This window comes from Allobosea lathyri, from assembly GCF_900108245.1.
GTDB classification, from domain to species: domain Bacteria; phylum Pseudomonadota; class Alphaproteobacteria; order Rhizobiales; family Beijerinckiaceae; genus Allobosea; species Allobosea lathyri.
Window position 1 is genome coordinate 1 of record NZ_FNUY01000001.1, and the last position, 115,343, is coordinate 115,343.

Consider the following 115,343-nt stretch of genomic DNA (forward strand, 5'->3'; position numbering starts at 1 on the left):
GCCATCGCGATCATCACGCGCTGGCGCATGCCGCCGGAGAAGCGGTGCGGATATTCGTGGAAGCGCGACTTGGCCGCGGGGATGCGGACCTTCTCGAGCAGCCGGATCGTCTCGGCCTCGGCCGCCGAGCGGGACAGGCCGCGATGCAGGATCAGCGCCTCGGCGATCTGGAAGCCGATGGTCAGCACCGGGTTCAAGCTCGTCATCGGCTCCTGGAAGATCATCGCGATCTCGTTGCCGCGGATCTGGCGCATCTGCGCGTCGGGCAGGGTCAGCAGCTCCTTGCCCGAGAGCTTGATCGAGCCCTCGATCTTGCTGTTGCCCGAGGGCGTCAGCCGCATGATCGACAAAGCCGTCACGCTCTTGCCCGAACCGGACTCGCCGACGACCGCCAGCGTCTCCTTCGGCGCGATCTCGAACGAAACGTCCCGAACGACTGGCTTCCACTGACCCTCGACCCGGAAGGACGTCGAGAGGTTAGAGACGGACAGGATAGGGGTGCTCATGTCGGTATCCCTGATGTTGCTTCAGATGACGCGGCGCGGATCGAGCGCGTCGCGAAGGCCGTCGCCGATGAAATTGATCGACAGCACGGTGAGGAAGATGGCGGCGCCGGGGAACAGCGCCCAATGCGGCGCGGAATCGAGATGATCCTTGGCGTCGAACAGCAGCCGGCCCCAGGTCGGGATGTCCGGCGGGAAGCCCAGCCCGAGGAAGGACAGGGTCGATTCGGCGATGATCGCCGAGGAGACCTCGATGGTCGAGGCGACGATGACCGGGCCGATCGCATTGGGCAGGATGTGGCGAACCATCTGCCGCATCTTGGTGGCGCCCGACGCACGCGCGGCCTCGACGAATTCCTTCTCGCGCAGCGAGAGGAACTGGGCCCGCACCAGCCGCGCCACCGGCATCCAGCGCAAGCCGCCGATGACCACGACGATCAGCACGAAGACGCCGCCCTCCACCCCGAAGGCAGCCTTCAGCTGCTCGCGGAAGAGATAGATGATCAGCAGCAACAGCGGCAGCTGCGGCAGCGAAAGGAACAGATCGGTCACCCACATCAGGATCGGGTCGACGATCCTGCGCGACATGCCGGCCAGCGCGCCGATGCAGACGCCGACTGTCGTGGCCACCACCATGGCGGCCAGCCCGACCGCGAGCGAAATGCGGCCGCCATACATCATGCGCGCCAGGATATCCTGGCCGAGATCATCCGTGCCGAAGGGATGGTTGAGCGAGGGACGCTGAAGCTGCGCCGTGAAGTCGATCTCGTTGATCGGCACAGGCCAGAGCCATGGCCCGATCACGACCCCCAGGATGAGCAGGCTGAGGATGACCGTGCTCGCCATGGCCAGGCGATGCTGGCGAAAGCGTCGCCAGGTCTCGCGGCCTGGCGAGATCACTTTGGCCGTAGTCACTGCGCCCAACACAGGATCAGCTGAAGGAGATGCGAGGGTCGAGCCAGCCATAAAGGACATCCGCGATAAGATTGAAAATGACGACCAGGCAGGCGAAGACGAAAGTCACGGCCATGATCACCGGGGTATCGTTGGCGAGGATCGCGTCGATCAGCAGCGAGCCGATGCCGGGAACGCGAAAGATCTGCTCGGTGACGATGGCGCCACCGAAGACAGCCGGCATCTGCAGCGCGACCAGCGTGACCACAGGGATCAGCGCGTTGCGCGTGATATGGCGCAGCGTCACGGTCTTTTCGCCCAGGCCCTTGGCGCGGGCGGTCGTGACATAGTCGAGCCGGATCACGTCCAGCACCGCCGAGCGCACATAACGGGTGTAGGACGCCGCCTGGAACAGCCCGAGCACGCAGATCGGCATGATCGCCTGACGGAACATCTCCCAATACCAGCGCCAGCCGGTCGCCGCGATGTCGGAGCGGTAGACGAAGGGGAACCAGTCGAGCGACACCGAGAAGATCAGGATGAAAAGCAGGCCGGTGAAGAAGGTCGGCAGCGAGAATCCCACGAAAGCCAGCGTGTTGGCGATCTGGTCGAAGACCGAATAGGGCCGGGTCGCCGCGTAGATGCCGACCGGAAGCGCGATGCAGAGCGCCAGGATTTGCGAGGAACCGACGACGAAGAGCGTGGTCGGGACGCGCTGCAGGATGAGCGTGTCGACATTGATGCGGCTGGCGAAGGAGAAACCCCAATCGCCCTGAGCCATCGCGCCCAGCCAGCGCAGATAACGCACCATGATCGGGTCGTTCAGGCCGAAGCTGGCGCGGATCGCCTCGCGGACTTCAGGCGGCACATTGGGATTGGTCGCCATTTCCGAGAACGGATCGCCCGGCGCGAGCGCCAGCACCGTGAACAGGATCAGGCTGATGCCGAGAAGGCTCGGAATCGCGATCAGCAAGCGCCTTAGCAGGTAAGTAGCCATATTTTACGTCTCTTTGAGCCTGCGTTCAGGCGCCGCTGGCTTGAGGGGACCGTCGACCGGCGCCCATTTTACACGAAATGGTCCGGCTCCGTTTTGATGCGGAGCCGGATGGCCCCTTACACGGCCTTTGATGGCGGCGTAAGGGGCGTGCCTGCAGGATCAGCTACGATACCAGGCAGCCAGGTTCCAGGTATCGACATCCCAGCCGCTGTGGTCGTGCGTCAGGTTGTTGACCGACGCGGCGACGCGGGTGCGCGACAGCAGCGGCAGGATGATGTTCGCCTCGCAGAAGATCTCGTTGACCTTGATCAGAAGCGCGGCGCGCTTGACCGGGTCGAGCTCCTTCTGGGCGGCCTTGTAGGCCTCGTCTGCAGCCGGGTCGGAGTAGCGCGAGACGTTGCGGCCCAGCCACTTGTTCTCCTTGGTCGCGACCTCCCAGGAGGTGAACTGGTTGAGGAAGCGCTCCGGATCGGGCTGCGGCTGGGTCGTCGTATACATCTCCATGTCGACATAGAGCTTGGTGTAGGTGTCGGGGTTCGCCACATCCGAGGAGAAGAACACCGAGGCCGTCACCGACTTGAGTTCCAGATCGATGCCGGCGCGCTGGCAGGCCTGCTTGATGATGGCCTGGGTCTTCTGGCGCGGCGCGTTGATCGAGGTCTGGAAGACGTATTTGAGCTTCTTGCCGTCCTTCTCGCGGATGCCGTCGGCGCCCTTCTTGTAGCCGGCGTCGTCGAGGATCTTGTTGGCCTTGTCGATGCTGAATTCGTATTTCAGCTTCTGCGACTTGAACTGCTTGGGCTCGTTGACGAAGCTCGCCGTCGCAATGCCGCCGCGGCCATAGATGAACTTCTGGACGGAGTCGCGGTCGATCAGCAGGTTGATCGCTTCGCGCACCTTCGGATCCGAAAGCGTCGGATGCTTGGTCTTGACGCTGGAGCGCTCGCCATCGACCTCGGTCCAGGGATCGGTCGGGTTCAGGATGATGAACTCGATATCACCAGAGACAACCGCGCTGATCTTGCCGCGCCCGCCCGTCTCCATGCGCTTGAGGACTTCATCCTCGACCTGGAGATTCCAGGCATAGTCGAATTCCCCGGTCTGCAGCACGGCGCGCGCCGCAGACACCGCATCGCCGCCGCCCTTGACTTCGAGCGTGTCGAAATGCGGCTGGTTCTTGACGTGATAGTCGGTGAAGCGCTCGGCCGTGATGATGTCGCCGGGCTTGAAGTCGACGAACTTGTAAGGGCCGGTGCCGACGGGCTTCAGGTTGGCCGGGGCCTCGCGCGATTTGGCGCCCTTATACTCGCCGAAATGATGCTTGGGCAGGATCTGGCCGGTGACGCCGACAAAGGCGTCGGCCCAGAACGGCGTCGCTTCCTTGAAGACGATCTTGACGGTGTGCTCGTCGACCTTGGTAACCGTGATGTCCTTGTAGGCGCCGGTGGTATAGGCGGCGGTCGCAGGATCGGCGGCATATTCCCAGGTGAAGACGACGTCGTCGGCGGTCAGGGGCTTGCCGTCATGCCATTTCACGCCCTGCTTGATCTTCCAGATGACTTCCTTGCCATCCGCGGAGAGGCCGCCATTCGTCTTGCTGGGAATCTCGGCGGCGAGCTGCGGGATCAGGTTGCCTTCCTTGTCCCAGCCGGCGAGCGGCTCGAAGAAGATGCGCGAGGCGATCTGGTCCTTGGTGCCCGAGGCGAAATGCGGGTTCAGCAGGGTGGGGGCCTGCCAGAGCAGGATCTTGAGCGGCCCGCCGCCGCCGGCCTTGGTCGGCTTGTACTCGACGGTGGCGTTCTGCGCCATTGCGACGCCGTTGAAAGCCAGCATCTGGTTGGCGAGCGGGGCGGCCAGGCCGACCGCCGCTACCTTTTGTATGAAGGAGCGTCGCGACAGCGCGCCATCCTTCACATTCGCGATCAGTCGTCGCAAATCCTGTTCGTTCATGAATATGCCTCCGCATGTAAGCCAGGTACCGAAATCGCGGCGGTTATTGCGCCATTTTTTCATTCGGGCCTTCAGCAAGGCATGTGCCAACCGATGCGTCAACTGTGCAGCGCAGGGCAGACGCGCGTTCACGGCAAGGCGATATCCCCGCTTATGCCTCATTATACAGCACAGGGCGCACGCCAGGAGGCGATTGAGGGTGCAGCGACGCGGTGCGGCGATTTGCCCGGCTTCTACCAATTGCTGTGAACAGAAGGTTTCACGCACCGCATGCCGAGGTGCCACGGTCGCGCTGCGCCTTTATATCGGCCGCCTTGACTTCGTCCTGCTTAAAACGGAATGTTTATTCCAATAATCAGGAAATCAAAAAATTCCTGCCGTTTTGCACTTCGGGGAGATGTGCGCCTGGTGTCCGACTCCATGCCATTCAGCCGTAATCTCGACGGCAAAGCCGCAATCGTGACCGGCGGCAGCCAGGGGCTTGGCGAGGCGATCGCGCGCGAATTCGCGGCTCGCGGCGTGTTGTCCTTGCTTCTGACCGGGCGCAATCGCGAACGGGGCGAGGCCGTTGCCGCGAGCCTGAAGGCCGATGGCTGCGACGCTCGCTTCCATGCCGTCGATCTTGCCGATCTCGCTGGAGTCAGGACCATCGTTCCCGCTGCCGAGCAGGCCTTCGGGCGGCTCGATATCCTGGTGAATGCGGCTGGCGACACCGATCGCGGCACGATCTTCGACACCTCGCCCGAGCTCTACGAGCGGATCATGGCGGTCAATCTGCGCGCGCCGTTCTTCCTGATCCAGGATGCGGCCGAAATGATGCGTCGCCAGAAGATCGAGGGCGCCATCGTCAATATCCAGTCGATGTCAGCCCATGGCGGGCAGCCCTTCCTGTCCGCCTACAGCATCTCGAAGGGGGCGCTGGCGGCGTTGACCAAGAATGCCGCTTTCGGCCTGATCTCGCAGCGCATCCGCGTCAACGGCCTGAATATCGGCTGGATGGCGACGCCCGGCGAAGATGCGATCATGCGCCGGCGCCATGGCGCACAGGATGGCTGGCTCGACGATGCAGCCGCCGGCCAGCCTTTCGGGCGCCTGCTCGATCCGCGCGAGGTCGCCAAGGCCGTGGCCTATCTGGCATCGCCGGAATCGGGGCTGATGACCGGTGCCAATATCGATTTCGACCAGACGATCCTGGGCGCACATGATTGACGGGGGCGAGACGATTCGCCCGGTGACAACAGGACAGATGACGACGATGCGAATGGGATTGCTGGGCGCGGGACGGATTGGCCGCATTCACGGGCTGAACGTGGCCGCCAGGGCCGATGCGAGCCTTGTCTCGGTGGGCGATGCGTCGCCGGAGGCAGCCGCTGCTTTGGCGGCATCTACGGGGGCGAAAACCGCAACCGCCGAGGCGATCATCAGCGATGCCTCTATCGACGCCATCCTGATCTGCACGCCCACCGATACCCATGCCGACCTGATCGAAGCTGCCGTCTCCGCGGGCAAGGCCGTGTTCTGCGAGAAGCCTGTCGATCTCGACGCCGACCGCATCCGGCGCTGCCTGAAAGTTGTGGAGCGTTCCGGCAAGCCGCTGATGATCGGCTTCAACCGCCGTTTCGATCCGAATTTCGCCGCTCTCGAAAGCCGGCTGCGTGCCGGCGACGCTGGCGCGATCGAGATCGTCAGCGTGATCTCGCGCGATCCTTCGCCGCCGCCGGTCGATTATGTGAAGCGCTCGGGCGGGCTGTTCCGCGACATGATGATCCATGATTTCGACATGGCGCGCTTCCTGCTGGCCGAAGAGCCGGTCGAGGTCTTCGCGCTCGGCTCGGCTTTGGTCGATCCCGCGATCGGCGAGGCGGGCGATGTCGATACCGCGGCCGTGCTGATGAAGACGGCCTCGGGCCGGATCGCGCAGATCTCCAATTCGCGCCGGGCGACCTATGGCTACGATCAGCGCATCGAGGTCCACGGCTCCAAGGGCATGCTGCGCGCCGGCAACATCCACGAGACCACCGTCGAGATCGCGACAGGTGCCGGCTTCCGGGCCGATCCGGTGCAGAACTTCTTCCTCGAACGCTACGCGGCAGCCTACCGGGCCGAGCTCGACGCGTTCATCGCGGCCTGCAAAGGCGGCAAGGCGGCGACGCCGTCGGGCCTCGACGGGCTCAAGGCCCAGATCCTGGCCGACGCCGCGACGGAATCGGCACGTACCGGCAAGCCGGTTTCCGTGACGCTGGGAGCATTGTGATCATGACGCCGGCCGAACTCGATCTGCGCCAATACGCCGTGCTCGGCCTCGTCACCGAGGCAAGCCGGATGGCGCTCGATTATTTCAACAAGCGCGACAGCCTCGGCATCACCATGAAGGGCGCGCAGGATTGGCTCACCGTCGCCGACGGGGCGGTCGAGGATTTCCTGCGCCAGCGCCTTGGCGTGCTGTTCCCCGGGGATGCCGTCATCGGCGAGGAGGGCGGCGGGCAGGCCAGCGATAAGGTCTGGATCATCGATCCCATCGACGGCACCTCGAATTTCGCCCGGGGCGACCGCAACTGGTGCGTTTCGATCGGCTTTCTGCTGAACGGCGTGCCCGAAATCGGCATCATCGCGGCCCCTGCGATGGAGGAGGTCTATGTCGGCCGGCGCGGTCGTGGCGCCACCATGAACGGCCAGCCGATCAAGGTCTCCGGCGCCAGCGACATCACCCGCGCCTATGTCGAGTTGGGCTGGTCGACGCGTGTGCCCGCGGCGAACTACCTGCCGGTTATCGAGCGCGGCTATGCGGCCGGCGCCTCGATGAAGCGCTCGGGTTCGGGCGCGCTCGGCATCTGCCATGTCGCCAATGGCCGGTCGGAGGCTTACGCGGAGCTCCATATCAATGCCTGGGATGTCGCGGCCGGTGTGGTGATCGCCAGCGAAGCTGGCGCTACGATCAATGATTTCTTCGCCGGCGATGCGATCGCCAAGGGCAATCCAATCCTGTGCTGTACGCCGGCCCTGGTCGGTCAGCTCCAGGCGATCACGGGGATCATTTAGCCAGCACGATAGCCGTTGATATTTCGACGAAAGTCGTCTCAGTTTCACACCAAAGACAGAAGAACGAAACGTTCTCATCAGGGAGGTTACCATGCAGACCAAATCCTGGCTCAAGGCGGGCCTGTTCGCCGCGGTCGCCACCGCATCCTTCGCCGCCGTGCCGGCCCGGGCTCAAGGGGCGCTCGTGATGTATTGCGGCGTGCAGGAAGAATGGTGCCGCGCCATGTCCACGGCATTCGAGAAGGACACCGGCATCAAGGTCGCGATGACCCGCAAGTCCGCGGGCGAGATCTATGCCCAGCTCAAGGCTGAATCCGCCAATCCGCGCGGCGACATCTGGTGGGGTGGCACCGGCGATCCGCATCTCCAGGCGGCGGAAGAGGGGCTGACCCAGGAATATGAGTCCCCGGTCAACAAGGATCTGAACGACTGGGCAATCTCGCAATGGACCGCTGCCAAGAAGCGCTCGATCGGCATCTATGCCGGCGCGCTCGGCTTCGGCTTCAACACGCAGCAGATCAAGCAGAAGGGCATTCCCGAGCCCAAATGCTGGGCCGATCTGCTCAACGCCAAGCTGAAGGACGACGTACAGGTCGCCGACCCCAATTCCTCGGGCACGGCCTACAACCTGCTCGCGACCGTCGTTCAACTGATGGGCGAGGATAAGGGCTTCGAATATCTCAAGGCCCTGCACAAGAACATCAGCCAGTACACCAAGTCGGGCGCAGCGCCCGCCAAGGCCGCGAGCCTGGGCGAGACCGCGGTCGGCATCGTCTTCATCCATGACGCGGTGGTCTTTGCCGTGCAGGGCGACCCGATCAAGCCCGTGGCGCCTTGCGAGGGCACTGGATACGAGATCGGCTCCATGTCGATCGTCAAGGGCGCGCGCAATCTCGACAACGCCAAGAAGTTCTATGACTGGGCCCTGACGCCTGCCGCCCAGGCCCTGGCCGCTCCGGCGAAATCCTATCAGGTGCCCTCGAACAAGAACGCGCCGGTGCCGGCCCAATCGCCGAAAATGTCGGAGATGAAGCTGATCAACTACGACTTCGTGAAATACGGCTCCTCGGCCGAGCGCAATCGCCTGCTCGCGAAATGGGACAAGGAAGTGAAGGCGCTGCCGAAATAAGGCAAGGAACGGTCACGGCGTTTCCATCGGAACCACCGCCGTCATCCCGAACGCAGCGAAGCGGAGATTCGGGATCCATCGTGGAGCGCCACCGCCCTTCGATGGATCCCGGGTCAAGCCCGGGATGACGGCGACGGTTCTGTCGTAAAATCAGATCTGTGGTCGCAAAAGCCGTCATAATCGGCGGGCCACAAGTGAAATGAGGGGACAGGGCAAGGATGCGCGCCGCCACGAAGCTTGCGCTGCTGCTCGGCTGGCTCGGCTATGCCCTGCTGCCCTGGTATTTCGTCGAGGGGATGAGCCTGACCGAGTTCGGTTGGCTCGCCGGCTATCCCCTCGGCAAGGCCGGCAGCGCGCTCGTGCTGGCCCTGTCGGGGCAGGCGCCCTGGCTCCTGCCCATCGGCGTGGCGCTGGTCGCGGCGACCGCCGTCATGTCCAGCCGCGACACGCCACGGGTCGCGACCGTGCTGGTCTGGGCCGGTCTTGCCGGCATGGTGCTGTTCTTCGCGCAGGGCTTTGCAATTGCCCTAGAAAATCAGGGCATTCCCTGGCTTGCGGTTCTGCTTGGCGGTTCTGGCGCGACGCAGCGCGGCATGGGCGCCGGCGGTTTCCTGGCGATCCTGTCGCTGCTGCTCCTGCTCTGCCATGGGCTGGCCTATCGCGGCGTCTGCCGGGGCGACCTGTTCACGACCTCCTCGATCGGCATCGTCATCCTGCTGATCGGGCTGTTCATCTTCTTCCCCGTAGCGACCATTCTGAGGAGCGCGCTGGTCGATCAGGCCGGGGCTTTCGCGCCCTCGGCCTTCGTCGCGCGCTTTTTCGATTCCTCGATCTGGGGGCTGGGCTGCCTCAGCGCCAACGTCAATTGCGGCGTGGCCTGGAACACCCTGGTCCTCGCTGTCCTGACCGGCGTCATCACCACGCTGCTCGGCCTCGCCTGCGCCCTCCTGATCCTGCGCACCGGCATGCCCGGCAAGCGCGTCATGCGGGCGCTGACGGTCCTGCCGATCATCACGCCGCCCTTCGTCATCGGCCTGGCGCTCATCCTGCTCTTCGGCCGCGCGGGGCTGGTCTCCAGCCTGCTCTATGAATGGTTCGACGTGCCGCGTTCGCGCTGGCTCTACGGCCTGCCCGGCATCCTGCTGGCGCAGGTGCTGGCCTTTGCGCCGATCGCCTTCCTGGTGCTGATCGGCGTCGTCCAGGGCATCAGCCCGAGCCTCGAAGAGGCCTCGCAGACGCTGGGCGCCAAGCGCTGGCAGACGTTCTCCACCGTGACCTGGCCGCTGCTGCGGCCGGGCATCGCCAACGCCTTCCTGCTCGGTTTCGTCGAGAGCATGGCCGATTTCGGCAATCCGCTCGTGCTCGGCGGCAATTTCGAGGTGCTGTCGACCAAGATCTTCTTCGCCGTCGTCGGCGCGGCCTACAATCAGGGGCAGGCGGCGGTGCTGGCCATCGTGCTGCTCGCCTTCACTCTGGGCGCGTTCTGGATCCAGCAGCGCTGGCTCGGCAACAAATCCTACACGACGCTGACCGGCAAGGGCGATGCCGGGCTGCCGACGCCGCTGCCGCGCCGCGTGCAATGGCTCGCCGGCCTGGTCATCGTGCCCTGGGTGGCGCTGACCTTCATCATCTATCTGGTCATCCTGATGGGCGGTTTCGTCAAGACGATGGGCCGCGACCATACCCCGACGCTGGAGCATTACCGCACCGGCTTCGCCATCGATTTCAGCCGCGGCATCTTCTTCGAAGGCGCGGCCTGGAATTCCTTCTTCACCACGCTCAAGGTTGCCGCGATCTCGGCGCCGCTGACCGCCATCATCGGCCTGCTCACCGCCTATCTGCTGACGCGGCAGAACTTCCGCGGCCGCAGCAGCCTCGAATTCGCGACCATGCTGAGCTTCGCCATCCCCGGCACCGTGCTGGGCGTCGCCTATATCCTCGCCTTCAACGTCCCGCCCATCGAGATCACCGGCACGGGCCTGATCCTCATCATCGCCTTCGTCTTCCGCAACATGCCAGTCGGCGTGCGCTCCGGCATCGCCGGCCTGTCGCAGATCGACAAGAGCCTCGACGAAGCGTCGACGACGCTGCGGGCGCGCAGCTTCACCACGCTCTGGCGCGTCGTGCTGCCGCTGCTGCGGCCGGCGCTGGTCGCGGCGCTGGTCTACAGCTTCGTGCGCAGCATGACGGCCGTCAGCGCTGTGATCTTCCTGGTCTCGGCCGAGTACAACCTCGCCACCGCCTATATCGTCGGGCGCGTCGAAGCCGGCGAATTCGGCCTCGCCATCGCCTATTCCTCGGTGCTCATCGTCGTCATGGCGATCGGCATCGGCCTGATCCAGCTCGGTGTCGGCGAGCGGAAACTCGGCCGGCGCAAGGTCGTTGCGCTGTCCAGTTCGGTCTCCGACCCCATCAATCAGGGAGCAGTGAGTTGACGAAGGCCGGACCCGCTTCAGTCGAATTCCGCAATGTCAGCATGCGCTATGGCGCGGTGACGGCGGTCGACAATGTCAGTTTCAGCATCGAGGCTGGCAAGCTGGTGACTCTGCTCGGCCCCTCCGGCTGCGGCAAGACCACGACTTTGCGCATGATCGCGGGGCTCGAGATCGCCAGCGAAGGCCAGATCATGATCGGCGGCAAGGATGTCACAAGGCTCTCGGCGGCCGACCGCGATGTGAGCATGGTCTTCCAGTCCTATGCGCTGTTTCCGCATATGAGCGTCATCGAGAACGCCGCCTATGGCCCGACCGTCAAGGGACTCGGCAAGGAGGTGGCGCGCGACATGGCTATGTCCAAGCTGGAGCTGGTCGGCCTCAAGGGCTTCGAGAACCGCTTTCCCTCCGAATTGTCGGGCGGGCAGCAGCAGCGGGTCGCGGTCGCACGCGCGCTCGTGCTGGAGCCGCAGGTGCTGCTGTTCGACGAGCCGCTCTCCAACCTCGATGCCAAGCTGCGCCGGCGGGTTCGCGAGGAAATCCGCGAATTGCAGCAGGATCTGAACCTGACCGTCGCCTATGTCACGCATGATCAGGAAGAGGCGCTGGCCGTCTCCGACCGGATCATCGTGATGTCGAACGCCAGGATCGCGCAGGAGGGCGCCCCGCGCGACCTCTACGAGCAGCCCGCCAACGCCTTCGTGGCGGATTTCATCGGCGATGCCAATCTGATCGACGTCACCGTCAAATCCGTGGCGGACGGGCGCGCCGAAGTCGCGATCGGGCCGGTGAGCGTGCCCATGCCCGCGCGCGGGCTGGGTATAGGGCCCGCCAAGGTCGCGGTACGGCCCGAGAGCCTGCTGATCGGGCATGAGGCCGACGCGATGGCCTTGCCTGGCACGATCAAGAAATGCGCCTATCTCGGCAATCACCTGGATATCATGGTCTCGACTGCGGTCGGCGAGCTTTTCGTCATCCAGTACGGCGCGCGCGACATGCTGGAGCCGGGAATGCCGGTGTGGCTCTCCTTCGCGAAATCCGGCGTGACCCTGATTCCCCCGGTCTGAGCGCCCCGGCGGCCGCTCCGCCGGAAAAATGGTGATTTTTATATCGAAAAAAATCGGTGTTCTGCCGCAATATCAGCACGTTCCGCTGATATTGCTGTTGAGTTGGCTAATGAAAAATCAGTAAATTCAGGCTAATAGGGCGATGTTGAATCGGGGAAAGACCCAGCGAAAATGAGCACGAGCGAGAGCGCAACCACCATCCTGATCCACCTGGCCGGCGGCGTCGCGCTGCTGATATGGGCGGTGCGGCTGGTGCGAACCGGGGCGATGCGCGCCTTCGGGGCCTCGCTTCGCCATGCGCTCCAGGCCTTCACCCGCAATCGCTTCGCCGCCTTCGGCAGCGGCATTGCGGTCACGATGGTGCTGCAGAGCTCGACTGCGACGACCTTGCTGGTCTCGTCCTTTGCCGGGCGCAGCCTGATCGGCGCGGCCATGGCGTTGGCCGTGCTGCTCGGCGCCAATCTCGGCACCTCGCTTGCCGCCTTCGTGATCTCGATGGATCTCGGCTGGCTCTGGGGCCTCTGCCTCGCGATCGGCGTCGTGCTTTATCTCTCCAACGAGGCGATGGAGCGGGCCCGCAATATCGGCCGGGTTCTCGTCGGCATCGGCCTGATCCTGCTGGCCCTGATCGAGTTGAACCAGGCGGCAGCGCCGCTGGCGCAGTCGCCGACCTTCCGTATCCTCCTGAGCGCGCTGGGCTCCGAGCCGCTGCTGGCCGTGCTGGTCGCGGTGGCCGCGACCTGGCTGACGCATTCCAGCATTGCTGTCATCCTGTTGATCGCGACCTTTGCGGCGTCTGGCCTGTTTCCCCCGGCCACCGCTCTGACGCTGGTCGTCGGCGCCAATCTCGGTAATGCCCTGATCCCGGTGCTCGATCAGCTTGGCTCGCCGGCTGCCCAGCGCCGCGCCGCTGTCGGCAATCTCCTCACCCGGCTTGTCCTTGCGCTGATCGTGCTGCCCTTCGTCGGGCCGCTATCCAACGGGATGCTGGCTCTGCCGACGCTCGATACGCGTCTGGCGATCGAGTTCCACGTCGCGCTCAACCTTGTCGGCGCGCTGCTGTTCCTGCCCTTCGTCGGGCCGATTTCGGCGCTGGTCGGGCGGCTGATGCCCGATAAGGAAACCGCTGATTCCGTCGTGGCGCCGCGTTATCTCGACCCCAACGCCCTGGACAGCCCGACCGAGGCGCTCGCCTGCGCGATGCGCGAGGCGCTGAACCTCGGAGATCGCGTCGAGCTGATGCTGCGCGATACGATGACGCTGCTGGAAAAGGACGAGCTCAAGCTCTCCCGCGCCATCGCCCAGGCCGATGACGGCGTCGACACGATCCATGAATCGATCAAGCTCTATCTCGTGCAGGTCTCGCGCAACGAGTTGAGCGAGGAGGAGAGCCGCCGCCTGCTCGAGATCATCACCCTGATCACCAATCTCGAGCATATCGGCGACATTATCGACAAGAACCTCCGCGAGCTCGCGGAGAAGAAGATCCGCAAGCGCTATACCTTCTCGCCGGAGGGGCTGGCCGAGATCCGCGAGTTCCACCAGCGCGTCGCCTCGGGGCTGGTTCTGGCGCTCAACGTCTTCGCGACGCGCGACCTGACGCTCGCACGCCAGCTCTTTGCCGAGAAGGCCGTGATGCGCGATGCCGAAAGGCGGGCCACCGAAAGCCATTTCCAGAGGCTGCGCAGCGGGCGCCCGGAATCGATCGAAACCAGCGCCATCCATCTCGACATCATCCGCGATCTCAAGCGCATCCACGGCCACATCGCCTCGATCGGCTACCCGATCCTGGAGAGCGCCAATGTCCTGCGCGAAAGCCGGCTGATGGAGACCAAGGAAGCCCGCGCGCGCCAGGAGCAGGGCGCTCTCGTTCCTGCGCCGCATTCCGGTGCGTGAGCCGGTGCCATTGGAGAGCGTTTGAGACACCTCTCAGCCCTCATCCTGAGGAGCCATTCCGTCAGGAATGGCGTCTCGAAGGATGGTCCAGCGAGGCTCCTGAGATAACTGAAGCATCCTTCGAGACGCCGCTTCGCGGCTCCTCAAGATGAGGGCTGAGGCAAGCCGAAAGGATCCTTACGCCGCCAACGCGGTCTCCAGCTTGCGGATGGCGGTGCCGAGTTCGGGCTCGTCGACGAGATCGGCGGCGTCGGCCAGCTTGAACCATTGACTACGCCGCTGGTGCTGCTCGGCCCAGCTTTCGAGCTGGCGTTCGACGTCGAGCAGATAGAGCTTCACCTCGCAGAGGACGAAGTGGTCGGACATGCGCTTCCAGTAGAGATAGCTGCCCGCTGGCGTCTCGCTGACCGTGCCGATGACGCCGGCTTCTTCCATGGCCTCGCGTGCGGCGGCTTCATGGTCCTTAAGCCCCTTGATCGGCCAGCCCTTGGGCACGATCCAGCGCTGCGTCGTACGCGAGGTCACGAGCAGGATTTCCGCCGAGTCGTCGTCGGCGCGCCGGATCGGCATGGCCGCTATCTGCGCCCTTATTTCACCGGGCACGCGCTTCGATTTCTTCATTAAATGGTGGCGCCTCCACGGCCGCCCGCAACCTAGCGCAGGTGTCGTGATTCGTGCGCCTGCGAACGACGCAAGCATCGCGCTTTGGTTCCGATTTAGCTAATGTATTTTTTGTTATGTGACTGTTTTGTGACGTCTTGCGAGGCGCCGCTAAGGGCGTTTTTTCGCCGATGTCAGCCGCAGCAGCGCCCAGCCGGCAACACCCGCGATCAGCGAGCCCGCGAGCACACCGATCTTGGTCTGGTCCTGCAAGGCCGGCGATTCCGGGAAAGCCAGCAGGCCGATGAACAGGCTCATCGTGAAGCCGATGCCGCACAGCAGCGCGATGCCGTAGAATTGCAGCCAGGATGCACCCGCCGGCAGGTCCGCGAGGCCCGCCCGGATCGCGGCCCAGCCGAAGCCGAAGACGCCGATCTGCTTGCCCAGGAACAGGCCGAGCGTGATGCCCAGCGGCACCGGAGCGAGCAAAGCGGACGGCCCGAGCCCCGCGAAGGAGACCCCCGCATTGGCGAAGCCGAAGATCGGGATGATCAGGAACGCGACCCAGGGGTGCAGCGCATGTTCGAGCTTGTGCAGCGGCGAGTCCGCGCTGTCAGGCGTGCCCCGCGACGTCTTGAGCGGGATGGTCAGCGCCAGCGCGACGCCGGCAAGCGTGGCGTGGATGCCGGATTTGAGCGCGAGGAACCAGAGCAGGGCGCCCAGCACGAGATAGGGCGTGAGGCGGGTCACGCCGAGCCGGTTGAGCGCGAACAGGGCAATCAGCGTCAGCGCGTCGAGGCCCAGGAATAGCGTGGAGAGGTCCGCCGTGTAGAAGATCGCGATGATGATGACGGCACCGAGATCGTCGAGGATCGCGAGCGCGGTCAGGAAGACCTTGAGCGAGGCCGGCACGCGCGAGCCCAGCAGCGACAGAACGCCGAGCGCAAAGGCGATGTCGGTCGCGGCGGGAATGGCCCAGCCGCGCAAGCCTTCCGGCGAGCCGAGATTGAACGCGACATAGATCAGGGCCGGCGCCACCATGCCGCCCAGCGCGGCGAATCCCGGTAGCGCCCGGCGCGACCAACTCGACAGCTGGCCATCGAGGAACTCGCGCTTGATCTCCAGCCCGACGAGCAGGAAGAACACGGCCATCAGCGCGTCGTTGATCCAGTGGAGGATCGAGAGGCCGGCCACATAGGTGCCGAGCACCTTGAAATAGAGCGTCGCGGCCGGCGAATTCGCGACGAGGATCGCGATGAGCGCGACCGCCATCAGGATGATGCCGCCGGCTGCTTCGCTCTTGAGAAAGTCGCGCAATGCCGAAGGGTGTTTCCGAACGACCGACTTCGCCATTATCCGCTCTTCCAATCCATACGCGTCAGTGGGTTGCCCACGCGGCAACGGCCCAGCAGGCGCGCTTATCCCTCGATGCTTTCGACCCCGCACCACTCCGCCACGAACAGCGCCATCGTCCCGGTGATCCGTTTCAGGGAAGCGAGGCTGACGCGCTCGTCGAAGGCGTGAATATTCTCAGTGATCGGTCCATAGCATAGCGCTGGAATCTTGTCGTAGAGCGCATAGACGCGGGTATCGAGATATCCCGCGGTCATAAAGCTCTTCAGCGGTTTTCCGGTCGAGCCCTCATGGGCCCGGCCGAGCACGGCCTCGGCCTCGCTGCCGGGCTCCAGGACATAACCCTCCGAATAGAAGCCGTTGAAGTCGATCTGCGGCGGGTTGTTGGCGAGGAATTTGTCCTGTCGGGCGAAGCCGCGCACGCAATCCTCGATGCGCCTGGCGAGCGATTCTGCGCTCACCCCGGGATAGAGCCCGATCCGGCAATCGATCTTGCACCAGCATGGCACCGAAGAGGCCCAGTCGCCGCCTTCGATCTTGCCGATATTCAGGTTGATCGGGTGCGCCTCATTCTCGAAATGCTCGCGGCCGACCTTTTCGGCGTTGATCTCTTCCTCGAGCCCGCGCAGGGCGGTGATGACGCGGTAGGCCGCGTCGATCGCGTTGGCACCGGCGCCCATCTCACGCACATGCATCGGCACGCCACGCACCTCGATTTGGAACCAGAGCACGCCGGTATTGGCGCGCACCAGCATCTCCTCCTCAGGCTCGGGGATCAGCACGGCATCGGCCTTGTAGCCGCGCAGATGCGTCATCAGCGCGCCGTTTCCGGTCGATTCCTCCTCGACGACCGACTGGACATAGACGGTCGCCGCCGGCTGCAGGCCGATGCGCCTGAGCGCATCCAGGCAGAACAGATTGGCGGCATGCCCGGCCTTCATGTCGGCGCCGCCACGGCCATAGAGCCAGTCACCCTCGATCACCGGGTCGAAAGGCCGATGGGTCCAGAATTTTTCCGGCCCGGTCGGCACGACATCGACATGCGCCTGCAGGATCAGCGAGCGGCCCACCTCCTCGCGCGGATGATGGATGCCGACGACGATCGGGGCGTCGGAATGCTCGTCCGAAAAGGGCGCGCCGCCGGGATGGGCCGCGATCGCGGCACGATCCATGCCGAAGCGGTCCATGGTCAGGCCGCGATCCCTCAGCGCCCGGAACACGAAATCCTGACAGGCATGCTCCTGCCCGCGCAGCGAGCCGAAGCGGATCATCTCCTGCGTGAAGGCGATCTGTTCGGCAAAGCCCGCTTCGACGGAGGCGAGGATTTTTGCGCGCAGGGCGGGGTCGAGAGGCATGGCTGGGCTCCTTTGGGCGTCCTGGTCGGGCTTGACCCGACCATCTCTTTGACCAGTAGGCATTCGTCCTGAGATTCTCGGGTCTGCGCTGCGCTCCGCCCGAGAATGACGCGGGTCGTCTCAATGCCCGAACCGCGCGCCACCGGGCACGGCGGCGAGCAGAGCCTGCGTATAGGCATGCTGAGGGGCAGCGAAGAGCGCGGCTGTCGGGCCGGTTTCGACGATTCTGCCGCGTTGCATCACCGCGATGCGATCGCAGATCTGGGCTGCGACGCGCAGATCATGCGTGACGAACAGGATCGCCAGGCCAAGCCGCTGCTGGATCTCCTTGATCAGCGTCAGGATCTGGGCCTGCACGGAGACGTCGAGCGCCGACACGGCCTCGTCGGCCACGAGCACGTCGGGTTCGAGCGCCAGCGCCCGGGCGATGCCGACGCGCTGGCGCTGCCCACCCGAGAATTCATGCGGATAGCGGTCCACCGCATTGGCGGAGAGGCCGACGAGTTCGAGCAGCTCCTTTGCCCGCGCCAGCGCGTCCTTGCGCGACGTGCCATGCGCCACCGGCCCATCCGAGATGATGCGCCCCACCGTCTGGCGCGGGTTGAGCGAGGCGAACGGGTCCTGGAAGATCATCTGGATGCGCTTGCGGTGCTGCCGCAGCGCCGACTTTCCGAGATCGCTCAGCACCAGGTCGCCCAGCATGATGCGCCCGCCATCGGGCTCGATCAGGCGCAGGCAACAGCGGCCGACGGTCGATTTGCCGGAGCCGGATTCCCCGACGAGGCCGAGCGTCTCGCCCTTCGCCAGCGTGAAGCTGACATTGTCGGCCGCCTTCACCTCGCGCGCGGCGCCGAAAAAGGAGCGCTTGCGGTAGACCTTGCCCAGATCGGTCACGCTGAGCACCGGCTTGCTCTCGACGATGGCCGGCCGCTGCGGCGGTATCAGCGATGGCACGGCCGCGAGCAGCCGCTTGGTGTAGTCGTGCTGCGGGTTCGAGAGCACCTGATCGGCCGTGCCCTGTTCGACCAGCTTACCCTGCTGCAGCACGGCGATGCGATCGGCGATCTCGGCGACGACGCCGAAATCATGGGTGATGAACAAGACCGCCGTGCCGTGCTTCTGGCGGAGATTGTCGAGCAGCTTCAGGATCTGGGCCTGCGTGGTCACGTCGAGCGCGGTTGTCGGCTCGTCGGCGATCAGCAGCTTGGGTTCGAGCGCCAGCGCCATGGCGATCATGACGCGCTGGCGCTGCCCGCCGGAGAGCTCGTGCGGATAGGCCTTGGCCAGCCGCGCCGGATCGGGCAGGCCGACCTCGGTCAGCAGCGCCAGCGTACGGGCCCGGCGCTCGGATTTGGCCAGCAGCCCATGCGCCTCGAAGGTCTCGAAAATCTGGTCCTCGATCCGCATCACCGGATTGAGCGAGGTCATCGGCTCCTGGAATATCATGCCGATCTCGCGGCCGCGCACATCCTGCATCGCAGCCTCGTCAAGGCTGAGAAGGTCGCGTCCGGCAAGCTTGATCGCGCCGCCTTTGGGCTTCACCGCCTTGGGCAGCAGGCCCATCACGGCATGTGCGATCATCGACTTGCCCGAGCCGGATTCGCCGACGATGCAAAGCGTCTCGCCGGGAGCGATGCTCAGGCTGACATTCTCGACCGCATGGGCGCGGTCGGCCAGCGGCGGCAGCGCGAGCGTGAGGTTCTCGATGGAGAGGACAGGCTCGGCCTTCGATACGTCCGCCATCACTCGCGTCCCCGTGCCAGGCGCGGATTGAGCGCGTCGTTCAGGCCCTCGCCGGCGAGGTTCAGCGCCAGCACCGTCAGGAAGATCGCAAGGCCGGGGAAGAAGCTGATCCACCAGGCGTCGATCAGCCGGGTGCGCCCGGCGCCGACCATGTAACCCCAGCTCATCAGGTTGGGATCGCCGAGCCCGAGAAAGGACAGCGAGGATTCGAGCAGGATCGCCGAGCCGATCATCAGCGAGCCCAGCACGATGATCGGGGCGATGGTGTTGGGCAGGATCTGGCTGAAGATGATGCGCGGTGTCGACTGGCCGATGGTGACGGCGGCCTGGACATATTCGCGGGTCCGCAGCGAAAGCACCTCGCCGCGCACCAGCCGCGCCACTGGCGGCCATGACACGATGCCGATTGCGAGCACGATCGACCCGAGCTGGGGTTGCAGGATCGCCACCATGACGATGGCGAGCGCGAAGGAGGGGATCGTCTGGAAGAACTCGGTGAAGCGCATCAGGGCGTCGTCGACGAAGCCGCCGGCATAGCCCGCAACTGCGCCCAGCGGCACGCCGATCAGCAGGGACACAATCGTCGAGACGACCCCGATCATCAGCGATACCCGCGCGCCATGCACCATGCCGGACGCGATATCGCGTCCCAGCGTGTCGGTGCCGAGCGGGAAGCGATCCAGCGCAAGCGGCGCCATGAAGGGCCGCCCGACCATGCGCCAGGGCGATTGCGGATAGAGCGTCGGCGCCAGCAGCGCGAAGGCGACGACGGCGAGCAGGATGGCAAGCCCGATCAGGGCTCCGCGATTGCGGGCGAAGCGCTTGAAGAAATTCATGAGGCAGCCTCGATGCGCGGATCGGCCAGGCGGTAGACGAGGTCGGTCAGGATGTTGAAGCCGACGACCATGGCCGAGGAGATGAAGAAGACGCCCAGCAGCACCGAATAGTCGCGCTGCACCAGCGCGTCGAACATCAGCCGCCCGATGCCGGGCCAGGCGAAGACGGTCTCGGTCAGCACGGCGCCGCCGACGAGCTGGCCGGCCTGCAGGCCAGCCAGCGTCACCACCGGCAGGATGGCGTTGCGCGCCACGTGCCGGCGCGAGACGATCGCGGGCGAAAGCCCCTTGGCGCGCGCGGTCTTGACGAAATCGGCTCCTGCGACCTCCAGCATCGAGGCCCGCATCATCCGGGCGTAAAGCGCGGTGAAGAACAGGCCCAGCGTGATCGACGGCAGGATGAGATGGTGGCCGATATCCAGCGCGCGGGCGAGGCCGGTATAGTTCGCGCCGATGGTCTCGAAGCCGACATTGGGCACGAGCCCGAGCTTCAGCGAAAACAGGATCTGGCTCATCAGCGCGATCCAGAACAGCGGTGTCGCGTAGAATACCAGCGACAGCGTGGTGATCAGGCTGTCCGACCAGCGCCCGGCCCGCCTTGCCGCCAGCGCTCCCATGACCACGCCGAGCCCCAGCGAGACGATGAAGGCCGCCCCCGTCAGCAGCAGCGTCGCGGGCAGCCGGTCGAGCACGAGGTCGAGAACCGGCCGCTGCTGGCGATAGCTGAAGCCGAGATCGAGCGTGGCGTAGCCCTTCAGATAAATCCAGAGCTGCGTCAGCAGCGGCTGGTCGAGCCCGAAGCGCGCCCGCAGCTGTTCAAGCAATTGCGCATCGGCCGCTCCAGCCTCGCCGGCAAGGACCTGGGCGGGGTCGCCGGGCGCGGCCCGGATCAGGAAGAAGTTCAACAGGGCGATGGCGAAGAGCACGAGAACGCCCTTCACCAGCCGGCCGGAGAGGAATTGCAGGAGGTTCATGCGGCAAAGTCTCGGCGGTTGCTCAAATGCACACCGTCATCCCGGACGCAGCGAAGCGGAGATCCGGGATCCATGATCGAGCCAAATCCGTCAAAGAATCGGGCCTCCGATGGATCCCGGATCGGCGCCGCTGCGCGGCTTGTCCGGGATGACGGTCGAGGTTGGTCACACGCTTCTGTTCAATCGCGGAAGAGGCGTGCCCGGAAATGCCTGCCTCCGTCACTCTTTCCAGGCGTCGCGGAAGCCGTCATCCACGCCGATCCCGGTGGTGACGAGGTTCTTGACATTGCAGCGATAGATCGTCGGGAAATCCATCTCGAGCAGCCAGAGCACCGGCAGTTCGTCGGCGAGGATCTTCTGAACCTTGGTGTAGGCTTCCTGGCGCAATGCGTCGGTCGGCGCGCTCGCGCCCTCGGCGAAGAGCTTGTCGACTTCGGGATTGGAATAGCCGCCGACATTGGCGAAAGGATTGCCCTTGGCGATGTTGCTCGAAACATAGGAGCGCGCCACGCCCGTCGCGGGATCGCCGAGCTGGTAGAGGAAGTTGAAGTTCAGGTCGAAATCCCAGTTGCTGGCCTTCTGGGTCCAGCCGGGAACGTCGGTGTTCTCGATCTGCACCTTGACGCCGGCATCCTCGAGATTCTGCTTGATCGCTTCCGACCAGCGGCTCCAGGTCTCGCCATAGGGCAGGTTCAGCAGCTTGATCGTCTCGCCCTTGTAGCCGGAGGCCTTGATCAGCTCCTTCGCCTTGGCGGGATCATAGGTGTATTTCGGCACGTCGGACGAATAGAAGCGCGTCTTGGATGAGATCGGCCCGGTCGGCAGCTTGCCGAGGCCGCCCCAGACGACGTCGCGGCCGAATTCGCGGTCGATCGCGTACATCAGGCCCTGGCGGAACTGCTTGTTGCCGAGAATGCCGTTGCGGACATTCGGCGTCAGCCACGCATGGGGGGCAAACATCTCCCAGCCCTTGGTGGTCATGCAGGTGTTCGGCAGCTTGGAAAGGCGGGCGACGTCATAGACATCGACCGAGCCGCCGGTCAGCACATCGACCTTGCCGGTCTCGTAGGCGACGGCGCGGGCGGCCGCGTCGGGGATGATCTGCCAGTAGATCTCGTCGAGGTTCGGCTTGCCCTTCATCCAGTAGTTCTCGTTCTTGACGAGGTGGATGTAGGAGCCCTTCTTCCACTCCTTGAGCTTGAACGGGCCGGTGCCGATCGGCGTGTTGTTGGCCGGATTGGCGCGGTAGTCGGTGCCGTCATAGATGTGCTTCGGGATCATCGGCGCCGAGGCGACTTCCTGCGACATGATCATCGGCCCGAAGGGCTGCTTCAGCGTGATCCTGACGGTGAGGTCGTCGACCTTCTCGATCGCTTCGACCTGCGTGTTGACGATCGGCCGCCAGCGCGGATGGACCTCGCGCAGGAACTTGTCGAGCGTGAAGACGACATCGTCGGCGGTGAAGGGCTTGCCGTCATGCCAGGTCACGCCCTCCTGCAGCTTGAAGGTGTAGACCTTGGCATCGGGAGAAATCTCCCAGCTTTTCGCCAGCGAGGGCTGCGGATTGAGCTTCTCGTCATAGCGCAGCAGGGATTCGTAGATGTTGCCGGCGACCATGTTGGTCGGCCCGTTCTGGTTGAGGCCCTGCATCAGCATCGGCGGCTCGGGCTGAACCACGACATGAACCGTTCCGCCCTTTTTCGGCTCCTGCGCCTGCGCGGCCATCGGCGCGAAGGCGAGGGCGACGAGCGCCGTGGTCACGGCAAGGCGCCGGCGGATCTGTGAATTCAGCATCATCTTCTCCCAATGCTTCGATTGTCGCACACCAGCGGCGTCTCGATCCGCCCCGCTCCGAACTAGATCATAGCTTGATCGGGTCGGACAGGGCCGGAGATGCCGTCGGCTGCAGATGGATCATTCCCCTTATTGGCCGAGTCGGCGGGACCGCCCGGCCTCGATCGCGACGTGGCCTGATCCGGCGGCTTGGCGCCGCGCTTTCGATCTGTGGGCCGCGAGCACGTCTTGTAGGGGAAACGATAACGAGAAAGCGCTCGACCGGTCTAATAGGCTGTCTCTATGTGAAGAATAGGCGGCGAGTTGAAATGTCCCGCCGCAGCGCGATGTCAGCTCCGGCCGATTTCAGCCTGCAATTCTGGAGTCTGTTGCCGCGGCAATGCCAAAAACTAAGAGAACGGGGCGGTGTCCGAACGCACCGCGCGCGGATTCCTGTTCACAGCTTTTTGCCGTCCTTGTCGAACTGCTTGAGGAAAGCGGTCAGGTCCCGGATTTCCTTCTCGTTCTTGATGCCGGCGAAGATCATCTTCGTGCCCGGAATCTTCGCCTTGGGATCCCTTATGTATTCGGCGAAGACGGCCTCATCCCAGGTGATGCCCGATGCCTTGTTGGCTGCCGAGAAGCTGTAGCCCTCAACCGTGCCCGAGTGCCTGCCGAACAGCCCGTTCATCTGGGGGCCGACGAGATTCTTGGCGCCTTCGCCGATCTGGTGGCAGGCGCGGCACTTGTTCCAGGAGCGTTCGCCTGCGCTGGCATCGCCTGTCCCCGCATCCTGGGCCAGCGCCGGGAGCGTAAACAGCAGCGATGCGAAAAGCGCGGTGCGGGCGAGCGTTTGCATGACGAGGGCTTGCATGAGGCGTCCTTCGAGTGCGGGGCCGGTTGGGGCCTTGCTACTTTAGAACGCTGACATAGCGCGCGGCGCAGGTCGCGCGGATGAGCCAATTCGACGCGGCGACAAACCGGCCGCCCCCGCCGCTCAGGGCTGACGCGACCGCGCTTGTCCGAGGGACCTTCGCGTCAGCGCAATTCCCCGACCCACTCGGCGACCGTCGCGGTGAAGGCGTCCGGCCGCGAGACGGGAAACAGGTGCCCGCCCGAATCGAGCATGGTCTTCCGGCATCCCGGCAAAGCGGCGGCAAGCGCCTCCTGCAGGAAGGCCGGCACGACCATGTCGTCGCGCGCGCCCAGAATCAGGATCGGCATCATCAGCGAGGCGATCGCCGCCGAGCCGTCGAAGGCGAGCAGGGCGTCGATGCGCTCGCGCACCACCGTCTTGGCATGTGGCGTCATCGGCGCCGCTTCCAGCCCGGCCTCGTAGATGTGCCAGTTCGCCTCGATCCAGGCCGGCGGATAGGCCGACAGCACGGATGTCGCGGCATAGGCGTGCGGGTCGGCGTCGACGATGGCCCGGCGCGCCCCGAAAAGCCCGCCCATATACAGGCTTGGCCGCAGCCAGGAGGCGCTGAGGATCAGGCCGTCGAGACGGTCGGGCACCTGCCGCGCCAGCGCCTGGCCGATGCAGCCGCCGGTCGAATGGCCGAGCACGACGGCCCGTTGAATGCCGGCCGCATCGAGCACGGCAAGGCAATCCTCGGCCAGCCGGTCGATGGTGCACTCCGCGTCGCCGCGCGTGCTCCCGCCGATCCCGCGCTGGTCGAAACGGATGACGCGGAACGAGCGCGCAAAGGTCGATGCGATATCGTTCCAGAACCCGGCCGTGCCGCTCAGGCCGCTGATCAGCAGCAGGGTCTGTCCATGGCCCTCCTGAAAGGCATGCAGGACGGCACCGTCACTGGTGGTGGCCTCGAAGCGGGCCGGGCTCGCTGTCGTATTCATGGTCGACCTGACAGGGCGCATTGCCCGACCGTGCGCTGTTGGCGCTCTTGTTCGATCATTGGCGTATCCTCCCCGTGCGACTCATCGCCCTCGCTATCTTGCCCGCCGCGCAACTGCAAAGCCGGGCAAGCGATGTGAGGATGGCGCAGCCGGCGCGTCGCCGCCATGGCGGCAATGGCGGGGGCGGGACGCGGTCGACGCAGGGCGCGCGGTTGTTTTAGTTCACGCGCCGAGGGCTTCAGAGCCAGATCATCGATGTCTTCGGCAGGGTCAGCGAGACCGCCGCGCCGATGTCGTGCAGTCCCTCGCCGGAATGGAACGGCTGGTCGACGGCGACTTCTGTGGCTCCGACACGCACGCCGTAACGCACGCTGGCGCCGAGGAATTCGCGATGCGAGACGATTCCGGGCAGCGCGATCGAAGCGGTATCGCTCGGCTCGCGCAGTCCGAGTTCGGCATGCTGTGGCCGGAAGACGAGCTTTGCTCCCTCGGGAATAACGGCACCGGGCGGAACGGGAACGCTGATGCCGCCCTCGATCTCGAAGATGCGGTCGGCCCCTGTTCCCTTCACTCGCCCTTCGAGGATGTTGGCGGTGCCCAGGAAGTTCGCGACGAACAGGTTCGCGGGGCGCTCATAGAGCTCCATGGGCGTGCCGACCTGCTGGACTGTGCCGTCATTCATCACGGCGATACGGTCGCAGATCGTGTTCGCCTCTTCCTGGTCATGGGTGACGAAGATCGTCGTCAGCCCGAGCCGCTGCTGCAGGTCGCGCAATTCGCGGCGCACCTGCACGCGCATCTTGGCGTCGAGATTGGAGAGCGGCTCGTCGAGCAGCAGCACCTTGGGCTCGACCGCGACCGTGCGGGCGACCGCGACCCGCTGCTGTTGGCCGCCGGACAATTGCGAGGGCCGTCGGTCGCCGAGATGGCCCAGGCCCACGAGATCAAGCGCGACGCCGACGCGCCGCTCCACCTCGGCGCGCGACACGCCCCGTTCCTCCAGTCCGAAGGCGACGTTGCGGCGCACGGTCATGTGCGGCCAGAGCGCATAGGACTGGAAGACCATGCCGACATCGCGCTTCCATGGCGGCAGCGGCGAGATATCGCTGCCGCCGATCAGGACGCGGCCCGTATCGGCCTGGTTGAAGCCGGCGATCAGGCGCAGCAGCGTGGTCTTGCCGCAGCCCGAGGGGCCGAGAAAGGCGAAGAATTCGCCGGGCTGGATCGCGAGATTGACGTCCTTGAGGACATGGTTGTCGCCATAGGACAGGTTGACGCCCTCGATATCGACGGAGACGGCGGGCGTGGCGAGAGATGCGATGGCGTTCATATCAATGTCCCATGCCAATCAATGTCCCATGCCCTTGGCCTTCTGGCTGCGTTCGATGATGAGATGCGAGAGGAAGGTGCAGGCCGCGACGAGGATGACGGCGACGACGCCCAGCGCCGCGCCGGGCCCGCGTCCGGCCGCTGACTGCATGAACACGTAAAGCCCGTAGGCCAGCGGCGCGTCCGAGTTCGACTGGACCAGCATGAGCGTTGCCGAGAGTTCGACGGCCGCCGTCGAAAACGAGGTGACGAAACCGGCGAGGATGCCGCCGGCCATCAGCGGCACCACGACCCGGCGCACGGTCCGGGCCTTGGTCGCGCCGAGGTTTTCGGCCGCCTCCTCCAGCGAGACCGAGATCTGCTGAAGCGCCGCATAGCAGGCGCGCAGGGCATAAGGCAGGCGCCGGATCGCCAGCGCCAGCACGATGGTGATCCAGAGCGAGGCAAGCGGCGTCCCGTCCGGCAGAGTGACGCCGTAGAAGGTCCTGAGATACCCGATGCCGAGCACGACGCCGGGGATGGCGAGCGCCGCCGACGCCATCCAGTCGAGCCATTCGCGCCCGACCAGTTTCGTGCGCAGCACGAGATAGGCTATGGCGACGCCGAGCACGACATCGATACCGCCGGCGATCGACGCATAGATCAGCGTATTCTTGATGTAGAGCGAGCTCTCGCCGAAGACGCGAGCGTAATGCGCGGTGGTGAAGGCGTCGGGCAGCGGCGAGAACGACCAGATCGTCGCGAAGGACAAGAGCAGCAGGCCCAGATGTGGCGCCAGCACCAGCGCCAGGATCAGGATGACGACGCCATAGCCGAGGATCGCCTCCATCGGCGTCATGACGCGCTTGGCGAGGCCGCCGCCGCCGCGCTGCGTCGTGGCGTAGTCGCGCCCCCTGAGCGCCCGGGCCGAAAGCCACATCGCGACGACCGAGGCCACGATCAGCACGACCGAGATGACATAGCCCATCGGGTCGGCGATGCCGATCGAGGTCACCCGCAGATAGGCTTGCGGCGCCAGCATGTCCTTGACGTTGAGCAAAAGCGGCGTCGCGAGGTCGTCGAAGACCTTGACGAAGACGAGCGAGGCGCCGGCGAGATAGCCCGGCATCGCCAGCGGGAAGACGATGCGCCGGAACAGCCTGAATCCCGATGAGCCCAGATTCTGGGCGGCCTCCTCCATCGCACGGTCGATATTGCGCAGCGCGGCCGAGAGATTGATCAGGATGAACGGGAAATAATGCACCGACTGGACGAAGATGACGCCGTTCAGCCCCTCCATGAAGTCGATCTTGAAGCCGAACCAGTCATCCAGCAGCAGGTTGACCGAGCCGTTTCGCCCGAAGAACAGCTGCATCGCCACCGCGCCGACGAAGGGCGGCATGATCAGCGGCAGGAAGCCGAGCGTCTGCACCAGCGCCGCCCCGCGAAAGGCGAAGCGCGTCGTCAGATAGGCCAGCGGCAAAGCGAAGACCGAGGACCAGACCACCGACATCGCCGAGACGTAGAACGAGTTCCACAGCGAGCGCATAAACAGCTCGGTGCGGACGAAATCGTAGAAATTGACGAGCGTGAACGTGCCCGTGCCCTTCTCGGTGAAGGCGACATAGATCACCGTCGCCACCGGCAACACCAGGAACAGCATCAGGAACGCCGCGATGGCGAGCGCGAGCGCGATCTGCCCGGGCGTGGCCGACAGGCGCCGGGCGCGGGGGGCGGGAGCTGGGATGGGAACGGCGGTCATCGTCGATATCCGATTGAGGCTGTAGCCGTGATTCCACGCGCGCCGTCATCCCGGACGCAGCGAAGCGGAGATCCGGGATCCATCGGAGGGAACTGCGCTCTACGATGGATCCCGGATCGGCGCCGCTTATGCGGCTTGTCCGGGATGACGGCGGAGGTTGAACAGCCTTACTTCGCCGCCTTCAGCGCTTCCTCCGCCTTGGCCTTCGCCTTGGCGTAGTTGTCGCGCGCGAAGCTCGCCCATTGCGCCTCGACCTCGGCCTGCCGGGCACCCTTCTCCTTGGCGCCGGTGAAGGCGCCGCGCAGCTCGGGACTGGCGGCCTGCGCCTCGGTGACGGGCAGCGCCGCGATCAGGCTGCGGGCCTCGTCGGCCAGCGCCTTGGCTTGCGGGTTGGGCTTCTTCACGAGCGCTGCATCGACCTCGTGCAGCGTCTTGGTCACGCCCTTGAGCGCGTCGAGCTGAAACGAGATCAACTGGTCGAACAGCGTGTCGACGACCGCAGTCCGGGCCTCCGACTTGTCGACATCGAAGCCGATCATCTTCTGGAAGCGCGGATCGGTGAAGGGGTTGGGATAATCCGCTCCGGCCTTGGCGTAGACGGCTGGATTGACCGGCAGGCGCCGGATGCCGGGCTCGAGCAGCACCTCCTGGCCGGCGGGCGAGAGCAGGAACTCGACGAAGGCCTCGGCCGCCGCCTTGTTGGGCGGGTTGGCGATGATGCCGACATTGGCGGGCACGACGGTGGTGACGGTCGGGTAGACGAACTTGACCGGGAAGCCCGAGGCTTGCGCCGAGAAGGCGAAGAAATCGATGACGATGCCGACGCCGACCTGCCCGGAATTGACCGCCTCGGGCACGCCGAAGGAGCGATCCGTGATCGTGCGGAAATTGCCCGACATCTCCTTGATCGTGCGCCAGCCCTTCTCCCAGCCCTCGCCCTGGAGAATGGTCTCGATCGTCAGATGCGTCGTGCCCGAGCGGGCGGGCGAGGCGATCGAGACATGATCGTAGAAGATCGGCTTGGCCAGATCCTGCCAGTCCTTGGGATCGGGCAGTTTGTTCGCCTTGGCATAGCGCTCGTTCCACATGATGCCGTAGCCGGACGCGGCGAAGCCTGCATAGAAGCCCTGCGGATCATTGATCGGGTAGGAGCCGATCTTCTCGGGAATGCCGGTCGCCTTCGGCTTGTAGGCTGTCAGCAGCTTCTTGCCCTTGAGCACCTCGAAGGCGTCGGGCGCCGAGGCCCAGAACAGATCGACCTGATTGTTCGCCTTGGTTTCCTCGACATATTTCACGCCCGCATTGGTGTTGCGGTTCTGGACCTCCAGGGAAACGCCGGGCACCGCCTTCTCGAAGGCTTTCTTGATGGGGTCGGTCACATCCTTCGAAAAGGAGGTCACCACGGTGACCTTGCCGACAGGCGCTTGGCCCGAGGGAGCCTGCGCCAGTGCTGCCGGCGCAACAAGGCTCAGCCCGATGCTGGCCGCAATCGCGGCCCTGCGTGAAATCATCATATCCTCCCGGCTTATAAACGTGGTCGGCGTCGAGGCCGATCGCGCCCATTAGACAATAGGGAGGCAGCGTCGCAAAGTTATAAAACAGTCATAATCGAATAGGGCGGTGCAGCGAGCTGCCGACATGCGCCTCAGCGGCGCCTGTTCGCCGCCCCGGGGTCCGATTGCCAGGTCGCAACCGGCATGGTCGGCAGGTCGAAATAATCCCGCGTCGTCGCATAGCCCTGTCCGCCCATGCGGCCGATGGCATCGAGCGCGACGGGGTCGACATAATGCCTGTCGGCATCGATCGTGTCGGCGCGGAAATGCGCATAAACGACCTCGCCCAGGATGATCTCGCGCGAATTGCCGATGCCGAGGCTGGTGTGGTGGCGGCATTCGAAGGCGGCCGGCGCCTGGCCGATCCAGGGGCAGGGCACCTTGACGCCGGGCATCGCGGTTAAGCCCGCCTGCTCCAACTCGTCGATGCCCGGCTCGAACGGCGTGGCGCAGATGTTCATGCCCTCGACCAGCGCGTCCGAGACGATATTGACGGTGAAGGCCAGCGTGTCCCGGACATTGCGCCCGGTATCCTTCTGTCCGCCGGTCGGGCGGTATTCTACACCAAGCGCCAGGATCGCGGGATCGGCCGAGAGGCAGTTGAAGAAGCTGAACGGCGCGGCATTGACGACACCGTTCGCATCGACCGTCGTCACCAGCGCGATCGGGCGCGGCACCACCGCGCCGATCAGCAGCTTGTAGCGCTCGCGCGGCGTAAGCGTCGCGAAGTCGAAGGTCACGATCGATGCGGCCTCGCGCGCCGCTCCCGGTGTGGTCAGCATGTCGGTCACGGTGAAGTCAGTCCTTCGCTGAGGGCGTAAGGGGCAAGCAGGTCCCGGATGTCGCGTTCGGCGCGCGGCGTCAGCAGCGCCCGTGTCACGACGGACTGCAGATGGTGGTCCATCAGATGGGCGGCGCGTGCGGCGTCGCCGTCGCGCAGGGCCTCGATCAATTGCCGATGCTCCGACACGGCGCATTCCGACGAATGCGGTCGCCCGTAGATCGCAAGGATCAGCGAGCAGCGCGAGGACGCCTCCTGAACATAGCGCAGCAGCAGCGCATTGCCGGTCATCTCGGCGAGCTTGATGTGGAATTCGCCGGAGAGGCGGATCGATTCCGGCCCGTCGCGGCCATGCGCCATTTCCTCCTGGCGGACATGGGCTTCCAGCTCCGCAGCCTGCGCCGCGGTGAGGCGGCCTGCGAGATTCTCGGCGACGAGGCGCTCCAGGCCGCGGCGCACGTCGAAGACGTCGCGCGCCTCCTCCAGCGTCGGATAGGCCACGGAGGCGCCGCGATTGGGCTTGAGTTCGACGAGCCCCTCGACGGCCAGGCGCCCCAGCGCCTCGCGCACCAGCGTGCGGCTGACGCCGAGCTGCTCGCCGATCGAATCCTCCGGCAGCTTCATGGCAGGCTTCAGCGCCTGTTCGATGATGGCGCGCCGGAGCGCGTTGTAGACGGATTGCGCACGCAATCCCGGAGCGCGGGGGGGCGTCATGGTGTCCCGTTTCTGGTTCGGTTCGGCCTTCTGAGGCTCAATCCATGTCACGGGATTCCGCACTGCTCCAGCTTTCCACTTGTGTTCGATAATCGCATACAATACGATATCACTATCGTATGCAATATTGATTATTAATCGCACACGAAATGCCGCACAAACAGCCGACCGGCCTAAAAAAGCGGCAGTGACGAGGGGTAGCGAGCTCAGCGAGCGTCAACAGGCGCCGGAGCTCTTCAAGAGGAGAGGTCGATGAAGAGGCATTGGTTGCTGGCGGCCGTGGCTGCCTTCTCGCTGAGCGGCATGGCCGAAGCGAAGACGCTGAAATGGGGCGCCGCACGCGAGATCGCCTCGCTCGACCCTTACTCCTATGGTGACACCTTCACGCTCTCGGTCTTGAACCACGTGTATGAGGGGCTGGTGCGCTATACCGGCGACCTCAAGATCGAGCCGGCGCTGGCGCAGAGCTGGGAGACGGTGTCGCCGACTGTCTGGCGCTTCAAGCTGCGCCCCAACGTCAAATTCCATAACGGCAACCCGTTCACCGCCGACGACGTCATAGCCTCGCTGGAGCGCGTGACACATCCGGACTCGCCGCTGAAGGGCAATCTGCCAGCCTATAAATCGTCGAAGAAGATCGACGACCTGACCGTTGAGATCGAAGTCAACGGCCCCTATCCGCTGCTGCTCAACGACCTCACCAATATCTTCGTCTTCGACAAGGAATGGCTGGTCGCGAACAACTCGCTGCTGCCGACCGATTCCGGGAAGGGCGTGAAGGGCTACGCCACCGACAACGCCAACGGCACCGGACCTTTCGTCGTCGAGAGCCGCCGCGCCGACGCTAAAACGGTCTATGTCAAGAACCCGAACTGGTGGGACAAGCCGCAGCATAATATCGACATCATCGAGTTCCTGCCGATCGCCTCGGCATCGACCCGCGTCGCCGCGCTGCTCTCCGGCGAGATCGACTTCACCAATGTCGCGCCGCTGCAGGATCTGCCGCGGCTTTCCGCTTCCCCTGACGTCAAGGTGCTGCAGACCAACGAGCTGCGTTCGGTCTTCTTCGCCTTCAACCTCAAGGACGCGTTGGTCGAGAGCGACATCAAGGACAAGAACCCACTGAAGGACGTCCGGGTGCGCGAGGCGCTCTACCGCGCCATCGACATCGACGCCGTGCAGAAGCGCGCCATGCGCGGTCTCTCGCGCAACACCGGAGCGCTCGTTGCCCCGGCCATTCCGGGCTACGAGCCGTCTCAGGACGCGCGCCTGCCCTTCGATCTGAACGGCGCCAAGAAGCTGCTCACGGAGGCAGGCTATCCCAACGGCTTCTCCTTCCAGATGAACTGCCAGAGCGACTCGCTCGTCAACGAGGAGGAGTTCTGCCAGGCGGTCGCCTCGATGTGGTCGCGCGCCGGCCTGAAGCCAAATTTGAGCCTCGCACCGCGCAGCCAGCAGACGCCGAAACGGGTCAAGGGCGATTTCGACGTGATTTCCTTCGGCTGGGCCAACGAGCCGATGATCGACGCCTATTCGCTGCTGGTGCAGGTGTTGCGTTCAAAAAATGGCACCGGGGGCGTCTTCAACTGGGGCAACTGGGGTGATCCCCGCATCGACGCGCTGATCGACAAGGCCGGCGTCGAGCTCGACGATGCCAAGCGCATCCCCATGATGATGGAGGCGCTCAAGATCGCCAAGGCCGAGCATCTGTTCATTCCGCTGCACCAGCAGCCGATGGCCTGGGCGATGCGCAACAGCGTGGCCTCGACGGTGCAGGCCTCCGACAACAAGCCGCGTCTCTGGCTGACCATGATGAAGTGAGGGGCTGACCGCATCTATCCCTCAGCCCTCATCCTGAGGAGCCGCGAAGCGGCGTCTCGAAGGGTGGTCCAGATGGTTCCCGAGCCTCCGGGGACATCCTTCGAGACGCCATTTCTCGCGAAATGGCTCCTCAGGATGAGGGCTGAGGGGAAACGTCGGATAAAAGGAGCAGCCGATGCCGAGCTTCCTGCTGAAACGATTGCTGAACGCGGCCGGCGTCATGCTTGCGGTCGCCTTCCTCGCCTTTCTGATCTTCCGCTTCGTCGGCGATCCCGTCGAGCTGATGCTGAACGAGCAGGCGAGCCAGGCCCAGCGCGACGAGTTGCGGGTGCGGCTCGGCCTCGACAAGGGCTTCGTCCTGCAATTCGCGACCTTCGTCGGCAATGCGCTGCGCGGCGATTTCGGCATCTCCTATCGCAACCAGCAGGATGTCTTTACGTTGATCGCGGAGCGCTTCCCGGCGACCTTCGAACTCGTGCTGGTCGCGACTTTCCTCTCGCTCGCTATCGGCATCCCGCTCGGCGTCTACACGGCGATCAAACGCGACAGCCCGTTCGCCAAGGCGCTGCAGTTCATCTCGGTGCTCGGCGTCTCGCTGCCGAGCTTCGCGCTCGGCATCCTCTTCATCCTGTTGTTCTCGGTGACGCTGCAATGGCTGCCGGCGTTCGGGCGCGGCGAGGTCGTGCAGATCGGCTGGTGGAGCACCGGCCTCCTGACCCCGTCGGGGCGGCTCGCCCTGATCCTGCCCGGCATCACCCTCTCGCTCTTCCAGATCACGCTGGTGATGCGGCTCGTTCGGGCCGAGATGCTGGAGACGATGCGCACGGATTTCATCCGCTTTGCCCGCGCGCGCGGCCTGCCCTCGCGTTCGGTCCATTTCAGCCACGCGCTGCGCAACTGCCTGATGCCGGTCATCACCGTGACCGGCCTCCAGATCGGCAATCTCATCGCCTTCGCGCTGGTGACAGAGACGGTGTTCCAGTGGCCGGGCATGGGGCTGCTCTTCGTGCAGGCCGTGACCTTCGTCGATATTCCGGTGATGGCGGCATATCTGATCGTGGTCTCGTTCATCTTCGTCTCGCTGAACACAGCCGTCGACCTCCTCTATGCCTATGTCGATCCGCGCCTGCGCGAGGATGCGGTGACGGGAGCAGCCAATGCCCGCTGAAACTGCAAAACCTGTCGAGACCGGCAAGCTCTTGGAGGTCAGGAAGCCTGGCCGCCTGTGCCGCTTCCTCGACAGCGATATCGGCTGGAGCTTCCGGCGCACGCCTGCAGCCTGGCTCTCGGCGCTGGTGCTGGCCCTGCTGATCGCGACGGCGTTTCTCGCGCCGCTGATTGCGCCGCAAAACCCGCATGACCTCGCCCAGGTCTTCATCGACAAGGCCGAGATCCCGCCGATCTGGAGCAAGGACGGCGAATGGCCCTTTCTGCTCGGTACCGACCCGCAGGGCCGCGACGTGCTCTCGGCCATCCTCTACGGCACGCGCGTCTCGCTGATCATCGGGCTCGCGGCCGTCATCGTCTCGATGGGGCTGGGCGTCACCATCGGCCTCGTCGCCGGCTTTCATGGCGGCCGCATCGACAATCTGCTGATGCGGCTCGGCGACACCGTCCTCTCGATCCCGACGCTGCTGATGGCGATCCTGGTCAGCGCGATCTTCCGGGAGCTGTTGCCCCCTAACCTGCGCGAGCCCTTCGCGGCGGTCGTGCTCGTCGTTTCGATCTCGCTGACCAACTGGGTGCAATATGCCCGCACGGTGCGTGCCTCGACCATGGTCGAGCGCCGCAAGGAATATGTGCTGGCGGCGCGCATCATCAAGGTCGCGTCGACCCGGATCATGCGTCGGCACATCCTTCCGAACACGCTGACGCCTGTGATGGTCGCAGCCACCCTCAATCTCGGCCTGGCCATCCTGTCGGAGGCGACGCTCTCCTTCCTGGGCGTCGGCATGCCGATCACTCAGCCCTCGCTGGGCACGCTGATCCGCATCGGCAACCAGTATCTCTTCTCCGGCTCCTGGTGGCTCGTCGTCTTCCCCTCGCTCCAGCTCGGGCTGATCGTGCTCTCGGTCAACCTGCTCGGCGACTGGCTGCGTGACGCGCTGAACCCGAAGCTGAGGTGAGGTCGCGTGAACCCTTCCGTCATTGCGAGCGCAGCGAAGCAATCCAGGAACGGCAGCACTCGACGTCCGCTGGATTGCTTCGCTGCGCTCGCAATGACGAGAGCCGCAAGCCCGACCGTGACGCACTAAAAAACTAAAGAGGAAACGCCTGAAATGACTGCCTCAATCCTGCTGCGAAACGTCCGTCCCTATGGCGAAGCCGCCACCGACATTCTGGTCGAAAATGGAAAGATCACGCGTGTCGCCCTCGGCATCGACCCACCGGCAGGCGTTCCAGTCGAGGATGGCCGCGGCGAGATCGTCATCCCCGGCCTGGTCGAGGCCCATACCCATCTCGACAAGAGCCTGTGGGGCCTGCCCTGGTACACCAACGAAGTCGGCCCCAAGCTGCTCGACAAGATCGACAATGAGCGCCTGAACAAGCGCCGGCTCAATATCGATCCCTACATCCAGTCGGCCCGGCAGAGCATCCAGTCCTCGCTGATGGGCTCGACGCATATCCGCAGCCATGTCGATGTTGACACCGACCATGGTCTTTGGGGCGTCGAGGGCGTGATGCGCACGCGCGACGAATACCGCGACATCGTCGACATCGAGCTCGTCGCCTTCCCGCAATCGGGCCTGCTGCGCCGGCCCGGCACGCTGGAACTGATGGACCAGGCGATGAAGGCCGGCTGCGAGATCGTCGGCGGGCTCGACCCCTGTGCCATCGACCGCGATCCCAAGGGCCATCTCGATGCGGTGTTCGAGCTCTGCCAGCGCTATGGCAAGCCGCTCGACATCCACCTGCACGAGCCCGGCGAGATGGGTGCTTTCTCGACCGACCTGATCTGCGAGCGCACGAGGGCGCTCGGCATGCACGGCAAGGTCACGATCAGCCACGCCTTCTGCCTGGGCACGCCCGATCCGGCCCTGATCGACCCGCTGCTCGCCCAGCTTGCCGAACTCGACATCGCGATCATGACGACGGCGCCATCGGGCCGTCTGGCGCCGGTGGTCAAGACGCTGCTGGCCAAGGGCATCCGCGTCTGCTCCGGAAATGACGGCATCCGCGACACCTGGGGCCCATATGGCAATGCCGACATGCTGGAGCGCGCCATGTTCATCGGCCAGCGCAACAATTTCCGCCGCGACGACGAATTGCGGCTGGCCTTCGACGTCTGCACGGCGGAGGGCGCCAGGGTGATGGAGATCGCAGGCTACGGGCTCAAGGAAGGTTGCGCCGCCGATCTCGTGATGCTGCCGGGCGAGACGCTGTCGGAGGCGATCGTGACGCGATCGCCCAAGCGCCGCGTCGTCAAGGCGGGCAAGATCGTCGCGCGCGACGGCGTCTCGATCAGGACCGCACCGTGACGGCTGGAGCAGAAAAGCGGACGGGAAGCACGACGCGTTCCCTTCCCCCCGCTTGCGGTGGGGAAGGGCTAGGGATGGGGGGGCGCAAAGCAGGGTTCGATCTTTCGTCGTCGTGGCGCCGAGCGGCACTGCCCCCCACCCAACCCTCCCCACCGCAAGCGGGGGGAGGGCTTGAGTCCTGCCGCTTGGTCGAGCGAATTCTTCGAGGAGGCGCGCGATGAATCTGCGTCCAGCCAAACGCCCCGAGGGCCGCATCCTGCTGACCGCGCGCTGGCTCGTCGGCCATCGCGGGGGGCGGCATGTGCTGATCGAGAACGGCGAGATCGTCTTCGAGGACGGCGCGGTCGTCTTCGTCGGGCACCGCTTTTCCGGCGAGATTGCCCGCCGGATCGACTATGGCAACGCGCTGATCGGCCCGGGCTTCGTCGATCTCGACGCGCTCTCGGATTTGGACACCACGATCCTCGCCTATGACAACCAGCCGGCCTGGAAGAAGGGCCGCGTCTGGCCGCGCAGCTATCTCGATGCCGGTCCATACGAGATGTATTCGCGCGAGGAGCTGGCCTTCCAGAAGAAGCACGCCTTCGCGACGCTGATCCGCAACGGCATCACCACGGCGCTGCCGATCGCCTCGCTGTTCTATCGCGCCTGGGGCGAGACGCCCCAGGAGTTCGATGACGCGGCCGAGGCCTCCGCCGCTCTGGGCCTGCGCACCTATCTCGGCCCGGCCTACCGCACCGGCAATCAGGTCGTCGAAGTCGATGGCCGCATCACGACGCATTACGACGAGCCACGGGGGCTCGCCGAACTCGACGCGGCGATTGCCTTCTGCGAGCGCCATGAAGGCGCGGCCGGCGGCCTGATCCGCACGATGCTGGCGCCAGACCGGATCGAGACCTCGACGGCGCAGCTGCTGCGCCGCACGGCCGAGGCCGGACGTGCGCTCGATGTGCCGGTGCGGCTGCATTGCTGCCAGTCGAAGATCGAATACGATCTGGTGCTGGCCCAGCACGGCATGAGCCCGCCCGAATGGCTCGAGAGCCTCGGCTTCCTCAACGAGCGCGCATTGCTGCCCCACGGCACCGTGGTCTCGGGCAGCCGCCTCGTCACGCGTCCCGGGCGCGATCTCGAGATCATCCGCGATTCCGGCGCCGCGATCGTGCATTGCCCGCTGGTCTCCGGCCGGCACGGCAATGCCATCGACCATTTCGGGCGCTATCGCGACATGGGCCTGAAGATCGGCATGGGCACCGACACCAGCCCTCCCGACATGATCATGAACATGCAGGTCGGCATGATCTTAGCCCGCACGCTTGCCGGGAATGTCGCCGCCTGCCGCAGCGAGGACTACTATGACCCCGCCACGGTCGGTGGGGCCGATGCGCTCGGGCGTTCCGATCTCGGGCGGCTGCAACCAGGCGCGCGCGCCGACATCACGGTCTTCGATCTCGATCGACCGCATCTGGGACAGGTGATCGATCCGATCCAGACCATGTTGCTCGCCGGTCATGGCCGCGATTTTGCTGATGTCATCATCGACGGGCGCTTCGTGATGGAGGACCGCATGATCCCCGGCGTCGACGAGGCAGCCGACAAGGCGAGGGCGCAATCCCAGTTCGAGGGTGTGATGGCGCGCTATCCCGAACGCACCCATGGGCACCCGGCCGCGAGCGAGATCTTCTCGTCGAGCTATCCGGTCGAGCGTGCGGAGGCACGAGCATGAACGCCGTTGCCACAGAGCCGCTGCTCTCGGTGCGCGACCTGCGCATCGTCTTCGATGGCCGCCACGGCCCGCTTACCGCGCTCGATGGCGTCTCCTTCGACATCGCGCCGGGCGAGATTCTCGGCGTGGTCGGCGAATCCGGCGCGGGCAAGTCGCTCACCGGCACGGCCGTCATCGGCCTGCTCGATCCGCCCGGCCGCATCGCGGGGGGCAGCATCCATCTCGCCGGGCAGCGCATCGACAATCTCCCCGCGGAGCCGATGCGCAAGCTGCGTGGCCGCCGCATCGGCGCGATCTTCCAGGATCCACTGACCTCGCTGCACCCACTGCTGACGGTCGGCGACCAACTGGTCGAGACCATTCTTACGCATCTGCCGGTCAGCCGCTCCGAGGCGCGCGAGCGCGCGCTCAACCTGCTCAAGGAGGTCGGCATTCCCGCGGCCGAGACCCGGATCGACCACTACCCGCACCAGTTCTCCGGCGGCATGCGCCAGCGTGTCGTGATCGCGCTCGCGCTTTGCGCCGAGCCCGCGCTGATCATCGCGGACGAACCGACGACCGCGTTGGACGTCTCGATCCAGGCGCAGATCACGACGCTGCTGAAGCGGCTCTGCCGCGAGCACGGCACGGCGATCATGCTCGTCACCCACGATATGGGCGTCATCGCCGAGACCGCCGACCGCGTCGCGGTGATGTATGCCGGGCGCATCGTCGAGATCGGCCCGGTCGAGGAGGTCACGCGTCGGGCGCGCCATCCCTATACGGCCGGCCTGATGGCCTCGATCCCGAGCGTGCACACCCGCAATGCGATCCTGAACCAGATCGACGGCTCGATGCCGCGCCTGAACGCGATTCCGCCCGGCTGCGCCTTCAATCCGCGCTGCGGCATCGGCACCGATTTTTGCCGCGAGCACAGGCCAGGCCTGCCGCCTTCGCGCCATGCCGCCGCCTGCCATTTCCCGCTGCGGGAGGCACCCCATGCGTGATCCCATCCAAACGAGCCCTCATCCTGAGGAGCCGCGCAGCGGCGTCTCGAAGGATGCTCCAGCATTTTCGGTAGCCTCTACGACGATCCTTCGAGACGCGCCTGACGGCGATCCTCAGGATGAGGGCTCGCGTGGGGAACGCGCTACCATTCTCGACGTACACGGCGCTTCATGCCGTTTCGAGGTCTCTCAGCCCTGGCTCGCTCGGGTCGTCTCGCGCTCGCCGCGCCGGGTCCTGCGCGCCGTCGAGGATATCTCGTTCAAGGTCGAGCGCGGCACCACCTTCAGCATCGTCGGCGAATCCGGCTGCGGAAAATCGACATTGGCGCGCATGGTCGTCGGCTTGCAGCGTCCTACCGAGGGCAGCCTGCGCTTCGCCGACATCACGCGCGCCGACGGAACGATCGGGCCGCCGCGCGTACAGATGATCTTCCAGGACCCTTATGCCAGCCTGAACCCGCGCTGGCGCGTCGGCGACATCATCGCCGAGCCGATCCGCGAACTGAAACTGCGCAAGGATGAGGGGGAGACCATCGCCCGTGTCGGCGATCTCCTCGAGATCGTCGGTCTGTCGCGGGGCGATGCCCTGCGCTTTCCCCATGAATTCTCAGGCGGCCAGCGCCAGCGCATCTCGATTGCGCGCGCACTGGCGACGGAGGCCGATTTTTTGGTCTGCGACGAGCCGACCTCGGCGCTCGATGTCTCCGTGCAGGCGCAGATCCTCAATTTGATGGTCAGGCTCCAGAAGGAGTTCGGGCTGACCTATCTTTTCATCAGCCACAATCTCTCGGTCGTCAGACACATGTCGGACCATCTGGCGATCATGTATCTCGGCCGCTTCGTCGAAAGCGGGCCGGCCGAGGAGGTCTTCAACCACCCGCGCCACCCCTATACCCGCCTGCTGCTCGACACGATTCCCGATGTCGAGAAGCCCAACCGCGAGCGCCGGCCGATGTCGGGAGAGGTGCCGAGCCCGATCGCGCCGCCGCCCGGATGCGCCTTCCACCCGCGCTGTGCGATGGCCGGCGACATCTGCCGAAGCGAAAGACCGATCCTGCGCGAGGTCGCCGAGACGCAGCTGGCCTGTCACTTCGGCTGAGAGCGTGCTGTCTTCCAGTCGGGACCAAGTCATCCCGGACAAGCGGCGAAGCCGCGCCGATCCGGGATCCATTCCTGAACCCTACCGACCACCGCAGCGGAATGGATCCCGGGTCTCCGCTTCGCTGCACCCGGGATGACCCCGCGTATCCCAATAAAGCAGTATGCTCTGAAAGAGCGAGGCGCGGTCGTCAGACCAGCGTCGCCTCGAGGGTGATCTCGGCCTTGAGGACCTTCGAGACCGGGCAGCCTGTCTTGGCCTTGTTCGCCAGCTCAACGAAAGTGGCCTGGTCGGTGCCGGGCACCTTGCCCTTGAGCGTCAGATGGACCGCCGTGATGGCATAGCCGTCGGCGACCTTGTCGAGCGACACCTTTGCCGTCGTCTCCAGGGAATCCGCTGTGAGCTTGGCTTCACCGAGGATCAGCGACAGCGCCATGGTGAAGCAGGCGGCATGCGCGGCGCCGAGCAGTTCTTCGGGATTGCTTCCCGGCTTGCCCTCGAAGCGGCTTGAAAAACCGTAAGGATAGGCCTTGAGCGCGCCGGTCTCGGTCGAGATCGAGCCCTTGCCGTCCTTGATGCCACCGGACCATGCGGCCGAGCCCGTCTTTTGGATACTCATGATGCTGCGCTCCTGTTTGGTTGTTGCCCGCCGGTATTGCGGCGCGACCATAGGACAACCGGCGAGGCGGCGTCTGGTTCGGCCGGGCGGCAAGATCGTTGTCCAATAAGCCGGTGAGGCGAAGCTTCCGATGTCGGCCTGACAAGCAAAAGGCCCGCATCCCCCGGAGGATGCGGGCCTCGATCAGGCTATGAGTGTTTGCCGTCTCAGCGGAACAGTGCGAGCGACTTGGAGAGCGTGATCCAGACACCCCAGGCCAGCGGGATGCCGACGACGGCCCAGGCGAGCGCGGCCGTGCCATCCAGCCCGCCCTTGCCGATGCCGAAGGAACCGGTCTGCACGCCGGCACTGGCGCTGGCGGTCTTGGCCTGAAGGGCTGCAACTTCCGCATCCTTCATGAACCATTTGGTCGCCACGGGCCGCACCAGGAGGTTGGCGAGGAAGCCCACCACCAGCATGCCGGCCAGGATGTACATTGTCCGGTCATAGACCTGCGCGCGCGGCACGCCGGCATTGATCTGCGCCTCGCGGATGTAGTTGACCACGACGGGGCCGACGATGCCCGCCGTCGACCACGCCGTCAGGAGCCGGCCATGGATGGCGCCGACGAACTGCGTGCCGAACATATCCGCGAGATAGGCCGGAACGGTCGCGAAGCCGCCGCCATACATCGACAGGATGATGCAGAAGAAGGCAACGAACAGCGCCAGCGAACCGATGCTGGCTGCCCAGGGCGAGAGGCCGTAGAGCACGATGCCCAGCCCGAAGAAGGTCGCGTAGGTCAGCTTGCGCCCGAGCTTGTCCGACAGCGAGGCCCAGAAGAAACGGCCGGCGATGTTGAACAGCGAGAGCAGGCCGACGAAGGCGGCGGCGATCGTGGCGATCTGGCGCTTCTGGTCGGCGTCGAGCGCGGCAAAGGCCACCTCGGGCTTGCCTATCAGCGAACCCGCGAAGATCTCCTGCAGCATCGGCGAGGCCATGCCGAGAACGCCGATGCCGGCTGAGACGTTCAGGGTCAACACCGTCCAGATCAACCAGAACTGCTTGGTCTTGTGCGCGTCCTTGAGGTGGACATGGCCCGATGTGATCATGGCGTTCTGGGTCGCCGGCGGAGTCCAACCCTCGGGGCGCCAATTGGCGGGCGGGATGCGGTAGCCGAAGGCGCCCGCCATCATGAAGACGAAATAGATCGCGGCCATCACCACGAAGGTCTGCCAGACGCCGACCGAGGTCGGGGTCTTGAAATAGTTCATCAGGATGTCGGCCAGTGGCGAGCCGATCATGGCGCCGCCGCCAAAGCCCATGATCGCCATGCCGGTCGCCATGCCGCGCCGGTCGGGGAACCACTTCACCAGCGTCGACACCGGCGAGATATAGCCGAGCCCAAGACCGATGCCGCCGATGACGCCGGAGCCGACCCAGAGCATCCAGAGCTGGTGGGTGTAGACGCCGATGGCCGAGATCAGCAGGCCGCCGCACCAGCACAGCGCCGAGACGAAGGCGGCCTTGCGGGGCCCGGAGCGTTCGAGCCAGCCGCCCCAGATCGCAGCCGAGGACCCCAGCAGCACGAAGAAGAGGGTGTACATCCAGCCGAGATCGGCGACCTTCCAGTCGCAGGATGTGGTGAAGAGCGAGCCGATCAACCCGATATCGGCCGCGCAGGCGACCGGTTTGGTGATGCCGATGGCCTGGCTGAGCGGCAGCCAGAACACGCTGAAGCCATAAGCCATGCCGATGCAAAGATGGATGCACAGCGCGGCCGGCGGCACGAGCCAGCGGTTGAAGCCGGCCTTCGCGATGATGCGCTCGCGGTCGAGCAATCCCGGGCTCGGCGCGACCCGTCCAATATCCTGCGCTATGCTCATGTCAGTTCCCTCTCCCCAAAGCTTTGCCGTTCGGGCCGGATTGCATTCCGGCTCGTTGAATAGTCTGTATGTGCTGCCTTGCGGCCGCGCTCTGCCCCGTTATCCGCCCCGTACTGCCTTGATCCGTGGTAGCGCGCGCCGCACGAGGGGGTGGAGTTCCTGGGAATTGGCATCGAACGACGCGAGAAAATCCCCGCGCATGCGTCGACTCCAGAATTGGTTGATGTGCTCGGCGATGGCCGGAACCGCCTCTTCGTCCGGATAGGATTTGAAGAACTCTGCGATCTGACCGGCCATGCGCAGCAGCGTGGCTGCCTTCTGCGCGCTGTGCTCGTCCTGTCCGTTCGCGGGCTGGAGCGTGGCCTGGCTCATCGTGTCTCGGCTTCCAGTTCCTGGCGCAGGGCGCCGGCAAAAACGGTGCAGCCACCGCCGCGGGCAACGCAGACGAGGCTCAGGCCCAGCAGCCTGGCCCGCTCGATCGCGAGCGAGGTCGGGGCCGAGATCGAGACGAGCGTGCCGGCACCGAAGATCGCGGCCTTCTCGACCATCTCGAAGGAGGCACGGCTGGTCACGAGGACGAAGCCCTCGGCTGTGCCATGCCCGGCGTGAAGGCGTGCGCCGATGAGCTTGTCCAGCGCGTTGTGCCGGCCGACATCTTCGCGCGCGGCCAGGATGGCGCCCTTGGCGTCGCACCACGCGGCGGCATGTACCGCATGGGTCAGCTGGTTGAGCGGCTGATGCCGCTCGATCGCGGCAAGGGCAGCGTCGATCGCGGAGGCGGGGATCGGCTGGCGTCGTGCACTTGCGCCTTCGGCCATCGGCATCTCGGCGATGGTCTCGACCCCGCACAGCCCGCAGGAGGTCCGCCCGGAAAGATTCCGACGTCTGGCGAGATGGTCGCGGAACCGGCCGGGCGCGAGTTCGACCGTGACCACGATACCCTCGGCCTGGGGCGTGACAGTGATACCCCTGATCTCATCGACCGAACGAACGATGCCTTCGGTCAGACTGAAGCCGGCGACGAAATCCTCGAGGTCGGACGGCGTTGCCATCATCACCGCATAGGGCAGGTTGCCATAGACGATGTTGACCGGCGCCTCGACGGCGACCTCGACCGTTGCGGGCCCGAGCCGCCCGCTGCCGAAGCGGACAGGCTCGGCCGGCATGGCGCAGCTCGCTGGCGGCTGGGCGGGGAGACTATTCCGCGGCATCCGGCAACCGTTCCGCGATCCGCCGCAGGGTCACGTCCTCTTCGCGGTTCTTCTCCTGCCACTGCGAGTAGTAGTTCGTCCGCCGGACCTCGACCGCCGTCACCTTGTATTCCGGGCAATTGGTCGCCCAGTCCGAATAATCGGTGGTGATGACGTTGGCGCCGGTCTCGGCATGGTGGAAGGTGGTGTAGACCACGCCCGGCTGCATCCGCTCCGAGACCTCGGCCCGCAGCGCGATGTCGCCGGAACGGCTGGCAAGCGAGACCAGATCGCCCGATTTGATGCCGCGATTCTCGGCGTCGAACGGATGGATCTCCAGCACATCCTCGTCATGCCAGGCCTGGTTCGCCGTGCGCCTTGTCTGCGAGCCGACATTGTATTGCGAGAGGATGCGCCCGGTCGTCAGGATCAGCGGGAAGCGTGCCCCCGTGCGCTCTTCCGTCGGCACGAACTCGGTCAGCATGAAGCGGCCCTTGCCGCGCACGAAGCGGTCGACATGCATCAGCGGCGTGCCGGCCGGCGCCTTCTCGTTGCAGGGCCATTGCACCGAGCCGAGCTTTTCGAGCTTGTCGTAGGAGACGCCGGCGAAGCTCGGCGTCAGCCTTGCGATCTCGTCCATGATGTCGGCAGGATGGGAATAGGTCATCTCGTAGCCGAGCGCCCGGGCCAGATCGATCGTCACCTGCCATTCCGACTTGCCCGAGAGCGGCGCCATCACCTGCCGGACGCGGTTGATGCGGCGCTCGGCATTGGTGAAGGTGCCGTCCTTCTCCAGGAAGGACGAGCCGGGCAGGAAGACATGGGCGTATTTCGCCGTCTCGTTCAGGAAGATGTCCTGGATGACGACGCATTCCATCGAGGACAGCCCGGCCGTGACATGCTGGGTGTTGGGGTCCGACTGGGCGATGTCCTCGCCCTGGACATAAAGGCCCTTGAAAGTGCCCCCGACAGCCTCGTCCAGCATGTTGGGGATGCGCAGGCCCGGCTCCACATCGAGCGGAACGCCCCACATCATCTCGAAGATCTGCCGGGTGGCGTCGTCCGAGACGTGGCGATAGCCGGTGAACTCGTGCGGGAACGAGCCCATGTCGCAGGCGCCCTGGACGTTGTTCTGGCCGCGCAGCGGATTGATGCCGACGCCGTCGCGCCCGATATTGCCGGTCGCCATGGCCAGGTTCGCCATCGCCATCACCGTGGTCGAGCCTTGGCTATGTTCGGTGACGCCGAGCCCGTAGAAGATCGCGCCGTTGCCACCGGTCGCGTAGAGCCGCGCCGCGGCCCTGACATCAGCCGCAGGCACGCCGGTGAACTGCTCGCTCGCCTCGGGAGAATTGTGCTCCTGCGCGATGAAGCGGGCCCAGATCTCGAAATCGGCGAGATCGCAGCGCTCGCGGACATAGTTCTCGTCGATCAGGCCTTCGGTGACGACGACATGCGCGAGTGCATTGACCAGCGCGACATTGGTGCCGGGCATCAGCTGGAGATGATAGTCCGCCTCGACATGGGGCGATTTGACGAGGTCGATCCGGCGCGGATCGGCGACGATCAGCCGCGCACCCTGGCGCAGCCGCTTCTTCATCCGCGACGCGAAGACCGGGTGCCCGTCGGTCGGATTTGCGCCGATGACGAGAATGACATCGGCCTTGGCGACCGATTTGAAATCCTGCGTGCCGGCCGAGGTGCCCAGTGTCGTCTTCAGCCCGTAACCGGTCGGCGAATGGCAGACGCGGGCGCAGGTATCGACATTGTTGTTGCGGAAGGCGGCGCGCACCAGTTTCTGGACGAGGAAGACCTCCTCATTGGTGCAGCGCGACGAGGTGATGGCACCCACCGATTCCCGGCCATATTGGCCCTGGATGCGCTTGAACTCCGAGGCCGCATGGGCGATCGCCTCGTCCCATGACACTTCGCGCCAGGGATCGGTGATCTTTGCCCGCACCATCGGCTTGGTGATGCGGTCCTTGTGGGTCGCGTACCCCCAGGCGAAGCGCCCTTTGACGCAGCTATGGCCCTCATTGGCCTTGCCGTGCTTGTAGGGGACCATGCGGACGACCTTGTCGCCTTGCATCTCGGCCTTGAACGAGCAGCCGACACCGCAATAGGCGCAGGTCGTGACCTTGGAATGCTCGGGCTGGCCCATCTGGATGACGCTGTTTTCCATCAGCGTCGCGGTCGGGCAGGCCTGTACGCAAGCACCGCAGGAGACGCATTCGGAGCCCAGGAAATCGGTCGGTCCCGCGGCGACGCGTGAATCGAAACCGCGCCCGGTGATCGTCAAGGCAAACGTGCCCTGCACCTCCTCGCAGGCGCGCACGCAGCGATTGCAGACGATGCATTTGGTGGGGTCGTAGGTGAAATACGGGTTGGAGGTGTCCTTGCCCAGGAAGAGATCGTTGGCGGCGCCGTCCTTGCCCTTGGCGAAGACATGGTTCTCGCCCTCATAGCCATAGCGGACTTCGCGCAGGCCGACGGCGCCCGCCATGTCCTGCAATTCGCAATCGCCATTGGCCGAGCAGGTCAGGCAGTCCAGCGGATGGTCGGAGATGTAGAGCTCCATCACGCCCTTGCGCAGGCCAGACAGGTTTTCTGACTGGGTGCGGACGATCATGCCCTCTTCGGCCGGCGTGGTGCAGGAGGAGGGCGTGCCGCGCCGTCCCTCGATCTCGACGAGGCAGAGCCGGCAGGAACCGAAGGGTTCGAGCGAATCGGTCGCGCAGAGCTTGGGGATCTTGGTGCCCATGCTCATCGCGGCGGCCATCACCGAGGTACCGGCCGGCACGGTGACGCTCTCGCCGTCGATCACCAGCGTGACCTGCTTCTCCGCGAGGCGGATCGGCGTGCCGAAGTCGATCTCCTTGATCAGGCTCATCAGACGCTCCTCATTCGGCGGCCATGGGCAGGGACTTCGACGGCGGCACAGGCCGGTCGAAATCCTCGGAAAAATGGTTCAGCGCGCTCAGCACCGGCACGGGGGTCAGCCCGCCCATGGCGCAGAGCGAGGCGTCGGTCATCAGCTTGGACAGATCGCGCAGCACGGCGATGTTCTTGGGCCGCTCGACGCCGGCGATGATGCGGTCCATCACCTCGACGCCGCGCGTCGCGCCGATGCGGCAGGGCGTGCATTTGCCGCACGATTCCTTGGCGCAGAATTCGAAGGCGAAGCGCGCCTGCCTGGCCATGTCGACGCTGTCATCGAACACCACGATGCCGCCATGGCCCAGCATGGCGCGCATGCTGGCCAGCGCCTCGTAATCCATGGGCACGTCGAGCTGGGCCGCCGTGAGATAGGCTCCCAGCGGGCCGCCGACCTGCACGGCCCGGATCGGCCGACCCGACAGCGTTCCCCCGCCGAGATCCTCGATGATCTCGCGCAGCGAGATGCCGAAGGCGAGCTCGATCAGCCCGCCGCGCTTGACGTTGCCGCCGAGCTGGACCGGCAAGGTTCCACGCGAGCGGCCCAGCCCGAAATCGGCATAGGCCTGCGCGCCATGCTGTAGAATCCAGGGCACGGCGGCAAAGGAGAGCACGTTGTTGACGACGGTCGGCTTGCCGAACAGGCCCTGCAGGGCCGGCAGCGGCGGCTTGGCCCGCACGATCGCGCGCTTGCCTTCGAGGCTCTCAAGCAGCGAGGTCTCTTCACCGCAGATATAGGCGCCGGCACCGAGCCTGACTTCGAGATGGAAGGCGTGGCCCGAGCCGAGCACGCTGTCGCCGAGCAGCCCTGCATTCTGCGCTTTCAGGATGGCGCGCTGAAGCGTGCGATGCGCATGCGGATATTCCGAGCGCAGATAGATGTAGCCCCTGGTCGCCCCGACGGCGATGGCGGCGATCGCCATGCCCTCGATCAGCATGAAGGGATCACCCTCCATCAGCATCCGGTCGGCGAAGGTGCCGCTATCGCCCTCATCGGCGTTGCAGACGATGTATTTCTGCTCCGCTTGGGCGTCGTGCACGGTCTTCCACTTGATCCCGGTCGGGAAACCCGCGCCGCCGCGTCCGCGCAGGCCCGACGCCTTGACCGCCTCGGCGATAGCAGCGCCGGTCATGCCCAGAGCGGCCTTCAGGCCGGCGAGCCCGTCATGGTCGCGATAGTCGGCCAGCGAGAGCGGATCTGTGACTCCGATGCGCGCAAAGGTCAGGCGCTGCTGGCGCTTCATCCAGTCGAGTTCATCGGTGAGGCCCAGCCGCAGCGCGTGGCTGCCGCCGCTCGTCAAGCCGGCGTCGAAAAGCGCCGGCACGTCCTTCGCCGCGACCGGCCCATAGGCGATGCGCCCGGCAGGTGTCTCGACCTCGACCAGCGGCTCCAGCCAGAGCATGCCGCGCGTGCCGTTGCGGACGATCTCGACCGCGACGCCCCGCGCCTGCGCCTCGCGGGCAATCGCCTGGGCGACGCCTTCCGCGCCCACCGAGAGTGCGGCGGCGTCGATCGGCACGAAGATCCGGATGGTTTGTGCGGGCGTGTTCACGTGCGCACTCCCCGGTCGGAGCCGGCACAGAGCTCGCTGAGGCGAGCGGGATCGATGCGGCCGATCAACTCGCCATCGACGAGGGCTGCCGGTCCAAGCGCGCAATTGCCGAGGCAATAGACGGTCTCGACCGCGACATCGCTCGTCTGGGAATGGGCGTCGACCGCGATGCCATGATCCTGAGCGAGATGTTCGACCAGCGCCTCGCAACCCAGGGCCTGGCAGGCCTCGGCGCGGCAAAGCTTGATCACGCGCCGTGGCGCCGGCGACGTCCGGAAGTCATGGTAGAAGGAGATGGCGCCATGGACCTCGGCGCGCGACAGGTTGAGCGCGTCGGCAATCAGCGGAACCGCCTGCGGATCGACATGGCCGAACTCCTCCTGCAGGGCATGCAGGATCGGCAGGGTGGCGCCTTCGAGATGCGCGAGCCCAGCAACGATCAATTGGGCGCTGTCCTGGTCCCAGGCTGGATATCCGGCCATCATTCCTCCATCCGGCGCGGTTTTCCCGGCGGTCTCTTGGATGGAAGGGTGGTCAATTCTAGAATGATTTCAAATCGTTTATTTCAACTGCGTGATAGTTTTTAACTATCATAAATTGAGCCGCGCCTCTTGAAGGTGCGCTTTTGCCGAAATTCTCCGCCGAGAAATTTCGCCGAGGCTGCATTTTGCGGCGCACAATGCCGTGTTGCGCTGCCCGCGATAGGAGAAAGCTATCTTACGATGGGGCGTCGCGGCAGGCCGGCATCCTCGACCAGGCGCGACATCATCAGCAGGTTGCGCGCAAGCGGCGCGAAAGGCTGCCGGTCGGCGACGATCAGCCCGATGGTGCGCTGGGCGGTGGGTTCGACGAGCGGCAGCGCCTTTGTGCCGAGCGGCACGCCGAAGAACTCCAGCAGCTGTAGGGAAACGATGCTGGAGACGCCCTGTATCCCGGCATGGGAGCATAGGTTGAAGATCGAATTGGTCTCGATCGCCGGGCGCGGCGACTGGCCCACAGAGCGGAAGATGCCGTCGATGATGCGGCGGTTCTGCATGTCGGAGGTCAGGAGGCAGAGCTTGAGCTCGCCGGCTTCGGCCCAGCTGATGGTCTCATAGCCGCCGAGCGGGCCGTCCTCGCGCGTCAGCAGGACATAGGCCTCCTGATAGATCGGTTTCGAGATGACGCGGTCGAGCGGCTCGTTGTCGAGATAGGTCAGGCCGACATCGAGTTCGAAATTGTCGATCCGGTCCTGGATCTCGGTCGAGGTCAGCGACAGCACGGTCAGAGAGACCGCCGGATAGCGCGAGGAGAACGGCGCCGTGATATGCGCGATCATCGGTAGCGCGGTCGGGATCGCGCCCAGCCTGATCCGGCCGCTGACGCCCTCGCGCAGCTCCGCGATCGATTCCTTCATGAGATCGGCTTCGGCGAGGATGCGCCGCGCATGGGCGAGGACGACGTCGCCCTCCTTGGTCAGGCCCTGAAAGCGCCGGCCGCGCTCGACTATAAGGACGCCGAGTTCCTCCTCGAGCTGCACGATCGCTGCAGAGAGCGTCGGCTGCGAGACATGGCACGCTTCGGCCGCCCTGCGGAAATGCTTCTCGCGGGCCAGCGCGTCCAGATAGATCAGCTGGCGGATGATCATGATGCGGTTGCACTCGGCTCGGCGGAAGGTCCGTCTCAGGCGCGGCTGTCCGCGCCGCGCGCAGCATTCCCGCCATTGGCGGGATGTTGCAAGCCTTCGCTAGGTCGAGCCTTCTCGTGACCTACAGGGTCGGCGCCGCCTCGGATGGGGCCCGCAACGTCCTGCGGCTCAACCACAGCCACATCGTGATCGCCGCGAGCGCCAGCGCGCCGCCGAGCTGCGCCGTCTCGAACGGCAGGAACAGGCAAATCCCGGCGGCAAAGAGCAGCGCGCGCTTCGCCATGTCGAGCATGACGAGGAAATAGCCTTCGATCGCGGCATTGAGTGCGAGTACGCCAAGCGCCACTGCGCCCGCGGCGGCGATGATCTGCCAGGCCGATCCGACCAGCAACAGCGCCGGCTGATAGATGAAGACGAAGGGCAGGATGAAGGCGACCATCGCGATCCGGCAGGCGACGGCCGCGATCCTGACCGGGTTGGCCTTGGCGATCGATGCCGCCGCGAAGGCGGCCACCGCGACCGGTGGCGTGATCGCCGACATCGAGGCGATATAGACGATGAAGAGATGGGCCGGCAGCACTTCGATCCCGAGCGCGATCAGCGCCGGAGCCGCCAGAACCGCGGACAGGGCATAGACAGCCGGCGTCGGCATGCCCATTCCCAGCACGATGATGACGAAGGCCGCGACGATGATCGTCAGGAAGGGACTGCCCCCCGCCATATGGAACAGGCCGGAGCTGATCTTGCCGGTCAGGTCCGTCATCGACAGCGTGCCGACCACGAGCCCGGCCACGGCGCAGGCGACGCCGACCCCGATCATGCCGCGCATGCCGTCGCTCAGGCCGAAAAACAGCGTCTTCAGCAGGCGTGTCGGGCTCCGGTCGCGCAGCAGCGCCACCGGCAATAGCGAAGCAAACGCGATCGCGCCGGCGAAGGAGGGGCGGTTGAGGCTCAGGACGCCCCAGACCAGCAGGCCGATCGGCAGGAGATAGACCCAGTCGCGGCGCAGGATCGCGACGATCGACGGGGTCTTGCCCGTCGACATCGGCTGGAGCCCGTCGCGATGCGCCTTGAAATGCACGGCGAGGAAAACGGACTGATAAAACAGCAGCGCCGGCACCAGCGCCGCGAGCGCGATCGTGGCATAGGGAATGCCGGTGAAATCGGTCATCAGGAATGCCGCCGACCCCATGATCGGCGGCAGCAGCCCGCCGCCGGCCGAAGCCGCGGATTCGATGGCGCCGGCATAGGTCCGGCTCATGCCTGTCTTGATCATCAGCGGAATGCTGAAGGAGCCGGTGGTGACCACGTCTGCGGTGGGTGAACCCGAGATCGAGCCGTAGAGGCCGGTCGAGACCACGGCGACCTTGCTGGCGCCGCCGACCTGCTTGCCGACAAGGCTGTTGGCCACGTCATAGAAGAAATCGGCACCGCCGACACGATCGAGCAGCGAACCGAAGATCACGAAGGCGAAGACCAGAAAGGCTGCGACCTCCAGGGCTGGCCCAAACAGCCCATTGGTCGAGAATACCAGGTGGTCGACGATCTCCTGCGTGCTGAAGCCGCGATGGGCGAAGGCGCCGCTGAGATTGCTGCCGAAGATCGCATATCCCAGGAAAAGCAGCACGAGCGTGACGAGGATCATCCCGATGCAGCGCCGCGTCGCCTCCAGCACGAGCACGATCAGCACGGCAGATGCCGCGATGTCGGCGTTCGACAATTCGTCGATCATCGGCAGCCGCATCTCATGCACCGGGTGCATTGCGATGAAATAGCCGCAGGCCGCGACCGAGAGCGCCACCAGCCCCCAGGCCAGCCATGACCGGCCGCTGGGCCGCAACGGGTTGGCGGTGGTGGTGAGGAAGGCGAGCGACAGGATCGCGCCGAGGAAGAGAAACAGCGCGATCTCGCGGTTGACGTACCAGCCGAAGGCGATCGCCAGCAGCATCGCGCCCGTGGCGAAGCCGATGACGTGAACCGTCCACTGCTCGGCGGCGTCGAGCCTGCGCGATTGTCCGGGAGCGAGGAGCTGAAGCAAAGACGGCATTGCAAACCTCGCGGCGGGTGCAGGTTCAGGGCAGGGCGTTGATCGCTTCCGGGCGCATCACTTCAAAACGCCCGCCTTCTTGTAGGCGGCCTCAGCGCCCGGATGCAGCACGAGCGGGGCAGTCTGCGTCAGGTTGACGGGCTCGAGCCGAGCGAGTGTCGCATGGGCCTGCTTCAGATAGCCGAAATGCTTCAGCATCCCCTCGGTGATTGCAGCCGCATCCTCGTTCTTCATCGCCGATGAGGCGAACAGGACGACGCTGCCGGTGATCGTGGCGATATCCTGCGGCTGGAACGCATAGGTCCCGCCAGGGACGGTGATCGGCGTCGTCCCCAGGACATCACCGAGTTTGGCGCTGACTGTGGGGCTGATCCCGATCATCCGGACCTTCATCTCGCGCGTCGCGCTGCTGATCTGTCCGGAGGGGAAGGCGAGCATGTTGATGATGATGTCGACCTGGCCGTTCTTCATCATCTCGAGGCCGGCATTGTAGTCGACATGGTGGATGCGGCCGCCCCAGCCTTCGATGTCCTTGGCGGTGATCCCATAGGCCTTGAAGATTTCCTCGCCAGTCACCGCCATCAGCGTTCCCCGCTGGTTCAGCGCGATCCGCACCGGCATCTTGGCGGCAAGCACCTTCTCGAAGCTGTCGATCCCGGAATCCTCGCGCACGAGGATCTGGACGGCCGCCTGCGGATCGATCAGCGCGATGGCGCGCAGATTGGTGATGGGCGCCTTGAACGGGTCCTCGCCGGCCTGCGCCCGTTTGATCAGCTGGGCATGGGCGATGCCGAGCTCGACCTTGCCCTGCGATACCAGCTGGATATTCGCCGCCTCGCGGCCTGGCTCATAGCTGAACGCCGCATTGGGAGCCTCGCGCCGGATCGTCTCGCCGATCGCATTGCCGATCGCGCTCCAGGCGCCGCCGATCGAGCCGCCGGACAGGGTGATCTTCCTGTCGGGATTTGCCTGGGCCTGCGCCGTGCCCGTGCCGAGGCCGAGCGACAGGGCGATGACGGACGCGATAGCCAATCTCTTCATGATCGCCCTCCCAGGGCTTTGGGTCGTGCAGGCTTTGGACGGTGCAGGCCCTTGCGCGGCAAAGCAGCGCCGTCAGCGATCCTGCCGTAGCTGTTGTTCCCCTGTGACTTCAACCCGCTTTTACATCGGGTAGGTCTCGCGTCGATATGAGCAGCTTGTTGGTATGCATACGACTTGTCAATGGCGCCGAATGGCCATTCTATGGGCTCGCCGGGAAGCAATTGAACTTCGAATGGGCATGGAATGGGCATGCAATCGCCGCGTGCATCGCAGCATTACAGCGCGTTTCAGAATTGGGCTGGGGCCTGTCCAGCAAAGCGCAATTCGTCACTTGACAGCTTCATTGGCCGTCAGCATCGTTGGTACACAAACGGTAATACTATCTCGCCGCGTATGCTATCCGCTGTCCACGGTCCCGCCCGAGCATGCTGCGAGGCCCCCAGTCGAGGACTGACGAATGCGAGGAGCCACGAATGTATGACCGTTTCGCAACCACACGCCTGATCGATCTATGGCTGACCGAGGATATCGGGTCCTGCGACCTGACAGTTCAGGTCATGATCGAGCCCGGCGAGACCGGTGCCTTCCGCATGAACGCCCGCGAATCGATGGTGGTCTCGGGAATCGAGATCGCGGCGACGGTTTTTCGCCGCTACGAGCCGGCGCTCGACGTGAAGGTTACAGCGGCCGACGGAGACCGCGTTGAGGCCGGAGCGACGTTGCTCCTCGTCAGCGGCCCTGCGCAGGGCATCCTGACGGCGGAGCGCACGGCGCTCAATATCGTGCAGCGCCTGTCGGGCATTGCCACCGAAACCGCCCGCTATGTCGATGTCATCAAGGGGACGTCGGCACGCCTTATCGACACCCGCAAGACTACGCCGGGACTACGCATGCTGGAGAAGCACGCCGTCACCTGCGGCGGAGGGCTGAACCACCGTCTGGGTCTCGATAATGGCGTGATGATCAAGGACAATCATATCGCAGTTTGCGGCGGCATTGCGCAGGCGGTCGCCCGCGCCCGCCTGAAGCTGCCTGTGCTGACCAAGATCGAGGTCGAATGCGACCGGCTGGAGCAGGTCCATGAGGCCGTCGCCGCGGGGGCCGACGTCATCATGCTCGACAACATGCCCGTGCCGCAGATGCGCGAGGCGGTCGCCTATGTCGCGGGCCGCACCAAGCTGGAGGCCTCCGGCGGCATCCGCTTCGAGACCATCCGCGCCATCGCCGAGACCGGCGTGGACTACATCTCGACCAGCAAGATCACCCAGTCGGCGCCGGCCGTCGATATCGGACTCGACGAGGCCTGAAGCGATGCTCCCGTCATGAGGCCCGGAATTCTCTTCGTTGTCGTCGGCCCCAGCGGGGCCGGCAAGGACACGTTGATCGACGGGGCCAGGGCTGCGCTCGGCGGCGACGGTCGTTTCACCTTCGCCCGCCGGCTGATCACCCGCAGTGCCGATGCTGGCGGCGAAGACCATGAGGCGATCGGCGAGGATGCCTTTGCCGCTCTGGAGCGCGATCACGGCCTGCTGGCCTCCTGGCGCGCGCATGGCCTGAGCTATGGCTTGCGCGCCGGCCTCCGCGACGAACTCGCGCGGGGTCGTCATGTCATCGCCAACGGCTCGCGCGCCGCGCTGGAGGCGCTTGTCGGCGCGGTGCCGCGCCTGATCGTGCTTTCGGTCACGGCCCCGCCGCATATTCTTGCCCAGCGGCTGGCCTTGCGTGGCCGCGAGAGCGCAGAGGATATCGCGGCACGCCTGTCCCGCGCGCCGCCTGCCTTGCCGGGCCTTGTCGAGACGCTCGTCGTCGAGAATGACGGGACGGCCGAGGATGGCATCGAGCGCTTTCTCGCCGCGATCGATTCCGCGGTTCGGCGGCTGGTGCTGAAGCCGATCCCGATCGATGCCTGGCGCGACAACATCGCCTATTTGCCCCGCGACAGCATTCTCGGCATCGAGGATTTCGACGGGCCGGGCAAGGTCGATGTCGCGGGTGTAGATGTCGCCGGCAAGGATTGCAGCATTCGCGCCCGCATCAATGTCGTCGAGCCCGGCTGGCTGCTCGAACCCGACGAGATCGGCCTGTCGCGCGAGGCTTTTGCCCTGCTCGGCCTGCCGGCCGGCAGCGAGATCCTCCTGACGCGCACGCCGCCCCAGCACAGCCGCGACGCATTGCGCGCCAAGATTCAGGGCCGTGAGCTTGGCGCGGCCGAATACGAGATGCTGCTGCGGGATATCGTCGAGGGGCGCTATCCGGAGGGCGAGATCTCGGCTTTTCTCGTCGCGGCCACGCGCTCTCTGAGCGATGCCGAGGTCGGCGCGCTCGCCAGCGTCAGGGCCAGGTTCTCGACGCCGCTGCACTGGGACGAGCCGATCGTCGTCGACAAGCATTCGATGGGCGGTATCCCCGGCAGCCGGATCACGCTGATCGTCGCGCCGATCGTCGCCGCCCATGGCCTGGCCATGCCCAAGACCTCGTCGCGCGCGATCACTTCGGCGGCCGGCACTGCCGATGCGATGGAGGTCCTGGCCAAGGTCGACCTGACGGTCGACGAAGTGCGCCGCACCGTCGCGAAGGCACGGGCCTGCATCGCCTGGAACGGCCGCCTCAACCATTCGGCCGTCGACGACGTCATGAACGCGATCACGCGTCCGCTCGGCATCGATTCCAACCGCTGGTCCGTCGCCTCGATCATCTCGAAGAAGCTCACGGCCGGCTCGACCCATGTCATCGTCGATCTGCCCTATGGCAAACGCGCGAAACTGCGCGGCAAGGCGGAAGCCGACGAGCTTGCCCGGCTGTTCGAGACGGTCGGCCGTTCGGTCGGATTGCATGTCGAGGCTTACCCGACATGCGGCGCGAGCCCGATCGGACGCGGCATCGGCCCGGCGCTGGAGGTGCGCGATGTGCTCTGGGTTCTGGAGGGGCATGCCGACGCGCCGGCAGATCTGCGCGACAAGGCGCTCGCCTTCGCCGGACGCATTCTCGCCTGGGACCCCGCCATCGCCACTCCGGAGCGCGGTCGCGCGCGGGCCGAACAGCTCCTGTCATCGGGCGCGGCGCGCGAGGCGATGCAGAGCATCGTGACGGCGCAGGGCCGGCGCGAGGCGATTGTGATGCCGGGCGCGCAGACGCATACGGTCAGGGCAAGGCGCGCTGGCACCATCGGAGAAATAGATGGCTGGCGGATCGCCGGCATAGCGCGTCGCGCGGGCGCCCCGCAGGACAAGAGCGCGGGCATCGATCTGCTCAGGCGGATCGGCGACGATGTCGCGGCCGGCGAGGCGTTGTTCGTCATCCACGCGGCGGCGGCACCGGATCTGCAGGCAGCGGTCGCCATGGCCGTCGAGGATGATGGCTTCCTGCTCGGCGGGCATGGTTTGCCGGCAGAGACTCTGGGAGCGGCGGCGACAGGCCGGGTCTGAGACCCGTTGCGCCCGCAGGTAGCGCTTCCTACTTGTCGACCGTCCGCACAAAACGCTCCTCACGACCGCTCCCGGCCCCGCCGGTGAACGGCCGGCAATCCCAGTAGATCATCCCATGGCACAGCATCTCGAATTCGGGCTGGATACGTTCGGCGACGTCACCTCCAGGCCTGATGGCGCCCTGCTGCCGCATGCGCAGGTCATCCGGAACGTCATCGAGGAAGCTGTGCTGGCCGATCGGGTCGGCATCGATTTCTTCGGCGTCGGCGAGCACCATCGCGCCGATTTCGCGATCTCCTCGCCTGAGACGGTGCTGGCGGCGATCGCGGGGCGCACCAGCCGCCTCAGGCTCGGCTCGGCCGTGACGGTGTTGAGTTCGGACGACCCGATCCGCGTCTTCCAGCGTTTCTCCACGGTCGATGCCGCCTCGAACGGGCGCGCCGAGGTCATTCTGGGCCGGGGCTCCTTCACCGAATCCTTTCCGCTTTTCGGCTTCGATCTCAGACAATACGAGACATTGTTCGAGGAGAAGCTCGACCTGTTCGCGGCCCTGATCGCAGGCGGCCCGGTGAGCTGGAGCGGCAGCACGCGCCCGCCGCTCGTCGACCAGCGCGTTTTCCCGCCGATCGAGGCCGGCACATTGAAGACCTGGATCGGCGTCGGCGGCAGCCCGGAATCGGTGGTGCGCGCCGCCCGTTACCGCATGCCGCTGATGCTGGCGATCATCGGCGGCGATCCCAAACGCTTCAGGCCCTATGTCGATCTGTACCAGCGCGCTTTCGGCGAGCTTGGCGAGGCCGTGCCGCCGATCGGCGTGCATTCGCCGGGCTATGTCGCCGATACCGACGAGCAGGCGCGCGAGGAGCTCTTTCCGGACTACAAGCGCATGCGCGACAGGATCGGCGCTGAGCGCGGCTGGCCGCCGATGGGGCGCGCCGAATTCGAGCAGGAGGCCGAGCGGGGCTCGCTCTATGTCGGCTCGCCCGAGACTGTCGCCCGAAAGATCGCGGCGACGGTGAAGGCGCTGGACGCCTCACGCTTCCAGCTGAAATACAGCGCCGGCCCGCTGCCGCATGACAAGCTGATGCGCTGCATCGAGCTTTACGGCAGCAAGGTCGCCCCGCTGGTCCGCGAGATGCTGGGGTGAGCGTTTCCCGTCATTGCGAGCGAAGCGAAGCAATCCAAGGGGCCGTAGCGCTCTGCCGCCGCTGGATTGCTTCGCTTCGCTCGCAATGACGGCATCGGCGTCTAAGGCATTTTCAGCGGATCGACCGAGATCGACCGCTTCAGCGCCCTGAGGCCGAAGGTCGTCCGGGTCTGGCGGATGCCGGGAATGCGGTAGAGCGTTTCGCGCAGGAAGCGCTCGTAATGGTCCGTGCCGCTGACGATGACCTTGGCGAGGTAATCGTATTCGCCGGTGACGAGATAGGCCTCGACCACCTCCGGCGCGCGCGTCAGCGCCTCGCCGAACTGGTCGAGCACCCTGTCGTCATGCTTGTCGAGAGTGATCTCGACGAAGACGACATTGTTGAAGCCGAGCACCTTGTGGTCGAGCACGGCCACATATTTCTCGATGACGCCGCTCTCTTCCAGCCGCTTCACCCGCGTCCAGCAGGGCGAGGGCGACAGGCCGACCTTGTCGGCAAGAGCGTTGGTGGTGAGCCGGCCATCTTCCTGAAGCGCGGAGAGAATCCGTCGATCGATCTGGTCCAGATCGTCGTTTCGTCTCGGCTTGCCCGTCATCGCGAGAATATTCCGTCAGATGATCATATCGCGGAAACTATTCCCGTTCGATTGCCATAGCGCAACCAACTTCGGGAGAAATCTTTTCCGATGGCGGGCTAGCTTGCTGGTTCTGGAGAATGCCGCCGGCGCCGGGCGGTCGGGCATGCGCAGGGCATCACGCTCGGAAACGAGAAGATGTCTTGCCGTTTGAGCCTGACGGCGGAATGCTGGTCGGCGGGTCACGATGGAGCGCGGCAATGACGAGCGAAACTCCGCTTAAGTTCCATGTGCCGGAGCCTGCGAGCCGTCCGGGCGGGCAGCCCGATTTCTCAAATGTCGTGATCCCGGAAGCCGGCTCGGTCCGGCGCCCGCCGGTCGATGTGGCGCCCGACGAGATCCGCGATCTCGCCTATTCGATCATCCGCGTGCTGGATCGGGACGGGCAGGCCGTCGGTCCATGGGCTCCGCCGCTCGACCAGGACGATCTGGTCCGCGGCCTGCGCCACATGATGACGCTGCGCACCTTCGACGCCCGCATGCAGATGGCCCAGCGCCAGGGCAAGACCTCGTTCTACATGCAGCACACCGGCGAGGAGGCCGTGAGCTGCGCCTTCCGCATCGCGCTCTCGCCCGGCGACATGAACTTCCCGACCTATCGCCAGGCGGGTCTGCTCATCGCGAACGACTACCCGCTGGTCGACATGATGTGCCAGATCTACTCCAACGAGCGCGACCCGATGAAGGGTCGCCAGCTCCCGGTGATGTATTCGTCGAAAGAGCACGGCTTCTTCTCGATCTCCGGCAATCTGACCACCCAGTTCGTCCAGGCCGTGGGCTGGGCCATGGCGTCGGCGATCAAGGGCGACAGCAAGATCGCAGCCGCCTGGGTCGGTGACGGCGCCACGGCGGAATCGGATTTCCACGCCGCACTGGTCTTCGCCTCGACCTACAAGGCCCCCGTCGTGCTCAACGTCGTCAACAACCAATGGGCGATCTCGACCTTCCAGGGCATTGCGCGCGGCGGTTCGGGCACTTTCGCCGCGCGCGGACTGGGCTTCGGCATCCCCGCGCTGCGCGTCGACGGCAACGACTACCTTGCGGTCTATGCCGTTGCGCAATGGGCGATCGAGCGGGCGCGGCGCAATCTCGGCCCGACGCTGGTCGAATACGTCACCTACCGCGCCGGCGCGCATTCGACCTCGGACGACCCTTCCGCCTATCGGCCCAAGCACGAGTCGGAAGGCTGGCCGCTGGGCGATCCGCTTCTCAGGCTGAAGGCGCATCTGATCGCGACCGGCGCCTGGAGCGAGGAGCGCCACAAGCAGACGGAGGCCGAAATTCTCGCCACCGTCATCGCCGCGCAGAAGGAGGCCGAGAGCTTCGGCACGCTGCATGCGGGAGGCAAGCCGTCGGCGCGCGATATCTTCGAGGACGTCTACGCCGAATTGCCGCCGCATCTGCGCCGGCAGCGCCAACAGATCGGAGTCTGAGGATGATGCCTTCGCGTCGACCCCCTCTCCGTCATGCTCGCCCTTGTGGCGAGCATCCACGTCTTGAACTCACGCCACGTCTTGAACTCAGGCTTGGACCAGCCAAGACGTGGATGGTCGGGACAAGCCCGACCATGACGAGGTCGCCCTGCCGCCCGATCGGAGCTCGCTGAATCATGGCCCGCATGACGATGATCGAGTCGATCCGTTCCGCCATGGACGTCTCGATGGGCCGCGACGACAATGTCGTGGTGTTCGGCGAGGATGTCGGCTTCTTCGGCGGCGTCTTCCGCTGCACCCATGGCCTGCAGCAGAAATACGGCGTCAGCCGCTGTTTCGATGCGCCCATCAACGAACTCGGCATCGTCGGCACGGCGGTCGGGATGGCGGCCTATGGGTTGCGCCCCTGTGTCGAGATCCAGTTCGCCGACTACATGTACCCGGCCTATGACCAGATCGTCTCGGAAGCGGCTCGGCTGCGCTACCGCTCGGCCGGCGATTTCACCTGCCCGATCGTCATCCGCATGCCGACCGGCGGCGGCATCTTCGGCGGCCAGACCCACAGCCAGAGCCCGGAAGCGCTCTTCACCCATGTCTCCGGCCTGAAGACTGTCGTCCCGTCCAACCCCTACGACGCCAAGGGCCTGCTGATCGCGGCGATCGAGGATCCCGACCCGGTGATCTTCCTCGAACCGAAACGGCTCTATAACGGCCCCTTCGACGGCCATCACGACCGGCCGGTGACGCCCTGGTCCAAGCATGATCTCGGCGAGGTCCCAGACGGCCATTATGCCCTGCCGCTGGGCAAGGCCGCGATCCGCCGCGAAGGCTCAGCCGTCACCGTCATCACCTATGGCACCATGGTGCATGTCGCGCAGGCCGTGGCCGAGGAGACCGGCATCGATGCCGAGATCATCGACCTGCGGACGCTGGTGCCGCTCGATCTCGATACCATCATCGCCTCCGTCGCCAAGACCGGCCGCTGCGTCGTGCTCCACGAGGCGACCTTGACCTCGGGCTTCGGCGCGGAACTGGCGGCTCTGGTCCAGGAGCACTGCTTCTACCATCTCGAGGCGCCGGTGACGCGTGTCGCCGGCTGGGACACGCCCTATCCGCATGCGCAGGAATGGGCCTATTTCCCCGGCCCGGCCCGTGTCGGGCAGGCGCTGCGCGACATCATGGAGGCCCGCTGATGGCCGAGCGCATCATCAAGCTTCCGGACGTGGGCGAAGGCATCGCCGAGGCGGAGCTCGTCGAGTGGCACGTCAAGGTCGGCGACATCGTACGCGAGGACGATCTGCTGGCCGCCGTGATGACCGACAAGGCGACCGTCGAGATTCCCGCACCGATCGACGGAGAGGTGCTGTGGATCGGCGCCGAAATCGGCGACACCGTCGCGATCGGCTCCGCGATCGTACGTCTCAAGATCGCCGGCGACGCAAATGCGGCCGATGAGCCAGAGCCTGCCGCGGAAGAGGCGCCGGCGGAGAAGCCAGCAGCGGCAACACCCCCGGCCAAGCCGAAAGCTGCCGAGTCGAAAACTGGCGAGCCGAAAGCCGCCGAGCCTGCCGCCGACGCGCCGCCCCGTGCCCTGCTGACGCCCGCGCCCAGGAAAGCGCCCACGCCCGCTCCAGCGGCGTCGCCCTTGCCGCGGCGAGCGGTCGGCGAAAAGCCGATCGCCTCTCCCGCCATACGCCTCAAGGCCCGCGAAGCCGGCATCGATTTGCGCCAACTCCAGGGCTCCGGCCCCGGCGGCCGCATCACGCATGAGGACATCGACGCCTTCCTGCTGCGCGGTCCCGAAGCCGGACATGCGCCGGGGCTGGCCCAGAAGACGGGCGTCACCGATATCAAGGTCGTCGGCCTCAGGCGCAAGATCGCCGAGAAAATGGCGCTGTCGAAGTCGCGCATCCCGCACATCACCATCGTCGAGGAGGTGAACGTCACTCCGCTCGAAGATCTGCGCGCGACGCTGAACAAGAAGCCCACGCCCGAGCGGCCCAAGCTGACGCTGCTGCCCTTCCTGATGCGCGCCATGGTCAAGGCGATCTCGGAGCAGCCGAACCTGAACGCGCTCTATGACGACGATGCCGGCATCATCCATCAGCATGCCGGCATCCATATCGGCATCGCCACGCAGACCCCGTCGGGGCTGATGGTTCCGGTGGTCAAGCACGCCGAGGCCCGCAGCATCTGGGACTGCGGCATCGAGCTCAATCGCATCGCCGAGAAAGCACGCGACGGCAGCGCGACGCGCGACGAGCTGACGGGATCGACGATCACCATCACCTCGCTGGGCGCGCTCGGCGGCATCGCGACAACGCCGGTGATCAACTACCCGGAAGTGGCCATCGTCGGCGTCAACAAGATGATGATCCGGCCGGTCTGGGACGGCACCACCTTCGTGCCGCGCAAGATGATGAACCTGTCCTGCAGCTTCGATCATCGCGTCATCGACGGCTGGGACGCCGCCGTCTTCGTCCAGCGCCTCAAGGAGCTGATCGAGAACCCGGCCACGCTGTTCGTGGATATCTGATGTTGAGCGTTCGGACACGGACCGCACGAACCCGTCATTGCGAGGAGCGCAGCGACGAAGCAATCCAGGAAGGCGTAAAGCCCAATCCTGTGGATTGCTTCGCTGCGCTCGCAATGACGATGTGGTTCCGCCGTATCGATCCGACCATTTGGGGCGAGGACTTCGCATGACCGAGATCATCTGCAAGCTGCTCGTCATTGGCGCCGGCCCCGGCGGCTATGTCTGCGCCATCCGCGCCGGCCAGCTCGGCATCGACACCGTCATCGTCGAGAGCACCAAGCTCGGCGGCAGCTGCCTGAATGTCGGCTGCATCCCCTCCAAGGCGATGATCCATGTCGCCGAGGAGTTCGAGAAGGTCGCGCTCGCGGCCGCCGGCAAGACCCCTTTCGGCTTGACGGCCTCTGCCCCCGCGCTCGATCTGAAACAGGCCGTGGCCTGGAAGGACGGCATCGTCCAGCGGCTCAACAACGGCGTTGCAGCGCTGCTGCGCAAGTCGAAGGTCAAGATCGTCCACGGCAAGGCCCGTTTCCGCGACGGCAAGACCGTCGTGGTGGAAACCGAGACCGGCCCTAAGGTGATCAGGGCGGAGATTATCGTCATCGCCACCGGCTCGGCGCCGGTCGAGCTGCCCTTCCTGCGCTTCGGCGGCAACATCATCTCCTCCACACAGGCCCTGTCGCTGGCCGAATTGCCCAAGCGGCTCACCGTGGTCGGCGGCGGCTATATCGGCCTCGAACTCGGCACGGCCTTCGCGAAGCTTGGCTCTAAGGTGACGGTGGTTGAGGCGCTGCCCCGCATCCTGCCGCTCTATGACGAGGAGCTGACAGCCCCGGTGGCGAAACATCTCGCAGGGCTCGGCGTCGAGGTCCTGCTCGGCGCCAAGGCGAAGGGCATGACGCCGAAGGGAGACGCGCTGCGCATCGAGACCGCTGACGGGCAGGAGAAAAGCATTGCCTCGGACAAGATCCTCGTCACGGTGGGCCGGACGCCCACGACCGCGAGCCTTGGCCTCGAAGAGCTCGTGCTCGACATGGACGGCCGTTTCATCCGCATCGGCGAACGCTGCGAGACCTCGATGCGCGGCATCTACGCCATTGGCGACGTAACGGGCGAGCCGATGCTGGCGCATCGCGCCATGGCGCAGGGCGAGATGGTCGCCGAGATCGTCGCCGGCCTGCCGCGCGCCTGGGACAAGCGCTGCATTCCCGCGATCTGTTTCACCGATCCGGAGATCGTCTCCGCCGGGCTGTCGCCCGACGACGCCCGTAGCGCCGGCCTCGCCATCAAGACCGGGCAGTTCCCCTTCGCCGCCAATGGCCGTGCCATGACGCGCCATGGCGAGGTCGGCTTTGTCCGGATCGTCGCGCAGGCCGAGACGCAGGTCGTGCTGGGCATTCAGGCAGTGGGGCAGGGCGTCTCCGAGCTGTCGACGGCCTTTGGCCTCGCCATCGAGATGGGCGCGACGCTGGAGGATATCGCCGGCACGATCCACGCCCATCCGACGCTCGGAGAAGGTTTTCAGGAAGCGGCGCTGAAAGCGCTCGGCCACGCCATCCATATCTGAGGGCGCGGCCGGCCTGAGCCTGCTGTTCTCGGAACCACACCGTCATTCCGGGGCGACCCGCAGGGTCGAGCCCGGAACCCATAACCGCCGGCGGTTCAGGACGAAGCGGTCCGCCGCTTCTGGCCTAGCTTGCTGACACCCGAGGTTATGGGTTCCGGGCTCTTCGCTGCCGCGAAGCCCCGGAATGACAGAACGCTTCCGCCAAAACGAAGCGTGCTCTACAACCGCAGGCCCCCGTCGACGGCGATCTCCGCGCCGTTGATGTAGCCGCCCTCGACCGAGCACAGCAGCAGCGCTGTTCCCGCGCAATCCTGCGGCTCGCCGATCCGGCCCAGCGGGATGCGTTCCAGCACAGCTGCTTCATAGCTCCTGTCGGCGAGGACGGTCCGGTTGCGGTCGGTCAGGATCGCGCCGGGCTTGATCACGTTGAAGGTGATGTCGGACGCGCGGATCGTGCGGGCGAGGTTGAGGATCATGCTGGTCTGAGCCGCCTTGGTCGCGGCGTAATAGAGGCAATCGGCATTCGGCCTGCTCTCCTGCACGCTGCCGATCGCGATGACCCGGCCGAATCCGCGTGCGATCATGCCGGGCAGGAAAGCCTTGATCAGCCGCGCTGTCGCATGGAGATTGACCTCGCTCTGGGTCGCGAGCGCGTCGTCGTCGACGGCGTCCCAGCGCTGCCGGATTTCCGCCGAGGCTGACAGCACCAGGATATCGGGCTCGCGCTGCAAAGCGACGAGGTCAGCCTGCATCAGCGCCGGCGCCCGCGGATCGACGAGATCATGGACGAGCAGGCTCGCTTGCAGTCCATCCTCATGCAACTGCGCGATGGCCGCGCTGGCTTCGACGCCATCGCGGTCGTGCAGCACGCTATGCGCGCCAGCTTTGGCCAATGCGGCGGCGATGGCGAGCCCGATCCCGCGTGCTGCCCCGGTGACGAGCGCCGTGCGGCCTGAAAGAGCGCCCATCCTTTAGCCGAGCAGCGGACGCACGCGCTTCACCGCGTCGTCCATCGCGGCTTGGGCCGGCTTGATGCCGAGGATGGCGGCCTGGGTTTCCTCGATGAAGATGTCATGCGCGCGCGCCTGCTCGTCGAAGGCCGGCAGATGGATGCGCGAGGCTTTGAGCGCCGCCGCCTCGTCGGCCGCATAGGGCATGGCGGCCATCAGCGCCGGGTCGGCATAAGTCGAGATACGCGTCGGGCCGTTGCCGTTCAGGGCCATCGTCCTGGTGCCGGCTTTCGAGGAGAGCGCGCGGATCAGATCCCAGGAGAGCGGCTTCTGTTTCGCGTTTTTCGGGATGACCAGCGACCAGAACTCGACGGTCGGCGCATAGGCGACCTTCCCCGCGAGATCGGCGGACATCGGCGGCAGCAGCGATTTGAAGCGCCCGCCATACTTGCCCTTTTGTGGATCGTTATAGGTGACCAGCCGTGCGAAGGGGTTGATCGTCATCGCGGCGCGCCCCTGCTGCATCCAGGTCGTGATCTCCTCGTTGTTCACGGTCGCGAAATTGCGCGGCAGGACGCCCGCCTTGTAGAGATCGGCAAGGGTCGAAAGCGCCTTCACCATCGGGGCCTCGGCCGCGACGAGCTTGCCGTCTGGCGTCATGTAGTCGCCGCCGAGGCAGCGCGCGAGGGTGAGGAAGTTCGAGGCGAAGACGGCGGTGAAGGCCAGCCCCTGAACCTGCGTGCCGTCATCGCGCTTGAAGGTCAGCTTGCGGGCCAGCTCGACCAGCTCCTCGAAAGTCGCCGGCAGCTTGGTGACGCCGCGCTCCTCGAGGATCGCCTCGTTGTAGATCAGTGCATTGGTGGCGTGCCGGACCGGAATGCCGTGCAGGGCGCCGTCGAGCTTCAGCGGCGCGATCAGCCCCGGCGCGAAATCGTCGGGGGCTTCCAGCGGCGCATCCTTCATCAGCGCGTCCAACGGCTCGAACAGTCGGAGATTGCGCGGCACGGCCCTGCCGTTCAGCAGATAGCCGACATCGATTGAGGTTTCGCCCAGCGTCACCTCCCGCAGCAGCCGCTCATGGATGGCGTTGTTGTCGCCGAAGGTGACCCAATTGACGCTCGCGCCGGCCTGTTTGCGCCAGGCTTCAGTGGCGTCTCCGGCCGGACCGGTCGTTGCGGAGGTCTGGTGGACGCGGTGGCCGAGCGCTGTCAGCGCCTTGCCTTGCGCGAAAACGCTTCCGCCAAGAGCGAGCGAGGACGCAGCACCCGCGGCGAGCAGGCCCAATCCGCGTCGCGAAAGGGGGAGCGAGATTGGTGGCAGTTGCTTCGACATGGCGTATCTCCCGTTGGCATGCCTGCCCTGTTCCGGGCAGTTCGACGTGGCTCAGGCCGGCAGCAACGGCTTCACTCGCTTGACCAGGGAGGCCATCGCTTCCTCCGGAGTTTTCATGCCGAGCACGGCCGCTTCCGCCTCTTCCTTGAACAGGTCGCCGGCGCGTGCGGCCTCGTCGAAGGCCGGCAGCGGCACGCGCGCGACCTTGAGCACCTTCAGCTCCTCGGCGGCATAGGGCACGGTGTTGGCGAAGCCCGCATCTGCATAGGTCGAGGCGCGCACCGGGCCGTTGCCGTTGAGCGCGGCCTTCAGCGTGGCGTCCTTCGAGGCCATCGCCTTGATGAAGCTCCAGGACAGGTCTTTCCGCTTGGCGTTCTTGGGGATGACCATGCCCCAGAACTCGACCTTGGCCGGCGCGGCGTCGTATTTGCCGGTGAGCGTCTTCGACGCGGGAACGGCGATCGTCTTGATCTTGCCGGGGAATTTCGACTTCTGCGGGTCGTTGTAGATGCGGTTGCGGCCCATGCTCTGCAGGCTCATCGCGGCGCGTCCCGTCTGCATCCAGACATTGACGTCTTCGGTTGAAAGCGTCGCGAAGGTGCGCGGGAAGGCTCCGGCCTCGAACAGGGACCGCAGCAGCTTGATCGCGTTAAGCATCGGCGGCTGATCGGCGACGCATTTGAAGTCCGGCGTGATGAAGTCGCCATCCCAGGCACGAGCGATGTCGATCACATTGGGATAGGTCACGCCGGGCATGCACAGCCCGACGACCGCCGTCCCGTCGCTGCGGCGATAGGTGCAGGCGCGGGCGATCTCGATCATCTCCTCGATCGTTGCCGGCGGCTTGTTGAAGCCCTTCTCGGCCAGCAATTCCTCATTGTAATGCAGGCCGGAGGAGGCATGGCGGAACGGCACCGCCAGTTGCTTGCCACCGACCTTCATGCCGTCCATCAGACCGGGGAAGATGTCGGCGGCGTCCTCCAGCGGATCGCGCTTCATATAGTCGTCGAGCGGCTCGAACAGGTTGGTGGCGCGCGGGATGGCCTGCGTGTTCAGGAGGAAGCCGACATCGACACTGGTCTCGCCGAGGCTCGCCTCGCGGAATAGCCGCTCCTGCAGAGGGCCTGTGTCGAAAGTGGTCCACTGGATCGTGCCGCCGTTCTTTTCGGCCCACGCCTTGGTGATGTCGCCGCCCTGAGCGCCGGTCGCGACCGTCTGCATGACGCGATGGGCGAAGACGTTGAACGGACCGCCTTGCTGGGCAAGGGCCGGCAACGTGGCGCCTCCGAAGCTTAGCCCGATGAAGCCGCCCAGCAGCTCTCTACGGTCCAGCCCTGTCCTTATGGTCATGGTGATCCTCCCTGCGATTCGCGATTTCCGCGATGGCGACTTCAGCCGCTTCGAAATGTGTGTTCATGGCGGCTTCCGCCGCCGTGGCATCGCCGGCAATGATCGCCTCGACGACGCGGACATGCCGTTCATAGGTCTTGAACCAATCGGAGGTATTGCGCGCCTCGCGCGAATTGAAGCTCTCCATCACCTCGCGGATCACCGGCCTCAGGCCCTGGATCTGCAGGTCGAGCAGGCTGTTGCCCGAGGAGGCGGCCAGCGCCTCGTGAAAGTCCAGATCGGCCTCGATCCAGCGCGGCACGTCCGACAGGGCCGCCTTCATCCGCACCAGAATCGCGCGCAGGCGCTCGATATCGGCGGGCGTGCGGCGTTCCGCGCTGTAGCGCGCGATCGGTGGCTCCAGAATGCGGCGCAGCTCGATCGCTTCCATCAATCCGGTCTTGCTGCCGCGCACCGCGAAACGGAAGAAGCGGTCGAGCGGGCCGGCGTCGAGCGCCTGGATCCGCGTCGGCTTGCCCTGCTGGATGTGGACGACGCCCATCGCCGCGAGCTGGCGGATGGCTTCTCGCGCGATCGGCTTGCTGACGCCGAACGAGGCGGCGATCCTGGCTTCGGACGGCAGGGCGTCGCCGGGCTTCAGCCGGCCGTCATGGATCGCCTGCGTGATCCGCGCGATCAGCGCATCGCCCAGCCGCGTCGGAACGACATCGGACGCCGCGAACGGGTCGGCGTCGATCTCCGGGGCAAGGGCGGCATCACTCATCAAAATCTCCATGACCGGATGATTGACATATGCTGCGCAGGTTTGCAATTGATCAACCTATCAGATAAGTAGATAAGTGAAGTGAGAAAGCCCGGATGTCCTCCCGCAGCATCGCCAAGATCACCTCCCATCCGTTGCGGGCCGTGCTGGAGAAAACCCAGCGGACGTCGCAGGGCGACTATCCAGCCATCGAGCTCGTGGTCGTCGAGGTCACGACGAGCGATGGCGTGGTCGGGTTCGGCGAGGGGCTCGCCCGGCGGGGAGCGGCCGGATATGCCCGGCTGATCGATGACGTGCTGACCCCGCGATTGATCGGCCGCGATCCCGCCGACCGCCGCGCGCTCTGGAAGACGATGCGGGCTGCGCTCTCCGGCCAGCCCGGCGGGCAGCTCGTCGAGGCGATCTCGGCCGTTGACATCGCGCTCTGGGATATTGCCGGCAAACTCGCGGGATTGCCGATCCACAAGCTTCTCGGCGGCATGGGGCGCACCAGCGTCCCGGCTTATGCATCCTCCATCAACTGGCTCGACGATGCCACGGTCGAGGCCGAGGTGGCGGCCGTGCTCAAGGCCGGCTTCCGCGAGATCAAGGTCAAGCTCGGCCACCCGCTCAAGGATGCGATCGCCCGGGCGAAATTCGTCCGCAAGCTCGCAGGCGACGATATCGCGCTCTATGTCGACGCCAACTGGGCCTATGATGTCGATGACGCGATGATCGTCGGGCGCGCACTCAGCGATCTCGGTTATGGCTTCTTCGAGGAGCCGATCGCCCCTCACGACCGCGCCGGCTATGCCCGCCTCGCGCAGCACCTGCCGATCAGGCTCGCCGCCGGCGAAAGCGACTATGTCGCCTCCGAAGCGCTGGAGATGCTGAAGACCCGCTCGCTGGGCCTGATTCAGCCCGACGTGACCCGTTCCGGCGGCATCACCGAAACCTGGCGCATCGCCGAGCTCGCAGCCGCCTTCAATACGGCGTACGCGCCCCATGTCGGCTGGTCCGGCGCGATCTGCGTCGCCGCCAGCCTCCAGCTCGCCGCCGCTGCCGAAACCCTGCGCACCTTCGAGTGCATGGTCTACGCCAACCCACTGCGCGATGCCTTCGCCCATCCGGTCGTCGGGGAGGGGCATCAACTGGTCGAGGGGCAATTGCTGGTGCCGCAGGGTCCGGGTCTCGGCATCGAGATCGACCGCGAGATGCTCGCGCGCTACCGGGTCGCGTGACGATGGCTCCTCACTCACCGCCACTCGCCGGCTCCCCGCTGAGCCCTCATCCTGAGGAGCGCCGCAGGCGCGTCTCGAAGGATGCTCGTCGAGGCTCCGGTGCCGTCTGGACCATCCTTCGAGACGCCGCTTGCGCGGCTCCTCAGGATGAGGGCTTCGGTAGGGGCGCGGATGAAGGAAACGAAGCTTGACCGTCCGCACGCCTCTTTCCGCCCTGGCCCTCGTCAGCCCGGTCCAGCTGATGGTCGGCGGCATCATCTTCCTGCCGGCGATCTATGTGTTCTGGCTCAGCCTGAACCAGTCCTCCTTCGGGCAGGCGATGAGTTTCGTCGGCTTCGCCAATTACGCGAAGGTGCTGGGCGATCCCTATTTCTGGCGGGCGCTCCTCAACACGGTCATCGTCGTTGTCGTCGTCGTGCATGTCGAATTGCTGCTGGGCCTGCTGATGGCGCTGTTCTTCGCCTCGGGCGTGCCGTTCCGGCCGATCCTGCTCGCCATCGTGCTCGCGCCCTATGCGGTCAGCGAGGTCTCGGCCGTCGTGATGTGGCGTTATCTGTTCGAGCCCGATGTCGGGATGATGAGCCAGATGCTGGCCTGGTTTGGGCTGCCGCCGATCGAATGGGCGGTGAAGCCGAGCCATGGGCTCTTCATGGTCTCGCTGCTCTCGATCTGGCTGCACCTGCCCTTCAGCTTCATCATCATTTACGCGGCGCGGCTCTCGGTACCCGGCGAACTCTACGAGGCCGGCGCCATCGACGGTGCGACTGGCTGGACCGCGTTTCGCCGTATCACCCTGCCGCTGCTGATGCCGGCGCTGCTGATCGCGGCGTTGTTTCGCTACATCTTCGCCTTCCGGCTGTTTTCCGAGGTCTGGCTGATGACCGGCGGCGGGCCGGCGCGCACCACCGAGGTGCTGGCGGTTTATCTCTATCTCGAAGCCTTCCGGTACAACGCCTTCGGCTCGGCGGCGGCAACCGGTTGGCTGCTCGTGCTCGCCTCGCTCCTGCTCGCGCTGTTCTACCTGCGCGGGCTCTACAGGGAGATGTTTGCCAAGCATGCCTAAGCTCATGGATAAGTTTCCGCTCCTTCGCGCCTTCCTCAAAAGCCTCGGCGTCCTCGTCATCCTCGCCTGGTCGATCCTGCCGATCGCGCTGATCGCGATGTCGTCCTTCAAGGCTGATCGCGACATCTTCTCGCTGACCTCGCGCTTCAGTTTCACGCCGACGCTGGCGAATTACACGCTGCTCTGGGAGCGCTGGGGCGATTTCTTTCACGGCCTCTGGAACAGCTTTCTCGTCACGGTCGGGGCGACGGTCCTGGCCGTTACGGTCTCGCTGCTGGCCGGATTCGCCTATTCGCGCCATGCCGGCAAAGGCCTGCAGGCGAGCGCCTTCTTTCTGATCTTCATCCGGCTGATCCCGCCGATCGTGATCACCCTGCCGCTGTTTCCGGTGGTGAACTGGCTCGGGCTCAACGACACGCATTTCATCCTGATCCTGCTCTACGCGACCTTCTTCGTCTCGCTCGGCACCATCGTGATGCGCACCTTCATCGACCAGATCCCGCGCGAGCTGGACGAGTCGGCGATGATCGATGGCGCCTCGCAGTTCCAGATCGTCCGGCGCGTGATCTTTCCGCTCGCGGCGCAGGGCATGCTCGCCGTCGCGGTCTTCGTCATCGTCTACGCCTGGAACGAGTTCCTCTTCGCCTTCATCTTCACCACCACCAAGGCCAAGACCGCGCCGCTGGTCGTTGCCGAGATGATCGGCGCAGTCGAGGGCGTGGAATGGGGCGTGCTCTTCGCCGCTTCCACCCTTCAACTCCTGCCCGTGCTCGCCTTCGTCATCCTCATGCAGAAGCATCTCGTCGCCGGGCTCACGGCCGGCGCGGTGAAAGGATAGGTCATGACCCAACTCGACGATTTTCGCCGCGCCATCCGCGAGGCCGACCCGCAACTCAGCCGTTTCGACCCCTTGCCCCGGATCATCTGCCTCGATGATTTCGACCGTGGCATGTGCGGCTGGACCCAGCTCGTCGGCAATTACGAAGTCTCGCTCGACGCGATGCTGCCGGGCTACGCCCAGCACACGCATGCGATGCTATCGACCCTGCCAAACTGGGATTTCGGCTCGCATGGCGGCGTCGATGGCTCCTATGCGCTGAAGCTCGCGACCCGCCCCAGGGCCGGCGCGCAGAACGTCACGCTGAAGCGCCTGACCTTTCGCAAGGCCGGGCCGATCCGGATGGAGTGCTATTTCACCTTCAAGCCCGAGGCGAGCGAGATGGAGCTGATGGAGACCGATGTCCGCTCCTTCGGCTTCCTCTACGATCTCCAGGTCGGCGATCAGGTCGGGGCCGGCGGCGAGCGCGTGATGCCGCATCTGCGCTTCCTCAACGCCAAGGACGGCGAGCACCTGCAGAAATGGCAGTTCAAGCGCAAGACGACGCCGATCAAGCCGATCGGCCATGCCGGCAAGACCATCTCGCACTACCATCTCGCGGAATCGGATTGGGAGGACCTGCCCGGCGGCGAGCAGCGGCTCTGCTACAACGAGATCCCGACCAAGATTAACTGGCATTATCTGCGCTTCGATTTCGATCTCGCCACGATGAAGGCCACCGGCTTCCAGGTGAACGATCGCAGCTTCGATCTCTCGACCTTCGAGCCGATCCGCATCCCCGCGATGAAGAACCTCTGGTGCATGCTCAATCTCTGCTTCTTCGTGGAGACCGACACCGACAAGCGCGCCTTCGCCTATCTCGACTCGGTCTGTCTTTCGGGGGATTTCTGATGCTGCCTGAAAACCTTACCGCCATCGTCGCCCGCAACGAGATCTGGACCGGCGAGGCCGCGACCGAACCCTATGAGGCCGGCTGGGCCAAGGAGGCGGTCGTCTTCATGCGTGCGCTCAAAGCTCCGAAAGGCACGCTGCCGAAGGCGCGCATCGAGATCTCGGCCGACGGCATGCATTGGGTGCCGGAAGGCTCGGTCTTCGACATGCCCGCCGCGCTGGATGCCGTGACCTTCCAGCGTGTCGCGCATTTCGGCAATTTCCTGCGCGTCGCGGTGTCCCTGCCGGCCGGAGCCGAGATCACTGTCCTGGTCACGTTCCATTTGAAGGCGTGACGGATACCCGGGCGCGGCGTAAGCGCGCACGCTGCAACGATTGATGCATACAATATTGACATTGTATTGATCGGGCATGATGTGAAGGGCGACGCCGATTGATCGGCGCCGCCTCAAGGAGCCCGTCATGTTCGCCGAGCAATGGCCACCCCTGTCGCCGATGCAGACGGGCCTGCGCGGTCGCTGCCCGCGCTGCGGGCAGGGCAAGCTGTTCGACGGCTTCCTGAAGATCCGGCCGAAATGCGAAGCCTGCGGCCTCGATTATTCCTTCGCCGATCCCGCAGATGGCCCGGCCTTCTTCGTGATGATGTTCGTCTGCGTGCCCGCGGTCGCCTTCGCGCTCTGGCTGGAAATCGCCTATGAGCCGCCGATGTGGGTCCATCTGGTGACGACGCTGCCGGTCGTGCTGCTGACCTGCATCCCGCCGCTCCAGCCGCTGAAGGGCTGGTTGATCGCGGCCCAGTTCTTCCACAAGGCCGAGGAAGGCCGCCTCGCGCGCCCTAAAAGCGAGGACGCTGCCGCCAACTGAAGCGCATCGACAGGCGCGCATCAAACGATGGCGTGATCGGCCGTGCTGTCGCTCCCCATGATCGACGCGAGCGTCCGGAGCGCGGTAGCGAGACGTCCGCGCTCGGGCACGCCGCCCAGTGATATCCTGACAGCGTCGGGCGCCCGGCCTTCCGCGCTGAAGGCGTCGGACGGCGTCACGCCCAATCCCTCCTGGCGGGCCGCTTCGATCAGGCGATAGCGGTCCCAATGCGCCGGCAGGGGCTGCCAGACATGCAGGCCGTTCGGATGCGCCCGGGCCGAGGCCGGCAGGATCGACCTTGCCAGCAACTGGCGCTCCGCCGCCTCCCGCCGCACGCCTTGCAGAATGTCGTTTGCAGCGCCGATCCGGATCCAATGGGTCGCCAGCGCCGTCATCAGCGGCGCCGGCATGACGCAGATCGCGCGCAGGTTCGAGACGAGGGCGTCGCGGCTTGCGCCGGCGGGAACCACGACGAAGGCTGTCCGCAGCCCTGGCGTGAGCACTTTCGAAAGCGTCGCGACATGAAAGGTCCGCTCCGGCGCCAGCACGGCGAAAGGTGGCGGCGCATCGCCTGCCAGGAGGCTGTAGGGGTCGTCCTCGATGATGGTGAGGTCGCGCGCTCGCGCGATGCGCACGATCTCCTGACGGCGTCCTGCCGGCATGGTCACGGTCGTCGGGTTCTGGATGGTCGGCGTCAGGCAGATGAGTTTCGAGCCATGGTTGCGAGCCGCCTCGTCCAGGGCCTCCGGCAGAACCCCCTCCGCATCGGCTGCGACGGACACCGGCCGCATGCCGCGATGCCGCGCCGCAGCGAGCAGGCCGGGATAGGTCAGGGGCTCGGTCAGAAGCGCGTCGCCGGGGCCGGCCTGCAAGGCCAGCAGGGCCAGCAGCGCGGTCTGTGCGCCGGGCGCGACCACGAGCCGTTCCGGCTCGACGCGACCCAGGGTCGGCTCCAGCCAAGCGCAGCCCGCCGCCCGTTCGGCGAGCGAGCCTGCGCCGACATGGTAGGTCATCAGCAGATCGGCGCTGGAACGCGCCAGCATCTCGGCGAGGCCACGCTGCATCAACTCCGCCAGACGCACGCCCTTGGGCGCCGGCGGGATATTCATGCTGAGATCGATCGGCGGCCCGGATTGCTCCTTGCGCGTCGACACGAACGAGCCGCGCCCGGTCACGGCGTCGAGCAGGTTGCGCTGCCTCGCCTCGGCATAGGCGCGCGTCACGGTGGTCAGGTCGACATCGAGAAGTTCGGCCAGCTTGCGCTGCGGAGGCAACTTGTCGCCGGGACGCAGCGTTCCGGCCGCGACCGCGTCGCCGATCAGGGTGACGATCTGCAGATAGCGCGGGCCGGCCGCAGGATCGAGGCGGCTGATCCAGGATGCCGTCTTGCCACCCAGCGCCATATGAAGACCTCGCGCTTCCATACATTGTCGATATTGTCGGCATGCGATATCGCAATCGGCGCGGCAGGGCTAGCCACGCCGGCAGGGCCCATCGAGACGCCGGGGAAAAATAGTCCAATCCAGCCCCAGCGGTTTGAGGCTAGGTGCAGGTCATCACAAAGGATTGTCAGACCATGGTGCCGAACATCTTTCTTCTTGAGCGCGCAGGCGGAAAGCCGGTCGCTACGGCGTTTCGCACCGAGGGCCTGAGCGCTGCCGATCCTTTCGCTGATGGTCGCGAGATTGCCTGGAACGAGCCCGGCCGTATCGCGGCCGGCCGCGTGGCCTGGAGCGGCATGCTCGACAGCGCCGCCTTCCCGCATACCGAGACGCTTGTCGTCCATGCCGGCGAAGTCAGGCTGTCGAACGGAGCCACGACCCTCGTGCTCCGGCCGGGCCAAAGCGCCGTCATCACGCGCGGCACGGCCGTGCAGATTGCAGCCGAGCCGGGATCGCGCTGGGCGTTCTGCGCCGCGACCGGGGAGACCTCTGCCGAGCCGGGCTTGCAGGAGCTGCTCGCCGACGCGCCGCTGACGCCCTCCAATCCGCCTGCTGCGGCGATGCTCATCGGGGAGACGCCGAGCTGCCGCAGTTGCAATGCTTATGATGACGACGCCGCCGGCATCCGCGCGGGAACGTGGGATTCAACGCCCTATCGCCGCATCGTGCGGCCGCAACCCGTCGCCGAGCTGATGCATCTGCTTGCAGGCAGCGTCGAGCTCGCCGATGCCGACGGCAAGGTCACGCGGGTCGAGACGGGCGATACCGTCTTCGTTGCGCAGGGAGCGCCCAGCGCTTGGGACAGCCGCGAACATGTCGCCAAATTCTATCTCGTTCAGGAGAATGGCGGCTGAGCGCCGCGCCCTGTCGCTGGTCTTTTCGGGAAAATCGTCATGTCGGAAGCAATCGTCGAGCCGGCCCTGAGCCTGCGTGCCGCGGAACCCGGCGATGCCGCGGCTTGCCAACGCCTGTCGAAAGCGGTCTCCTGGCCGCATCGTGCCGAGGATTGCGCGTTGGCGATCCGGTTGGGGCGCGGCATCGTCGCGACACTCGACGGCACGATCGTCGCCACTGCGATGAGCTGGCCCTATGGCGACAGCCATGCCACGCTCGGCATGATCATCGTCGACCCCGGCCATCAGGGGGCAGGCATCGGCAAGCGCCTGATGCAGGCCCTGTTCGCCGAGGTGGCGGGTCGTTCGCTGTTGTTGAACGCAACCGTGGCGGGGCGGCCGCTCTACGAGAAAACCGGCTTCGTGCCTTGCGGCGGCGTGCATCAGCATCAGGGCGTGGTTCCCGCTGTCCCGGCGCCCGCGCTGAACCAGTCGGAGCGGCTGCGAGCCGGGAGCCCGGCCGATCTGGCCTTGCTGGCGGGGCTCGACACTGCTGCTAGCGGCCTCCCGCGCGACAAGGTGCTGGCGGCTCTGCTCGAATACGGCGAGAGCGTCGTGCTCGAGCGCGAGGGTGTTGCCGTGGGCTTCAGCATCCTGCGCCGGTTCGGCCGAGGTTTTGCGATCGGACCTGTCATTGCCGATGACATCGCTTCCGCCCGGCTGCTGACGGCGCATTGGCTGCATAGCAAGCAGGGTGAATTCGTCCGGATCGATCTCCTTGCCGGCGCTGGACTTGACGGTTTCCTGGTGGAATACGGGCTGGCATGCGTCGGGGTGGTGGAGACGATGGTCCGAGGCGACAAGCCGGTTCCCGCCGGCCCGTCCAAGATCTACGCGATCATCAATCAGGCCCTCGGCTGATAGGCTGAACAGGAAAGCGCCCGCCATGACGTTCCTTTACAAGTCGGAGTCGCTTCGTGGCGCCGAATGGGCCAAGCTGTTCGCAGCGAAGGCGCCCGACATTCCGTTCCGCATCTGGCCCGATATCGGCGATCCCCGCGAGGTCCGCTATCTCGGAGCATGGATTCCGCCAGATGACATCATGGCGGCCTTCCCCAATCTCGAGCTGCTCATTTCGGTCGGCGCGGGTGTCGATCAGTTCGACTTGTCGAAGCTGCCTCCGGAATTGCCGGTCGTGCGGATGGTCGAACCCGGCATCGTCGACGGCATGGTCGAATACGTCACGATGTCGGTGCTGGCGCTGCATCGCGACCTCGTTCCCTACATCGCCCAGCAAAAAGGCCAGATCTGGAAGCAGATCAGGGTGCTGCCGGCCTCGACGCGTCGCGTCGGCGTGCTCGGGCTCGGCATGCTCGGCGAAGCCGTCGCCCGCAAGCTCACCGGCTTCGGCTTCCCGGTTGCAGGCTGGAGCCGCACGCAGCGCACGATCGAGGGCGTCACCTGCTATTCCGGCACGCAGGGCATGTCGGATTTCCTTGGACGGACCGACATCCTGATCTGCCTGCTGCCGCTGACCAGCGAGACGCGCGGGATTCTCAATGCGGACCTGTTCTCCAGGCTGCCGCATGGCGCGAGACTGGTGAATACCGGCCGGGGCGGCCATCTCGACCAGGACGCGCTGCTTGCCGCGCTCGATTCCGGCCAGATCTCGGCGGCGGTGCTCGATGTCACCGACCCCGAGCCGCTTCCCGCCGGCCACGCGCTCTGGAACGATCCCAGAGTGCTGGTGACCCCGCATATCGCGAGCATGACCCAGCCGGACACGGCAGTTGAGGTCGTGCTGGAGAACCTGCGACGTCACCGGGCGGGCGAGCCGCTGATCGGCCTCGTCGATCGCAGCCGGGGCTACTGAGGCTGCCCCGACCCATGCCGGCAAGGACAGCATGATGTGCTGTTGACCGGCGCCAATAGCGCAGCTGATGTCGGGCGGTGCCGTTTCGCAGGCCCGACACCACTTCTAAGCGCCTCTATCCTCGTAGTCGTGAGGCAGCGTGGTTGCTGCCGGCGAGGAAGAGCGGATTCATGCTTGAACCATCGAGTGCACTCGGTGAAGCGTCGCCAGCTGGTATCAGCCCTGGGATCCGGCGGGCGCTGAGCCATATCGAGCGCCATTTCACCGAAACCCTCTATCTCGAAGAACTCGCCGGGCTCGCCGGCCTGAGCATCTGCCGGTTCGTCACGGTGTTTCGCCGGCAGGTCGGGCTGACGCCGCATCGCTTTATCTGTCATCGCCGCATCCGCTACGCCAAGGCGCTGCTGCGCGACGGCATGCCGCCGGCGCTGGCCGCCTCGGAGGCCGGTTTCTTCGACCAAAGCCACCTGTCACGCCATTTCAAGAACATCTGCGGCATCACGCCTGGCCGCTATCTGCGCGATATCGAGGCGGCGCCGCAGCCGTCCCGGCCGCGCCCCGGCTATGCCGGCGCCATTGCCCTGTGAGCGCCGTGATTGAGTTGATTTGGAACCGCATCGTCATCCTGGACAAGCGGCGAAGCCGCGCAGCTCCGGGATCCATCGTAGGGAACGGAACTCTAGGATGGATCCCGGGCCGACCCCCGGTCGCCCAGGATGACGGTGTATTTCCACGCAAAAACATCAAACTCTAAAACACGCTCGATAATTTCCTTTCTGCCAAGAACTTCCTTTCTGCCAAGAACTTCCTGTCTCCCAAGAAGGTCAGCCTCATGTCCGTGAACTCCCTGGAAGCCCTCGACCGCAACCATTGGGTCCATCCCGTCGCCTCCTGGGCCGGGCATGAGAAGCGCGGCGTCACCATCATGAAGTCGGCCCGCGGCGCCTTCGTCACCGACGCGGATGGTCACGAACTGATCGACGGCTTCGCCGGTCTCTGGTGCGTCAATGTCGGCTACGGCCATGAAAGCATCGTCCAGGCCGCTGCCGCGCAGATGCGCGAATTGCCTTATGCGACCGGCTATTTCAGCTTCGGCAGCGAGCCGGCGATCAGGCTCGCGGCGCGGCTCGCCGAACTGACACCGGGCGATCTCAACCACATCTATTTCTCGCTCGGCGGCTCGGACGCGGTCGACAGCGCGCTGCGGCTGATCCGCTATTACTACAACGTCACCGGACGGCCGGCGAAGAAGCAGATCATCTCGCTGGAGCGCGGCTATCACGGCTCGAGCTCGACGGGAGCCGGCGTCACCGCTTTGCCGGCCTTCCATCTGCACTTCGACCTGCCGGCCGAGGGCCAGCACTACATTGCCTCGCCCTATCCCTATCGCAATCCAGCGGGCTCCGACGATGCGGCGGTGATCGCCGCCAGCGTCGCGGCGCTGCGGGCCAAGGTCGAGGAGATCGGGGCCGACAACGTCGCGGCCTTCTTCTGCGAGCCGGTGCAGGGGTCTGGCGGCGTCGTCGTGCCGCCGCGCGGCTGGCTCAAGGCGATGCGCGAGACGGCGCGCGAACTCGACATCCTCTTCGTCGCCGACGAGGTCATCACCGGCTTTGGCCGCACCGGTCCGATGTTCGCCTGCGAGGCGGAGGACGTCGTTCCCGACATGATGACGATGGCCAAGGGTCTGACCTCCGGCTACGCCCCGCTCGGAGCGCTCGCCATCAGCGAGCGCGTCTACCGCGCCATCGCCGACAATGCCCCCGCCGGTTCGCCGATCGGCCACGGCTACACCTATTCCGGGCACCCGGTCAGCGCCGCCGTGGGGCTGGAGGTGCTGCGCCTCTATACGGAAGGCGGCATCCTCGCCAATGGCCAGCGCGCCGGAGCTCATTTCGAGCGCAAGCTGGCGGAACTGGCCGATCACCCCTTGGTCGGCGAGGTCCGTGCGCGCGGACTTCTCGCCGGTATCGAACTCGTGGCCGACAAGGCGACCAAGGAGAAGCTGCCCCGCGAGGCCAGGCTCTCGGAACACCTGTTTGCGCGCGGCTACGCCAATGGCGTGATCTTCCGCGCCTTCGCCGATGATATTATCGGGCTTGCGCCGCCGCTGTGCTGCAGCGAGAGCGAGATCGACCTCATCGTCGCGCGGCTGCGCCAGACCCTGGATGACATGCTCGCCATTCCGGAAATCAAGGCGGCGCTACGCTGAAGGACGCCCTCGCGGCACGATCTTCGCTTGTGCGCAGACGGCCGGATCGCGGGGTGCCAGACGATCCCGGACGGAGACCGCGCCTGTGGCTCCATCCGGGTCTGAATGCGCCACTCATCAAGGAGTTAGGGCTGATATAGCCTGAAAACCGGTTTCCACTTTCCAGTATCATGCTCTAAGGTTTCGGGGCTGATGCGATGTCCAGATGCGTCAGCCACGTCCAGTTCTTGCAGAGGCTACCCTCGTGACCCCAGGCGTGCGCCTCGACCGCATCGACATGAAGATCCTGGTCGCCCTGCAAGGCAATGGCCGCATGACCAATGTCACGCTGGCCGATGCGGTGGGGCTTTCGCCGAGTCCCTGCCTGCTCAGGGTCAAGCGGCTGGAGCAGGCCGGCTTCATCTCCGGCTATGGCGCCACGATCAACCTGCAGAAGCTCGGCGAGACCATCACGGTCTTCACCGAGATTACGCTGGCCGACCATACCAAGGAGTATTTCATCCGCTTCGAGACAGCGCTGCGGCGTGTCGACGAAGTCGTGGAGTGCCATCTCGTCAGCGGCGGCTACGACTATCTCGTGAAGTTCGTCACGCGCGGCCTGACGCATTACCAGTCGCTGATCGAGAACCTGCTCGACCGCAATCTCGGTATCTCCAAATATTTCAGCTACATCGTCATCAAGTCGCCGATCCAGAAATCCGGCTACCCGCTGCCGGTCCTGTTCGACATCTGAACCTGGCGGTGGGCGGGAGTTCCTAGCCCAATGCCTGGGTGACCAGCCCGAACGTGCGCGCTGCGCCTTGCGCACCATGGCTGCGCCCCCGGATCATCGTGGTGACGCTGTCGAAGATCGTCATGCCGCAGGCTTCGAGGAAGCCGCCGAAAAGCCCCTGTTCCTGAGCCGTGTCGACCCGCAGGAACTCGCCTTCATGCGCGGCCACATGGGGCTGCAGGAGAGCGATCGCCGCCGCGTCATCCTCCGCCACGATCGGCCCGACGACATGGCCGCGGCCGAAGCGACGGCAGAGCGCGAATCCGACGGGCTCGCCGTTGCGCTCGACGAGCGTCCCGACCGATTGCGGCAGCAGCGCTGCGATAACGCGCGTGCGGTCGGCGCCATAGGCCAGCCGATCGAGCCGCGCCAGAGCGTCGAGATCGCTGTCGACGACCGCCCTGACCGTACCCGTAGTGCTCGCATCCGCCTCGGCCACCAAGGCCCGGCCCTGATGCTGGAAGATGCGCCCGACAGGCTCGAAACCGAGCGAGCGGTAGAGCCGGTACCCAGCACGCGTCGAGTTAAGCCGCAGGTCGCGCGCGCCCGATTGCTCGAAGATGGTGTCCATCAGCCGGCGTCCGGCGCCCTGCGCCTGCAGCCTCGGCGAGGTGATGACCATGCCGATCGTCGCGAAATCCTCGCCGAAGGGCCACCACATCGCTGACCCCAGCGCGCGGCCGATCGCATCGCAGGCGACGAAGCCGTGGCCGACCGCCAGTATCAGCCGCCAGTCCTCCGGACGATGCGGCCAGCCGACGCCGATCGAGAGCTGATGCGCCTGGGCAAGGTCGGCCTCCGTCATGGGGCGGATGTCGATGGCGTAATCGAGGCGGCGCTGGGCCGTTCTGTTAACCACCACTGTTCGCCTTGCTCCCCATAAAGTCCGAGTATAGGTCGCGGCGCCGGTTTCGAGAATAGTAAGTTTCATACAATACAGCAGCTTAGATTAGCGCATGGTGGTGTCTTGGGGCTGAAACAGTCCCGGACCGACACTGGTTCCGGGGCGGTCCGGCACGCCCATTGAAATACGCTGCCGGTCACGGCGCGGTGCGGAGTTGATCGCCATGAAGCTCGAACCCTATTGGCTGGCAACTGCGCCGAAATTCGGTGCGGCTGCGTCCGGCCCCGTCTCGGGCAAGGTCGATGTCGCCATCGTCGGGGGTGGTTTCACCGGGCTGTCGGCCGCCTTAGCGCTCGCGAAATCGGGGGCTAGCGTCGCTGTCCTGGAAGCGGGCAGGGTCGTCGGCGAGGCCTCGGGCCGCAATGGCGGCCATTGCAATAACGGGCTGGCGCATGATCTCGGCGGACTGGCGCAAACGCTGGGCTTGGAACGCGCAAGCGCGCTCTATCGCGCCTTCGACGTGGCCGTGGATCAGGTCGAGGTGCTCATTGCCCGCGAGGCGATCGACTGCGATTTCCGCCGCACCGGCAAGATCAAGCTCGCGGCCAAGCCTGGGCATTTCGCCAAGCTCGAAAAGAGCGCGGAATTGCTGAGGCGCGAGGTCGAGCCCGATCTCGTCGTGGTCCAGCCACGTGACACGAGGAGCGAGATCGGCTCTGACGGCTTTTATGGCGGGCTCGTCTTTCCGCGCGGCGCGCATATGCACATGGGCCGCTTCGGCGTCGGACTCGCCGAGGCCGCGGCCCGTGCCGGCGCGGCCATTCATGAAAACGCGGCGGTGACGGGTCTGCATCGGCTGAGCGGCTATGCCCATCGCGTCGTGACCCCGCGTGGAGAACTCGAGGCCAAGCAGGTTCTGCTGGCGACCGGGGCGTCCCGGCAAGGTCCCTTCGCCTGGCTCAGGCGTCGGATCGTCCCGGTCGGCAGCTTCATCATCGCCACCGAGCCGCTATCTGAGAATCTGGCAGGCTCGATCATGCCGACGCGGCGCACGGCGACGACGACGAAGAATATCGGCAACTATTTCCGGCTGACGCCCGATAACCGGCTGATCTTCGGCGGGCGCGCCCGCTTCGCCCTGTCGAGCCCGACCTCGGACGCCAAGAGCGGCGCCATTCTCCAGGCACGCATGCTGGAACTCTTCCCGCAACTGGCCGGCACGCGCATCGACTATTGCTGGGGTGGTCTGGTCGACATGACCTCCGACCGCCTGCCGCGCGCCGGGGAGCGCGACGGCATCTTCTATTCGCTGGGATATAGCGGCCACGGCACGCAGATGTCGGTGCATATGGGGCAGATCATGGCCCGCGTCATGGGCGGGGACACAGCAGCCAATCCGCTTGCCGGCCTCGATTGGCCGGCGGTGCCCGGCCATTTCGGCCCGCCCTGGTTCCTGCCCTTCGTCGGCGCCTACTACCGCTATCAGGACTGGCGGCACTGAAGGCGGCATCGCCGTCATTGCGAGCGTAGCGAAGCAATCCAGAGGGCCACGCTGCGCCGCCGGGACTGTTTCGCTACGCCCGCAATGACGTTGGAAGGGTGCGTCTTACGCCCCGATGTCGATCAGGACCGTCTTGTGCCGCAGATTGGCTTCGACTGCCTGCCGGCCAAGGTCCTTGCCGATGCCGGAGCTCTTGTAGCCGCCGGTCGGCAGGATGAAATCGAGCGTGCGGCTATAGCGGTTGATCCAGACGGTGCCGGCCTTGATCCGCCGGACCGCCCGCAAGGCGCGGCCGAGATCTGCGGTATAGACGCCGGCCGCGAGCCCGTATTCGGGATGGTCCGCCAGCGCGAAACCTTCCTCCTCGGTCTCGAAGCTCTGGATCGTCAGGACGGGGCCAAAGATTTCCTCGCGCACTGCGGCGTTGTCGCTGGTGACGCCGCCGATCAGCGTCGGCTGGTAGAACGCACCGCCCAATCCCTCGATCCTGCCGCCGCCGAGCAGGATTTCCGCGCCCTGCTGCGTGCTGCGCGCGACAATGCCGTCGATGCGCCGTGCCTGCAGCTCTGAGATGATCGGCGCGAAGCTTGTCGAGGATTGCCAGGTCGGGCCGGGTGCGGTCCGCACCAGTCGCCTGGTCAGGGCCTCGACCAGCGCGTCATGAACCGGACGCTGCACGATCAGCCGCGAACCGGCGACGCAGGCCTGCCCGGCATTGGCCAGCAACGAGCCGGCAATGCAATCGGCCGCCTTGTCGAGATCGGCATCGGCGAAGACGAGCTGCGGGCTTTTTCCGCCCAGTTCCAGCGTCACCGGGCGGATGCCGGACTGCGCGGCGGCGGTCATGATCGCAATGCCGGTGCGGGTCGAGCCGGTGAAGGAGAGCTTGCCGATGCCGGGATGGCGACTCAGCGCGTCGCCGGTGATGGCGCCGCTTCCCTGCACGATGTTGATGATACCCGCGGGTATGCCGGCCTCGATCGCGAGCTCAGCCAGCCGAACCGTCGAAAAAGGCGTCAGCTCGGACGGCTTCAGCACGATCGCGTTGCCGGCGGCGAGCGCCGGGCCGATCTTCCATGAAGCCATGCTGAGCGGAAAATTCCACGGTGTGATCGCCCCGACGACGCCGTATGGTTCCGAGACGATCATGCCGAAATGGTCGCTGCGGGTGGCCGCAACCTCTCCGCCGAGCTTGTCGGCATATTCGGCGAAGAAGCGGATGCCTTCCGCCGTGCCCGCGACGTCGCCGGTCACGGCCTGCGCGATCGGCCGCGTCGATCCCAGCGCCTCGAGGCGGCCGAGTTCCTCGCCGCGCTCTTCGATCAGGTCCGCCCAGCGGCGGATCGCCTTGGCGCGTGCGCGCGGGGGCTGCGTTGCCCAACCGCTGCGTTTGACCGCTTCAGCCGCGCCGACCACCGCCCGGTCGACGATCTCGGCCGAGGCGATCGGCAGGTCGGCATAAGGCTGACCATCGGACGGCCGGCTGACTTCGATACGTTCGCTGGCGTGGTCGACGACCTCGCCACCGATGAAATGGCCTCGGGCGAATGCCACGGCAGCGGGGTCGAAATCACGCATGTCTGAAAGTCCGGTCGTGGCAGGGCGGTTGCGGCGCGGGTCTCAAAGGCCGAGCAGGCCGGGCAACTCGCCAATGCCCTTGATGTCGGTGTAGCCATAGGCGGGGATGCCAGGCTCGTGGCCGCGATTGACGAAGACGCGCCGGCCGATCTTGAGGTCATAGGCGCTCATCAGGTCGTAGCGCAGGCTGGAGGAGCAGTGCACGACGTCCTCCGGACCGCAGCCCAGCATGTCGAACATGTATTCGAAGGCCTGCAGGCGCGGCTTGTAGGCCTGCGCTTCCTCCGCCGTATAGGCGGCATGGAAGGGCGCGCCGAGCTTGACCACCGAATGGGGGATCAGGTCGGTCATCGAATTTGAGAGGATGACGAGGGGAATCTCCTTGGCGACCTTGGCGAGGCCTGCCGGCACGTCCGGATGCGGGTTCCAGCTCGGGATCTCGTCATAGATCTTCTGGGCGTCGGCCGGGTCGAAGGCGACCTTCCAGAGGTTGCACGTGCGCTCGACCGAATTGTGGACGACCTCAATGAAGGGCTTCCAGGCGCCGAGAACCTCGTCGAGGCGGAAGCCCCTGAAGGACTCGCAGAAGCCATCCATCACCTCGGACGACAGGCGCGCGCTGTAGACGCGTCGTGCCGCTGGGCCCATCTCGAAATCGATCAGCGTGCCATAGCAGTCAAAGGTCACGAATTTAGGCCGCAGGGTGCTCATGGGGGTGCCCGTCTTCAGCTGAAGGCATGACGGCCAGATCCGCCATGCTGCACCTCAGATTAGAGCGCGCCGGCCGATGCAGACTTGGAATTGCATGAGGCACGGCCAATATTCTGCCGATCCGGTGGCGACGTTCGGCATGGATTGCCGCGAGGTGCGAAAGGATGCCCGGCGCGGCCAGCCTGCTCTGATAGAGTGCCGGCATCCTCACAGCGCCTGCCGGACCAGGCTGGCGCATCAAGCCGATGGCAGACGCCTTATGACCGTGGAAACCGTGCTGGCCGATCTGGTCGCGTTCCCCTCCGTGTGCCGCACACCCAATGGCGCCATCGTCGATCACGTGCGCGCCTTTCTCTCCGGCCATGGCGTCGAGAGCACGATCCTGCCCGGCCCTGAAGGCGACCGTTCGAATCTCTTCGCCACGATCGGCCCTCAGCTGCCCGGCGGCGTCGTTCTGTCCGCCCATCTGGATGTCGTGCCGGCGCCGCCCGAAGGCTGGCTGGGAGATCCTTTCAGCCTGCGCCGCGACGGCGACCGCCTGATCGGCCGCGGCGCGGTCGACATGAAGGGCTTCGTCGCCTGTGTGCTGGCGAGCGTGCCGATGCTGGTCGCGCGCAAGCTGGAGCGGCCGATCCACATTGCCTTGTCCTATGACGAGGAGGTCGGCTGCATCGGCGTGCGCCATATGATCGCGCGGCTGCCCGAGCTCTGCGCACAGCCGCAGGGCTGTATCGTCGGCGAGCCGAGCGGGCTGCATCCCGTGCTCAGACACAAGGGCAAGATCGCCCAGCGCGTCACGGTCAACGGCAAGGCCGGCCATTCCTCGCGGCCCGATCTTGGCGACAACGCCATTCACTACGCGTCCCAGCTGATCTCGGCAGTGCATGCGGAGGCGCTCAAGCATGCGGATGAAGGTCCATTCGCTCCCGCATTCGCGCCGCCCTATTCGACGCTTCAGGTCGGCACGATCCAGGGCGGAGCGAGCATCAACATCGTGCCGGCCCGTTGCGTCTTCGAGGTCGAGGCCCGCGCCATTGCCGGCCAGCAGCCAGCCGAGCTGCTTGCCTTCCTGCCGGGCGAGGCCGAGCGCATCCGGCTGGCTGCCGAGCGCACCGGGCACAATGTCGCCTTCGGCTTCGAAACGATGAGCGACTATCCTCCTCTCGAACTGCCGGAGGGTGATCCGTTGGTCGCGTTGACCGAGGCGGTGTCGATGATGCCGCGCCAGCAGGCGGTCAGCTTCGGCACCGAGGCTGGCCTGTTCCAGGCGGCCGGCATCCCCGCCATCGTCTGCGGGCCCGGCGACGTCAATCGCGCCCACAAGCCGGAGGAATACATCACCGACGGCGAACTCGCGGGCGCGATGGCGATGATCGCGCGGCTGGCGGATCGGCTGGAAGGCTGAGCCGACGCCGGTGCGCGGCGGATCGCCGAGCGGGCTACAGCGCAGGTTTTGGAGCGCGATGATCTGATCTGGAAACGCCCCGTCATCCTGGACGAGCGGCGAAGCCGCGCAGATCCGGGATCCATCGCAGGAAGCCGAGCCCTCCGATGGATCCCGGGTCGACCTGCGGCCGCCCAGGATGACGGCGTGTTTCCACGCAAAATCAGTAGACGCTAGAATTCGCCGATCTCGCCCTGCGAACCATCGAGCAGGCGCGAATGCCGGAAAGGCCGGGGATCGACGATTGGTGTGTCGTTCACCGCAAGGTCGGCTGCCAGATGTCCCGCCGCCGGGCCGAGCCCAAAGCCATGGCCGCTGAAGCCGGCCGCGAGCACGAAGCCCTTGAGCCCGGCGACCGGCGAGATCACGGGCACAGCGTCGGGCGTCGAATCGATATAGCCGGCCCAGCTCTCGCGGATCCCGACACTCTTCAGCGCGGGGTAAAGCGCGCGCGCACGCGCCATGGTCTGCTCCACCGTCTTGCGGTTGGGCTTGGGGTCGAGCACGCGGATACGCTCGAACGGTGTCACCTCGTCGAAGCGCCAACTTCCCAGGGCCTCGGGCCCCCTGAAGAACGACGAGCCGAAGCCGAATTCGACCGCCTTGATCCGCCGGATGAACATCGGCAGGAAGTCGCGGGCGTAACGCAGCCCCTGCGGTGTCAATTCCAGCGTGCCCTTGCCGCTGATCGCGATCGTGTAGCTGCCGTCAAGCCGGCGCGTCATGGCACATTCCGGCGTGTAGAGAGCCTCGATCAGCGCCGGTGCGACCTCCGTGCGAAGGCTGGTCTGGCGAATGCTCGCCTGAGGAAAGGAGATGCCGTGGCGGCGGCAGAAGGCCGAGGCCCAGGCGCCGCCGGACAGAATGACCGAGCGGGTCCTGATCGTGCCCTTTTCGGTAATGACGCCCGTGACGGCGCCATTGCTCACATCGAGGCCGCGCGCGGCACAATTCTGGTGGATCGTCGCGCCGTTCAGCCGTGCGCCATGCGCCAGCACCGGCGCCGCCAATGCCGGCTCGGCCTTGCCGTCGCTGACCGAATGCACGCCGCCGAGCCAGTTGCGGCCGCTTCCAGCCGTCTTTTCGGCCGCCTGCGCGCCCGTCAGCATATGGGTCTCAATGCCGAAATCGCGCGCGGTCGTGCGCCATTTCTCCCATGTCGCGATCTGCTCGACATCGTTGCTGGCATAGACCAGGCCGCAGGGCCGGAAGCCGAGATCGCGGCCGATCTCCTGCCCGAGCCTCGCCCATAATTCCATGCCGCGCATGGCGAGCGGCAGTTCTCGAGCGTCGCGATTCTGCTGCCGGCACCAGCCCCAGTTGCGGCTCGACTGTTCACCACCGACCACGCCCTTCTCGAGCAGCGCGACACGCTGGCCGCGCTTCGCCAGGAAATAGGCCGCCGCGCTGCCGACGATGCCGGCGCCGATCACGACGACATCGACTTCGGCCGGCAGGCGCTCATCGCTCGCGATGCGCTCGATCGTGGGGGACATGGATTCAGGGCTCCGGAAGCATATGGCGGCGCGACATTACCGCCTGCGCCGCTGCCGGCATTGGATCATCTTTGCGCTCGGGCCGGATTTACGGCCGAAGCGCGGCCTCGACGGCGGCGGCGATCGCGAAAAGCGCGCGGTCCGTGCCGGTCTCGCCCATCAGCGTGAGACCGACCGGGGCGTCCCCGGGCTTATGGCAGGGGAGGCTGATAGCGCAGCGGTCGAGGAAGTTGCCGAGGCTCGGATTGCGCAGCAGCAGGCCGTTCAGCCGGAAGTATTCTGCATCCTCTGTCAACTCGTCGATCCGCGGTGCGATGATCGGGCAGGTCGGCATCAGCACCGCGTCGTAGCCGAGGGTGAGGGCATCCATCGCTGCGATGATGGTGCGCCGCGCCGCGACGAGATCGAGATAGTCGGCTGCGATTATCTGCGCGCCGGTCGCTATACGGCTGCACACGCGCGGATCGTAAAGATCGCCCTTGGCCGCCAGCAGCGCACGATGCCAAGCGTAGGCTTCGGGCGCGGCAAAGCCCCCCTTGCTCGTCGCCTTTCCGATCTCGGAGAGGGGTGCGAAGTCGACTTCGGTGATCAGCGCGCCCTGTGCGCTCAGCCGCGCGACGGCCCTGTCGAAAGCGGCCGAGACAGCCTGATCCATGCCGTCACGAACGATCTGTGTCGGAATCGCCAGCCGCAGGCCCGACAACGGCCGCACAGCCGGAGAGACCGGTGTTTCGCCCGCCAGCACGCCATCGACGATGGCGCAGCAGGCAACGCTCGCGCCGAGCGGGCCGATCGAATCCAGGCTCTGCGACAAGGGCACGACACCTGCCAGCGGCACCCGTCGCGCAGTCGGCTTGTAGCCGGTGATGCCGCACAGCGCCGCCGGAATCCGGCACGAACCGCCGGTGTCGCTGCCGAGCGCAACCGTCGCCATTCCATCGGCCACGGCGACTGCCGAGCCTGACGAGCTTCCACCGGGGATGCGGCGCGCCTGCTTGTCCCAGGGCGACAGCGGTGTGCCGTAATGCGGGTTCGCGCCGATGCCGGAATAGGCGAACTCGGTCATGTTGGTGCGGCCGATCGGGATGAAGCCCGCCGCGATCATGCGCGCGATGACCGGTGCGTGCTGTCGCGCCGGCTTCGCCTCGGCAAGCGCGCGCGAGCCCGCCATGCTGCGTTCGCCGGCAACATCGAACAGGTCCTTCACGGCGAAAGGGATGCCGGCGAAAGGCCCGGCCTCGCGGCCGGCGCGCCTCAAGGCATCATGCGCATCGGCGGCGGCCCGCGCCGAATCTGCGGAGACGGAGATGAAGGCGCGGGCGCCTTCTCCTTTGGGGTCGGCGATGCGCTCCAGACAGTCCTCGACGAGCGCCCGCGAGCTGATCCCGCCACTCGCCAGATCCTCGGCACATTGCTGCAGGGTGCGCATGGTCAGGATCCTCTTGGGTCGGCGGGGATGTGGCTGGAGTGGCGCTTGTCCGTGCGCCGGCAGGACGTCGATGGATATCCGGTTTCGCTCATTCCATCGAACGTTTCCAGCCCCTGGCGCTCACATCATGCCGGGTTCGCCGAGATCGGTGCCGTCGATCATGCGGCTGTAGCGATAGGGATGGGGATCGACGATCGGGGTGTCGTTGGCGATTAGATCGGCCGCGAGCTGGCCCGCAGCCGGGCCGATGCCGAAGCCATGGCCGCTGAACCCCGTCGAGATGTGGAAGCCGGGCAACGCATCGACCGCCGAGATCACGGGAATCCAGTCCGGCGTGAAATCGACCAGGCCACCATATTTATGCGCGACCTTCAGATTGGCGAGCTCGGGATAGAGTTCGCCCAGCCGCTTCAGGCCGAAGGTGACGAGTTCTTCCTGCGCCGGCGGGTCGAAGGTGCGGATGCGCTCGAATGGCGAGACGCTGTCATTGGTCCAGCGCGAGAACGCCTCCGGTCCCGCGAAGAAGGAGCGTCCGGCCCGGATCTTCAGGCCCCAGCGCCGCTTCCGGAAGGTCGGCCAGAACTGCTGGGTGTAGAGCATGCCCTGCGGCGTCAGCTCGAGCAGGCCGCGCCCGCTGATGCCGACCGTGTAGCCCCCGTCGAGCCGGCGGCGGAAGGTGATGTCGGGCATCGACAACCCGCCTTCGATGACTTGGGGCGCGGCCTCGGTGAAGAAAGAGGTCGAGCGGACGCCGGCCTGCGGCAGCTTGATGCCGTGATGGCGGCAGAACATCGAGGTCCAGGCGCCGCCGGCCGCGAGCACGGCGCCGGTGCGGATCGTGCCTTTCTCCGTGACGACCGCCGAAACCTTGCCGGCCGTGGTTTCTAGCCCGCGCGCGGCGCAGTTCTGATGGATCGTGACGCCAAGCCTGCGGGCCCCCTCCGCGATGGCCGGCGCGGCGAGCGCCGGCTCGGCGCGCCCGTCCGACGGCGAATGCACCCCGCCGATCCAGTTGCCCGTGCTGCCCGTTGTCATCGCCTTCGCCTCGGCCGCAGTGAGCATGCGGCTATGGACCTGGTAATCGCGCGCCCGCTCGACCCAGCTCGACCACAGGTCGAGGTCGGACTGCTTTTCGGTGACGAAGAGCAGGCCCGTCGGACGGAAGCCGGTTTCCGCGCCAAGCTCCTTGTTCAGCCCGCTCCACATCGAGACCGCGCGCTGCGCTAGCGGCAACTCGCGCAGATCGCGGTTCTGCTGGCGGCACCAGCCCCAGTTGCGGCTCGATTGCTCGCCGGCGACATGGCCCTTCTCGATTAGCGCGACCGAATGCCCTTTCTTCGCCAGCGCATAAGCTGCGGTGACGCCCGCGATGCCGCCGCCGATAACGACGACGTCGGCGGTTTCAGGCAGCTTCTCGTCGCTGTGAATGCGCGTGACGGGAGGAGACATCGGTTGAAAATCCTCGAGGTGATGAAGCGTTGCGCGGCCGCGTCGCGTCGGACGAAGTGTATTCGGCGAAATACCTCTCCCGATACAACCTGATCGAGACAGAAGCCTGTGCCAAAGACCGTCGTCGAATCGGCAGATTATATCCCTGCCCCCGCAGCGATCGGCACCCGAACGACGTTGCGGTAGGGCTAGATGAGCGAGGGCTCGGACGGTGGTCCTCGTCGCGAAGGAGCGCCCGCTCTGATTGGGGAGCGCTCCTCGGTGTTCAAGGACGGGCTCACTGTCGAAAAGACGGGAGGCCGGCGCTGCGGATCGCAACGGAGCCTGCTCCTGGCCGAATTCCTGCTTGCCTCATAACCTAACCACAAAAGGGGAATATCGATGTCCAAGCGTCCTGTCGGGACTATCTCTGCAAGCCTGCCGATGCCGGCACTGCATCGGCGCGATATTCTGGCGCTTGGCGCAGGTGCGCTTGCTGCCTCCTACGGTTTCGGCGCGCGCGCTCAAACGACGAAGGCTGCGCCGCCGCCTCCGGCCAAGCCGACCGGCCAGGTCGTGGTCGGCCTGTCGCAGGAGCCGACCGCTTTCAATCCGCTGATGCCCGGCATCGAGGTCGATGAGACCGTCTGGATGCAGGTCTTCAACACGATGTGGGTGGCCGATCCGCAGGGCAACCTCATCGCCGACCTTGCCGCCGAAGTGCCGACAGAGGCCAATGGCGGCATCTCCGAAGGCGGCCTCGCGTGGAAGGTCAAGCTGCGCGAAGGTGTGACCTGGCATGACGGCACGCCCTTCACCGCCGAGGACGTCAAATACACCCTCGAACTGATCAACGCGCCGGGCTTCAAGAGCCGCACCCGCGTCGGGCACGCGCTGGTCAAGGACATCGTGGTAAAGGGCCCCCACGAAATCTCCTGGCGCATGGAGAAGGCCTACTCGCCTTACCTCGCGCTGCTCTCCAACACCTACATCGTCCCCAAGCATCTGCTGGAGAAGGCGTCGGACCCCAATACCGCACCATTCAATGGCGCCCCGGTCGGTACCGGGCCGTTCAAATGGGGCCAGCGGACGCCGGGCGACAACATCATGCTCGTCGCCAACGAGAAGTATCACGGCAAGGGGCCCTATCTGGAGCGGGCGGTCCTGAAATATGTGCCCGACCAGGTCGCGCTTTACGCGCAGTTCCGCACCGGGCAGGTCGATCTGATCATCGGCACCGGCATCCCCGCGAATTTCTATGCCGAGGCGGTCAAGCTGCCGGGCCGCAAGGTCGTGAAGATCCCCAACGCCTCGCTCGAAATCCTGATGCCGAACCTGGAGCATCCCGTGCTGGCCGAAAAGGCCGTGCGGCAGGCGCTCTACGCCTCGATCAACAAGCAGGCGATCATCGACGTGATCTTCTACGGCCTGCACAAGCCGACCGAGTCCTTCGCGCCGCAGGAATCCTGGGCCTACAACCCCAACCTGCCGAAGCAGGAATACGACCTCGCCAAGGCCAACAAGATCCTCGACGATGCCGGCTGGAAGCGCAGCGGCAGCGGCACCCGCATGAAGAACGGCGTGCCGCTCGAATTCGCGGTCTCGACCACCACCGGCTCCTCGCTGCGCGAACAGTGCCAGCAGCTGATGATGCAGGATTGGCAGCAGGTCGGCGTCTCCATGAAGATCGCCAACATGCCGGCAGCCGTGATCTGGGGCGATTTCTATACCCGCTCGAAATTCCAGTCGCTGCTGGTCGGCACGGCCTTCCGCACCGTGATCGATCCCGATCCGGCCTCGCGTTTCGCCTCGGACGCGATTCCCGCCAAGAACGGCAACGGCGCCAACCAGATGCAGTGGCAGAACGCCGAGGTCGACCAGTTGCTGAAGGCCGGGCAGGAGACCTTCGACCAGGCCAAGCGCAAGGCGATCTACTGGAAGCTGCAGGAGATCGCCCGCGACGAGCTGCCGATCCTGCCGATCTACCAATACGTGCCCGTAGAAGGCTATAAGGAAGGCCTTGTCGGCTACGAGCCCAACATCAATGCCCGCCAGAACACCTGGAATATGGGCTCCTGGTACTGGGCTCGCTGAGCAGGGAACTGAACCGTGGGCGCGTTCCTCCTTCGCAGACTGCTGCAGTCGCTCGGCCTGCTGCTCATCGTCTCGGTGATCGGCTTTGCCATCCTGCATCTGGCTCCCGGCGGGCCGCTCTCGCAATTCGCCGCCGGAGGCGAAATGACCCAGGCCGATCTGGACCGCATCGCGGAACAGCTCGGCCTGAACCGGCCCTTGCCGATCCAGTATCTGGAATGGCTTTGGCGCATGGTGCGCGGCGACTGGGGCGTGTCCTTTCGCGACCAGCAGCCGGTGCTGCACATTATCGGCTCCCATATCGGGGCCACCCTGGAGCTGATGCTGACCTCGACGCTGCTCGCCATGCTGATCGGCGCCTGGGTCGGCATTCTCGGTGCGATCAAGCGCTATTCGCTCTTCGATGGCCTCGCCACGATCGGCGCGATGATCGCCCTGTCGATCCCGACCTTCTGGTTCGGCCTCGTGGTCATCTATGTCTTCTCGGTCGGGCTTGGCTGGCTGCCAGCGGGCAATCGCTACACGATCGGCGACGGTTCGTTCTTGAACCAGCTGCATCATCTGATCGGCCCCTGCATCGTGCTGGCGCTGGTCTCGACCGCCGTCTGGAGCCGCTACATGCGCTCCTCGATGCTGGAGGTGATCAACCAGGACTATGTCCGCACGGCCAGGGCCAAGGGCCTGCCCGAACGGACGATCCTGCTGCGTCACTCCTTTCGCAATGCGCTGCTGCCGATGATCACCATCACCGGCCTGCATGTGCCGACGCTGCTCTCGGGAGCGCTCGTCACCGAGACCGTCTTCACCTGGCCCGGCATGGGTCGGCTCTTCCTCGATTCGATCAGCTATCGCGACTATCCGGTCGTGATGGGCATCCTGATGTTCACTGCCGTGCTCGTCCTGCTCGGCAGCCTGATCGCCGATCTGCTCTATGGGGTCGCTGATCCCCGCATCGCGAGGGGCTGATGAGTTCGCAAACAATCGCCACGCCGGATCTGCCGCTGGCTCCTCCGCCCACGTTCTGGAACAGTCCCGGGCTGCGTCGCTTCAGGCGTCACAAGCTTGCGGTCTTCGGCGCCGCAGCGATCATCGTGATGACGCTCGCCTGTATCTTCGGGCCGATGCTGCTGCCTTATAGCGATACCTTCATCGACATCCGCCAGCGTTTCGCGCCGCCCTTTTCGGGCCCGCATGTCCTCGGCACCGACCCGCTCGGCCGCGACATCCTCGCTCGCCTGCTGATGGCCGGGCGGATTTCGCTGGCCGTCGGCTTCTCGGCGATGCTGATCAGCATGGCGATCGGCGTCTGCATCGGGCTGATCGCCGGCTTCTACGAGGGTGTCATCGGCTCGGCGCTGATGCGTTTCGTCGACGCGATGCTGTGCTTCCCGTCGATCTTCCTGCTTCTCGCCATCTCCGCTCTGATCGAGCCCTCCGTACCCTCGATCGTGCTGTTGATCGCGATGACCTCCTGGATGGAGGTCGCCCGCGTCGTCGAGGCGCAGATCCGTTCGCTGCGCACCCGCGATTTCGCCGTCGCCGCCGTCTCCATGGGCTCCAGCAACACGCGCATCATGTTCCGCGAATTGCTGCCCAACGCAGTCGCGCCGATCGTCGTCGCGGCGACGCTGAACGTCGCGCATGCCATTCTCGCCGAGAGCTACATCTCCTTCCTCGGCTATGGCATCCAGCCGCCGACGCCGAGCTGGGGCAACATGCTGGAAAATGCCCAGAGCTATCTGACGAGCGCGCCCTGGCTCGCGATCCTGCCGGGGGCTGCGATCACGCTCGCCGTCACCAGCTTCAATTTCGTCGGCGACGGCCTGCGCGATGCGCTCGACCCCCGCATGGACAGCCACTGACCATGCCGGGCCTGCAACGCGAGCCATCTCTTGCGCTGGCGGAGTTCGGCGGCGCGGAACCCCAGCCGGGCGGCCAGGTCGCTGCTCTCTGGCGCTACCCGGTGAGCTCGATGGCGGGCGAGCGTCTTGATGTCGCTCCCGTGCAGTACTCCGGCGTCATCGGAGACCGGATCTGGGGCGTCGTCGATGCCTCCAGCGAGCGGATCGCGTCTCCCGGCCGGGAGAAGAACTTCATCAGAGTGCCCCATGGCCATGCCCGGTTCCGCGGGACCGGCGTCGAGGTGTCCGTCGACGGACGCGACTGGGCCGCGCCGGATGACGCGCGCGTACTCGACGAGTTATCCGCCCTCTTCGGCTTCCCGGCGAGCCTGCGCCCGTTCCAGCCGGCAGGCGAGGCGGGGTTCCGGCCTCGCTACGAACATGCGCCCATCCACCTGATCACGACGGCAGCGATGCGCACGCTGCAGCGGGCGCTGCCCAAGAGCGTCATCGACGAGCGTCGTTTCCGTCCCAACATCCTCGTGGAACTCCCCGACGGGCCAGAACCCATTCCGGAGAACGGCTGGATCGGCCGCGAAATCCGCATCGGCGATCTCGTGCTTAGAGGACGAGAGCCCTGTGGGCGCTGCGGCTTCATCACGATCGAGCAGGATGGCTTGCCGCTCGATGTCGAGGTGCTCCGCACCATCGTCAGGCAGCACAGCCGCAATTTCGGGGTCTATTGCGATGTCATCTCGCCCGGCGAGATCCGGACCGACGATGCGCTCGCGATCGGCGGTCGCGACGCCTGAACCACGCCCCGCCGAAGCGGGGTATCTTCGACAAGGGAACCAAGCATGAGCCGCATCGTCATCATTGGCGCGGGCGTCGTCGGATTGTCCGTAGCGCGCGCCGCCCTCAAGCGCGGCCATCAGGTCACCATCCTCGAACAGGGGACGGCGCCGAACCCGCAGGCCGCCTCCTTCGATCTGCACCGCATGATCCGCTACCCCTACGGTTCGGCGCAGGGCTATACGCGCATGGTCACGCAGGCCTTCGGCGCCTGGGACCGGGTCTGGGCCGATCTCGGCACGACGCATTTCGAGAATACCGGCGCGATTGCGATCTCGCTGGAAGCTGGCGACTACGCGCAGAAGACGCTCGACAGCTTCAAGGCGGTCGGACAGCCCCATGAGGTGCTGTCGCGCGACGGCGTCGAAAAGCTCTGCCCGCATCTGACCTTGCCAGAAGGGGCCTGGGGGCTGGTCTCCTTTCCGGGCGGCCCGCTCTTTGCCAGCCGCATCGTCACCGAACTCGCGCAATGGGTCCGCGACCATGGCGGCGTGATCGAGCATGATTGCCGGGTCGCTCATGTCGATCTCGAAGCCGGCATCGCGACGCGCGCCGATGGTTCGCAGGTCGAGGGTGACCTTCTGCTAGTCGCGGCCGGTGCCTGGCTGCCGGGACTGATGCCGGACCGCTTCGGCGATGCCAGCGTCTACCGGCAGGGGCTTTGTTATGTCGAGCCACCTGCCCAATACGAGCAGTCATGGCGCGATGCGCCAGCGATCGCCTGCATCGGCGACCATACCGGTTACACGCTGCCCGACCGCCGTGGGGCGGGCCTCAAGATCGGCTACTCCGCCCATCGTCGGCTGGCGCGGCCGGAGGTGGATGGCTTCGGCTCGGACCTCGACAGCGAGAGCAGCGCCATTCTCGGCGCCTTCAAGCCGTATTTTCGTGATTTCGAGGCGTATCGGCCGACCCGCATTCAGGTCGGCTATTACGTGCTCGACGCCTCGCGCCGCTTCAAGGTCGAGCAGGCCGGGCGCGGCCTCGTCGTCACCAATTGCGATGGCCAGATGTTCAAGTTCGGCCCGCTGCTCGGCGAGCGGATCATCGGCATGTTCGCAGGCGAGGAAAGCGCCGCCGATCTGGCGCATTGGGCCGCTGGATATTGATCGTATTGGAAACACAGCCCTCGTCCTGAGGAGCGCCGCAGGCGCGTCTCGAAGGATGGTTCCAGCGTGTTCAGGCCAGATGCCGCCGTGGACTATGTCGTCATCCTGGCCGGAGCGAAGCGGAGTGCCGGGATCCATCGTAGCGTGCAGTGACCTCCGATGGATCCCGGATCTGCGCGGCTACGCCGCTTGTCCAGGATGACGTGCAGGACTTCGTGACGACATCCGAATCCAAGGCCTGCCCGCGATCTCAGCCGCTCGCAGCCCCCACACCGGGCACCTGCGGATAATCGCGACGGACATTTCCGAATGCCGTGGCGACATCAGGCTTCCGACCTCCCGACATCTGGCGCATCGCCGCAAAAATCTTGGTCTTGGTGAAGAAGCGCCAATGCACGGGCAGGGCGGCGAGAATGCCCGTCAGTTCGGCATAGTTTTCGGCATCCCAGACGCGCTCGAACGCGTCGCGCTCCGGTCCGAAATGGAAATGCGTGCCATGCGCGAGCGTGGCCAACTCCGCCCGGCGCGCAAGCGTCGCGGCCATATCGACAGCGCCATCCTCGATCACGACACCGTACAGGGATGCCGCGCCCTCTGCGCTGACATAGCCGCGCGCGACATCGAGCAGCACCCGTTCGGGTTCGCGCTCGAGGGGCGAGCCGCGCCCTCCGCCGCCCGGTGAGTGGATGTGGATGACGTCGCCGGGCTCGGCGATGGCGATGTCGATATTGCCGAGAACGCGCTCGTTTGCCGCGCCGGGATTGATGATGAAGTTCGACGGTTCCGAAGAGCGCCCGCCGAGCGTTCCCCAGGGGCGGAAGCGCGAGCGGTCCCGGTTGCGCACGGTGATGCGGGTGTTGGGCGCGAAGACCTTGAACTCCATGACGGTGGCGAGCCCGCCGCGCCAGCGCCCGGCGCCGCCCGAATCCGGCAGGAGCCCGTAGCGCACGAACTGGATGGGTACCTCGGTCTCGGTGATCTCGATTGGCGTGTTCTTCAGATATGCGCTGTCAGCGCCCGAGCCGTTGGGGCCGTCGCGATGGGGCATGCCGCCGCCGCCGCCGACGACCGGATTGATCGCCGCGATGACGCTGCGATGCGTGCGCTCGTCGGTCGTCATCACATTGACGATGGAGCTCGATCCGGCGGGAGCCGCCGGCATGCGGCCGGGGATGGCCAAGCTGAAGGCGCCGAAGATCAGACTCCGCAGTCGCGCGCAGGTCAGGCTGCGCATCCCCACGGCGGCCGGAAAGACCGGGTTCAGCACGGTGCCTTCGGGCGCGATGCAGGTGAATGGCCGCGTCAGGCCTGAGTTCAGCAGCAGCTGCGGGTTCAGCGTGTAGAGCACGTAATAGACGCCCACGAGCAGCAGCGTGTGGCGCGGGTCGCTCCCGGTTGGCACGTTCAGCGAGGAGGTCAGCTGCGGGTCGGAGCCGGTGAAGTCGAGGATCGCCTCGTCGCCCGCTATCGTCAGTTTGATAGCGAGGCGACAGGGATTGCCGTCGACGCCGTCCTCGTCGGCATAGTCGGAGAAGACGTAGTCGCCATCGGGGATCGAGCGCAGGATATCGCGCGCCTGATGCTCGGCATAATCCATCAGGCCGTCGAGACCATCAACGAAACCCTGGGCGCCGAATTTCCGGATCATAGCCTGGATCTTGCGTTCGCCGGTGTTGAGCGCGCCAGCCAGCGCCTTGAGGTCGCCCATGTTCAATTGCGGCTTGCGGACATTCATCATCATGATCCGCAGGATCTTCTCGTCGAAGACGCCATCGCGCATCAGGGTCATCGGCGGGAAGCGGATGCCCTCCTGATGGATCTCGGTCAGCGAGCGCGACAGCGAGGCGGGCACCGCGCCGCCCATATCGGTATTGTGGACATGCCCGCCGACGAAGCAGACGATCTCGCCTTCGTGGAAGATCGGCTTCCAGAGATGCGTGTCGGGCGCGTGGGTCGCGAGATAGCCGCTATAGGGATCGTTGGTGAAGGCGATGTCGCCGGGCCGGTATTCGTCGACGAGGTCGATCGCCCGGTTGTAGTTCATGCCGGGATACCAGGTCGCGCCAAGGTCCATCGGCACGGCGACGACGCGGCCGGTGCGGTCCATCACCATCACCGTGAAATCCTCCGTCTCCTTGACGAAGGTCGAATGGGCCGTGCGGTAGAGCGTGTAGGCCATGTTCTCGGCGGCGGCGCGGCAATGGTTCGCGAGAACCTGCAGGGTGACCTTGTCGACCATGATCAGGCGTCCGTCTGCAAGGTGAGGTGAAGGTTGAGGCTGGCATCGACATGGCCGTCGAAGCCCGCGGGGATGCAGATGGTCGTGTCGTCCTGCGCAACAACGGCTGGACCGGCGAAGCGGTGGCCGGGCTGCAGGATTTCGCGGTGATAGAGCGCGACCTCGCGGCTGGCGCCATCGAGCCAGACGGTGATCATCTTTTCCGGCTCGAGTGGTGACGTTGCCTGCGGCGTCAATGTCAGAACCGGGCGGGCCGTCGCTCCGGCGACCACGAGCCTGAGATTGACGATCTGCACCTCCGCCGCGTCGTCGTTGAAATCGTAGATGGCGAGGTGCTGGCGGTGGAAGGCGTCGTTCAAGGCGGCGACATCGCGTTGCGTGATCCAGGCTTCGGACAGCGGCACCTCGATCTCGAAGGACTGGCCGTGATAGCGCATATCGGCCGAGAGGCTTTCGATGACGTTGCCCGCAAAGCCCTGCTCACCCCTGATCCAGGCCTCGCCATCGGCCTTGAGGCGGGCCAGTGCTGCGTTCAGCAGGGGCATCGAGGCCGGTTCAGACGCCGCGAAGATCGTCTGGATGAAGTCGCCCTTAACATCGGCGATCAGACCGCCCAGCGCGCTGACCACGCCCGGCCTTGGTGGCACCATGATGCGGGGGATGCCGAGTTCGCGCGCCAGAAAACAGCCGAGCATCGGCCCGGCGCCGCCGAAGGGCATCAGCGTGAATTCGCGCAGATCGACGCCGAAGCGGGCGACGAGCTTGTTGACCTCGACGAACATCTCGGAGACCGCGACCTCGATGATTGCTTCGGCCGTGGCCTGCAAGGGATGGTCGAGCCGTGCGGCGAGTTCGCCGATGACGGCCTCGGCGCGCTCGCGCTGCATGCCGATCTGGTTGTAGGCGATCGGCGCATGGCCGAGGAAGCCGCAGGCTGCCATCGCATCGGTGATGGTGGCGCGGGCTCCGCCGCGCCCGTAGCAGGCCGGTCCCGGCGTCGAGCCCGCGCTTTCCGGCCCGACCTTCAGCACCCCGAACTCGTCGACCCAGGCGATCGAACCGCCGCCGCTGCCGATCGAGGTGACGGAGACACTGGGCACGAAGAGCGGGAAATCGCCGATAACCTCGCCGGTGCCGAATTGCGGCTTGCCATCGATGATCAAGGCGAGGTCGGCGCTGGTGCCGCCGATATCCAGCGTCAGCACATTGGCGACATCGGCCTGCTCGGCGAGATAGGCCGCGCCGATGACGCCGGACGCGGTGCCCGAGAGCAGCATGCTGACGCAGGACGTCTTGCCGGCCTCGACATTCATGATGCCGCCATTGGACTTGGTCAGCATCGGCGCAGCCGGCACGCCGCGCGAGGCAAGCGCGGCTTCGAGCGAGGCCAGATAGCCCGCGACGCGTGGATGGACATAGCCGTTCAGGATCGCGGTGGTGGTGCGCTCATATTCGCGGATCACCGGCCAGACCGCGCTGGAAGCGAAGACGAAGAGATCGGGTGCCAGAGCCTCGATCTGCGCCTTGGCCTGCGCTTCATGGGCGGGGTTGCGATAGGAATGCAGGAAGGACAGGATGATGCCGTCCGCGCCCTTCGCGCGGATGCGCACCACCGCTTCTGCAAGCGCCTCGGCGTCGAGTTCCCTGGCGACCGCGCCGCTCGACAGCATGCGCTCGGGCACGCCGAAGATCATGTCGCGCGGGATCAGCTGTTCGGGGCGGGCGCAGAACAGCGAGTACATTTCCGGCATGCGCAGGCGTGCCAGCTCGATGACGTCCTCGAAGCCCGCCGTCGTGATCAGGGCGAGTCGGCTGCCCTTGCGCTGGATGATCGTGTTGATGCCGACGGTGGTGCCGTGGACGAAGGACGTGACCTCGGCCGGCGCGATGCCGTGACGTTCCTGCAGGAGCGTCAACCCGTCGAGAAGCTCCTTCCCGGGCTCGTCGGGGGTCGTCAGCACCTTGATCGTCTCGAGCCGGTTGGTTCCGGTTTCGAGCGCGCAAAAATCGATGAAGGTGCCTCCGATATCGACACCAATACGCCAGCTCATGGTTCAACCGTCCAGCAGGAGAGGGCGGCAGTGTCGGGCGGGGTAGCCGCGCCGTCCAAGATCAAAAGCCCGCAATGCCATAAGAGAGGCTTATGCGATCAATCTTCCGGCTGCTCCAGCCCGAGCCTCTTGCAGGCCGTGCGGATGTGACTGCGCAGCAGTTCGTGGTTGCGCGAGAGCGGCCGCCGCGCACTCGTCAGCAGGCAGAGCGGCAACGCAACGCGCGGCAGGAAGGGGCGCGTCACCAGGCCGGGGAAGCTGTGCCAGGGCAGCAGCCCGTCGACGATCGCGATGCCCAGCCCTTGCTGCACGAAGGCAAGCGCGATGATCGAGACGTCGATCTCCATTTCCGGCTGGAACGCGACGCCTTCGTGGCCCAGCGCCTCCCGCAGCAACTGCCCGGGCAGGGATTCCGAGCGGTAGGAAATCAGCGTCTCACCGGTGAGGTCGGCGGGCCGGATCGCCTCGCGCTCGGCCAGCAGATGTTCGGCCGGCAGCACGCAGATGATCCGGGTATGCCCGATGATCTCGGTGTCGATCAACGGAAAGGCCTGGTCGGTCATGGCGATGCCGAGCCCGGCCTGACCGCGGTCGAGCATGGAGATGATCACCTCGGCGGGCACGACATAGGACAGGATGCGGATATCGGCATGGGCCGCGCGGAAATGGCGCAGCGCTTCCGGCACCAGCGAGAGCGAAGGCGGCGCGGAAGCCGCCAGACGCACCACGCCGGATTTGCCCTGCCGCAAGCTGGCGGCGCGCTGCCGCAGCCCTTCGAGATCGCTGAACAGCCGGTCGACCTCGGGAAAGAGCTCTTCGGCTTCGGGCGTCGGGATCAGCCGTCCCTTGACCCGCAGGAAGAGCTTGAAGCCGAGTTCATCCTCGGTATGCAGCAGGATCTGGCTCAGCGCCGGCTGCGAGACGTTGAGCGCCTCCGCGGCGCTGGTGATCGTGCCGCAACGCATCACCATGCGGAAGACTTCGAGTTGCCGCGCACGCATCAGCTCTGTCCCATAATTGATGCTTATAGCATGCACGGCTTATGGGATTGGATAAAGCTCCTGCATATGGGGCGCGGCCGTCAGACCGCGCCGATCGTTCGATCTCGTCCGGACCCGGCCTTCAATGGGCGCCGGCGCTGACGAAATTGCGCAGTTCCGGCGTCTGCGGATTGGCGAAGAGTTCCTTGGAGGGGCCGCTTTCCCAGATCTTGCCCTGATGCATGAAGATGGTGGTGCTGGCGACGTTGCGGGCGAAGTTCATCTCATGGGTCACGAGCAGCATGGTCATGCCGTCCTTGGCGAGCTTTTCCATGACCAGCAGCACCTCGCCCGTCAGCTCGGGATCGAGCGCGGAGGTGACCTCGTCGAACAGCATCACCTTGGGCCGCATGGCCAGCGAGCGCGCAATGGCGACGCGCTGCTGCTGCCCGCCCGAAAGGTTGTCGGGATAGCTGTCGAACTTCTCGGACAGGCCGACCTGGGCCAGCACTTCGCGCGCCAGCGTCTCGGCCTGCGCGGTCGGCACATTCTGCGTGATGCGCGGCGAGAGCATGATGTTCTGTCCCACCGTCAGATGCGGGAACAGATTGTAGCTCTGGAAGACGATGCCGACATCCTTGCGCAGCTCGCGCAGATGTTTGGGGTCCTGGTCGAGCTTGTGACCGGCGACCTCGATCCGCCCCGCATGGAAGGCTTCGAGCCCGTTGATGCAGCGCAGAAGAGTGCTCTTGCCCGAGCCGCTGCGCCCGATCAGGGCGACGACTTGGCCGGATTCCACCGTGAGGGAGACGCCTTTCAGCACCTCCAGCTGGCCAAAGCGCTTGTGGACGTCTTCAATGAGAACGGCTGGCATTCATCACCTTTTCGAGATGGCGGCTGAGCCGGGACAGGGGGAAGCAGATCGCGAAATAGATCGCTCCCACCAGGGTGAAAATCTGGAAGGCCTGATAGGTCGCGTTATTGACCAGCATGCCGGCGCGCATCAGGTCGACGAAGCCGACGACCTGGACGATCGAGGTGTTCTTCACGAGCTGCACCAGGAAGCCGACGGTCGGCGGCAGCGAGATTCGGATCGCCTGCGGCAGGATGATGTAGCGGTATTGCTGGGTGGTGGTCAGCGCCAGCGAGGCCGAGGCCTCCCATTGCTGGCGCGGCACGGATTCGATCGATCCGCGCCAGATCTCGGCGAGATAGGCGGAGACGTAGATCGAGAGCGAGGCCGACGCGGCGAAGAAGGGCGGCAGTTCGATGCCGATGGCCGAGAGCCCGTAATAGCTCATGAACAGAACCATGAGCACCGGGATCGATTGGATAACCAGGATATAGCCGGCGGCGAAGCGGCGCAGCGCCTTGACCCGCGACAGGCGCATGATCGCGAAAATGCCGCCGATGATGCTGCCAATGAAGAATGCGATCGCCGTGAGCGCCAGTGTCCAGCTCGCGGCACGCAGGATGAAATAGGCCTCGGGCCAACCGAAGGTCTGCATCAGGCGGCCTCCCCATGCGCTTCGGTGAGGCGGGCAAGGCCCGAGACCTGCGGGAAGAGCTTCCGGCCGAGCCAGTTCAGGAAGAGTTTCAGCGAGAGCGCCAGCACGAGGTAGATGATGGTGACGATGATATAGGTCTCGAAGCTGCGGAAGGTGTCCTGCTCGATGATCGCGGCCGTGCCGGAAAGCTCCTGCACCGAGACGAAGGAGCAGATACTGGACGCCAGCATCATCAGCACGAACTGGCTCGACAGCGCCGGCCAGACGCGAGCGAAGGCCGGCTGCAGGATGACATATTGGAGAACCTGGCGCTTGGTCATCGCCAGCGCCATGCCGGCCTCGACCTGCGATTTGTGGATCGAGTCGACGCCCGCACGGATGATCTCGGTCGCATACGCCGCCAGGTTGAGCGTCATCGCCAACAGGGAGGCTTCAAGGCCGTTCATGCGGATGCCGATCTGCGGCAGACCGAAGAAGATCATGAAAAGCTGCACCAGGAAGGGCGTGTTGCGCATCAGCTCGACATAGGCGTCGACGATGTAGCCGGCCCAGCTGCCCGCGAGGCTTCGCAGCGCGGTCATCAGCGTCGCGAGGACGAGACCGAGGCCGATCGCGACGAAGGACAACAGAATTGTCAGCATGACCCCGTTCAGGATCATCGGCCATCTGGAAATGACGTCTTGGAAGAGCAATGGCGGGCTCCTTCGGCCTTGGAGGTCGAGGGCCGGCGCACTGGATCGCGCGCCGGCTCGTCTATGGGGTCAGTCTGGAGCGTGACGATTTATGTGGAAGCGCGTCGTCATCCTGGGCGACCGGAGGTCGGCCCGGGATCCATCATAGGGTTCAGTTCCCTACGGTGGATCCCGGATCTGCGCCGCTGCGCGGCTAGTCCAGGATGACGGCGGAGCGCGTTTCAGACCATCGCCGCCCAACAACTCAGATCAGAAGGTCGGGAGCGTCGGAAGCGGGCCGCCGACCCACTTCTGCGAGATCGCGTCGAGCTCGCCGTTCTGCTTGACGTAGTAGATGAAGTTGTTGAGCCACTGGCGCAGTTCGTAAGCGTCCTTGCGCATGGTCATCGAGTTGGGCTGCATGCCGAAGACGAATTTGAGTTCCGTCTCGGTCTCGCCGCGTGCCTTCATCGCGGCGTTGGCCTGGGCGTCCGGGCCCGCGATGGCCTCGACCTGGCCGGAGAACAGCGCCTGCATGGTGGTGGCGTCGTCCTCGAAGCGCAGGATGGTGAGGTTCAGCTCCTTCTCGCGGCTGGTGAATTCGCGCTCGACGCTCGAGCCGCGGTTGACGCCGACCTTCTTGCCCTTGAGGTCGTCCCAGGTTTTGATCGCGACGTTCTTCTTGGCGTAGATGCCGGTCTGGAATGCGCTGTAGGGGATCGAGAACATCACCGCCTTGGCGCGCTCAGGGGTAGGGGCGAGCGTGGCGACGAGGAAGTCGACCTTGTTGGCCTCCAGGGCCGGGATACGGGCCGGCGGGGTCAGCTGCACCATCTCGACCTTGACGCCGAGATATTTGCCGATCAGGGCGATGACGTCGGCATCATAGCCGATCGCATTGCCCTGCGAGTCGACCGAGCCATAGGGCGGGGCGCCGATCAGCACGCCGATCTTGACCGAGCCGCGCTTGATGATGTCGGTGATCGACTGGGCCGAGGCTTGGCTGGCGGCCAGCATGCCGGCGCCCAGCGCCAGCAATGTGCCGGCGATCTTGAGATGTTTCAGAATGCTCACTTGTCGTCTCCTTGCTTCGCGGATCGTCCACGTTTCGTTGCCCGGCTTCGTTTGGCCGGTTGATCGGAAAACTTAAGCTGTAGCGCGCCCTTCCTTGACGACATTGACGAGCTTGCCGCCGTCGAAGCGCAGTTTGATGTTGTCAGCGATCGTCTGCTGGCGCCGGCGAATGGTTCCGCTGGTCCAGCCCGACATATGCGGGGTCATTAAAACGTTTGAAAGCTCGTGAAAAGGCAATTTCGCGGGCAACGTATCCGGCTCGGCCGCGCTCGGATACTGATACCATGTGTCAATGATCGCGCCGCCGATCTGCTTGGCCTTGAGGGCCTCGAACAGCGCCGTTTCATCGATCGTCGGGCCGCGCCCGACATTGACGATGACGGCGTCCGGCTTCATCGCGGAGAAGGCCGCGGCGCCCACGATGCCCTTGGTCTCGTCGGTCAGCGGCACGGAAACGACGATGAAATCGGCCGAGCCCCAGAAATCCGACAAAGCGTCGAGCGTATAGCTGCGGTCGACCAGGGCGGAGGTCGGCACGGCGCTGCGATTGGCGACATGGACCTTCATCTCGAAGGCCTTGGCCCGGGCCGCGATGGCCTTGCCGATATGGCCGAAGCCGAGCAGGCCGATGGTCTTGCCCGCGATCTCGTCATGGACGCGGTCGGGCGAGCCGGCCCAATAGGCCCAATCGCCCTTGCGCAGGCGCTGGTCGGCATCGACCAGCGGCACATGGCGGGAAAGCAGCGCCGTCATCACATATTCCGCGATCGCCTGCTCATGGCCAAAGCAGTTGCAGACCGCAGCCGTTGGCGGCAGCAGGCCGAGATTGACCGCGTCATAGCCCGCGCCCGGCACGTGGAAGAGCTTGAGCTGCGAGGGGACCGGCAGGCTGGCATCGTATTTGACGCCGACGATCACGTCGGCTTCCGCATAGGCGCGCTGATCATCGGCCGCGGCGAGGTTGTCCGGCAGGATGCGGATCGTGGCCTGCGGGCCGACCAATTCGGCAAAGCCGTTGCTGAAGGAGGCGGCATTCTCGCCGTGGAAGATGATGCGCATGGGCTTGAACGTGCTTCTTGAGGTTCAGGCGCCGAGCAGGGGCTCGACGCTGCAATCCAGGAGGGAAGGGTCGATTTGGGCTTCCATCTCGTCGAACATGCCGTCGACGAAATCGATCAGGGCGTCCGATGCCGCGACGGCTCTATCGACATGACAGGTCGCGATGCCGTTGAGCACGGCGAGATGGTGGTCGATCGTGCCATCGAGGCTGTGATGGCCGGGCATATGGCTGTGATAGATGAAGCCGATGCGCCGGAAGATCGTGTGCAGCGGCCGCAGCGTATGCTCCAGGAAGGGCTCGCCGGCCGCAGCCAGGATCATCTGGTCGATGCGGCGGTCGAGCGTGTTGAATTCGGCCAGCGTCAGCCCATCGCGCCGGTCGCGCAGCAGCCGGACCATGTGCAGAAGCTGGTTGCGATGTGTCGGGCCCGCCCGTTCGGCCGCCAAGCGCACGACGAAGCGCTCGAGATCGCTGCGCAGCCGGAGCAGGACCCGTTCGCGGGCCAGGTCGATCGGCGCGATCTGCAGTCCATGGCGCGGGCGGATGATGATGAGCGTGTCGGCCGCCAGACGGTTGACCGCATGATGCACCGGCGTGCGGCCGAAGCCGGTCATGTCCTGAAGGTCCTGCATGGTGAGCAGGCGGCCCGGCCGTAGCGCGCAATCGATCAGCATCGCCTCGATGCGCTCATAGGCGAGTTCGAAGAAATTCAGTCGGTTGCGACGCGGTTGCGTCTCCATCGCACTGACTTCGACGAGCTTGGGGTGGCCTTTGCGCGGCGGCATTCCAGCGTTCCTCCTTGGCGAAGCTCTTGTCGGCCTGCCTTGATCGAGATAATAAACATATTGTGATATTTCACAAGCGCCCTTATGCTCTGGGTGTTCTGCCACGCATCGTATGCTGGCTTGATCTGATTGCACAACAAACCAAGCGATCCGTGGCCTGAAAGCCAACGAGGCCGCGTTCTGCCAGGGAGGCAGGCTTTGAAAATCACCGCGATCGAGACGCTGCGGACGGAAGAGTTCGCCAATGTCCTGTGGGTCAGGGTTCATACCGATGCCGGCGTGATCGGCCTCGGCGAGACCTTCTACGGTGCGGGCGCCGTGGAGGCCCATCTGCACGATACGCTGGCGATGCGCCTGCTCGGCAAGAACCCTCTTCATATCGAGGCGCTGCACAAGGAAATGTCGAACCTGCCGATGGCGCAGGCCTCGACAGGCGCCGAATCCCGCGCCACTTCGGCCGTCGACATCGCGCTCTGGGATATCTTCGGCAAGGTCTGCAAGCAGCCGGTCCACCAGATGCTCGGCGGCCTGTGCCGCGACAAGCAGCGCATCTACAACACCTGTGCTGGCTACAATTATGTCCGCTCCCAGAACATCAAGCCGGTCTCGACTTGGAACCTCGGCGCGACGGAAGGTCCTTATGAGGATCTCGACGGCTTCATGAACCGCGCCGACGCCGTCGCCGAAAGCCTGCTGGAAAGCGGCATCACGGCGATGAAGATCTGGCCGTTCGATCCGGCCGCGATCGAGAACCAGGGCCTCTACATCACGCCTGCGCAGATGAGGAAGGCGGTTGAGCCTTTCGAGAAGATCCGCAAGGCCGTCGGCGACAAGATCGAGATCATGGTCGAGTTCCACTCGCTCTGGAACCTGCCGACTGCGATCAAGATCGCCCGCGAGCTCGAGCAGTACAGCCCGACCTGGTATGAGGATCCGATCCGGATGAACTCACCGCAGGCGCTTGCCGAATATGCGCGCTCGACGACGGTCTCCGTCTGCGCCAGCGAAACGCTGGGTTCGCGCTTCCCCTACAAGGAGATGCTCGACCGCGACGCGATGCACATCGTCATGGCCGACCTGTGCTGGACCGGCGGCCTGACAGAGGGCCGCAAGATCGCGGCGATGGCCGAGACCTATCACCGCCCCTTCGCACCGCATGACTGCATCGGCCCGGTCGGCTTCATCGCCGCAATCCACGCCTCCTTCAGCCAGCCCAACACGCTGATCCAGGAATCCGTGCGCGCCTTCTACTCCGGCTGGTACAACGAACTCGTCACCACGATGCCGGTGATCAAGGACGGCTATGTCCTGCCGATGGAAGGCGTCGGCCTCGGCGTCGAACTCCTGCCTGCCGTTTTCGAGCGTTCGGACCTCTCCGTCCGCCGTTCCAGCCTGTGAGTGTGGCCACGATGAGCAATCCCTTGTTCGATCTTACCGGCAAGACAGCGCTGGTCACCGGCTCTTCACGCGGGCTGGGCCGCGCCATGGCGGAGGGGCTGGCGGTTGCCGGCGCCCGCATCCTGATCAACGGCACCGATCCGGCGCGCGTCGCCGAGACGGTCGCGGAGTTCCGCGCCGCCGGCCATGCGGCGGATGCTGCCGCCTTCAACGTGACGGCCGAGGATGAGATCCTGCGCGCCTTCGAGGGCTTCGATGCGGCTGGCATCGCTGTGGACATCCTCGTCAACAATGCCGGCATCCAGTTTCGCAAGCCGATGGTCGAACTCGCCACGGCCGACTGGCAGCGCGTGATCGACACCAACCTGACCAGCGCCTTCATGATCGGCCGTGAGGCGGCCAAGCGCATGATCGCCAGACAATCGGGCAAGATCATCAATATCGGCTCGCTGACCAGCGAGCTCGCCCGTGCGACGGTTGCGCCCTACACGGTCGCCAAGGGCGGCATCAAGATGCTGACCCGCGCCATGGCGGCGGAATGGGCCGAGCATGGCATCCAGGCCAATGCGATCGGGCCGGGCTACATGATCACCGACATGAACCAGGCGCTGATCGACAACCCGACCTTCGATGCCTGGGTCAAGGGCCGCACGCCGGCCAAGCGCTGGGGCAAGCCCGGCGAATTGGTCGGCACGGCCGTCTTCCTGGCCTCGTCCGCCTCGGATTATGTCAACGGCCAGATCATCTATGTCGATGGCGGGATGCTGGCCGTCCTGTAGCGCGCGCAGGCTGCATGGAGTGCGCTGCGCGATAGCAAGCAAAGCCCGAATTCGGATAGAACGGCGAGCCGGCGGCTCGCCGGCGCCGGAGACGAGACATGACGACCGTCCGCCTGGACGCGCTGGATCGCAAGATCATCGCGGAACTTCAGATCAACTCGCGTCTGACGATCCAGGAGCTTGCCTCGAAAATCGGTCTGTCGGCCTCGCCCTGCGCGCGGCGGGTCCGCATTCTCGAAGAGACCGGCGTGATCAAGGGCTATGCGGCGATCATCGACCAGACCAAGGTCGGCCTTCCCATCAGCGTCTTCGCCTCGGTCAAGCTGGAGCGCCAGCGCGAGGAGGAGCTCGATCGCTTCGCGCAGGCGGTGGCGCGCTGGCCCGAAGTCGTCGACTGCTACCTGATGACCGGACAGCGCGACTATCTGATGCGCATCGTCGTGCAGGATCTGGAAGCCTATGAGCGCTTCCTGAAGGAGAAGCTGACCCGGCTCGATGGCGTCGCCTCGATCGAATCGAGCTTCGCGCTCGGCCAGGTGAAGCGATCGAGCGCGCTGCCGATCGGCGCGGCCCTATCCGCCGAACCGACCGGGCGCTCGACTTGAAACTCCACCGCAGCGGCCCGAACGAACGGGCCGCTGCGGTGGTTTTTGTCCTCAGGCCGCGGCGTAGCCGACGGTACCCTTGATCTCCAGGAACTCCTCGAGGCCGAAATCGGCGTATTCGCGGCCGTTGCCGGACTGCTTGTAGCCGCCGAAGGGCGCGCCGGCGTCCCAGGCGGGATAGTTGATGTAGACATTGCCGCTGCGCATCTGCGCCGCGACCTTGCGGGCGCGCTCGAGCGAGCCGGACTGGACATAGGATGCCAGGCCATAGGGGGTGTCGTTGGCGCGCTGCACGACTTCGTCGTCGCTCTGATAGGGTAGGATCGACAGCACCGGCCCGAAGATTTCCTCGCGCGCGATCGTCATGTCGTCGGTGACGTTGCCGAAGATCGTCGGGCGGACATAATAGCCGCGATTGAGACCCTCCGGACGGCCCGAGCCGCCGGTGACGAGGTCGGCGCCTTCCTTGATGCCGGCTTCGATCAGCTTCTGGATCTTGTTGTACTGGGTCTCGCTGACGACCGGGCCGAGGAAAGTGTCGTTCGAGGCGGGTGCACCGACCTTGAGCGGCTCGGCAACGGCTTTGGCGATGGCGACTGCTTTGTCATGCAAGGCGGCCGGCACGAACATCCGGGTCGGCGCGTTGCAGGACTGACCGGAGTTGCGCATCACGCTCTCGACGCCGAGCTTCACCGCCCTGTTCAGGTCGGCATCATCCAGGATGATGTTGGCCGACTTGCCGCCGAGCTCCTGATGCACGCGCTTGACCGTGTCGGCCGCAGCCTTCGCGACGAGGATGCCGGCGCGGGTCGAGCCGGTGAAGGAGACCATGTCGACGCCAGGATGGCGCGAGATCGCCTCGCCGACGGTCGGCCCGTCGCCGTTGACGAGGTTGAACACGCCCTTGGGAATGCCGGCCTCATGCACGATCTCGGCGAAGATGATCGCATTGAGCGGCGCGATCTCGGAAGGCTTCAGGACCATGGTGCAGCCGGCGGCGAGCGCAGGCGCGACCTTGCACATGATCTGGTTCATCGGCCAGTTCCAGGGCGTGATCATGCCGACGACGCCGATCGGCTCCTTGGCGATCAGCGTGGTGCCGCGCAGCTCCTCGAACTCGAAATTCTCCAGCGTCTCGATCATCTTGGCGAGATGCCCGGTGCCCATCGCGGCCTGAGCCTTGTGGGCGAGTTCGATGGGGGCGCCCATTTCGCGCGACAGTGTCTCGGCGATATCGGCATAGCGCGTCTTGTAGACCTCGAGCAGGCGGCGCATCAGCGCCAGGCGCTCCTGCTTCGATGTCGCGGCGAAAGCCGGGAAGGCGGCGCGCGCTGCTGCCACGGCCTTGTCGACATCGGCCTCGTTGCCGAGGGCGATGGCGCCGATGGCCTCTTCCGTCGAAGGATCGATCACGTCGAGCGTCTTGGAGCCGGAAGGCTGGACCCACTGGCCATCGATGTAGAATTGCAGATTATGCGACATGATGCGTTCTCCGAAAGGCTGGTCTCAGCAGGGCTCCCGCGCCGCCTTGAGCGGCGTGCGGGCAACAGGGCGATCGATCGATCTGGTCTCTACCGCTTGGCGCTCCAAAATCCCGGCGGACGCGGCGCGGCCCGATCTCGCATGCGAAAGCCGCGAGGCTCTGTCCGTGCTCTGGTCGCACAAGCGTCGCGTTGTGTACGCGCAGCTATAACGTAGGCGGGCGCCCGCCGGATGTCACGGGCGCGGGGGCCGGTATTCGGGAATGGCGGTCATGCGGACAAAGCTGCGCCTGATCCGAGAAGGAGCTGGTCCGGCTCAGGCAGCGTGTCGGTCCCAGCTCGGAAACGGGTCTTCCAGCGAGAGCAACGACTTCGTCAGGCCGGTTGCGGGGCTGCCCGTCAGGCAGGCATCGAGCGCGGCACGGATAGCGGCCTCGTCCATCTCCGCGCCGCCGATGAAGACGAGCTCCTGGCGACGGTCGCCCCAGATCTGCGACCAATGTTTGCGCATCAGCGAGCCGAACTCCTCCGAACGCGGCCACCGTTCTTTCGGCACGGCGGCCCACCAGCTCCCGAGACCTTCGGTGCGCGTGATCCGCCCGGCCAGCGAGTACTCGCCGACCCAGTGCGGCCGCGTCGCCAGCCAGAAATGGCCCTTGGCGCGAATGACTCCGGCAAGGCGTATCGCCAGCAGGTCGTGCAGCTTGCGCGGATGGAACGGCCGCCTGGCCCGGTAGACGAAGGAGCGGATGCCGTACTCCTCGGTTTCCGGCACATGGTCGCGGAAGCCGAACAGCTCCTTGTGCCAGAGCGGGTGCTCCTGCGCCTTTTCCTCGTTGAAAAGCCCGGTATTCAGCAACTGGTCCAGCTGCACGCGCCCATGGTCGGCCTCGACGATGCGGGCGTCGGCATTGAGGCCGCGCACCACCTGCCGAACCTTCTCGCGCTCCCCGGCAGTGACGTCGGTGGCTTTGTTGATGACGACGACATCGGCGAACTCGATCTGCTCGACCAGCAGATCGACCAGCGTGCGCTGATCGCCTTCACCTGCCGTCGCGCCGCGATCGTCAAGGAAATCGCGGCTGTCATAGTCCGCGAGAAGATTGATGGCGTCGACGACCGTCACCATCGTGTCGAGCCGGGCGACGTCGTCGAGGCAAAGATCGTCCTCGTCGCGGAAGGAGAAGGTCGCGGCGATCGGCAGGGGCTCGGCGATGCCGGTGCCCTCGATCAGCAGGTAGTCGAACTTCCCTTCGGCCGCGAGGCGGCGCACCTCGATGAGCAGGTCGTCGCGCAAGGTGCAGCAGATGCAGCCATTGCTCATCTCGACGAGCCGCTCCTCGGTTTTCGACAGATCCGCTCCGCCTTCGCGGACGAGGTCGGCATCGATATTCACCTCGCTCATGTCGTTGATGATGACGGCGACGCGCTTGCCTTCGCGGTTATTCAGGATGTGGTTGAGTAGCGTCGTCTTTCCGGCGCCGAGGAAGCCGGAGAGAACCGTAACCGGCAGGCGGCGGTCGGTCAGAAGCGGGGATCGGGTCATGTGAAGTCCGGATGGGTTTGATGATCGTAATTGTTACAGTATAACATTACAAATATGTCAACCGCCTTCCCCAAGTCGTTCTGTGGGCATGTCGCGGTGAGATCGGCCGCGCAACCGGTCGCGGCAGCAAAAAACCCGCCCCCCGGAATCAACCGGGAAGCGGGCTCTGTGGCCTGAAACGCCAGGCGGGCTAAGCCTTGGGTCTAGATGCCCCCGGTGGGCTCGGTCGCCAATACAGCCTTCGCATCGGTCGTGCCGGTTTTGGCCTCGCGCGGCTCGCGCCAGGCGACGAGCCGATAGAACATCGGGATGAAGAAGGTCGCGATGAAGGTCGCCGCCAGCATGCCGCCGATCACGCCCGTGCCGATCGAGTGCCGGCTGGCCGAGCCGGCGCCGCTGCTGATCGCAAGCGGCACGACGCCGAGGATGAAGGCGAGCGACGTCATCACGATCGGCCGGAAGCGCAGCCGGGCCGCCTCCACGGCGGCATCGAGCGCGCTCATGCCCTCCTGCCGCATCAGCACGGCGAACTCCACGATCAGGATGGCGTTCTTGGCCGCGAGGCCGATCAGCGTCACCATGCCGATCTGGAAATAGACGTCGTTCGTCAGGCCACGGGCCCAGATCGCCACCAGTGCCCCGCATATGGCGAAGGGAACGGCCAGGATGACGGCCAGCGGCAGGCTCCATTTCTCGTATTGCGCGGCGAGGATCAGGAACACCATGATGATGCCGAAGATCATCGCCTGGGCGCCTGAGCCGCTTGTCGCCAGTTCCTGATAGGCCGAGCCGGTCCAGGCGATCTGGAAGCCCTGTGGCAGGACCTCCCGGCCGATCTCCTGCATGGCCGCGATCGCGGCGCCCGAAGTGTATCCGGGGGCCGGATTGCCCATCACCTTGGCTGCCGCGAAGGCGTTGAAGCGCTCGAACAGGTCAGGGCCGACCACGCGCTCGGCTTTGATCAGCGTGTCGAGCGGCACCATTTTGTTGTTGGTCGAGCGGACGAAGACCTGCTTGAGGTCTTTCGGAGCCTGACGGAAGGCGGCTTCCGACTGCAGGTTGACGCGGTAATTGCGCCCATACAGCGTGAAATCATTGACATAGAGGCTGCCGAACGTGCTCTGCATCGTCTCGAAGACCGAGTTGATGGGCACACCGAGCGCCTTGGCCATGTCGCGGTTGAGATCGAGCCGGTATTGCGGGATATTGGTGTCGAACGTCGTGCGCACGCCCGCCAGTTCCGGCCGTTTCGACGCCGCTTCGACCAGCTGGCTGGTGGCCGTGGCGAGCGACTGGATGCCGCCTCCGGTGCGGTCCTGAACGTAGAACTCGAAGCCGCCGGTGGTGCTCAGGCCGCTGATCGGCGGCGGGTTGAAGAACAGCACCATCGCGTCCTTGATGCCGGCATTCATCGCCATGAACGTGCCCGTCAAGTTGCGGGCATCGAGGGCGGGCGTGGTGCGCTGGCTCCAGTCCTTCAGCGTGACGAAGGTCGTGGCGGCATTCGTCTTCTCGCCTCCCGAGAGCAGATCGAAGCCCGAAATCGCAAAGACGTTCTCGACGGCTGGATGCCGGCCGATATTGGCCGCGGCCTCGTCCATCACCGCGATGGTGCGGTTGAGCGAGGCGGCCGCGGGCAGGATCGCCACGCCGAATACGACACCCTGGTCCTCATCGGGGACCAGCGATCCCGGGATTTTCTGGAACAGGAAACCGGTGCTCGCGAGAAGGCCTGCAAAGAGCAGCAGGCCGATGGCGAAGCGCTTGGCCATGAAGCCGACGCCGCGGACATAGCCATGCGTCAGCCTGTCGAAGAAGCGGTTGAAGATCCGGAAGGGCAAAGCGGGCTCATGATGCCCCGGCTTCAGGATCAGCGCGCACAAGGCCGGCGTCAGCGTGAGTGCAACGATGCCGGAAATCGTCACCGAGACCGCGATCGTGATCGCGAATTGCTGGTACATCGCGCCGGCCAACCCGCCCATGAACGAGACGGGGACGAAGACGGCGCAGAGCACGAGCACGATGGCGATCACCGGGCCGGTCACCTCGCTCATCGCCTTGATCGAGGCTTCGCGCGGCGGAAGATGCTCGGTCACCATAATCCGCTCGACATTCTCCAGGACCACGATCGCGTCGTCCACGACGATGCCGATCGCCAGCACGAGGCCGAACAGGGTCAGGAGGTTGATCGAGAAGCCCAGCAGATACATCCCCGCGAAGGTGCCGATGATCGAGATCGGCACGGCGATGACCGGGATGATGGTGGCCCGGACATTCTGCAGGAACAGGAAGACGACGAGGATCACCAGGACGATGGCTTCGATGAAGGTCTTGACTACCTCCTGGATCGAGACCTCGATGAACTTCGTGGTGTCGTAGGGAATGTCGTAGGTCATCCCCTCCGGGAAGGTCATCTTGAGCTCGTCGAGGCGGCTGCGCAGGGCCTTCATGGTATTCAGCGCGTTGGCGCCGGTCTGGAGATAGACCGCGATCGGGATCGCCGGCTTGCCGTTGAGCTTGCTGTCGACGGTGTAGCTGGCCGAGCCGAGCTCGACGCGCGCGACATCCTTGATCCTGAGCGTGGCCGCGTTCAGATCCGAGCGCAGGATGATGTTGCCGAACGCCTCGGCATCGGGCAGGCGCCCCTGGGTCGTCGCCGAATAGGTGAAGGGCGTGGTCGGGTCGTTGGGCTCGTCGCCGAAGCGGCCGGCCGCGAACTGCGCGTTCTGCTCGCGAATGGCGATGGCGACATCGGTCGTGGTGAGGCCGTATCTGGCGAGCTTGTCTGGGCTCAGCCAGATCCGCATCGAATAGTCGCGCTGGCCGAAGAGCGAGGCATCGCCGACGCCGGGGATGCGCTTGAGGTCGTCGATGACGTTGAGCAGCGCGTAATTGCCGACATAGGTCGAATCGTAGCGGCCGTCCTGCGAATACATCGCGACGAGGCCCAGGATCGAAGCCGAGCGCTGGCTGACCACGACGCCGAGGCGGGTGACCTCCTGGGGCAACGTCGGCGTCGCCCGCTGCACGCGGTTGTTGACGTCGATCGTCGCCTGGTCGGGGTCGGTCCCCTGGGCGAAGGTCACGGTCAGCGTCATCTGGCCGCTGCTGGCGTTCGAGGACTGCATGTAGAGCATGCCCTTGACGCCGTTGATCTGCTGCTCCAGCGGAGCAGCCACTGTCTGCGCGATCGTTT

Annotated in this window: 95 protein-coding genes (1 of these 95 running past the window's edge); 43 read left to right on the forward strand and 52 right to left on the reverse strand. The window is 65.4% G+C overall.

Annotated elements, in window-relative coordinates:
* The 4 genes from C4S73_RS00005 to C4S73_RS00020 all read right to left on the reverse strand — a co-directional run.
* Positions 1 to 506 (reverse strand): ATP-binding cassette domain-containing protein (locus C4S73_RS00005; protein ID WP_146071235.1); only part of this gene is annotated, 506 nt, incomplete at its 3' end.
* Positions 507 to 527: 21 nt separating this feature from the next.
* On the reverse strand, positions 528 to 1,469 hold the full coding sequence (locus C4S73_RS00010; RefSeq protein WP_103870441.1) for an ABC transporter permease: 942 nt from the start codon (positions 1,467 to 1,469) through the stop codon (positions 528 to 530).
* On the reverse strand, positions 1,435 to 2,394 hold the full coding sequence (locus C4S73_RS00015; RefSeq protein ID WP_103870442.1) for an ABC transporter permease: 960 nt from the start codon (positions 2,392 to 2,394) through the stop codon (positions 1,435 to 1,437). The genes C4S73_RS00010 and C4S73_RS00015 overlap by 35 nt, the downstream gene beginning before the upstream one ends.
* A 159-nt stretch (positions 2,395 to 2,553) precedes the next feature.
* Entirely contained in the window at positions 2,554 to 4,344 is a 1,791-nt protein-coding gene (locus C4S73_RS00020) for a peptide ABC transporter substrate-binding protein (protein ID WP_103870443.1), read from the reverse strand.
* A 420-nt stretch (positions 4,345 to 4,764) separates the two neighbouring features.
* Here C4S73_RS00020 and C4S73_RS00025 point away from each other — a divergent pair, with 420 nt between their 5' ends.
* The 7 genes from C4S73_RS00025 to C4S73_RS00055 all read left to right on the forward strand — a co-directional run bounded on the left by C4S73_RS00025 (position 4,765) and on the right by C4S73_RS00055 (position 13,907).
* Positions 4,765 to 5,553 (forward strand): SDR family oxidoreductase, encoded by a 789-nt coding sequence (locus C4S73_RS00025; RefSeq protein ID WP_103870444.1) that lies wholly within the window; start codon positions 4,765 to 4,767, stop codon positions 5,551 to 5,553.
* A gap of 37 nt (positions 5,554 to 5,590) precedes the next feature.
* Positions 5,591 to 6,598 (forward strand): inositol 2-dehydrogenase, encoded by a 1,008-nt coding sequence (gene iolG, locus C4S73_RS00030; RefSeq protein ID WP_244595373.1) that lies wholly within the window; start codon positions 5,591 to 5,593, stop codon positions 6,596 to 6,598.
* Positions 6,599 to 6,600: 2 nt separating this feature from the next.
* Positions 6,601 to 7,383, forward strand: a complete 783-nt coding sequence (locus C4S73_RS00035) for an inositol monophosphatase family protein (RefSeq protein WP_103870445.1) — start codon at positions 6,601 to 6,603, stop codon at positions 7,381 to 7,383.
* A gap of 91 nt (positions 7,384 to 7,474) precedes the next feature.
* The gene (locus tag C4S73_RS00040; protein ID WP_103870446.1) at positions 7,475 to 8,512 is read left to right on the forward strand and encodes an ABC transporter substrate-binding protein; all 1,038 of its coding nucleotides are present in this window, start codon (positions 7,475 to 7,477) and stop codon (positions 8,510 to 8,512) included.
* A 218-nt stretch (positions 8,513 to 8,730) separates the two neighbouring features.
* Positions 8,731 to 10,947 (forward strand): ABC transporter permease, encoded by a 2,217-nt coding sequence (locus C4S73_RS00045; RefSeq protein WP_103870447.1) that lies wholly within the window; start codon positions 8,731 to 8,733, stop codon positions 10,945 to 10,947.
* Positions 10,944 to 12,011 (forward strand): ABC transporter ATP-binding protein, encoded by a 1,068-nt coding sequence (locus C4S73_RS00050; protein WP_425290304.1) that lies wholly within the window; start codon positions 10,944 to 10,946, stop codon positions 12,009 to 12,011. The genes C4S73_RS00045 and C4S73_RS00050 overlap by 4 nt, the downstream gene beginning before the upstream one ends.
* A 171-nt stretch (positions 12,012 to 12,182) precedes the next feature.
* Entirely contained in the window at positions 12,183 to 13,907 is a 1,725-nt protein-coding gene (locus C4S73_RS00055) for a Na/Pi cotransporter family protein (protein ID WP_103870448.1), read from the forward strand.
* 177 nt (positions 13,908 to 14,084) lie between these two features.
* Here the strand turns inward: C4S73_RS00055 and C4S73_RS00060 are convergent, their stop codons facing one another.
* The 14 genes from C4S73_RS00060 to C4S73_RS00125 form a co-directional block, all read right to left on the reverse strand.
* Positions 14,085 to 14,528, reverse strand: a complete 444-nt coding sequence (locus C4S73_RS00060; protein ID WP_103870449.1) for an NUDIX hydrolase — start codon at positions 14,526 to 14,528, stop codon at positions 14,085 to 14,087.
* Positions 14,529 to 14,678: 150 nt separating this feature from the next.
* The gene (gene nhaA, locus C4S73_RS00065; protein ID WP_103870450.1) at positions 14,679 to 15,860 is read right to left on the reverse strand and encodes a Na+/H+ antiporter NhaA; all 1,182 of its coding nucleotides are present in this window, start codon (positions 15,858 to 15,860) and stop codon (positions 14,679 to 14,681) included.
* Between the two features lie 65 nt (positions 15,861 to 15,925).
* A complete protein-coding gene (locus C4S73_RS00070) occupies positions 15,926 to 17,215 on the reverse strand; it encodes an ArgE/DapE family deacylase (protein WP_103870451.1) in 1,290 nt (429 codons plus the stop codon).
* Positions 17,216 to 17,335: 120 nt separating this feature from the next.
* Positions 17,336 to 18,958, reverse strand: coding sequence for an ABC transporter ATP-binding protein (locus tag C4S73_RS00075; RefSeq protein WP_103870452.1), 1,623 nt, complete (start codon positions 18,956 to 18,958; stop codon positions 17,336 to 17,338).
* On the reverse strand, positions 18,958 to 19,794 hold the full coding sequence (locus tag C4S73_RS00080) for an ABC transporter permease (RefSeq protein WP_103870453.1): 837 nt from the start codon (positions 19,792 to 19,794) through the stop codon (positions 18,958 to 18,960). The genes C4S73_RS00075 and C4S73_RS00080 overlap by 1 nt, the downstream gene beginning before the upstream one ends.
* Complete coding sequence (locus C4S73_RS00085; protein ID WP_103870454.1) at positions 19,791 to 20,768, reverse strand: ABC transporter permease; 978 nt, start codon at positions 20,766 to 20,768, stop codon at positions 19,791 to 19,793. The genes C4S73_RS00080 and C4S73_RS00085 overlap by 4 nt, the downstream gene beginning before the upstream one ends.
* A gap of 219 nt (positions 20,769 to 20,987) precedes the next feature.
* Entirely contained in the window at positions 20,988 to 22,562 is a 1,575-nt protein-coding gene (locus C4S73_RS00090) for an ABC transporter substrate-binding protein (protein ID WP_103871191.1), read from the reverse strand.
* A 436-nt stretch (positions 22,563 to 22,998) separates the two neighbouring features.
* Positions 22,999 to 23,415 (reverse strand): c-type cytochrome, encoded by a 417-nt coding sequence (locus C4S73_RS00095; protein WP_244595374.1) that lies wholly within the window; start codon positions 23,413 to 23,415, stop codon positions 22,999 to 23,001.
* Between the two features lie 164 nt (positions 23,416 to 23,579).
* Positions 23,580 to 24,398 (reverse strand): alpha/beta fold hydrolase, encoded by an 819-nt coding sequence (locus C4S73_RS00100; protein ID WP_103870455.1) that lies wholly within the window; start codon positions 24,396 to 24,398, stop codon positions 23,580 to 23,582.
* A gap of 238 nt (positions 24,399 to 24,636) precedes the next feature.
* Positions 24,637 to 25,728, reverse strand: a complete 1,092-nt coding sequence (locus tag C4S73_RS00105) for an ABC transporter ATP-binding protein (RefSeq protein ID WP_103870456.1) — start codon at positions 25,726 to 25,728, stop codon at positions 24,637 to 24,639.
* 18 nt (positions 25,729 to 25,746) lie between these two features.
* The gene (locus C4S73_RS00110; RefSeq protein WP_103870457.1) at positions 25,747 to 27,468 is read right to left on the reverse strand and encodes an ABC transporter permease; all 1,722 of its coding nucleotides are present in this window, start codon (positions 27,466 to 27,468) and stop codon (positions 25,747 to 25,749) included.
* A gap of 167 nt (positions 27,469 to 27,635) precedes the next feature.
* Positions 27,636 to 28,979: an ABC transporter substrate-binding protein gene (locus C4S73_RS00115; RefSeq protein ID WP_200827879.1), complete on the reverse strand. Its 1,344-nt coding sequence runs from the start codon at positions 28,977 to 28,979 to the stop codon at positions 27,636 to 27,638.
* 134 nt (positions 28,980 to 29,113) lie between these two features.
* On the reverse strand, positions 29,114 to 29,803 hold the full coding sequence (locus C4S73_RS00120; protein ID WP_200827909.1) for a flavin reductase family protein: 690 nt from the start codon (positions 29,801 to 29,803) through the stop codon (positions 29,114 to 29,116).
* Positions 29,804 to 29,808: 5 nt separating this feature from the next.
* Entirely contained in the window at positions 29,809 to 30,516 is a 708-nt protein-coding gene (locus tag C4S73_RS00125) for a GntR family transcriptional regulator (RefSeq protein ID WP_103871195.1), read from the reverse strand.
* A 252-nt stretch (positions 30,517 to 30,768) separates the two neighbouring features.
* On the opposite strand from C4S73_RS00125, the gene C4S73_RS00130 reads away from it, so the two are divergent.
* The 7 genes from C4S73_RS00130 (at position 30,769) to C4S73_RS00160 (ending at position 39,624) form a co-directional block, all read left to right on the forward strand.
* Positions 30,769 to 32,337, forward strand: coding sequence for an ABC transporter substrate-binding protein (locus C4S73_RS00130; RefSeq protein WP_103870458.1), 1,569 nt, complete (start codon positions 30,769 to 30,771; stop codon positions 32,335 to 32,337).
* Between the two features lie 175 nt (positions 32,338 to 32,512).
* Positions 32,513 to 33,505, forward strand: coding sequence for an ABC transporter permease (locus tag C4S73_RS00135; protein WP_103870459.1), 993 nt, complete (start codon positions 32,513 to 32,515; stop codon positions 33,503 to 33,505).
* Positions 33,495 to 34,463, forward strand: a complete 969-nt coding sequence (locus C4S73_RS00140; protein WP_103870460.1) for an ABC transporter permease — start codon at positions 33,495 to 33,497, stop codon at positions 34,461 to 34,463. Before C4S73_RS00135 ends, C4S73_RS00140 begins: the two co-directional genes overlap by 11 nt.
* A gap of 153 nt (positions 34,464 to 34,616) precedes the next feature.
* A complete protein-coding gene (locus C4S73_RS00145) occupies positions 34,617 to 35,816 on the forward strand; it encodes an amidohydrolase family protein (protein WP_103870461.1) in 1,200 nt (399 codons plus the stop codon).
* 217 nt (positions 35,817 to 36,033) lie between these two features.
* Complete coding sequence (locus tag C4S73_RS00150; protein WP_103870462.1) at positions 36,034 to 37,539, forward strand: amidohydrolase family protein; 1,506 nt, start codon at positions 36,034 to 36,036, stop codon at positions 37,537 to 37,539.
* On the forward strand, positions 37,536 to 38,525 hold the full coding sequence (locus C4S73_RS00155; protein ID WP_103870463.1) for an ABC transporter ATP-binding protein: 990 nt from the start codon (positions 37,536 to 37,538) through the stop codon (positions 38,523 to 38,525). The genes C4S73_RS00150 and C4S73_RS00155 overlap by 4 nt, the downstream gene beginning before the upstream one ends.
* A complete protein-coding gene (locus C4S73_RS00160; protein ID WP_200827880.1) occupies positions 38,518 to 39,624 on the forward strand; it encodes an ABC transporter ATP-binding protein in 1,107 nt (368 codons plus the stop codon). Before C4S73_RS00155 ends, C4S73_RS00160 begins: the two co-directional genes overlap by 8 nt.
* Positions 39,625 to 39,814: 190 nt before the next feature.
* Here C4S73_RS00160 and C4S73_RS00165 read toward each other — a convergent pair whose 3' ends face one another.
* The 10 genes from C4S73_RS00165 to C4S73_RS00210 all read right to left on the reverse strand — a co-directional run bounded on the left by C4S73_RS00165 (position 39,815) and on the right by C4S73_RS00210 (position 52,500).
* On the reverse strand, positions 39,815 to 40,243 hold the full coding sequence (locus C4S73_RS00165; protein WP_200827881.1) for an OsmC family protein: 429 nt from the start codon (positions 40,241 to 40,243) through the stop codon (positions 39,815 to 39,817).
* Between the two features lie 206 nt (positions 40,244 to 40,449).
* Complete coding sequence (locus tag C4S73_RS00170; protein WP_103870465.1) at positions 40,450 to 42,108, reverse strand: OFA family MFS transporter; 1,659 nt, start codon at positions 42,106 to 42,108, stop codon at positions 40,450 to 40,452.
* A gap of 99 nt (positions 42,109 to 42,207) precedes the next feature.
* Positions 42,208 to 42,480, reverse strand: coding sequence for a formate dehydrogenase subunit delta (locus C4S73_RS00175; RefSeq protein WP_103870466.1), 273 nt, complete (start codon positions 42,478 to 42,480; stop codon positions 42,208 to 42,210).
* Positions 42,477 to 43,274, reverse strand: a complete 798-nt coding sequence (gene fdhD, locus C4S73_RS00180) for a formate dehydrogenase accessory sulfurtransferase FdhD (protein WP_160115622.1) — start codon at positions 43,272 to 43,274, stop codon at positions 42,477 to 42,479. The genes C4S73_RS00175 and fdhD overlap by 4 nt, the downstream gene beginning before the upstream one ends.
* A 31-nt stretch (positions 43,275 to 43,305) precedes the next feature.
* Positions 43,306 to 46,188, reverse strand: coding sequence for a formate dehydrogenase subunit alpha (fdhF, locus tag C4S73_RS00185; RefSeq protein WP_103870468.1), 2,883 nt, complete (start codon positions 46,186 to 46,188; stop codon positions 43,306 to 43,308).
* 10 nt (positions 46,189 to 46,198) lie between these two features.
* Positions 46,199 to 47,785, reverse strand: coding sequence for a formate dehydrogenase beta subunit (locus tag C4S73_RS00190; protein WP_103870469.1), 1,587 nt, complete (start codon positions 47,783 to 47,785; stop codon positions 46,199 to 46,201).
* Positions 47,782 to 48,267, reverse strand: a complete 486-nt coding sequence (locus C4S73_RS00195; protein ID WP_244595375.1) for an NAD(P)H-dependent oxidoreductase subunit E — start codon at positions 48,265 to 48,267, stop codon at positions 47,782 to 47,784. Before C4S73_RS00195 ends, C4S73_RS00190 begins: the two co-directional genes overlap by 4 nt.
* A 230-nt stretch (positions 48,268 to 48,497) precedes the next feature.
* Entirely contained in the window at positions 48,498 to 49,412 is a 915-nt protein-coding gene (locus C4S73_RS00200) for a LysR family transcriptional regulator (protein ID WP_244595376.1), read from the reverse strand.
* 121 nt (positions 49,413 to 49,533) lie between these two features.
* Entirely contained in the window at positions 49,534 to 51,459 is a 1,926-nt protein-coding gene (locus C4S73_RS00205; RefSeq protein WP_103870471.1) for a TRAP transporter permease, read from the reverse strand.
* A 57-nt stretch (positions 51,460 to 51,516) separates the two neighbouring features.
* Positions 51,517 to 52,500, reverse strand: a complete 984-nt coding sequence (locus tag C4S73_RS00210) for a TAXI family TRAP transporter solute-binding subunit (RefSeq protein WP_103870472.1) — start codon at positions 52,498 to 52,500, stop codon at positions 51,517 to 51,519.
* Positions 52,501 to 52,973: 473 nt separating this feature from the next.
* Between C4S73_RS00210 and nadC the strand changes: the two genes are divergently transcribed.
* The 3 genes from nadC (at position 52,974) to C4S73_RS00230 (ending at position 57,072) form a co-directional block, all read left to right on the forward strand.
* Entirely contained in the window at positions 52,974 to 53,807 is an 834-nt protein-coding gene (gene nadC, locus C4S73_RS00215; RefSeq protein ID WP_103870473.1) for a carboxylating nicotinate-nucleotide diphosphorylase, read from the forward strand.
* 15 nt (positions 53,808 to 53,822) lie between these two features.
* Complete coding sequence (phnN, locus tag C4S73_RS00225) at positions 53,823 to 55,925, forward strand: phosphonate metabolism protein/1,5-bisphosphokinase (PRPP-forming) PhnN (RefSeq protein WP_200827882.1); 2,103 nt, start codon at positions 53,823 to 53,825, stop codon at positions 55,923 to 55,925.
* 115 nt (positions 55,926 to 56,040) lie between these two features.
* Positions 56,041 to 57,072 (forward strand): LLM class flavin-dependent oxidoreductase, encoded by a 1,032-nt coding sequence (locus C4S73_RS00230; protein WP_103870474.1) that lies wholly within the window; start codon positions 56,041 to 56,043, stop codon positions 57,070 to 57,072.
* 101 nt (positions 57,073 to 57,173) lie between these two features.
* Here C4S73_RS00230 and C4S73_RS00235 read toward each other — a convergent pair whose 3' ends face one another.
* Positions 57,174 to 57,668 (reverse strand): Lrp/AsnC family transcriptional regulator, encoded by a 495-nt coding sequence (locus C4S73_RS00235; RefSeq protein ID WP_103870475.1) that lies wholly within the window; start codon positions 57,666 to 57,668, stop codon positions 57,174 to 57,176.
* 239 nt (positions 57,669 to 57,907) lie between these two features.
* On the opposite strand from C4S73_RS00235, the gene C4S73_RS00240 reads away from it, so the two are divergent.
* From C4S73_RS00240 to lpdA, 4 genes are all read left to right on the forward strand, one after another.
* Positions 57,908 to 59,140: a 3-methyl-2-oxobutanoate dehydrogenase (2-methylpropanoyl-transferring) subunit alpha gene (locus C4S73_RS00240; RefSeq protein WP_103870476.1), complete on the forward strand. Its 1,233-nt coding sequence runs from the start codon at positions 57,908 to 57,910 to the stop codon at positions 59,138 to 59,140.
* Positions 59,141 to 59,316: 176 nt separating this feature from the next.
* Positions 59,317 to 60,333, forward strand: a complete 1,017-nt coding sequence (locus tag C4S73_RS00245; RefSeq protein WP_103870477.1) for an alpha-ketoacid dehydrogenase subunit beta — start codon at positions 59,317 to 59,319, stop codon at positions 60,331 to 60,333.
* Positions 60,333 to 61,676 (forward strand): dihydrolipoamide acetyltransferase family protein, encoded by a 1,344-nt coding sequence (locus C4S73_RS00250; protein WP_103870478.1) that lies wholly within the window; start codon positions 60,333 to 60,335, stop codon positions 61,674 to 61,676. The genes C4S73_RS00245 and C4S73_RS00250 overlap by 1 nt, the downstream gene beginning before the upstream one ends.
* A 166-nt stretch (positions 61,677 to 61,842) precedes the next feature.
* Positions 61,843 to 63,240: a dihydrolipoyl dehydrogenase gene (lpdA, locus tag C4S73_RS00255; RefSeq protein ID WP_103870479.1), complete on the forward strand. Its 1,398-nt coding sequence runs from the start codon at positions 61,843 to 61,845 to the stop codon at positions 63,238 to 63,240.
* Positions 63,241 to 63,458: 218 nt separating this feature from the next.
* Here lpdA and C4S73_RS00260 read toward each other — a convergent pair whose 3' ends face one another.
* Genes C4S73_RS00260 through C4S73_RS00275 form a run of 4 tightly spaced genes read right to left on the reverse strand, consistent with a single transcriptional unit; the run spans position 63,459 to position 67,635 of the window.
* A complete protein-coding gene (locus C4S73_RS00260; protein ID WP_103870480.1) occupies positions 63,459 to 64,208 on the reverse strand; it encodes an SDR family NAD(P)-dependent oxidoreductase in 750 nt (249 codons plus the stop codon).
* A 3-nt stretch (positions 64,209 to 64,211) separates the two neighbouring features.
* Positions 64,212 to 65,522: an ABC transporter substrate-binding protein gene (locus tag C4S73_RS00265; protein ID WP_103870481.1), complete on the reverse strand. Its 1,311-nt coding sequence runs from the start codon at positions 65,520 to 65,522 to the stop codon at positions 64,212 to 64,214.
* 51 nt (positions 65,523 to 65,573) lie between these two features.
* Complete coding sequence (locus tag C4S73_RS00270; protein ID WP_103870482.1) at positions 65,574 to 66,872, reverse strand: ABC transporter substrate-binding protein; 1,299 nt, start codon at positions 66,870 to 66,872, stop codon at positions 65,574 to 65,576.
* Positions 66,844 to 67,635 carry a FadR/GntR family transcriptional regulator gene (locus tag C4S73_RS00275; RefSeq protein WP_160115623.1) on the reverse strand — a complete coding sequence of 264 codons (792 nt, stop codon included), beginning with the start codon at positions 67,633 to 67,635 and terminating at the stop codon, positions 66,844 to 66,846. Before C4S73_RS00275 ends, C4S73_RS00270 begins: the two co-directional genes overlap by 29 nt.
* Before the next feature lie 95 nt (positions 67,636 to 67,730).
* Between C4S73_RS00275 and C4S73_RS00280 the strand changes: the two genes are divergently transcribed.
* From C4S73_RS00280 to C4S73_RS00305, 6 genes are all read left to right on the forward strand, one after another.
* Positions 67,731 to 68,855 carry a mandelate racemase/muconate lactonizing enzyme family protein gene (locus C4S73_RS00280; protein ID WP_103870484.1) on the forward strand — a complete coding sequence of 375 codons (1,125 nt, stop codon included), beginning with the start codon at positions 67,731 to 67,733 and terminating at the stop codon, positions 68,853 to 68,855.
* 187 nt (positions 68,856 to 69,042) lie between these two features.
* Entirely contained in the window at positions 69,043 to 69,918 is an 876-nt protein-coding gene (locus tag C4S73_RS00285; protein WP_244595377.1) for a carbohydrate ABC transporter permease, read from the forward strand.
* Positions 69,911 to 70,756 carry a carbohydrate ABC transporter permease gene (locus C4S73_RS00290; protein ID WP_244595378.1) on the forward strand — a complete coding sequence of 282 codons (846 nt, stop codon included), beginning with the start codon at positions 69,911 to 69,913 and terminating at the stop codon, positions 70,754 to 70,756. Before C4S73_RS00285 ends, C4S73_RS00290 begins: the two co-directional genes overlap by 8 nt.
* Before the next feature lie 3 nt (positions 70,757 to 70,759).
* On the forward strand, positions 70,760 to 71,647 hold the full coding sequence (locus C4S73_RS00295) for a DUF6772 family protein (RefSeq protein ID WP_103870486.1): 888 nt from the start codon (positions 70,760 to 70,762) through the stop codon (positions 71,645 to 71,647).
* The gene (locus C4S73_RS00300; protein ID WP_103870487.1) at positions 71,647 to 71,982 is read left to right on the forward strand and encodes a hypothetical protein; all 336 of its coding nucleotides are present in this window, start codon (positions 71,647 to 71,649) and stop codon (positions 71,980 to 71,982) included. The genes C4S73_RS00295 and C4S73_RS00300 overlap by 1 nt, the downstream gene beginning before the upstream one ends.
* 127 nt (positions 71,983 to 72,109) lie before the next feature.
* Complete coding sequence (locus C4S73_RS00305; RefSeq protein WP_103870488.1) at positions 72,110 to 72,511, forward strand: DUF983 domain-containing protein; 402 nt, start codon at positions 72,110 to 72,112, stop codon at positions 72,509 to 72,511.
* A gap of 20 nt (positions 72,512 to 72,531) precedes the next feature.
* Here C4S73_RS00305 and C4S73_RS00310 read toward each other — a convergent pair whose 3' ends face one another.
* Positions 72,532 to 73,914, reverse strand: coding sequence for an aminotransferase-like domain-containing protein (locus tag C4S73_RS00310; RefSeq protein WP_103870489.1), 1,383 nt, complete (start codon positions 73,912 to 73,914; stop codon positions 72,532 to 72,534).
* 173 nt (positions 73,915 to 74,087) lie between these two features.
* Here C4S73_RS00310 and C4S73_RS00315 point away from each other — a divergent pair, with 173 nt between their 5' ends.
* From C4S73_RS00315 to C4S73_RS00340, 6 genes are all read left to right on the forward strand, one after another.
* Positions 74,088 to 74,807, forward strand: a complete 720-nt coding sequence (locus tag C4S73_RS00315) for a cupin domain-containing protein (RefSeq protein WP_103870490.1) — start codon at positions 74,088 to 74,090, stop codon at positions 74,805 to 74,807.
* Between the two features lie 39 nt (positions 74,808 to 74,846).
* Positions 74,847 to 75,707, forward strand: coding sequence for a GNAT family N-acetyltransferase (locus tag C4S73_RS00320; protein ID WP_103870491.1), 861 nt, complete (start codon positions 74,847 to 74,849; stop codon positions 75,705 to 75,707).
* A 25-nt stretch (positions 75,708 to 75,732) separates the two neighbouring features.
* Positions 75,733 to 76,659 (forward strand): 2-hydroxyacid dehydrogenase, encoded by a 927-nt coding sequence (locus C4S73_RS00325; RefSeq protein WP_103870492.1) that lies wholly within the window; start codon positions 75,733 to 75,735, stop codon positions 76,657 to 76,659.
* A 170-nt stretch (positions 76,660 to 76,829) separates the two neighbouring features.
* The gene (locus C4S73_RS00330; protein ID WP_103870493.1) at positions 76,830 to 77,246 is read left to right on the forward strand and encodes a helix-turn-helix domain-containing protein; all 417 of its coding nucleotides are present in this window, start codon (positions 76,830 to 76,832) and stop codon (positions 77,244 to 77,246) included.
* Between the two features lie 245 nt (positions 77,247 to 77,491).
* On the forward strand, positions 77,492 to 78,871 hold the full coding sequence (locus tag C4S73_RS00335) for an aminotransferase class III-fold pyridoxal phosphate-dependent enzyme (protein ID WP_103870494.1): 1,380 nt from the start codon (positions 77,492 to 77,494) through the stop codon (positions 78,869 to 78,871).
* A gap of 256 nt (positions 78,872 to 79,127) precedes the next feature.
* The gene (locus tag C4S73_RS00340; RefSeq protein WP_200827910.1) at positions 79,128 to 79,604 is read left to right on the forward strand and encodes an Lrp/AsnC family transcriptional regulator; all 477 of its coding nucleotides are present in this window, start codon (positions 79,128 to 79,130) and stop codon (positions 79,602 to 79,604) included.
* Positions 79,605 to 79,626: 22 nt separating this feature from the next.
* Here C4S73_RS00340 and C4S73_RS00345 read toward each other — a convergent pair whose 3' ends face one another.
* Positions 79,627 to 80,502, reverse strand: a complete 876-nt coding sequence (locus C4S73_RS00345) for a GNAT family N-acetyltransferase (RefSeq protein ID WP_160115624.1) — start codon at positions 80,500 to 80,502, stop codon at positions 79,627 to 79,629.
* A gap of 208 nt (positions 80,503 to 80,710) precedes the next feature.
* Here C4S73_RS00345 and C4S73_RS00350 point away from each other — a divergent pair, with 208 nt between their 5' ends.
* A complete protein-coding gene (locus C4S73_RS00350) occupies positions 80,711 to 81,988 on the forward strand; it encodes an NAD(P)/FAD-dependent oxidoreductase (RefSeq protein ID WP_103871199.1) in 1,278 nt (425 codons plus the stop codon).
* 105 nt (positions 81,989 to 82,093) lie between these two features.
* Here C4S73_RS00350 and C4S73_RS00355 read toward each other — a convergent pair whose 3' ends face one another.
* Positions 82,094 to 83,566: an aldehyde dehydrogenase family protein gene (locus C4S73_RS00355; protein WP_103870497.1), complete on the reverse strand. Its 1,473-nt coding sequence runs from the start codon at positions 83,564 to 83,566 to the stop codon at positions 82,094 to 82,096.
* 42 nt (positions 83,567 to 83,608) lie between these two features.
* Positions 83,609 to 84,277 (reverse strand): haloacid dehalogenase type II, encoded by a 669-nt coding sequence (locus C4S73_RS00360; RefSeq protein ID WP_103870498.1) that lies wholly within the window; start codon positions 84,275 to 84,277, stop codon positions 83,609 to 83,611.
* A 259-nt stretch (positions 84,278 to 84,536) separates the two neighbouring features.
* Between C4S73_RS00360 and argE the strand changes: the two genes are divergently transcribed.
* Entirely contained in the window at positions 84,537 to 85,682 is a 1,146-nt protein-coding gene (gene argE, locus C4S73_RS00365) for an acetylornithine deacetylase (protein ID WP_103870499.1), read from the forward strand.
* A 212-nt stretch (positions 85,683 to 85,894) separates the two neighbouring features.
* Here the strand turns inward: argE and C4S73_RS00370 are convergent, their stop codons facing one another.
* The 3 genes from C4S73_RS00370 to C4S73_RS00380 form a co-directional block, all read right to left on the reverse strand.
* Positions 85,895 to 87,217 carry an NAD(P)/FAD-dependent oxidoreductase gene (locus tag C4S73_RS00370; RefSeq protein WP_103870500.1) on the reverse strand — a complete coding sequence of 441 codons (1,323 nt, stop codon included), beginning with the start codon at positions 87,215 to 87,217 and terminating at the stop codon, positions 85,895 to 85,897.
* Positions 87,218 to 87,305: 88 nt separating this feature from the next.
* Positions 87,306 to 88,646, reverse strand: a complete 1,341-nt coding sequence (locus C4S73_RS00375) for an amidase (RefSeq protein ID WP_103870501.1) — start codon at positions 88,644 to 88,646, stop codon at positions 87,306 to 87,308.
* Between the two features lie 120 nt (positions 88,647 to 88,766).
* A complete protein-coding gene (locus tag C4S73_RS00380) occupies positions 88,767 to 90,095 on the reverse strand; it encodes an NAD(P)/FAD-dependent oxidoreductase (RefSeq protein WP_103870502.1) in 1,329 nt (442 codons plus the stop codon).
* A 381-nt stretch (positions 90,096 to 90,476) separates the two neighbouring features.
* Between C4S73_RS00380 and C4S73_RS00385 the strand changes: the two genes are divergently transcribed.
* From C4S73_RS00385 to C4S73_RS00405, 5 genes are read left to right on the forward strand one after another with little or no spacing between them, the layout of a single operon-like run.
* Entirely contained in the window at positions 90,477 to 92,168 is a 1,692-nt protein-coding gene (locus C4S73_RS00385; protein ID WP_103870503.1) for a peptide ABC transporter substrate-binding protein, read from the forward strand.
* Between the two features lie 15 nt (positions 92,169 to 92,183).
* Complete coding sequence (locus tag C4S73_RS00390) at positions 92,184 to 93,134, forward strand: ABC transporter permease (RefSeq protein WP_103870504.1); 951 nt, start codon at positions 92,184 to 92,186, stop codon at positions 93,132 to 93,134.
* Complete coding sequence (locus C4S73_RS00395) at positions 93,134 to 94,030, forward strand: ABC transporter permease (protein ID WP_103870505.1); 897 nt, start codon at positions 93,134 to 93,136, stop codon at positions 94,028 to 94,030. Before C4S73_RS00390 ends, C4S73_RS00395 begins: the two co-directional genes overlap by 1 nt.
* A 2-nt stretch (positions 94,031 to 94,032) precedes the next feature.
* Positions 94,033 to 94,821 (forward strand): MOSC domain-containing protein, encoded by a 789-nt coding sequence (locus C4S73_RS00400; protein WP_103870506.1) that lies wholly within the window; start codon positions 94,033 to 94,035, stop codon positions 94,819 to 94,821.
* A gap of 45 nt (positions 94,822 to 94,866) precedes the next feature.
* Positions 94,867 to 95,970, forward strand: coding sequence for an NAD(P)/FAD-dependent oxidoreductase (locus tag C4S73_RS00405; RefSeq protein WP_103870507.1), 1,104 nt, complete (start codon positions 94,867 to 94,869; stop codon positions 95,968 to 95,970).
* 250 nt (positions 95,971 to 96,220) lie between these two features.
* Here C4S73_RS00405 and C4S73_RS00410 read toward each other — a convergent pair whose 3' ends face one another.
* From C4S73_RS00410 to C4S73_RS00450, 9 genes are all read right to left on the reverse strand, one after another.
* Positions 96,221 to 98,209 (reverse strand): hydantoinase B/oxoprolinase family protein, encoded by a 1,989-nt coding sequence (locus tag C4S73_RS00410; protein ID WP_103870508.1) that lies wholly within the window; start codon positions 98,207 to 98,209, stop codon positions 96,221 to 96,223.
* A gap of 2 nt (positions 98,210 to 98,211) precedes the next feature.
* On the reverse strand, positions 98,212 to 100,260 hold the full coding sequence (locus C4S73_RS00415; protein ID WP_103870509.1) for a hydantoinase/oxoprolinase family protein: 2,049 nt from the start codon (positions 100,258 to 100,260) through the stop codon (positions 98,212 to 98,214).
* 98 nt (positions 100,261 to 100,358) lie between these two features.
* Complete coding sequence (locus tag C4S73_RS00420) at positions 100,359 to 101,261, reverse strand: LysR family transcriptional regulator (RefSeq protein ID WP_103870510.1); 903 nt, start codon at positions 101,259 to 101,261, stop codon at positions 100,359 to 100,361.
* Between the two features lie 121 nt (positions 101,262 to 101,382).
* Positions 101,383 to 102,114 (reverse strand): amino acid ABC transporter ATP-binding protein, encoded by a 732-nt coding sequence (locus tag C4S73_RS00425; protein ID WP_103870511.1) that lies wholly within the window; start codon positions 102,112 to 102,114, stop codon positions 101,383 to 101,385.
* The gene (locus C4S73_RS00430) at positions 102,095 to 102,748 is read right to left on the reverse strand and encodes an amino acid ABC transporter permease (RefSeq protein ID WP_103870512.1); all 654 of its coding nucleotides are present in this window, start codon (positions 102,746 to 102,748) and stop codon (positions 102,095 to 102,097) included. The genes C4S73_RS00425 and C4S73_RS00430 overlap by 20 nt, the downstream gene beginning before the upstream one ends.
* Positions 102,748 to 103,407 (reverse strand): amino acid ABC transporter permease, encoded by a 660-nt coding sequence (locus C4S73_RS00435; RefSeq protein ID WP_103870513.1) that lies wholly within the window; start codon positions 103,405 to 103,407, stop codon positions 102,748 to 102,750. Before C4S73_RS00435 ends, C4S73_RS00430 begins: the two co-directional genes overlap by 1 nt.
* A 282-nt stretch (positions 103,408 to 103,689) precedes the next feature.
* Complete coding sequence (locus tag C4S73_RS00440) at positions 103,690 to 104,493, reverse strand: transporter substrate-binding domain-containing protein (RefSeq protein WP_425290305.1); 804 nt, start codon at positions 104,491 to 104,493, stop codon at positions 103,690 to 103,692.
* 72 nt (positions 104,494 to 104,565) lie between these two features.
* Positions 104,566 to 105,552 carry a 2-hydroxyacid dehydrogenase gene (locus tag C4S73_RS00445; RefSeq protein ID WP_103870514.1) on the reverse strand — a complete coding sequence of 329 codons (987 nt, stop codon included), beginning with the start codon at positions 105,550 to 105,552 and terminating at the stop codon, positions 104,566 to 104,568.
* A 24-nt stretch (positions 105,553 to 105,576) separates the two neighbouring features.
* Positions 105,577 to 106,338 (reverse strand): GntR family transcriptional regulator, encoded by a 762-nt coding sequence (locus C4S73_RS00450; RefSeq protein WP_103870515.1) that lies wholly within the window; start codon positions 106,336 to 106,338, stop codon positions 105,577 to 105,579.
* A gap of 198 nt (positions 106,339 to 106,536) precedes the next feature.
* On the opposite strand from C4S73_RS00450, the gene C4S73_RS00455 reads away from it, so the two are divergent.
* The 3 genes from C4S73_RS00455 to C4S73_RS00465 all read left to right on the forward strand — a co-directional run bounded on the left by C4S73_RS00455 (position 106,537) and on the right by C4S73_RS00465 (position 109,120).
* The gene (locus tag C4S73_RS00455) at positions 106,537 to 107,736 is read left to right on the forward strand and encodes a mandelate racemase/muconate lactonizing enzyme family protein (protein ID WP_103870516.1); all 1,200 of its coding nucleotides are present in this window, start codon (positions 106,537 to 106,539) and stop codon (positions 107,734 to 107,736) included.
* Between the two features lie 11 nt (positions 107,737 to 107,747).
* Positions 107,748 to 108,515 carry an SDR family oxidoreductase gene (locus C4S73_RS00460; protein ID WP_103871201.1) on the forward strand — a complete coding sequence of 256 codons (768 nt, stop codon included), beginning with the start codon at positions 107,748 to 107,750 and terminating at the stop codon, positions 108,513 to 108,515.
* A gap of 98 nt (positions 108,516 to 108,613) precedes the next feature.
* On the forward strand, positions 108,614 to 109,120 hold the full coding sequence (locus C4S73_RS00465; RefSeq protein WP_103870517.1) for an Lrp/AsnC family transcriptional regulator: 507 nt from the start codon (positions 108,614 to 108,616) through the stop codon (positions 109,118 to 109,120).
* 51 nt (positions 109,121 to 109,171) lie between these two features.
* Here the strand turns inward: C4S73_RS00465 and C4S73_RS00470 are convergent, their stop codons facing one another.
* The 3 genes from C4S73_RS00470 to C4S73_RS00480 all read right to left on the reverse strand — a co-directional run.
* Positions 109,172 to 110,602 carry an aldehyde dehydrogenase family protein gene (locus tag C4S73_RS00470; protein ID WP_103870518.1) on the reverse strand — a complete coding sequence of 477 codons (1,431 nt, stop codon included), beginning with the start codon at positions 110,600 to 110,602 and terminating at the stop codon, positions 109,172 to 109,174.
* A gap of 315 nt (positions 110,603 to 110,917) precedes the next feature.
* The gene (locus tag C4S73_RS00475) at positions 110,918 to 112,147 is read right to left on the reverse strand and encodes a GTP-binding protein (protein ID WP_103870519.1); all 1,230 of its coding nucleotides are present in this window, start codon (positions 112,145 to 112,147) and stop codon (positions 110,918 to 110,920) included.
* Positions 112,148 to 112,350: 203 nt separating this feature from the next.
* On the reverse strand, positions 112,351 to 115,343 hold the 3' portion of the coding sequence (locus C4S73_RS00480) for an efflux RND transporter permease subunit (RefSeq protein WP_103870520.1). Its footprint extends 163 nt past the window's final position; only the last 2,993 of its 3,156 coding nucleotides appear in the window; the start codon falls outside the window, past its right edge; the stop codon is at positions 112,351 to 112,353.

Coding starts and splice junctions, on each gene's coding strand:
- C4S73_RS00165 (WP_200827881.1), bottom strand. CDS start 40,243: ATGAGTATCCAAAAGACGGGCTCGGCCGCATGGTCCGGTGGCATCAAG.
- C4S73_RS00160 (WP_200827880.1), top strand. CDS start 38,518: ATGCGTGATCCCATCCAAACGAGCCCTCATCCTGAGGAGCCGCGCAGC.
- C4S73_RS00150 (WP_103870462.1), top strand. CDS start 36,034: ATGAATCTGCGTCCAGCCAAACGCCCCGAGGGCCGCATCCTGCTGACC.
- C4S73_RS00430 (WP_103870512.1), bottom strand. CDS start 102,748: ATGCAGACCTTCGGTTGGCCCGAGGCCTATTTCATCCTGCGTGCCGCG.
- C4S73_RS00200 (WP_244595376.1), bottom strand. CDS start 49,412: ATGATCATCCGCCAGCTGATCTATCTGGACGCGCTGGCCCGCGAGAAG.
- nadC (WP_103870473.1), top strand. CDS start 52,974: ATGTATGACCGTTTCGCAACCACACGCCTGATCGATCTATGGCTGACC.
- C4S73_RS00240 (WP_103870476.1), top strand. CDS start 57,908: ATGACGAGCGAAACTCCGCTTAAGTTCCATGTGCCGGAGCCTGCGAGC.
- C4S73_RS00290 (WP_244595378.1), top strand. CDS start 69,911: ATGCCTAAGCTCATGGATAAGTTTCCGCTCCTTCGCGCCTTCCTCAAA.
- C4S73_RS00170 (WP_103870465.1), bottom strand. CDS start 42,108: ATGAGCATAGCGCAGGATATTGGACGGGTCGCGCCGAGCCCGGGATTG.
- C4S73_RS00070 (WP_103870451.1), bottom strand. CDS start 17,215: ATGCCTCTCGACCCCGCCCTGCGCGCAAAAATCCTCGCCTCCGTCGAA.
- C4S73_RS00085 (WP_103870454.1), bottom strand. CDS start 20,768: ATGAACCTCCTGCAATTCCTCTCCGGCCGGCTGGTGAAGGGCGTTCTC.
- C4S73_RS00230 (WP_103870474.1), top strand. CDS start 56,041: ATGGCACAGCATCTCGAATTCGGGCTGGATACGTTCGGCGACGTCACC.
- C4S73_RS00095 (WP_244595374.1), bottom strand. CDS start 23,415: ATGCAAGCCCTCGTCATGCAAACGCTCGCCCGCACCGCGCTTTTCGCA.
- C4S73_RS00015 (WP_103870442.1), bottom strand. CDS start 2,394: ATGGCTACTTACCTGCTAAGGCGCTTGCTGATCGCGATTCCGAGCCTT.
- C4S73_RS00020 (WP_103870443.1), bottom strand. CDS start 4,344: ATGAACGAACAGGATTTGCGACGACTGATCGCGAATGTGAAGGATGGC.
- C4S73_RS00125 (WP_103871195.1), bottom strand. CDS start 30,516: ATGACGCCCCCCCGCGCTCCGGGATTGCGTGCGCAATCCGTCTACAAC.
- C4S73_RS00435 (WP_103870513.1), bottom strand. CDS start 103,407: ATGATCCTGAACGGGGTCATGCTGACAATTCTGTTGTCCTTCGTCGCG.
- C4S73_RS00395 (WP_103870505.1), top strand. CDS start 93,134: ATGAGTTCGCAAACAATCGCCACGCCGGATCTGCCGCTGGCTCCTCCG.
- C4S73_RS00425 (WP_103870511.1), bottom strand. CDS start 102,114: ATGCCAGCCGTTCTCATTGAAGACGTCCACAAGCGCTTTGGCCAGCTG.
- C4S73_RS00350 (WP_103871199.1), top strand. CDS start 80,711: ATGAAGCTCGAACCCTATTGGCTGGCAACTGCGCCGAAATTCGGTGCG.
- C4S73_RS00195 (WP_244595375.1), bottom strand. CDS start 48,267: ATGGCCGGATATCCAGCCTGGGACCAGGACAGCGCCCAATTGATCGTT.
- C4S73_RS00100 (WP_103870455.1), bottom strand. CDS start 24,398: ATGAATACGACAGCGAGCCCGGCCCGCTTCGAGGCCACCACCAGTGAC.
- C4S73_RS00415 (WP_103870509.1), bottom strand. CDS start 100,260: ATGAGCTGGCGTATTGGTGTCGATATCGGAGGCACCTTCATCGATTTT.
- C4S73_RS00320 (WP_103870491.1), top strand. CDS start 74,847: ATGTCGGAAGCAATCGTCGAGCCGGCCCTGAGCCTGCGTGCCGCGGAA.
- iolG (WP_244595373.1), top strand. CDS start 5,591: ATGACGACGATGCGAATGGGATTGCTGGGCGCGGGACGGATTGGCCGC.
- C4S73_RS00080 (WP_103870453.1), bottom strand. CDS start 19,794: ATGAATTTCTTCAAGCGCTTCGCCCGCAATCGCGGAGCCCTGATCGGG.
- C4S73_RS00075 (WP_103870452.1), bottom strand. CDS start 18,958: ATGGCGGACGTATCGAAGGCCGAGCCTGTCCTCTCCATCGAGAACCTC.
- C4S73_RS00355 (WP_103870497.1), bottom strand. CDS start 83,566: ATGCGTGATTTCGACCCCGCTGCCGTGGCATTCGCCCGAGGCCATTTC.
- C4S73_RS00120 (WP_200827909.1), bottom strand. CDS start 29,803: ATGCTGACCACACCGGGAGCGGCGCGCGAGGCCGCATCGATCGTGACC.
- C4S73_RS00260 (WP_103870480.1), bottom strand. CDS start 64,208: ATGGGCGCTCTTTCAGGCCGCACGGCGCTCGTCACCGGGGCAGCACGC.
- C4S73_RS00325 (WP_103870492.1), top strand. CDS start 75,733: ATGACGTTCCTTTACAAGTCGGAGTCGCTTCGTGGCGCCGAATGGGCC.
- C4S73_RS00155 (WP_103870463.1), top strand. CDS start 37,536: ATGAACGCCGTTGCCACAGAGCCGCTGCTCTCGGTGCGCGACCTGCGC.
- C4S73_RS00465 (WP_103870517.1), top strand. CDS start 108,614: ATGACGACCGTCCGCCTGGACGCGCTGGATCGCAAGATCATCGCGGAA.
- C4S73_RS00130 (WP_103870458.1), top strand. CDS start 30,769: ATGAAGAGGCATTGGTTGCTGGCGGCCGTGGCTGCCTTCTCGCTGAGC.
- C4S73_RS00305 (WP_103870488.1), top strand. CDS start 72,110: ATGTTCGCCGAGCAATGGCCACCCCTGTCGCCGATGCAGACGGGCCTG.
- C4S73_RS00105 (WP_103870456.1), bottom strand. CDS start 25,728: ATGAACGCCATCGCATCTCTCGCCACGCCCGCCGTCTCCGTCGATATC.
- C4S73_RS00045 (WP_103870447.1), top strand. CDS start 8,731: ATGCGCGCCGCCACGAAGCTTGCGCTGCTGCTCGGCTGGCTCGGCTAT.
- C4S73_RS00010 (WP_103870441.1), bottom strand. CDS start 1,469: ATGGCTGGCTCGACCCTCGCATCTCCTTCAGCTGATCCTGTGTTGGGC.
- C4S73_RS00245 (WP_103870477.1), top strand. CDS start 59,317: ATGGCCCGCATGACGATGATCGAGTCGATCCGTTCCGCCATGGACGTC.
- C4S73_RS00335 (WP_103870494.1), top strand. CDS start 77,492: ATGTCCGTGAACTCCCTGGAAGCCCTCGACCGCAACCATTGGGTCCAT.
- argE (WP_103870499.1), top strand. CDS start 84,537: ATGACCGTGGAAACCGTGCTGGCCGATCTGGTCGCGTTCCCCTCCGTG.
- C4S73_RS00205 (WP_103870471.1), bottom strand. CDS start 51,459: ATGCCGTCTTTGCTTCAGCTCCTCGCTCCCGGACAATCGCGCAGGCTC.
- C4S73_RS00135 (WP_103870459.1), top strand. CDS start 32,513: ATGCCGAGCTTCCTGCTGAAACGATTGCTGAACGCGGCCGGCGTCATG.
- C4S73_RS00460 (WP_103871201.1), top strand. CDS start 107,748: ATGAGCAATCCCTTGTTCGATCTTACCGGCAAGACAGCGCTGGTCACC.
- C4S73_RS00470 (WP_103870518.1), bottom strand. CDS start 110,602: ATGTCGCATAATCTGCAATTCTACATCGATGGCCAGTGGGTCCAGCCT.
- C4S73_RS00450 (WP_103870515.1), bottom strand. CDS start 106,338: ATGCCGCCGCGCAAAGGCCACCCCAAGCTCGTCGAAGTCAGTGCGATG.
- C4S73_RS00110 (WP_103870457.1), bottom strand. CDS start 27,468: ATGACCGCCGTTCCCATCCCAGCTCCCGCCCCCCGCGCCCGGCGCCTG.
- C4S73_RS00375 (WP_103870501.1), bottom strand. CDS start 88,646: ATGCGCACCCTGCAGCAATGTGCCGAGGATCTGGCGAGTGGCGGGATC.
- C4S73_RS00235 (WP_103870475.1), bottom strand. CDS start 57,668: ATGACGGGCAAGCCGAGACGAAACGACGATCTGGACCAGATCGATCGA.
- C4S73_RS00315 (WP_103870490.1), top strand. CDS start 74,088: ATGGTGCCGAACATCTTTCTTCTTGAGCGCGCAGGCGGAAAGCCGGTC.
- C4S73_RS00330 (WP_103870493.1), top strand. CDS start 76,830: ATGCTTGAACCATCGAGTGCACTCGGTGAAGCGTCGCCAGCTGGTATC.
- C4S73_RS00040 (WP_103870446.1), top strand. CDS start 7,475: ATGCAGACCAAATCCTGGCTCAAGGCGGGCCTGTTCGCCGCGGTCGCC.
- C4S73_RS00410 (WP_103870508.1), bottom strand. CDS start 98,209: ATGGTCGACAAGGTCACCCTGCAGGTTCTCGCGAACCATTGCCGCGCC.
- C4S73_RS00370 (WP_103870500.1), bottom strand. CDS start 87,217: ATGTCCCCCACGATCGAGCGCATCGCGAGCGATGAGCGCCTGCCGGCC.
- C4S73_RS00035 (WP_103870445.1), top strand. CDS start 6,601: ATGACGCCGGCCGAACTCGATCTGCGCCAATACGCCGTGCTCGGCCTC.
- fdhF (WP_103870468.1), bottom strand. CDS start 46,188: ATGAGCCTGATCAAGGAGATCGACTTCGGCACGCCGATCCGCCTCGCG.
- fdhD (WP_160115622.1), bottom strand. CDS start 43,274: ATGCCGGCCGAGCCTGTCCGCTTCGGCAGCGGGCGGCTCGGGCCCGCA.
- C4S73_RS00420 (WP_103870510.1), bottom strand. CDS start 101,261: ATGCGTGCGCGGCAACTCGAAGTCTTCCGCATGGTGATGCGTTGCGGC.
- C4S73_RS00145 (WP_103870461.1), top strand. CDS start 34,617: ATGACTGCCTCAATCCTGCTGCGAAACGTCCGTCCCTATGGCGAAGCC.
- C4S73_RS00400 (WP_103870506.1), top strand. CDS start 94,033: ATGCCGGGCCTGCAACGCGAGCCATCTCTTGCGCTGGCGGAGTTCGGC.
- C4S73_RS00475 (WP_103870519.1), bottom strand. CDS start 112,147: ATGACCCGATCCCCGCTTCTGACCGACCGCCGCCTGCCGGTTACGGTT.
- C4S73_RS00250 (WP_103870478.1), top strand. CDS start 60,333: ATGGCCGAGCGCATCATCAAGCTTCCGGACGTGGGCGAAGGCATCGCC.
- C4S73_RS00265 (WP_103870481.1), bottom strand. CDS start 65,522: ATGTCGAAGCAACTGCCACCAATCTCGCTCCCCCTTTCGCGACGCGGA.
- C4S73_RS00300 (WP_103870487.1), top strand. CDS start 71,647: ATGCTGCCTGAAAACCTTACCGCCATCGTCGCCCGCAACGAGATCTGG.
- C4S73_RS00445 (WP_103870514.1), bottom strand. CDS start 105,552: ATGCGCATCATCTTCCACGGCGAGAATGCCGCCTCCTTCAGCAACGGC.
- C4S73_RS00380 (WP_103870502.1), bottom strand. CDS start 90,095: ATGTCTCCTCCCGTCACGCGCATTCACAGCGACGAGAAGCTGCCTGAA.
- C4S73_RS00280 (WP_103870484.1), top strand. CDS start 67,731: ATGTCCTCCCGCAGCATCGCCAAGATCACCTCCCATCCGTTGCGGGCC.
- C4S73_RS00270 (WP_103870482.1), bottom strand. CDS start 66,872: ATGACCATAAGGACAGGGCTGGACCGTAGAGAGCTGCTGGGCGGCTTC.
- C4S73_RS00025 (WP_103870444.1), top strand. CDS start 4,765: ATGCCATTCAGCCGTAATCTCGACGGCAAAGCCGCAATCGTGACCGGC.
- C4S73_RS00360 (WP_103870498.1), bottom strand. CDS start 84,277: ATGAGCACCCTGCGGCCTAAATTCGTGACCTTTGACTGCTATGGCACG.
- C4S73_RS00210 (WP_103870472.1), bottom strand. CDS start 52,500: ATGAAGAGATTGGCTATCGCGTCCGTCATCGCCCTGTCGCTCGGCCTC.
- C4S73_RS00310 (WP_103870489.1), bottom strand. CDS start 73,914: ATGGCGCTGGGTGGCAAGACGGCATCCTGGATCAGCCGCCTCGATCCT.
- C4S73_RS00405 (WP_103870507.1), top strand. CDS start 94,867: ATGAGCCGCATCGTCATCATTGGCGCGGGCGTCGTCGGATTGTCCGTA.
- lpdA (WP_103870479.1), top strand. CDS start 61,843: ATGACCGAGATCATCTGCAAGCTGCTCGTCATTGGCGCCGGCCCCGGC.
- C4S73_RS00295 (WP_103870486.1), top strand. CDS start 70,760: ATGACCCAACTCGACGATTTTCGCCGCGCCATCCGCGAGGCCGACCCG.
- C4S73_RS00140 (WP_103870460.1), top strand. CDS start 33,495: ATGCCCGCTGAAACTGCAAAACCTGTCGAGACCGGCAAGCTCTTGGAG.
- C4S73_RS00055 (WP_103870448.1), top strand. CDS start 12,183: ATGAGCACGAGCGAGAGCGCAACCACCATCCTGATCCACCTGGCCGGC.
- C4S73_RS00090 (WP_103871191.1), bottom strand. CDS start 22,562: ATGCTGAATTCACAGATCCGCCGGCGCCTTGCCGTGACCACGGCGCTC.
- C4S73_RS00275 (WP_160115623.1), bottom strand. CDS start 67,635: ATGAGTGATGCCGCCCTTGCCCCGGAGATCGACGCCGACCCGTTCGCG.
- C4S73_RS00175 (WP_103870466.1), bottom strand. CDS start 42,480: ATGAGCCAGGCCACGCTCCAGCCCGCGAACGGACAGGACGAGCACAGC.
- nhaA (WP_103870450.1), bottom strand. CDS start 15,860: ATGGCGAAGTCGGTCGTTCGGAAACACCCTTCGGCATTGCGCGACTTT.
- C4S73_RS00060 (WP_103870449.1), bottom strand. CDS start 14,528: ATGAAGAAATCGAAGCGCGTGCCCGGTGAAATAAGGGCGCAGATAGCG.
- C4S73_RS00115 (WP_200827879.1), bottom strand. CDS start 28,979: ATGATTTCACGCAGGGCCGCGATTGCGGCCAGCATCGGGCTGAGCCTT.
- C4S73_RS00385 (WP_103870503.1), top strand. CDS start 90,477: ATGTCCAAGCGTCCTGTCGGGACTATCTCTGCAAGCCTGCCGATGCCG.
- phnN (WP_200827882.1), top strand. CDS start 53,823: ATGAGGCCCGGAATTCTCTTCGTTGTCGTCGGCCCCAGCGGGGCCGGC.